This is a genomic window from Chelatococcus asaccharovorans, assembly GCF_003201475.1.
In the GTDB taxonomy this organism is placed as follows: domain Bacteria; phylum Pseudomonadota; class Alphaproteobacteria; order Rhizobiales; family Beijerinckiaceae; genus Chelatococcus; species Chelatococcus asaccharovorans.
Genome location: NZ_QJJK01000011.1, coordinates 114626 through 227271 on the forward strand (window position 1 = coordinate 114626; position 112646 = coordinate 227271).

The window sequence follows — 112646 nt, forward strand, 5'->3', positions numbered from 1 at the left end:
TCTCCCCGTACCATGGTGAAGAACTCAACCTTGGTCGATGCCGCCTTGCGACTGCGGGCGTCACGCCGGGCGGCCTGCGCCGCCGCAAGCGGCGCAATAACGGTCTGCTCGAGATCGGGATGCGTCCCCGGCGACTGCAGCAATGCATCAAGGATCGCGGCAATCTCCGCACGCCGGCGATCCCGCCCCTGCACGTAGCCGAGGCCAACCGTGCCGTCGGCGAATTGCAGGGCGCAGCGGGTCACGGTCATCTCACCGAGATTGAAGGCATTGCCCCCGCCGCCGGCGCGTCCCTGCACCATGACGAGGCCGATTTCCGGCGGGCGCAGGAACCGATGCTCAGGGCAGGCAGCGAGGCCCGCGAAAACGGCCTCCAACTCCTCCCGCGGCGCGCGGGCGAGCACGCTCATCCAGAAGCGCCGCGCCTCAACCCTGTCCTTTGTCCCATGTTGAGCCGTCTGCCCGACCCCGTTCCCGGCCGTTTGCCCGCTTGTCATCCGCGTCGATCGCCTCCGCAATCCCACACCCGGACCGCCGAGGCGAGGCCTCTGCCCGGTCCGTATGCCTGCCAAAGATAGACGGATCTAATTTGAAAGGTCCGTATCTTTTCTATATCATGCGGATCTCTATGCCACCATTATATCAATTGAATGACATTGCGGCGTGACACACGATCGGACTATGGGTGCGCCTATACGCGTGTCATATCGCAACAGTACGACACGCGCCGCGGGCTACCCTGCGCGGGACAACACGGACCGAAACGAGATGGAAGCATCGATGGAAGCATCGCCGGCAAGAGGCAGTTCCACGAAGGCACGAACGGCAGCGCCTTCCCTGTGGCAGAAGGTGGCAACCGCCCTGCGTACGGAGATTCGCGACCAGACGCTGAAGCCAGGCCAGCAGATCATGCCCGAAGCGGCCTTGTCCGAACATTTCTCCGTGAGCCGCTTCACGACGCGGCGCGCGCTGGCCGAGCTCGAAAAGGAAGGGCTCATCCGCATCGAGCACGGGCGCGGCCTCTTCGTCGCCGAGGATACCGTCCCCTATGCCGTGGGCGAGCGCACCCGCTTCACCGACAACATGCGCCGCTTCAACATCGCCGGCGACCGCGAGATCCTGTCGACGGCCATCGAAACGGCCGACCCGCTCGTCCGCGAAAGGCTGGAGCTGGCGCGCGGCGCCGACGTCCTCGTCATCGACACCTTGTCCTCGGTCGATGGGCGTCCCATGGGTCTCAGCCAGAATTTCTATCCGGCCGATCGCTTCCGCGGATTTGACAGCGTATTGCGCGAGACGGTTTCCCACACGAAAGCGCTGAAGGCCTTCGGCGTCAACGACTATACGCGCAAATGCACCTGGATCATCAGCCGCATGCCGACAGCCCGGGAAGCCCGCCTGCTCAAGATCGCGCGAAGCCGGCCGGTTCTCGAAACGCAGAAGATCGACATCGACGCTGAGGGTCGTCCCATCGCCTTCGGCATCAGCGCCAATTGCGGTGATCGGATCCAGATCATCATCGAATAGCAGGCCGCGCCGCCGCGCGCCGCCACACACGGCCAGCAGGCGGTTGAGTCATCGGCTGCCATCATAAGTATTTAGCCAAATATCTATTAGCCGACATATCTTTATCAACAGTATCAACATCCCCGAACCAGCACCATTGCGCTTGCACGGCGCCCTGTCACGGAAGTGTTGCAGGAGAGCCTTATAGCCTCACCATCGATGTAGTTTGCAAGGCTGCGGGATCGACTGCGGCTCAGATGTTGGCGTCCGCCCGAGGGGCGCGCGTGGCACCTGTGACCGCTCCAGTCTCGGCGATCCGTCTCCGGCATGGCGGAGACGGTGGGGCATGGCGATAAGGCATTTGGCTGCGGAGGGGTTCTTGCTCAGCATTCGCGATATCTCGCGCCAGTTCGCGACGAAGACGGCCGTCGATAACGTGTCGCTGGAGATCGAACCCGGCGGCTTCATCGGCGTGATCGGTCGTTCCGGCGCAGGAAAATCGACCCTGCTGCGCATGATCAATCGTCTTGTCGACCCGACCAGCGGTCGCATCGTCTTTAACGGCGTCGATATCACGGGGCTGCGCGGCCGCGATCTCCGGCGCTGGCGCCAATCCGCCGCCATGATCTTCCAGCAATTCAACCTCTCAGGCCGGCTCGATGTGCTCACCAATGTGCTCATGGGCCGGCTCAATCATGTTCCAGCTCCCCGCGCCGTGCTGAAGCTCTGGTCGGACGAGGACAAGGCGATCGCCCTGTCCGCGCTCGAGCAGTTCGACATCGCGGGCCTTGCCGCCCAGCGCGCCGAGAGCCTGTCCGGCGGCCAACAGCAGCGTGTCGCGATCGCCCGTGCGCTGGTGCAGGAGCCGCAGATCGTCCTCGCCGACGAACCCGTCGCGTCGCTCGACCCGCGGAACACGAAGGTTGTGATGGACGCGCTCCTGCGCATCAACAAGCACTATGGAATAACCGTGATATGCAACCTGCATTCACTCGATCTCGCACGGACCTATTGCGATCGCCTCATCGGCATCGCCTCCGGCCGGGTCGTCTTCGATGGCGCACCGGACGCGCTGACGGACGATGTGGCGCGTGATCTCTACGGCCTGGAGGCTGAGGACGTGCTTGGGAAGGCGGCCGCCATGCCGCATCCGCAGGCCGCGATGGCAAACGCGTTGTCCATGCCGGCGTGACGGCCTCGACGCCCCCAAATCCCTCGGCCCGCATGTGTACCGGGTTCGGTGCCTGCCAAAAGCGCCCCGTGCTCCCTGAGTTCAATCGAATGGTTAGCCGCGAATTCTGTCGGATACCGCCCACAGCGCACGATAATCTGGATCGGAGATCCCTATGTTCAACCGTCGTCTCGTCATCGCCGCCGCCGTCGGCCTCTTCACCACGGGTGCGGCCTTCGCGCAGGACTGGAAGGCCCAGTATCCCGAACTCACCTTCGCGATCATCCCCGCCGAGAATGCATCGGGCGTGACCGAGCGCTACAATCCGCTGATGGCCTACCTCTCAAAGGAACTCGGCGTTCCCGTCAAGCTGCGCATCGCCAATGACTACGCGGCCGTCATCGAGGGCCAGCGCTCCGGCAACATCCAAATTGCCTCCTACGGCCCCTCGTCTTTTGCACGCGCGCTGATGACCGGCGTGAACACGGAAGCCTTCGCGATCGAGACCAACCTCGACGGCACGAAGGGCTATTATTCCGTCTTCTACGTGAAGAAAGACAGCCCCTACCAGAAGATCGAGGACCTGAAGGGCAAGAACCTCGGCCTTGTCGATCCGAACTCCACGTCCGGCAACAACGTGCCGCGCTTCGCGCTGAACCAGATGAAGATCGACCCGGCCGCCTTCTTCGGCAAAGTCGTCTACACTGGCAGCCATGAGAACGCCGTCATCGCCCTCAACCAGGGCACGGTGGATGTCGCCGCCAACTGGTGGAACGACGAGCAGGAATCGAACCTTCTGCGGATGGCCCGCAAGAACATGGTCAATGCCGACGATTTCCGCATCATCTTCAAGTCCGACCAGATCGTGAACTCGCCATTCGCCATGCTCTCAACCCTGCCGCCGGATCTGAAGACCAAGATCCGCCAGGCGTTCATGGACATCCAGACGAAGGACAAGGCCGCCTTCGACAAGATCTATGAAGGCAAGCAGGGCCCGTGGCAGCCGGTCGACAACGCCGCCTACAAGCCGATCATCGAGCTGAACAGCTTCGTCGACAGCCTGCGCAAGAAGTCGAGCTGAGATCGCTCTCGCCTTCATCGGGGCGGTGACCCCCCCGATGAAGGCGACATGATCGCGCATCGCCCATGACCACATCCGTCCCCACGCTGCCGCCTGCCCACAGCCGGGCACTCGCGCTCCGTTACGAGCGCGAGATCGGCGCCCGACGCTCCCGCGTGCTCCTCGGCTTGGCCGTGTTCATCGCCGCCATGGCCACCGCGGGATGGATGACGGAGGTCAATCTCGGCAAGCTCTTCCAGAACATCGGCGCTTTCGGCTCCTATATCGTCCGGCTCGCCCATCTCGCGAATGGCGAGCCTGTCTGGACGGACCTCGGCGAGTGGTTCTGGGGCCTCCGCAAATGGACCGTGCTTCTTGGCGAGACGTTGCTCATCGCCTATCTCGGCACGGCGCTTGGCGCCGTCTGCGCCTTCATCCTGAGCTTTCCTGCCGCCTTCAATCTCACGCCATCTCCGAGTATACGCTTCGCGGCGCGGCGCTTTATGGAATTTTGCCGCAGCGTGCCCGAAATCGTCTTCGCGCTCGTCTTCGTCATTGCCTTTGGCCTCGGCCCCATACCCGGCGTGCTGGCGCTGGCCATTCACGGCACGGGAGCGCTCGGCAAGCTATTCTCCGAAATCGTCGAGAACATCGACATGGCGCCGGTCGAGGGCATCCGCGCCACCGGGGCCGGCCGTGTCGCCCTCATCCGCTTCGCGGTCCTGCCGCAGGTCCTGTCGGGCTTCGTCAGCTACACGCTGTTGCGCTTCGAGATCAACGTGCGCAGCGCCGCCGTGATGGGCTTCGTGGGCGCAGGCGGCATCGGCCAGGATCTCCTCGAAGCCATCCGCAAGTTCTACTACTCGGATGTCAGCGCGATTCTCATTCTGATCATCGTAACCGTCATGCTCATCGACATGGTCACCGAGCGCATTCGTCACGCGCTGACGGGGATGCCCGCATGAACGCGCCGTCATCGTCATCTCTTGCAGGCCACACCGCAAGCGGCGTCAATCGCCTGCGCGAGGATGCGCTGCGCGAACTGCCGCATCTGCGTACCCGCTATGCCGATGCCTTCCGGCCTGTGACCCGCAACGGCATTCTCGGTGTGATGCTGGCTGTCGGGTTGCTCGCCCTGTTCATCACCGGCTTCGCGGAACTCGGCTTTTCCTTTGCGAAGATGATCGCGGGCCTCGATCAGCTCGGCAAGTTCGTCATTCTCATGTGGCCGCCGACGCCCGGCACGATGAGCCGCTTTCTCCTGTTCGTGCACGCATTGGGCGAAACGGTCGCCATCGCAGCCCTCGGAACGGTGCTGGCCGCCATCCTTGCCCTGCCGTTCGGCTTCCTCGCCGCCAAGAATGTCGTGGCCAACCGCATCGTGCATTTCCTGTCACGCCGCCTGCTCGACACGGTGCGCGGCGTCGACACGCTGATCTGGGCACTGCTCTGGGTGAATGTCGTCGGGCTCGGCCCCTTCGCCGGCGTTCTCGCCATCATGTGCTCGGACACGGGCGCCTTGGGCAAGTTGTTCTCGGAAGCGATCGAAACCGCAAACCGCCGGCCGGTGGAGGGCGTTCTATCGGCCGGCGGGGGCCGCCTCGCGGCGGTTCGCTTCGGCATTTTGCCGCAGGTGCTGCCCGTCTTCGCGAGCCAGCTGCTCTATTACTTCGAGTCCAACACGCGCTCGGCCACCATCATAGGCATTGTCGGCGCGGGGGGAATCGGGCTTCATCTGTCCGAGCAGATTCGCACGCTCGAATGGCAGCACGTGGCCTTCCTGGTCATTCTCATCCTGGCCACGGTGGCAGTCATCGATGCCCTGTCCACACGGTTGCGAAGTGCGATCATCGGTTCGCGTCCCGCGGCCACGTGACCGCCTGAGAGTGCGGATCGGGATCGGCTCCGCGCGAATAATTGAGCGATGAATAGCCTTGACCCACCCCGTGCGGTGGGCGAAAGCCTTTTAGAGAGTTCCATGAACAAGCATGCTCCGCCCTCCCTCTCCACCGGCTCGCTGACCCTGGCCGCCCGCCGCATCGTCCTCGCGGACCGCGAGATCGCCGGGACGGTGCATATGGACGGCGGCTTCATTGTCGGTCTTGAGGAAGACGTGATCGCGCAGGGCGCGATCGACTGCGGGGACGATCTTCTGATCCCGGGTCTGGTGGAGCTCCATACCGACCATCTCGAGCCCCATTTCTCGCCGCGGCCGAAGGTCAACTGGGATGCCTTCTCCGCCGTCTTCTCCTATGACGCGCAGATCGCGGCCGCCGGTATCACCACCGTCCTCGACAGCCTGCGTGTCGGCCGCGACTTCGACAACGCCAAGGGGGCGGGTTCGGCCCTCTTCGAGCTCGGGCAGTCGATCGCGAGGGCCCGCAGCACCGGCCTGCTGCGCGCCGACCACTACACGCATCTGCGCTGCGAAATCCCATGTGAAGGCATGGTGGACGACGCGCGCCGCTATCTCGCGCATTTCGACGTCCGGCTGATGTCGCTGATGGATCATACGCCGGGCGAACGCCAGTTTCGCGACGAGGAAAAGCTGCGCAACTATTACCGTGGGAAGACCACGAAGACCGACGCCGAGCTCGATGACTACTTCGCCGAGCGCAAGCGCTACGCGCAGTTGTTCGCAGCCGGCAACAAGGAGGGGATCGTCGCCCTTGCCAAGGCGCATGGCATCGCCATGGCGAGCCATGATGACACCACCGAGGACCACGTCGCGGAATCGCTCAGCCTCGGTGTGGCGGTCGCCGAATTCCCCACGACCATCGAGGCGGCCGCTGCATCACATGGCGCCGGCCTGTCAGTGCTGATGGGTGCGCCGAACGTGCTGCTCGGCGGCTCCCACTCCGGCAATGTCTCGGCCCGTCATCTCGCCGAGGAGGGGCTGTTGGACATTCTGTCGTCGGATTACGTGCCCGCAAGCCTGCTCGTGGGCGCGATGGCGCTCGCCGATGTGCCGGCCGTCGGCGGCATACCCGGCGCCATTCGTCTTGTCACGAAAACGCCGGCAGCCGTTGCGGGCTTCACCGATCGCGGCGAAATCGCCGCCGGCAAGCGCGCGGATGTCCTGCGCGTGGCGCTGGTCGACGGATATCCGGTCGTCCGCGAAGTCTACCGACAGGGCAACCGGGTCGCGTAATCATGGATGGCGAAACGGACGTGGGTCCAGGATCCCGAGAGGACCGTGCACCGCAGGAGCGCATCGGCCCGGGCCGACTTGTGCTCGTTGTCGGGCCGAGCGGCGCGGGCAAGGACAGCGTGCTGCGCGGCGCCCGCGCGCGGCTGGCGCATGACGATCGTTATGTCTTCCCCCGCCGCAGCGTCACCCGCCCCCCGTCGGCCGACGAGGACAACATCAGCCTGAACGAGGATGCCTTCATCGCTCTCGTCAATGCGGATGCCTTTGCCCTGCACTGGCAAGCCCATGGTCATCGCTATGGCGTGCCGCGGGCCGTCGACACGGCGATCGCCAGTGGCGCCACCGTCATCTGCAACGTCTCGCGGACGGTGCTGCAGGCGGCGCGGCTGCGCTATCAGCATGTCACCGTCATCGGCATCACCGCCTCCCGCGATGTGCTGGCCGCACGGATCTTCGGCCGGGCGCGGGAGAGTGAGGACGAGGCGACCAAGCGGCTGGACCGCGCGACCGCCCTGCGCGCCGTTCCGCTTGACGTCGAGATCGACAACGGCGGCGCCCTCGAAGATGCCGTGACCGCCTTCGTGACCGTGGTGGCCCGGCCGAACTGAGGACGCCGACTGCGTGCGTGAGACCGTAAACGCCTCGACGCACGCAGGGTGCACCCCAGGCAAAAATTGACCGCGTCATCAAGACAGTCGCGGTGCACCAAGCGACATTGTCTCATCTGCCGCGCTGATCCCTCCCCTTCAGGGAAGGGTGGCGCCGCAGGCGCCGGGTGGGGCGACTTGGCGTTGGCCCTGCCGATGAACGGCGACAACTGCCAAGCAGAGCACCACTCCCGGCCTCACGACCCCACCCGACCTCGCTGGCGCGAGGCCACCCTCCCCTGAAGGGGAGGGATCAAGCGCCTGCCCATCCCTGTTGCATCCGCGGGCCCAAGCCTACCGCTTGTGTCCTGCGGACCGTCCCGGGATGACCGGTGCCGACTGCTAGATGCCGATCCGTCCGAGAGCACGCCTGTCTTTTTGCGGATTGGCTCCGCTCGACAATAGACGAGCAAATTCATCAGTTTAGCTGGCATCAGACGATTCCGTCGGAACGAAACGTGCCCTAAGCCAGCGGCATCGCCGCATGCGGGACGTAGGGCTCTTCGAGGCGCGTGATTTCGTCCGGCGAAAGGATGAGCGAAAGCGCTGCAACGGCGTCGTCGAGATGCTGCGGCTTGGTGGCGCCGATGATCGGCGCCGAGACGCCCGGCTTCTGAATGACCCAGGCAAGGGCGACCTGAGCCCGGGGCACCCCCCGTTCGGCGGCAATCTCCGCCACCCGCTCGATCACCCGGCGATCCGCTTCGGCGGTCGCATCGTAGAGCCTGTGCATGACACGGTCTGTGCGCGTGCGTTCCGTTTCCTCGTTCCAGTCGCGTGTCAGGCGCCCCCGCGCCATGGGGCTCCATGGGATGATGCCGACGCCCTGGTCCTGGCACAGCGGCAGCATCTCTCGCTCTTCCTCGCGATAGAGCAGATTGAGATGGTTCTGCATGGTGACGAAACGCGTCCAGCCATTGCGCTCGGCCACCTGCTGCGCCTTGGCGAAGCGCCACGCATACATGGACGAGGCGCCGATATAGCGGGCCTTGCCCGCCTTCACGACGTCATGCAGGGCCTCCATGATCTCTTCCGCCTCGACATGCGGATCCCAGCGGTGAATCTGGTAGAGATCGACATAGTCCATGCCGAGACGGCGCAGGCTGTGATCGATCTCGGTCATGATCGCCTTGCGCGACAGGCCCGCACCATTGGGACCGGGACGCATGCGGTTGAACACCTTTGTCGCAACGACGATATCGTCGCGGCGTGCGAGGTCCTTCAGCGCGCGGCCGATGATCTCCTCCGAGGTGCCGTCGGAATAGACATTTGCCGTATCGAAGAACGTGATGCCGGCTTCCACCGCCTTGCGCAGCAGCGGCCGGCTCTCGTCCTCGGGCAGGGTCCAGCTGTGGTCACCCCGGCCCGGCACCCCGAAGGTCATGCACCCGAGGCACAGACGCGAGATCTCCGTACCCGTGGTGCCAAGTCTGCCATATTGCATCATGCGATCCTCCCGTGCGGGTCCGTTGTCGGTCTGGCTGTCGATCACCGCGGGCGCGCAGGCCCCCGCAGGTATGCGGCCGACACGATAGTCCCCCCGGCCCGGAATATCGAGCGCAGCGACGCCCACGCCGACGTCACATCTTACGCGTGATCAAGCCATGATCTGTGTCATATCGTTGAGATATCACCTGTGGCTTATTGGGGCTAAAGCTGAGTGCGGCGACGATCTCGTGACGCAGGCCGCTTCAATTAACGGCAGACGCCTGCAACTTGGCCGGATATAATCAGGGCTTATGAGGGTGATCGATGTGTGGGAGTGTGGGGTTGGACGCGATGCCCAGCGATGCGGCCCACTCAGACGAAGGCGGCCCGGACGCTGCAGCGGCCGAGGCTCCCCGCGAGATCGAGCTGAAGCTCCTGGCCGCGCCCGGCATGCTCGAACAGATCCATGATGCCCCTTTTATCGTTCAGCATGCGCGGAACAAGGGGACGGTGCGGCATCTGGAAGCCGTCTATTTCGACACGCCGGACCATCGGCTCGCCGCACATGGTGTTTCGCTGCGGGTGCGGCGAAGCGGCAAGCGCTGCATCCAGACCATCAAGCTGCCCCCCGACGTCAGCCAGCTGAGCCGCCCGGAATGGGAAACGCCCGTTTCCGGCATGGAGCCGGACCTCAGCCTGTTCCCCCTCTCCGACATCGGCGACCCGATCGCCCATCTTGCCGCCGACGCGATCGCACCCGTGTTCACGACGCGTGTACGCCGCCGGACGCGGACCATCGCGCTTCGCAACGCGACGATCGAGCTCGCTTTCGACGAGGGCACGATCGAGGTGGCGGACAGGCAGGCTCCCATCAACGAGATCGAGCTGGAGCTCAAGGCAGGCGATATCGGTGCGCTTTACGACTTCGGGCTCGCGCTTCTCGATCTCGCGCCGCTCCAGGTCGGCAGGGAAAGCAAGGCGGAGCGTGGTTACGCCCTTGCCCTCGGCACGGAACCGGCTGCCAATCGCGCCGGTCCCTCCGATCTCACCGCCGAGGACAGCGTCGACACGGCCATCGCCAAGCTGCTGTCGGGTTGCCACGCCCATATGGTTCGCAACGCGGCGGCCGCAGCGCACGGCAAGGCGCCCGAGGGCGTGCACCAGATGCGGGTCGCCCTGCGGCGCCTGCGCACCGCGCTGGCACTGCTTCACCGCGAAGTCCCCGCCCCCTGCCTGAAAAGTCTGTCCGCAGAGGCCAAAGCCATCGCGCAAGCGCTCGGCGATGCACGCAACTGGGACGTGTTCCTGACCTCGACCGTGCAGGGCATCGCCGCGGCAGGGCTGCCAGGGTTCGATGCAGAGGCGCTGCGTGCCGCCGCCGAACCGGTCCGCCAGCAGAGCTACACAGCCGTGCGCGCCATGCTGGCGGCCGAGCGGACGAACCGCTTCTCATTGTCGCTCGGGCAGATCGTGGCACGCCGCGCCTGGCGCAACGCCATCGACAGCGAAACCCTGAACGTCTTGACCGAGCCGGTTGCAGCGCTGGCCGAGCGCGCGCTGTCCCGCTTGCATCGCAAGGCCCTCAAGCAGGGCGCGGGCTTTCGCAATCTGGAGCCGGAGGCCCGGCATGGCCTGCGCCTGACATTGAAGAAGCTGCGCTACGCCGCGGAGTTCTTCCTGCCGCTCTTCCCGGATGACAGCCATGCCAAGGCCTATCTGAAGCGGCTTGCCAAACTGCAGGATGCCCTGGGCGTCGACAATGATGTCACCACGACAGACCAGCTTCTCGAGGCTATCGCCGCGCGGTCCCAGGCGCCGGCCGTCCACCGGGCGATCGGCCTCATGACCGGCTGGTTGGAGCGGGACCGCATCGAGGCGATGAAGTCCCTGACCGGCCGGTGGAGGGCCTTCAAGGCGACCGAGCCGTTCTGGAAGGCCTGATAGCAACCTGCGATGAGGTCGATTCGGGCGTTGGTCAAGCCCGCGTGGCGCCTGAGCGTCGCCCAGGCGCGGATGCGTCAGCATCTTCGCGCTTTGGTATGATGTCCCTCGTCAGAGGCTGATGGAAATATGCGTCACCAGTGCATAGCTCATGAGGAGCAGCGCCCCCATCGATGCGAGCACCGCAATCGTCGCGCGTAAGCCGGTCTTGCGCAGGCTGCTGACATTCACACCAAGCCCGAGCGCCGCCATCGCCAGCACCGTGAAGACCGTGGCGATCTGGCGGATCATCGGGATAATCGCGTCCGGGATCAGCCCCAGGGAACGCGCGACGCTGAGCACCGCAAAGCCGATGACGAACCAGGGAACCAGCTTGAAGAAGGACAGGCGAACCGCCCCGTGGCTCGTATCCCGCGATGCCAGCGCAGCGGCGAAAACGACCGGTCCGAGCATCAACACCCGGACGAGCTTCACCAGCGTGCCGATCTGCGCGCTGACGAGACCGACCGGCATGGTCGCGGCAAGGACCTGCGGCACCGCATAGACCGTGAGGCCGGCCATGGCGCCATATTGCAGCTCGCTCATGGCCAGAAGCGGCACGCTCAGCGGCAGGAGCAGCACCATCACGACACCGAGCAGGGCCGTGAAGGCGACGGCCGCGGCGACGTCGTTGCCATCCGCCCGCATGACCGACGCGACGGCGGCGATCGCCGAATTGCCGCAGATGGAATTGCCGCAGGCAATCAGCACCGCCATGGTGTGCGGCAATCCCGACAGTCGGCTCAATCCGTAGCTGACGATCAGCGATGAGACCACCACGCCCGCGATACCGATGAGAAGCGGCCCTCCCGCGGCGATGATCGACGTGGCACTCAGCGACGCGCCCAGCATCATGACGGCCACTTCGAGCAGAGTCTTGGCGCTGAAGAGGATGCCCGGGGTGAAGACCTTGCTGGGCGTCCAGACGGCGCGGATGCCGGCGCCGAGCAGAATGGCCAGGACGAGCGCCTCGATATAGGGATGCCCGCTGATGCGGTATTCGACAGCCTCGACCAGCCAGGCCATGCAACCGATGGCCGCGCAGAGCGCGACGCCTGGCAGGAGAGTGAAGGCGGGGTGGTGGCGCCGATCCGAAGTGAGCGCAGACACGATGGAGACCATGGCCGCAATGTGAATTGATTTCAGCGGGATGCAAACGCATAGTTTTCATCTCGACATGACTTTTCTTCATACGGATGCGCCATGGCGCTCAACCTGCACCTTCTGCGCCTGTTCACGACGGTTGCCCAATGCGGGAGCTTCTCCCGCGCGGGCGATGCACTCGCCATCAGCCAGTCGGCCGTCTCCAAGGGCGTCCGCGAGTTCGAGCGCCAGGTGGGCATCGCCCTCCTCGATCGCACCCGCGGCGTCGTTCTGACGGACGCCGGCCAGGCGCTCCTCCACCACGCAACCCTTCTCTTCACCATCGAGCGCGGCGCGGAGGCGGAACTGCAAGCCTTCCGCGGCATCGAGCGCGGCGGCTTGCACATCGGCGCGAGCACGACCATCGCCACCTATATCCTTCCCCCCATCCTTGGCCTCTTCCACGAGGTCCACCCGACGATTCAGTTGCGATTGACGAGTGCCAACACGCGCGACATCGCCAATCTCCTGACCTCCCGCTCGATCGACCTCGCCTTCGTGGAAGGGCCCGTCGATCTTCCCGGCCTGACGCTGACGCACTGGCGCGTTGATGAACTCGTCATCGTCTCGGCCCCATCCCATCCCCTCGCCATGGCGCGGAAGGCAACGGCGCGGGACCTGGCCCAGCACCGCCATATCGTCCGCGAACACGGCTCCGGCACCCGCGATGTCGTTGACAGCGCGCTCCGCGATCTCGGCGTGGTGCCCGTCGAGACCATGGAGGTGGACAGTACGGCAGCGATCATGCAGGCCGTCGCCGCGGGCCTCGGCATCGCGGTGATCTCGCGGACGGCCGCCGCCGATATGCTCGCGCTCGGCAAGCTGCAGATCATCACCGTGCCCGGCGTGACCATTGGGCGTTCATTGAACCGGCTCGCCATCGCCGGGCGCCCGCTCTCATCGGCGGCGCTGATGTTCGATCGCTTCGCCGAAAGCGCTGACCTGGGCCCCAAAAAACAACAGATTGATTATGTTATTTAATTAAATATACAAATATGATTGACTGTATGGAGAATTCACCGAATGGCTCCGCATGATCCTGACCATCACGCACAACCTCGCAAGACTGTTGAGCCTGGCCTTTGAGCCTCCCGTCACTCCGTCGTCAGGGGTGAGCGACCGCTGGGCCGGACGACGGCTGACGATCATCGCCCTCGACGGGGCAAAGCTGACCGTCAGGGACGAACGAGACGCCGTCGTTACACTTCCTCTCAGTTACGGCCTCGAACAGGCCCTCGCCAATGCCATGCGTGACACCGGCCGCACGGATCCCGCAGGCTTCGTTCTCCTGCGCGAGCCGTTCGACGTGGACGGCCTGCCGTTCTGGCAATGGGCCGTGCTGCCGCATCCCTTCGAACTCTGAGATTGCGGCTTGCATCACCGCCGGCAAACACCCCTCTCTTGACACGCATCCCCGCAAGGCGGAGCACAGAACGCGGATAGTCGCCATGCTGTCGGCGACGGTCGCAAGAGACGGTCGCAAGAGAGGATGCCGCGCGATGCAACGGATCACCGTGACGATTGACGACGACCTGCTGGTCGCTATCGACGCGCTCTGCGCGCGCAAGGGGTATCAAAGCCGCTCGGAAGCCCTGCGTGACGTCATCCGTGCCGAGTTTTCACGCGAGGAGGCCATGGCGGAGACGCTGCCCGGCAAATCGCGCGGCCACGGCGTGCTGTCCTATGTCTACGATCACCACACCCGGGCGCTCGCCAGCCGCCTGACGTCGAACCACCACGAGCATTCCGACCTGTCGGTGGCAACCATGCATGTGCATGTCGATCACGATCACTGCCTGGAGGTGTCAATTCTGAAGGGCCCCGTCCAAGCCATGCAGCATTTCGCCGACAGCGTCTCAAGCCAGCGGGGCGTCCGCCACGGCCATCTGCATGTCATGCCGGTGGGTGTCGACGACACCCATGATCATACGCACGCCACGGGGCATTCCCACGGCCACCATCATCACGATGACTGACGAACGGTGAACGGAGCGCACGCTGCCGCGCATTTCATGGAAATGCGGCAAACCATAGTTTTACACGATGTTTCGCTGCCATCGCCGGAATCCCGATTGCGCCACGAGTATGAAGTTTCTATAAAATCATCATACTTGAGTGCAGCAATGACAGGTGGGGCTCGGCAATGCGCAAGCTGTTCGGGATACTCGGTGGGGTGGGTTTCTTATTCGCTGCGGCATGTCTGACACCCGCCCAGACAGCGCAGGCGCAAACGCTCAACTTCTCCTGGCCGCAAAATGTCGGCCCACTCAATCCCCATCTCTATTCCCCGAACCAGATGTTCGCGCAGGCGATGGTCTATGAGCCGCTCGTGCGCTACCGGGCCGACGGCAAAGTCGTCCCGTGGCTGGCACAGTCCTGGGACATCTCGGAGGACGGCAAAAGCTATACCTTCAAGCTGCGGCCCGGCGTCAAATTCTCGAACGGCGAGCCGTTCAACGCTGAGGCGGTCGTCGCGAATTTTGATGCGGTCCTCGCCAACCGCAAACGCCATGCCTGGCTTGAGCTCGCCAACCAGATCGTCAAGGCCGAGGCCCTCGACGATGCGACCGTACGCCTGACCCTGAAGGACGCCTATTATCCGGTCCTCCAGGAACTGGCGCTGCCGCGGCCGTTCCGCTTCGTCGCACCGTCCCAGTTCGGCGAGAAGGGCGGCACCATGGATGGCATCAAGGCGCCGATCGGCACCGGCCCCTGGACGCTCGATGCCACGAGCCTCGGCGAACACGACGTCTTCAAGCGCAACGCCAACTACTGGGGCGAGAAGCCGGCCTTCGAGCAGGTCGTCGTCAAGGTTATTCCCGATCCGAACACCCGCGCCATCGCCCTGGAGACCGGTGAGATCGATCTCATCTACGGCTCCGACGGCCCGATCTCGCCGGACACCTTCGCGCGCTTCCAGAAGGGCACAACCTACAACACGCGCATCTCCGGCCCCTTGGAGACGCGGCCGCTGGCCATCAACACCAACCGCGCGCCGACCAACGAGCTCGCAGTGCGCCAGGCCATCAACCACGCCGTCGACAAGGACACGATGATCAAGACGGTGCTGTATGGCACCCAGAAGCGCGCCGATACGCTGTTCGCGCCCAACGTGCCCTATGCGGATGTCGGCCTGAAGCCCTATGCCTTCGATCCCGCCCAGGCCGCCGCCCTCCTCGACAAGGCCGGCTGGGTGCTCGCGCCCGGCCAGGCCATCCGCGCCAAGGACGGCAAGCCGCTCGCGATCGAGCTGAACTATGTCGGACCCGACGCGGTCGCGAAGTCGATGGCCGAGGTCATCCAGGCGGATCTGCGCAAGGTCGGCATTGATGTCGTGCTCGTCGGCGAGGAAGAGAGCAGCGTCTACGCCCGCCAGCGTGACGGGCGCTTCGGCATGATCTTCAACCGCACCTGGGGGGCACCCTACGATCCGCATGCTTTCCTCAGTTCCATGCGTCTGCCCTCCCACGCGGACTATCAGGCGCAGCTCGGCCTGCCCGACAAGGCTGAGATCGATGCCGACATCGGCGCGGCCCTCACCTCGACGGACGAGGAGAAGCGCCGGGCGCTCTATGCCAAAATCCTGACCAGCCTCCATGAGCAGGCGGTCTACCTGCCGCTGACCTATGTGACGGCGATCGCCGTCGCCAAACCGGCACTCGGCGAGGTCCCCTTCGGCGCCATGTCGAGCGAGATCCCGTTCGAAGCCATCAAGCCCGCAAACCGCTGAGCCGCCGATGGCCGCGTTCATCATCAGGCGCATCCTGCTCCTCGTCCCGATGCTGCTGGGAGCCTCGCTGGTCATCTTCCTGATGCTGCGGCTCGGGCCGAGCGACCCGGCGCTCGACTATCTCCGCCTCTCGCGCATCCCGCCGACCGACCAGGCGCTTGCCGAAGCGCATGCCATGCTCGGCTTGGACAAGCCGCTGCTGACGCAATATTTCGTCTGGCTGTGGGATGCGCTGAGGCTCGATTTCGGCACCTCCTACGCCTTGCAGCGCCCCGTTTTGCCGGAGGTCTTGCATTTCCTGCCGGCGACGCTGCAGCTCGCCGGCATCGCGCTGGCCTTCACGATGCTCGTTTCCGTGCCGCTCGGCATGTGGGCGGCCCGGCATCGCGACCAATGGCCGGATCAGGTGGTGCGCGGCATTGCCTTCCTCGGCGTCTCCATGCCCAACTTCTGGCTCGGCTTCCTGCTGGTCCTGCTGTTCTCGCTGCAGCTCGGCTGGCTGCCGCCGATGGGGCGCGGCACCGCCGCCAATCTCGTCATGCCGGTCATCGCCGTATCCTTCATGTCGCTGTCGATCAACGCGCGGCTTCTGCGCGCCAGCATGCTGGAGGTGGCCGGGCAGCGGCATGTCTATTACGCGCGGCTCAGGGGCTTGAGCGCGGGCAAGGTCGAGCGGGGCCATGTGCTGCGCAATGCCATCCTGCCCATCATCACCGCGACGGGCATGCATGCCGGCGAGCTCATCGGCGGCACGCTGGTCATCGAGAGCGTATTCGGCTGGCCGGGGCTCGGCCGCTATGCCGTCTCGGCCATCTTCAACCGCGATTATCCGGTCATCCAGTGTTTCACATTGATGATGGTGCTGATCTTCGTGCTGTGTAACCTCCTCGTCGACATCTTCTACGCCTGGGCCGATCCACGCATCCGCCTCAACGCCGGGAGCGCCTGATGGCAGCGATCGCCGATCACGAAGGCTCCGCCGTCGCATCGCCGCGCGGGTTCTTCTCAAACATGCGCATGAGTGCCCGGATCGCCTGCGCCCTCGTCGCGATCCTTCTCATCACCGCCGTCGCCGCGCCTCTCGTCGCGCCCTATGATCCGAATGCCGTCGACCTGCCGGGCCGCCTCCAGGGGCCGAGCCTCGCCCATTGGCTGGGCACCGATCATCTCGGCCGCGACATGCTTTCCCGCCTGATCTACGGCTCACGCGTCTCGCTCGGCGCGGTGGCCATCGCACTCACCGGCATCATCGCGCTCGGCATCGCCATCGGCGGCACCTCGGCCGTCCTCGGCGGCCGCGCCGACCAGTTCATCATGCGCTGCTGCGATGTGTTCCTGACATTCCCGACCATCGTGCTGGCGCTGTTCATGGTCGGCATGCTGGGCACGGGCCTCGTCAATGTCATCATCGCGATCGTGCTGTCGCACTGGGCCTGGTATGCCCGCATCGTGCGCGGGCTGGTTCTGTCGTTCAAGCGACGCGACTTCGTGCTCGCCGCGCGGGTCGCCGGCGCGAGCCGGACGCGCATTTTCATCGAGCATCTGCTGCCGCCGACCTTCGCCCAGCTCGTCGTGCTGGCGACGCTCGACATCGGCCATATCATGCTGCACGTCTCCGGCCTGTCGTTCCTCGGCCTCGGCGTGATGGCGCCGACAGCGGAATGGGGCGTCATGATCAACGACGCGCGGCAGTTTGTCTGGACGGAGCCGATGCTGCTGTTCTGGCCGGGATTTGCGCTGTTCGTGGCGGTGGCGGCGTTCAATCTCGCCGGTGATGCCATTCGCGACAAGCTCGACCCGCATCTCGCAGCGGAGCACCAGCACTGATGCCGACGCTCACGATCGACGACCTCGGCATCACCACACAGCGGCACGGCCGGGACATCGCGCTGGTGGACGGGCTCACGCTCACCCTGGAGACGGGGCGCATCCTCGCACTCGTCGGACCGAGCGGTTCTGGCAAATCCCTGACGGCGAGCGGCGCGCAGGGTGTCCTGCCGGCCGGGGTGAGCCGCCGCACCGGTCGCGTTCTCCTGGACGGCGTGGAACAGCGCCCTTCCCTCATCCGCGGCCGCACCATCGCCACCATCATGCAGAACCCGCGCAGCGCCTTCAATCCGGTGAAGACCATGCGCGCCCATGCGCTGGAGACGCTGACCGCCGTCGGCCACCGGGACGCCGGCTCCGAAGACACGATCCGTGACACCATGGCGGAGGTCGGGCTTGACGATCCCGCGCGCGTTCTCGGTCTCCACCCGTTCGAGATGAGCGGCGGCATGCTCCAGCGCATGATGATTGCGCTCGCGCTTCTGACCCGCGCACCGTTTCTCTTTGCCGACGAGCCGACGACGGACATCGATCTCGTCGTGCAGGCGCGCCTGCTCGACCTCATCGAGCGTGTCGCGCGCGAGCGTCATCTCGGCGTCCTTCTCATCACCCACGACATGGGCGTGGTGGCCCGCCTTGCAGACGACGTTCACGTGATGAGCGCGGGCCGCATCGTCGAGCGCGGCTCGGTGCGCGCGATCTTCGACGCGCCCGCACATCCCGTCACGCAGAGCCTCATCGCGGCCCATCTCGCCCTTTATGTCGACGAGGAGGCCGCGTGACGCCGCTTATCGAAGCGCGCGGCCTCGGCCGCAGCTATCGCACCTTTTCGCTCATGGGCAGCGCCGCGCCGAAGGTGGTGCTCGACGGCATCGACCTGACCATTCGGCCGGGCGAAACGCTTGGCCTGCTCGGCCGCAGCGGCTGCGGCAAGAGCACGCTCGGGCGCCTGATCCTTGGCCTGGAGAAGCCGGACCGCGGCGACATCCGCTTCAGGGGCACCGCGCTCGGCGCGCTCGACAGCGCCGGCCTCGCCGCCTTTCGACGCGCCGTGCAGGTGGTGTTCCAGGATTCGCTCGAGGCCGTGAACCCGCGGCATAACGTGGAGCGCATCATTGCCGAGCCCCTGCGTCATCTCACCGATCTCAACCAGGAGCAGCGCGCCGCGCGCGTCCGCGAGCTCCTTCTGGAGGTGGGCCTCACGGCTGACGATGCGACGAAACTGCCCGTGCAGATGAGCGGCGGACAGTTGCAGCGTGTCTGCATTGCGCGGGCCCTGGCGCCGCAGCCCGAGCTTATCGTGCTGGACGAGGCGGTGTCGAACCTCGACCTCGTGCTGCAGATCCAGACCATCGATCTGTTCAAACAGATCCAGGAGGCGCGCGGCACGGCCTTTCTCTTCGTCACCCACGACCTCAGGCTCGTCCATCGCTTCTGCGAACGGGTCGTCGTGATGGACGGCGGGCGCATCGTCGAGGACGTCCCGGTGACCCGGCCGCTTCACTTCACCCACCCTGCCGCGCGCGCCCTGCAGGGCGCGGTCCTGCCGGCGCGGCCGACCCGACGTCACGAACAGCCGACAGTCTGATCGAGCGCGCCGCGCAACACCGTCGTCGCGCGCACGGATGAGGGGGCGAAAGACCGCTCAGCCGATGGCATCCAAACCCGCACGGGCAGCAGCGATATCGGTCTCCGCGTCGCCGCCGCTGACGCCGATGCCGCCGGCGACGGCGTCCTCGATCGCGATCGGCAATCCGCCCGGCAAGGGCGACAGCCGGCCGCCGAACTGGATATTGGCCCCGAACCCCGGCTGGCCGGGCTGTACGACGGCGGCGAGCTCATGGGTCGCACGCCGGTGCGCGGCCGCCGTCCAGGCCTTGTTGACGGCCATCTCGACGGTCGTCTGCCGGGCATTATCGTCGCGCAGCAGCACAAGCGGCGTACCGCTCGCGTCGGTCACGCAGACCGCTAGCGCATGGCCGCGCGCGGCGCCCACGTCCAGCGCCGCCGTTGCCGCCTTCAGGGCTTCCGCCGTCTCGATGCTCAGGATCTGTCGCATTGCGATCGCCTCAATGGCCGACCGCGAGGCCCGACGCCACGTCGAACCAGCGCGTGCGGCCGGGGTAGGACGCCTTGAGACCCACGGTCTCGCCGGGCTGGGTCGTGACTTCAGCCGGCAGAAAGGCGGTGACGAGCGTGTCGCCGATATCGGCGCGCATCAGGCAGCGCGAGCCGAGAAACTCGACGGTCCGCACCACCCCGGTCAACTCGGCCTCGGGGATTGGGCACAGCACGAGATCCTCCGGACGGATGCCGGCGCAGAGCCCGCCGGGCCCTGCCTTCACGGTCGGCGGAAGCGCAATCGCGACGCCCTGCCCGCGCAACCGGCCGTCACCGATATCGCCGTTCAGGATGTTCATGCCGGGCTCGCCAAGAAAGCGCGCGACGAACAGATTGGCCGGCCGGTCGTAAAGCTCGCGCGGCGCACCCACTTGCTCGATGCGCCCGGCCGACATCACGGCGATGATGTCCGAGAGCGTCATCGCCTCGCCCTGGTCATGGGTGACATAGAGCATGGTGGCGCCGAGCCGCTGGTGAAGATCCTTCAGCTCCGAGCGCATCTGCACCCGCAATTGCTGGTCGAGGTTGGAGAGCGGCTCGTCGAGGAGATAGATGGTCGGCGTGCGCACCATCGCTCGCCCGAGCGCGACGCGCTGGCGCTGGCCGCCGGAGATCTCGCGGGGGAAGCGCGCGAGCAGCTTGTCGAGGCCGAGCATCCGCGCGGCGTCCGTCACCTTGCGGGTAACCTCGGTCTCGGTGGTGCGCCTGCGCTTTGCCCGCAAGGGGAAGGCAATGTTCTCGAAGATCGTGAGATGCGGATAGAGCGCATAGGACTGGAACACCATGGCGATGTCCCGGTCCGCCGGAGGAACCGTCGTCACGTCCCTGTCACCGATATAGATGTGGCCCTGGCTCGGCAGTTCGAGCCCGGCGATCATGCTGAGCGTCGTCGACTTCCCGCAGCCGGAAGGGCCGAGCAACGTCACGAACTGTCCCGGCGCAATGGTGAGGTTGACATCGGCGACCGCCGCGACCGAGCCGAAGCGCTTGGCGACATCGACGAAGCGGACCGAACGCGCGGACTGGCCCACGGCGCGTGATGCGATATCCTGGCTGTGCACGTTCATTCCTTGGATCTCACCTTGCAGAATTGCGTCTTGCGGAATGTCATCCGGCTGGCGGCTGGCGCGGACGGCGGCGGGGGTCATCCCTTCACCGAGCCTTCCGAGAAGCCGCCGATCAGATAACGTCGATAGACGAGGAAGAGGACGATCGGCGGTAGCGTGGCGATGACCACCCCGGCCATCAGTGCGCCCCAGTCCCGGCCGTGGAAGCCCTGGAAGAAGATGAGGGCGACCGGCAGCGTCCTGAGATCAGGCGATTCCACCATCGTTGTCGCCGTGATGTAGTCGTTCCAGGCATAGAGGAAGCCGAAGGCCGCAGCCGCGATCAAGGCCGGGCGCGCCCCGGGGATGATCACCTTCCACACCGCCTCGAAGCGTGAATAGCCGTCGACGAGTGCGGCCTGTTCCAGCTCGCGCGGCACGGTGGCGAAATGCGCCCGGGTCATCCACACTGCAAAGGGAATGACATGGGCGGCATAGAGGATCGGCAGAGCGAGCCGCGTGTCGAAGATCCCCAGCCTGACGAAGATCACCTGCGTCGGCAGGAGCAACGCGTAGCTCGGGATCGACATGACGCCCATGAAGAGGACGAGCAGCGCGCGCTTGGCCGGAACAGGATAGCGCACCAGCGCGTAACCCGCCGTGCCCCCGACCGCGACCGCAAAGGCGACGGAGACCACCGTGTAGAAGGCGCTGTTGAGGAAGCTCCACTGCACCCCTTCCGCGACGAGGCGCTGGAAATGCATCAGCGTGGGCTCATCGGGGATGAGACGCGGCGGCACCGCGAAGATGTGGTTGTCCGACTTCAGCGACGTGGACAGGGCCCAGATGATCGGGCCGAGCACGACCACCGAGGCCAGGGCCGACGCCGCGAGAAGCGCCGCGCGACCCGTCAGACGCATGCCCTGGTTCATCCCTCACCGCCCTTCTTGTTGCCGAGGAGTTGGACATAGCCAACGATGAGCACGAGATTGATCAGGAACATCACCACCGCGATGGCATTGCCGCGTCCCTGGTCGAGTTCGACGAAACCGGTGAGATAGAGCTGGTAGGCGAGCGTCGTCGTGGAATGGATCGGCCCGCCCGAGGTCAGCCCGATGATGACCTGGACCTCGTTGAAATAGCTGATCGTCAGCATCGACAGGACGATGAGGATCGACGGCGCGAGCAGCGGCACGGTGATGCGCGAGAAGCGCTCCATCGCCGTCAGCCCGTCGACAGCGGCCGCCTTGTAGAGATCCTTCGGTATCTGGCCGAGGCCCGCCGTCAGGATGATGGCGGCGAAGGCGAAGGTCCGCCACACCGCGACCGCGATCACCGTCGGCATCGCCCAGGTCGGGTTGGACAGGAGATTGGCGGGCGGCATGCCGAATGTGGCGAGGATGGAGGCAAACAGACCTCCCGGTGACGGCAGCAGAATCCATTTCCACAACAGCGCGACGACGATCGGGCTCATCGCCCACGGCACCAGCAGGATTGTGAGCAGGATGCGGCCGCGCGCGCCGAGCTCGCGCACCGCCAGCGCCGCGAGCAGCGCCAGCGGAACGGCGAGCGCCAGCGCCCCGAAAGTAAAGATGAGCGACCGGCCAATCGCCTCCCAGGTGAGGGGGTCCGCAAAAAGAGACCTGAAATTGTCGAGCCCTGCAAAACCTTCGTCGCCGAAGAAGAAGATCTTGCGCAGGCTCGAATAGAAGCCGAAGAACGCCGGCAATATATTGACGGCGATGACGACGAGCACCGCCGGACCGACCAGCGTCGTCCCGACGCGGCGCCCGGCGCGCGCCGCATCTTCGATCGACCGGGTGAAAGGCGTCGTACCAGACGCTGGAACGCTGACCATCTGTCGTGGTTTCCTACCAGTTGAGCGTCGTCTTGGCGCGCGCGAGGATCACCTCGACCTTCTCGTCCGTGCCGATGATCTCCTGCAGAGACGTATTGAGCACCGAGAAAATCTTAGTGATATCCGGCACGCGCTGCGGGAAGACGAAAGCGCCCTTGCCCGACAGAAGCTCGTAGAAATTCCGCGTGACGGCGGCCTCGGGCTTCTCGAACCACGGATCCTTCATGACGGAGCGTCGATCGGGAATGAGGCCCGCGTCCTTGGCCCAGCGCATCGAGGCGGCGGGTGTGTACAGCGATTCGAGGAAGGCGGCCGCCGCCTCCTTGTTCTGCGAGGTGGCGGCGAGGCCAACCGTCCAGTAAGGCCCAAGGAGCACGGCCGGCGGGCGCCCACCGAAGGACGGCCAGGCGGAAACGGCGAGTTCCTTCGGGTCGTAGCCGGCCGCGATCTTCTGATATTGCTGAAAGCGCGGCGCAAAAGCCTGCGCCATGGCGAAGCGGCCGGCGGCGAACTGGTCCTGGATGTCGTCGCCCATCGCGTTCAGCAGGGTCTTCGACACCGCGCCCTTGGCCACAAGCGCGCGCACCACATTCGCCGTCTCGATCGCCTGCGGGCCGGTGAGATTGAGGCGCCCCGTCGTCTTGTCGAAGATCTCCGGGCCGAAGCCCGACATGATGTTGATGAAGGCCGAGACGCTGTTGTCGCTCGTCGGCAGGCCGAAGCCGATGCGATCCCCCTTCGTGAGCTTGGCAGCGGCATCCGTGAAGGTCTCCCAGGCGAGCGGCGGCGCGTCGAGGCCGATCTCGCGCAGAGTGTCCTTGCGATAGAAGATGATCTGCGCGGGCGATGGCCAGATCGGCAACGACACGCGCTTGCCGTCGAAGACCGACTTCTGCGTGAAGACCTCGAACATGTCCGGCAGCGCATCGCGCTTGAAGTCCGGCGTCAGCACCTCGTTCAGGTCCGCAAGCCCTTTGCGGTCGACGACGAGGCTGAGGAAGGTGTCGCGCAGCCACACAAGATCCGGCGCACGCTTCTGCGCGACCGCGGCCACGAATTTTGTTTCGAGTTCCTGGAAAGGCTGCGGCTCGACGACGACCTTGACCTTGTTCTTCGCCTCGAATTCATCGATCAGCGTCTTGAAGACCTTCTCGCGCGGCGACTGTCCTTCCGCGCTCATGAAGGTCCAGATGCGGACGGTGCCCGCGCCCTGCGCAAAGCCCGACCGCGCAATGAACGGCATCGCGACACCCGCCGCGAGACCGCCCTTGAGTGCCGATCGACGATCGATCAGCCTGGATCCTGTGCCTGCCATATCCCCATATCCTCCCTGACGGACAGATTCTCGTCCTGTCTGACTACTTTTCTGAGCGCCGATCCGGCTCGCCTACAGGCGCAGTGTTCCGAGAAAGCGCGCCCGGCCGTTCAACAGATGGCGGCGAATCGCAAAGCGTGCCTGGTCGGGCTTGCGTTCGGCGATCGCCTTGATGATCTCGCCATGCTCCGCCGCGATGATTTCGCGGCGCTCGCTGAGCGTGAGAATGCCGCGTTCACGCGTCTGCCCGCTCCAGCGAAAGATGTGATTGGCCAGTGCGCCCACGCCGTCCAGGAGCTTCAGGTTGTGCGCCGCGACGGCAATGGACCGATGAAATTCCGCGTCCTCCGCCTGGCCGTGCTCGCTTTCGAGCGTCGCCATCAAGGCCTCCTGCGCGGCATGAATGCGCGCGAGATCAGCGTCGTCGCGCCGCTCTGCCGCCAGCGCCGCGACCTCGCTCTCGAGCGCGACGCGGAACTCGTGCCAGTCGATGAGATCCTGGACCGAATCGATCGCCGAGAGGCGTACGAGCTCCGCCGGCAGCGCCTTTGCCGTGTAGGTGCCGGAGCCGCGGCGCGAGACCGCCCGCCCCTCCGCCCTCAGGCGCGCCAATGCTTCCCGGATGCTGGCACGCGAGAGGCCGAAACGTTCCACGAACTCACTCTCCGACGGCAGACGACTACCCTCGGGCACGTTCTCACGGTCGATGTAGGCGACGAGATGCCTGTAGGCCGCATCGACCCGGCTCTCCTGCTCGCTGATATCGGACATTGACGCGCTCCAAGTTATCGGACTACAACGATACTAGTCAGACAGATCGGCGTTGACAAGTGCCTTTGCACAGAACCGACAAACGCCGCGGACGGAGACCGCCCACCATGAGCACACCGACGGCAGCACGGCCAGGCAGCCGCATCACACGCGTCGAGATTCACGAATTTGAGTATATGGTCGAAGGCCTTGGCCGTGATGCCAGCGGCAACCGCTGCGTCATGAAGGGCGCCACCAGCGCGGTGCCGTCCTTCGCGCTGTCGATTGAAACCGCCGACGGCCAGCGGGGCGAATATTGCACCGCGCATAGCGGCAAGAACGGCGTTCTTGTCGGACAGGTTCGCGGCCTCGCCGCGCATATCCTGGGTGAGGATGCCGAGGCGCGCGAGGCCATCTACAACAAGCTCAAGCGCATGCACCGGCATTTCATGGCGGTCGGACATTCCGCGCTCGATATCGCGCTGTGGGATCTTGCCGGCAAATCGGTCGGCAAGCCGGTCTGGCGGCTGCTCGGCGGCTATCGCACCCGCCTGCCCACCTATGCGAGCACGCTCAACGGCGGGCGCGCCGGCATCCTGGACAGCAAGGAGGCCTATGCCGATTTTGCCGAGGAATGCCTGGAGCTCGGCTTCCGCGGCTACAAGATCCATGGCTGGGGCGAAGGCGACCGGCACGAGGAGGCGGCGAACCTGCTCCACTGCGCGGCGCGCGTCGGCGACAAGATGACGTTGATGTATGACGCCGCCAGCGAGCTCAAGACCTTCGCCGACGCCATCTATGTCGGCAAGGCCTGTGACGAGGGCAACTACTACTGGTACGAGGACCCGTTCATGGACGCCGGCTGGTCACCCCATGCCGCGCGCCAGCTCAAGGAGCACGTGAAGACGCCGCTGCTGCTGACCGAGCATGTGCGGGGGCTTGAGGCCAAGGTGCCGTGGCTGACCGATCGCGCCACGGATTTCATCCGCACCGATCCCGATTACGACATGGGCATCACCGGTGCCATGAAGATCGCCCATCTCGCCGAGGCCTTCGGGCTCGATTGCGAGATCCACGCCGCCGGCCCGTCGCAGCGCCATTGCATGGCGGCGATGCGCAACAGCAACTGGTACGAGCTGTCGCTGGTCGCGCCGGGCGTGCGCAACCCCATGCCGCCCGTTTTCGGTTCCGGCTACAGCGACGAGCTGGAGGCGATCGGCGCGGATGGCTGCATGCCCGTCCCCGAAGGCCCCGGCCTCGGCGTCGATTACGACTGGGACTACATCGCCCGGCACCGCAAGGCGCTCCACGTCTTCACGCCTGAGGGCTGAAGACGTCGCCGAGGCGTGACCGCCGCGTACGAAAGACCAGGTTCCTCAAGAGCACATCATGACGCAGCATTGGGACTTCATCATCGTCGGCGGCGGCTCCGCCGGCTGTGTCCTCGCCAATCGCCTGTCGGCCCGGAGCGCCAACCAGGTGCTCCTGCTCGAGGCGGGCGAGGACCATCTTCCCGGCCAGGAGCCGGACGAAATCAAGGACGTCTATCCCTATCGGGCCGCCTTCAACGCCAATTATCAATGGCAGGGCCTGAAAGCCTATTTCGAGCCCGTGCCGCACAACGACCCACGCCGGCCGCCGCTGAAGCCCTACGGCCAGGCGCGCGTCATGGGCGGCGGCTCGACCATCAACGGCGAGCTCGGCAATCGCGGCACGCCGGACGACTATGACGAATGGGCGGAGCTTGGCGCAGCCGGCTGGGACTGGGCCTCGGTCCTGCCCTATTTCCGCAAGCTCGAAACCGACCTCGACTATACCGGCCCGCTCCACGGCACGGATGGCCCCATCACCATCAGCCGCGTGCCCGAGGCGGTCTGGCCGGGCTTTACGAAGGCCGCGGCGGGCGCCTTCAAACGGCTGGGCTATCGCAATATCGAGGACCAGAACGGCTGCTTTGACGACGGCTGGTTCCCCATGGCCCTGACGACCGACCGCAAGCAGCGCCGGTCGGCGGCCATGGGCTATCTCGACGCGGCGACCCGCGCCCGCCGGAACCTGACGATCCGCGCGCGCGCCGTCGTCTCGCGCATCGTGATGGAAGACGGCCGCGCAGTCGGCGTCGAGGTCAATGGCGAGATCGTTCGTGGCCGGGAGATCATCCTCGCGGCCGGGGCGTTGCGCTCGCCGGCGATTCTGCTGAGGGCCGGCATCGGCCCCGCCGCCGATCTGCGCGCCACAGGCATCCCCGTCGTCCATGACCTGCCCGGCGTCGGCGCCAACCTGCAGGAACATCCGTCGATGTCGATGTCGGCCTGGATCAAACCCGGCGCGCGCATGGGCGAGACCCCGCGCCGCCATGTGCAGATGGCGTTGCGCTACACCTCGGACATGCCGGATGCGCCCGCCAACGACATGTTCACCGTCGTCGTCGCGAAATCCGCCTGGCACCCCATCGGCCGGCGGATCGGCTCGCTGTTCAGCTGGATCAACAAGCCCTATAGCCAGGGCTGGGTGAAGCTGACCTCGCCCGATCCCAATGTCTATCCGGAAGTCGCCTTCCAGCTCTTGACGGACCCACGCGACCTCACGCGCATGAAAGCCGTCTTCCGCCGGATGGCGGCGGTCTTCGCGACGCCGGAGATGCGGGTGGCCGCGCTCGACCCCTTCGCCTCAACCCATGGGGCCATGGCCGCGCTTGTCGGACAGATCAGCGCCCGCAACTGGCTGATGACCATCGGCCCCGCGCTCCTCACCGACGGGCCGGCGGCGCTACGCCGGCAGGTCATAGAGCGGCTCTTGGCGCCCGGCCCGGCGCTCGCGGCGGTTCTGGCGGACGACGACCTCCTGGAGGCCACCGTCCGCAAACACACCATCGGCGGCTGGCACGCCTCCGGCACCTGCCGCATGGGCGATCCCGGCGATCCGCTGGCGGTGGTCGACGCGAGCACGGGGCGCGTCATCGGTGTCGAGGGCTTAAGCGTTGTCGACGCCTCGGTGATGCCGACCGTGCCCCGCGCCAACACCAACCTGCCGACCATCATGATCGCCGAGAAGATGGCCAACCAGATCCTGGCGCGCCACCAGAGCGACAAGGCCCGGAGCTACCAGCTGTCGGCTTGAGGCGGGTGATCGTCCGCTCCGATTGAGGGGATGACACGAGGGAGCAGTCGCGCCGATCCCTCCCCCTCGGGGAGGGTGGCCTCGCGTCAGCGAGGTCGGGTGGGGTAACCCGGCCACAACGCTGAAGTTAGGCCAGCACGAGAACCTCCGTGTCATCCCCGGCGGTGGCCAAAGGCCGCCGGGAAGGGGATCCATGGGAGAAGATCCATGAGAAGAGGATCCATGAAGCTCGGCGCGCTCGATCTCTGGATCCCCTTCCCGGGCTGCTGCGCAGCCCGCCGGGGATGACACGAGCGCGAGAATGCGCCCTCAAGTTGAATGTCGATTGATCCTCGCCGCCTACTCCTCAGCGCCGTCGTAGCGGGCGCGGGGGCGGATGAGCCGTCCGTCCGCGAGCTGTTCCAGCGCATGGGCGATCCATCCGGCCGTACGGCCGACTGCGAACAGCGTGAAGGCCGCGCCGCGCGGCAGGCCCAAGGCACGCCTGAGGGAAACAAGCGCGAAATCGACATTCGGCCGCTTGCCGAGCGCGCCGACAGCGGCGATGAGCGCGTCACGCTCACCATCAGACGGCAGCCGGCCGAGCAGCGCGACCGCGCGCGGGTCGCCATCCGGGTAAAGCGGATGGTCGAAGCCCGGCAGGAGGTCGCCGCGCCACAGGCGCTCGTCGACCACGCGCGCGGCATCCCCCGTGCGCTCGATCTCGTCGAACAGGATTTCGACGAGGCTCGTGGTGCCGCCGTGGCGCGGTCCGCTCAGGGCCGCGAGCCCGCCGACGAGCGCGGCCGCGAGCGAGGCGCCGGTGGACGCGACGACGCGCACGGCAAAGGCGGATGCATTGAGCTCGTGGTCCGCCAGGAGAACGAGCGCCGCGCGCAGGTGATCGACCCGCCGATCGCCCGGATCAAGCCGCCAGGCCTCCGCCAATACCGCCTCGATCGGTGCGGTGCTTGGCGCACGGCCGACCGCGGCGCCGGCCATCGTCCGCAGCAGCGCAGCGCCAGCGGGCCAGATGAGACGCGGTTCGCGCCGCCAGAGCGTCGCGCTCGCGCCGGGCATCAGCGGCAGGAGTGCCGTGCATCGCTCCGGCAGGGGGCGCGCCGCCATCAACCGCGAGAGTTCATCCCACGCAGGCTCCACCGCCGGCAGGGGCGCCGCGAAGGGATCGCTGTCGCCGCAGCCCCAGAGCAAGGCGGCCACCGCCTCGAAGGAGGCAGTCGCCGCGAGCTCCAGCGCGTCATGGCCACGGTAGCTCAACCTGCCGCCTTCGATGCGCGTGATATGCGACGTAAGCACGGGCACACCCCAGTCGAGGGTGCTCGCCGCGATACGCTCAGGCTTCCGCCCCCGCCGCTTGCGCGTCACGAGGCCGTCGATATCGGTGGCGCTGTAGAGGCTGCGTCGCGGATCGCCCGCATCCGGCACGGCCCGCACCAGCCCTCGGCTCACATAGGCATAGAGCGTTGCGCGGCTGACACCGAGCCTCTCCACCGCCTCGCCCGCGTCGATGACGTCCACGGCACTGACCTTATATTGATAATATCAATCAATATTGACGATATGCATCGTTGGATCAAGTTATCTCCGACAAAGGAGACAAGCAATGTCTGTTGGACTTGATGACGTTGTCGCGGCCGAAACCGCCCTGAGCCATGTCGATGGCGAGGCCGGACGCCTGATCATCCGTGGCTTCGACCTCGAAGAGCTCGCCGGACGCCAGAGCTTCGAGGCGGTGTCGAGCCTGTTGTGGCGCGATCTGGCCGCGGCCGGCGACGCAATGGCCGTTCGCCACGCGCTCGGCGCGGCGCGCGTCGCAGCCTTCCCGATCGCCGAGCGCCTCCTGCCGATGAGCGCCGGCTTGAGCCCCGTGGAAGCGCTGCGACTGATGCTGTCCGGGCTGTCCGATGCCTCGCCCATTCCGGGCCATGTCCTTGTGACGGCGGCCATGCCGGTCTTCGTCGCCGCCATCACCCGCCATCGCGACGGATTGGCCCCGGTCGCGCCGGACGCGGCGCTGGGACAGGCGGCGGACTTCCTGCGCATGCTGCGCGGCCAGGCGGCATCGCCCGCAGAGATCCACGCGCTCGATACCTATCTCGTCACGGTCATCGACCATGGTCTCAACGCCTCGACCTTCACGGCGCGGGTCGTCGCGTCGACACGCGCGGGCATGGTCTCGTCGGTCATCGCAGGCCTTTGTGCGCTCAAGGGGCCGCTGCACGGCGGTGCCCCCGGCCCCGTGCTCGACATGCTCGATGAGATCGCCACGCCCGAGCGGATCAGGCCATGGCTCGAACAGGCGCTCGATAACGGCGAGCGGCTGATGGGCTTCGGCCACCGGGTCTACCGCGTGCGCGATCCCCGCGCCGATGTCCTGAAGCACGTGGCCGCGACACTGCGCGCCGGCGCCAACCGTATCCAGTTCGCCGATGAGGTGGAAAGGGCCGCGCTCGCCATCCTGGCGGAGCGCAAGCGCTCACGCCCGCTGCAGACCAACGTCGAGTTCTATACGGCACTCGTGCTGGAGGCCCTGGCCTTGCCGCGCGAGACCTTCACGCCCGTCTTCGCGGTGGGACGCGTCGCCGGCTGGGCGGCCCATGTCCTGGAGCAGGAAGCGGCGAACCGCCTGATCCGCCCGCAATCCCGCTATGTCGGCCCCTTGCCGAAAAGAGCGGCTTAAGTCGGGACGAAGGCGCTCGCGCGCTCGGCCCGTGTTATCCTCGGCGACGCGCTGCCTGACAAAACGCTGATTAAATCTGGCCCGCTGGGTTCCATCCTCAGTGTCATTCCCGGCGAAGGCCGAAGGCCTGAGGGAAGGGAATCCAGCTCACTTTTCAGGAGAGGTCGTGGTCATGGATTCCCTTCCCGGGCTGCTACGCAGCCCGCCGGGAATGACACGTAGGCTCTCAACCCGTCAGGCCCCAGCGCGCCATCTCGCTCTTCAGGATGTCCTTGTCGGCGGGATCGAGCACCGGCAGGCCGGGCAGGCGCACCGGGCCGACCGCCAGGCCGAGAAGGCCGAGCGCCTCCTTGACCACCGTGACATTGGCCCCGTTGCCGTATTTGGTGCGCAGGATCTCGAAGCGTGCGATCTCGGCCACGCGTTCGCGCGCCTGCGCATAGTCGCCGGCCTCCAGCGCGGTGTGGATCGCCAGGGAGCGCTTGGGGTCGACATTGACGAAGCCCGAGGTGAAGCCGCGCGCGCCGAGCGCATAGAACGGCGCCGCCCATCCCTCGGCCAGCCCGCAAACCCAGATCGCCGTCTCGGCGCTGCTGGCGCGCACGCATTCCGCCAGCAGCATCAGATTGGTCGTGGCGAATTTCACGCCGGCGACGTTGGGGTGATTGGCGATCGACAGGAGATCGTCCGGCTTCATCGCGTCCGAGCGCACATAGGCGACGAGCGGCAGCTCGACCGCATCGGCGATCGCGCGGAAATAGGCCGCCTGCGCCTGGGGTGCTGCAAAGGGATCGAGCGGCTGATGCGACATGACCGCATCCGCGCCGATCTCCTTGGCGCGGCGCCCGAGCGCAATGGCCTCCTTGAGCGAGCGCCCGACGGCTGCGGTCACGCGGCTGCGGCCGGCGGTCGTCGCAACAGCCGTGTCATGGACGAGGCGCACCTCATCCGGCGTCAGCGCGTAGAACTCGCCGGTATTGCCGGCGGCGACCACGTTATGGATGCCACCCGCGACGATTCGCTCGACGATATCGGCCAGAAGTGCGCGATCGACAGCCCCGTCACTGCCATAGGGCGTGACGTGCACGCCGGAAATTCCCGCGAGCGCCGTCCGCAATGCTGATCCCGATCCGTTGGCGTTTCCCATGTCCTCAACTCCTAGCGGCGTTCGAACGCCGTCTGTACGTGCTGCTTGCCTGACCGGACGATGTGATCGCGCATCGCCCGCTCCGCGCCGTCTTCATCGCGCGCTTCGAGAGCGGCCAAAATGGCCAGATGCTCCACGAGCGCACGACCACGCTCGTCCCTGTCGCCGAGCAGGAAGCGCCGGGCGGCCTTGTCGTAGATCAACTGCCCGACGAGGAGACGCTTGAGATAGTGGCAGCCGGACGCCGCGTGGATCGCGTCGTGGAACGCCTCGTTGAGCTCGATAAGCCGGCTGACCGCACCTGACTGCGTCGCCTTCTTCATCCCCTCGGTGATTCCACGCAGATTGTCGAGCGCCTCGTCGGTGATGCGGGCGGCCGCAAGGCGCGCCACCATGCTTTCGAGCGCCGCGCGCGCCAGCGCCATCTCCTCCGCCTGCCCGGCATCGAAGGTGACGCGGATGCCGCGCCGCGGCTCGGTCCTGACCAGCCCCTCGAGCTCAAGCCGGCGCAGCGCCTCCTTCAGCGGCGTGGTGGAGACGCCGAGCTCGGCCGCCACCTTGCGCTCGTTCAACAGCATGCCCGTCGGCAACTGCCCCGCGATGATAGCCTGGCGCAAGCGTTCATGGACGTGCTCGCGCAGGCCCTTCAGCAGGTTCGGATCAAGGGTCTCCAACGGGCGTTGCAAGAAGGCCTCTTCAAAAGCCGCCCGCGACGTCGCGGGCCAATGGATTGATGTCTGATATATTGCGACTTGATATATCAAGATTCATGAGCTAGGTCTAGTCACAGACGCGATCGATGCTCGGCGATCGGCGTGCGCCGGAATTCGCGGCAGCCCAGAGCTTCGGGCTGCCCCTGGCTTCAGGCGCGGATCTGTTCAAGGCAGAGCTCATGCGGGCCGACAGCACCGCGGGCGAGCTGCCGCGATAGGGCCCACATCAAGAAGCGACGGGCAATTGGAGGGCGCACATGAAGATCAATCGCCTGCGGACCTTTATGACGCGCGACAAGGACCGTCCGCGCCTTCTGGTCGCAATCGATACCGACGAGGGAATCACCGGCTGGGGTGAATGCTACAACCACGGGCCGGACCGTGCGCTCGCGCCGCTGCTCGACTATCTCTACACCTTCCTCGAGGGCCGCGATCCCCGGCGCATCGAGTTCATCATCCAGTATCTTCTCCAGCAGTCGCGCTTTCCACCGGGCGCCATGACCCTTGCGGCAATCTCGGCGATCGACCATTGCCTGTGGGACATTTCCGCCAAGGCGCTCGGCGTGCCGGTCTATATGCTGCTCGGCGGCAACGCGCGGGACCGGGTACGCGTCTATGCCGGCGTCTATACCGCCCCCGACGCGCCCGCCGCACGGGATGAATTCGACCGGCTCAATGAAGGTTGGGGCTTCACCGCCTTCAAGCTGAGCCCCTACCGCATCAATATCCATCAGAACAGATGGGGTGAAGTTGTGCGCACGAGCGCGGAATACTTCCGCAGCCTGCGGGAAACCGTGCGCAACGACTATGAAATCGCCTTCGACGCCCATGCCCGCATCTTCGAGCCGCATCAGGCCGTGCAGCTCGGCAATGCGCTTGCGCCTTACGATCCCATGTTCTTCGAGGAGCCGGTGCGGCCGGAAAACGTGGAAGTCTGGGGCGACATGAAGCGCCAGATGGCCTGCACGCTGGCGACCGGCGAGTCGCTCTACAACCGCTTCGAGTTCCTGCGGCTCCTGAACGTGCGCGGCGCCGACATCATCCAGCCGGATATCTGCGTCATCGGCGGCCTCCTGGAGATGCGCAAGATTGCGGCGATCGCCGAGGCGCATTATGTGACGGTTGCCCCGCACAATCCGATGGGACCGCTGGCCACCGCGGTCAACCTGCATTTCTCCGCCGCCCAGCCCAACTTCCGCATCCTGGAATACCGCCTGCCGCAGGGGCCCGGCTACTTCCTGCAGGGCGGCGGCGAGGAAAAGCCCGTGGAGCGCGAGGGCCTGGAGGGCACCTGGTACATCAAGGATCCCTATCTGCCGAAGGACGGCTATCTCGAACTCAGGCCGGACAGGCCGGGCTGGGGTGTCGAGATCGATGAGGACGTTCTCAAGACCGATGCCTATGTGCATTGGGAGCGGCGTGTCGCGACGCGCCCGGACGGCTCGACCGCCTTCCCGTGAAGCCCGCACCTCACATTCAGCCGCAACCGGCCATTGGCCACGCCGGGATTTGCGGTATTCTTTTCAATCAAGGGCGGGCCACGCAACGAGCCCGCCCCCGATAATCAAGATCAAGTGCCAATTCCAAGATCACGTGCATCGAAGGGCAAAAATGCCCGGCACCATCAGTCCATCGAGGGAGGACACCTTATGAGATACCGACTTCTGGCCGGGCTCGCGGCAGTGGCGCTGATCACCGGCGCCGGCGGCGCCTTTGCTGCGTCTCCACCCAACGCGCTCGTCATAGGGACCAATCTCGGCGCCATTCCGGCGCTCGATCCGGCCGCCATCAACGCGCGCACGGTGTCGGAAGTCGTCTCGAACCTCTATGACAACCTGGTCATGGTGAACCCGGACGACCTCACCACCATCCGGCCGATGCTGGCGGAGAAGTGGACGATCTCCGACGACAAGCGCACGATCACCATGACGCTGCGCAAGGACGCCACGTTTGCCTCCGGCAATCCCGTGACGGCCGAGGATGCGGCCTGGACCATCCAGCGCGTCATCAAGATGGGCGCCGTCGGCTCGACAGACATCGCGCTCTGGGGCTTCACCAAGGACAATGTGGACAGCCTGGTCACGGCGACCGACCCGCAGACGCTCGTCATCAAGCTGCCCGAACCGGTCTCGACCGATCTCGTGCTCTACTCACTGGCCGGCGCCTCGCTCGGCATCATCGACAAGAAGACGGCGCTCGCCAATGAGAAGAATGGCGATCTGGCGCAGAACTGGCTGAAGAGCAACAGCGCCGGCAGCGGTCCCTTCAAGCTCACGCAATGGCGGCCGAACGACATCCTGCTGACGGATGCGCGCGCCGACTATTGGGGCGGTGCCCCGGCGATGAAGCGCGTCGTCATGCGCCACGTGCCGGAATCCGGCAACATGCGTCTGCAGCTCGACGCCGGCGACATCGACGTCGGCCAGTATATGGCGAGCGGCGACATCGAGGCGCTCGAGGCAAAGGGCGCGACGATCGATCCCGGCCCAGGCCTCGGCTTCTACTACATCGCCATGAACACCCAGGATCCGGACCTCGCCAAGCCGAAGGTGCGGGAAGCGTTCCAGCACATCCTCGACTGGAAGCCGCTGGCTGCCACGACGATGAAATATAACGGCTTTCCGTGGCAGTCGATCATTCCGAAGGGCATGGCCGGCGCGCCGACGACTGAGCCCACCGGTCATGAATACGACCCGGAAAAGGCCAAGAAGCTCCTCGCCGAGGCCGGCTATCCCAACGGCCTCAAGAAGACGCTCTACCCCTCGTCGGATGCGCTGCTCAAGATGGCCGTCGCGCTCCAGGACAGCGCGCGCAAGGCCGGCGTCGAGTTCGAGATCGTCCCCGGCGAGCATACGCCCGATTTCCGCGCCCGGAAGTTCCAGGTGCTGGTCGGCAATTCCGGCACCCGCCTGCCCGACCCCTTCGGCACGCTCGTCCAATATGCCTATAACCCGGACAATCGCGACGAGGCGAAGCTCGGCGGCTATTACCTCTGGCGTACCGCGCTCGAGGCCCCGGAGCTGCTGAAGCTCGTCGATGAGTCGAAGGCCGAGACCGATCCTGAAAAGCGCAAGGCGATCTTCCAGCAGGTCGACAAAGGCTATCAGGCGCTCCCACCCTCGCTGATCATCACCCTGCAGCGCACGGACCCCTATGTCATCAAGAAGGGCGTGACAGGTTATGTCGGTCACCCCACCTGGTCGACACGCTGGTTTGACGTGAAAAAGAACTGACGTTTTGCTTCGAGGCGCCGGATGACGACTTACGAAGCCTTCAACAGACCGCAACGTTTCCTGCGCCTGCGCCAGTTCTCGGGCAAGGCCGTCTCCATCCTGGTCACGCTGGTCGGCCTTCTGCTGCTGACCTTCACGATGGGGCGGCTCCTGCCCGCGGACCCGGTCCTTGCCGTCACCGGCTCGGAGGTGGACAAGGCCACCTACGAGCGCGTCTACAACGAGCTCGGCCTCGGCGAGCCGATCTGGCGGCAGTTTGCATCCTACATCGGCCGGATGCTGACCGGTGACATGGGACAATCCCTGACCACCGGCCGGCCGGTCGCACAGGATCTTCTCACGGTATTCCCCGCGACCATCGAGCTCGCCCTCGTCGCGATGCTGTGCGGCACGCTAATCGGCGTTCCGCTCGGCATCGTGGCGGCCGTCAACCGTGGCAAGCTGATCGACCATATCGCACGGATTGTCGGCCTCGCCGGCCATTCCATCCCGATCTTCTGGCTCGGCCTGATGGCGCTCTTTGTCTTCTACGCGAAGCTGCGCTGGGTCGGCGCTTCCGGGCGCATCGACATCCTCAACGAGGGGCTGGTGCCGCCGATCACGGGGCTCATGCTGCTGGACACCGCCCTGCAGGGGGAATGGGACGTGTTTCGCGACGCGCTGTCCCATATCATCCTGCCCGGCGCCATCCTCGGCTACTATTCAGTGGCCTATATCAGCCGGATGACCCGCAGCTTCATGCTCGAGCAGCTCGGGCAGGAATACATCATCTCCGCGCGTGCCAAGGGGGTCTCGCGCCGGCAGATGATCTGGAGCCATGCCTTCAAGAACATCCGCGTCCAGCTCCTCACCGTGATCGCGCTGACCTTCGGCGGATTGCTCGACGGCGCGGTGCTGATCGAAACCGTGTTCGGCTGGCCGGGCCTTGGACAGTATCTCACCCGGGGACTGAAGATGAACGACATGAACGTGGTGATGGGCGCGGTGCTGCTCATCGGCATCGTCTTCCTGACGATCAACATCATCTCCGACAAGCTCTACCGCATCCTGGACCCGCGTACGCGATGACGGCGATCATGACATCCTCCGGTGCGCGGCCGAAAAGCTGGCTCAAGACCGATACCCCGAAGGACGCCTTCCAGGCCAGCGTGCAGCAGCTCTACCAGGGCTGGCGCCGCTTCACGATCCATCCGCTGGGGCTCCTGGGGCTCGGCATTATCCTCCTTCTCATCGCCACCGCCATCGCGGCCCCCTGGCTCACCCCTTACGATCCCGCCGCCCAGGACATGATGGGCCGGCTGCAGCCGCCCTCCGCGGCCCATTGGCTCGGCACGGATGAATTCGGGCGGGATGTTTTCACGCGGGTGGTCTACGGCGCACGCACGACGCTCTACATCATCATGCTGGTCACCATCATCGTGGCCCCGATCGGCCTGATCATCGGCGCCTGTGCCGGCTATCTCGGCGGCTGGGCGGACGAAGTGCTGATGCGCGTCACGGACATCTTCCTCTCCTTCCCAGGCCTCGTGCTGGCGCTCGGCTTTGCGGCGGCGCTCGGACCGGGCATCACCAACGCCATCATCGCCATCGCGCTCACCGCCTGGCCCCCGATGGCGCGTCTGGCCCGCGCCGAGGCGCTCTCGCTGCGCAACGCGGATTTCATCGCGGCCGTGCGCCTGCAGGGGGCCTCGAGAACGCGCATCATCACGCGCCACATCCTGCCGATGTGCCTGCCGTCGGTGATCGTGCGCATCACCCTCAACATGGCGGGCGTCATCCTGACGGCGGCGGGCCTCGGCTTCCTCGGCCTCGGCGCGCAGCCCCCGATGGCCGAATGGGGCGCCATGGTCTCCACCGGCCGCGAATACATGCTGGATTCCCCATGGGTCGTGGCCGCGCCCGGCATTGCCATCGCCGTGGTCAGCCTCGCCTTCAACCTCGCCGGCGACGCGCTGCGCGACGTGCTCGATCCGAAGGGTGGCGAATGATGGACACAGCGAAGACCGCGACCAACCCTCTGATCGAAGCCAAAAATCTGCGCATCGCCTTCGGGCGCGGCGAGGCGGCGGTGGAGGTCGTGCACGGCATCTCGTTCACCCTGGGGCGCGAGAAGCTCGGTATCGTCGGCGAATCCGGCGCCGGCAAGTCGACCATCGGCCGCGCGATCATGCGCCTGTCGCCACCGGGGGCGCGCGTCACCGCCGATCGGCTCACCTTCAAGGACGTGGACCTGCTCAAAGCGAGCGAGAAGGAGATGATGCGCCTCAGGGGCCGGCGCATCGGCCTCATCCTGCAGGACCCGAAATATTCGCTCAATCCGGTCGTGCCGGTGGGGGAGCAGATCGCCGAGACGTGGCGGCTGCATCATCCGGGACGCGCAGGCGCGCGCGAGGCGGCCGAGCGCACGCTGTCGATTCTGGAGGCTGTGAAGATCCGCGATCCCAGGCGCGTCGCGAAGCTCTATCCGCACGAGATTTCCGGCGGCATGGGCCAGCGCGTGATGATCGCCATGATGCTCATCGCCGGTCCCGATGTGCTCATTGCCGACGAGCCGACGTCGGCGCTCGACGTCACCGTGCGGCTCGAGGTGTTGACGCTGCTCGACGAGCTCATCGAAAGCCGCGGCCTCGGCCTCATCCTGATCAGCCATGATCTCAATCTGGTGCGCCGCTTCTGCGACCGCGTCGTCATCATGTATGCCGGGCGCATCATGGAAACGCTGAAGGCCTCCGAGCTCGACAAGGCCGAGCATCCCTATACGCGCGGGCTCCTCGGCTCCCTGCCCTCGATCCACAGCGAGCAGCGCCGCCTGCCGGTGCTCACGCGCGATCCGGCCTGGCTTCTGGGAGCGGGAGCGGCGCGATGATCGAGGTCAGGGATCTCAACATCCGCTTCGCCCATGACGCGCCACTCGTGGTCGCAGGCCTGTCGTTCAAGGTCGCGACCGGCTCGACCTTCGGCCTTGTCGGCGAGTCCGGCTGCGGCAAGTCCACCGTGCTGCGGGCGCTGGCCGGCCTCAACACCACCTATGACGGCGAGATCCTGCTGGATGGCACGCCGCTGCCGCCGCACCGTCCGAAGACCTTCTTCAAACGCGTGCAGATGGTCTTCCAGGACCCCTACGGCTCGCTCCATCCGCGCCAGACCATCCAGGCGCAGTTGCTGGAGCCTCTGCGCAACCAGGGGATCCACAAGCCCCTCAGCGTCGTCGGCGAGGCGCTCGAATCCGTCGGCCTTCCCCGCGCCGCCGCCTTCCGCTTTCCGCATCAGCTCTCGGGGGGCCAGCGCCAGCGCGTCGCCATCGCCCGCGCGCTGATGCTCGAACCTGAGGTGCTGCTGCTCGATGAACCGACATCGGCGCTGGACGTCTCGGTCCAGGCGGAGATCCTCAACCTGCTGATGGACCTGCGCGATGCGCGCAATCTCACCTTCGTGCTGGTGAGCCACGACCTCGCGGTCATCGCCCATATGTGCCACGACATCGCGGTGATGCAGGGTGGCCGCATCGTCGACAGCTTCGACGCCGCACAGTTGCGCGCCGGCACACTCAACCATCCCTATACGCGCGAGCTGCTGACGGCGAGCGAGGCCTATGGCGAGGGGCCCGCGCCGCAGGTTGAGCTGGCGTGAAGCGTGCAGGACTGGATCCCCTTGCCTTGGGCTGAAGCCCTCGCCGGGGATGTCACCCGAGAACCGCCGCCCCTGATCCCTCCCCCTTAGGGGGAGGGTGGCCTCGCGACAGCGAGGTCGGGTGGGGGTACCAGGCCGAAAGCTATGCTCCGGCCGCCATGCAACACTTACGCCCAGCCGGCGGGTCGACCCCACCCGGCGCCTATGGCGCCACCCTCCCCCAAGGGGGAGGGATCAGCGCCGCGTCCCGGGCAGCGAGGATCGGCGCGGCTCATCCCGCATGTCGTCCCCGGCGTCGCACAGCGACGGAAAGGGGATCCATCACCAGCGCAAATGCTTGTCGAGCGCGGTGCTATTCTAATGCCCGGCGGGAAAGCCGAGCTCCGTATAGATCCGCCGGCAGTATTCGCCGAAGTTCTCATGCGTCTTCAAGGCGACGGTGCGTTCGCCGGGGAAGGTAATCGGGAAATAATCGGCCATGCGGGCGGGGCCGGCCGTCAGCACGGCGCAGTGGGTGCCGAGGAACACGGCTTCCTGGATGCTGTGGGTGACGAAGATGATCGTCTTGCCGCTCTCGCCCCAGATCCTGAGCATCTCGATATGCATGAGCTCGCGCGTCATGGCGTCGAGCGCGCCGAAGGGCTCGTCCATGAGGATGAGTTTCGGATCATGGATCAAGGCGCGGGCAATGGCGGCGCGCTGCTGCATGCCGCCTGAGAGCTCCTGCGGGTACTTTTCCGCGAAGCCGCCGAGACCGACCATGGCGAGGAGGTGTTTCGCCCGCTCACGCGCCTCGCGCATCGGCAGGCCGACGATCTCCGCCGGCAACAGCACATTGTCCATGATGGTGCGCCACTTCAGAAGCAGCGCCTGCTGGAACACCATGCCGACGTCCCGCCCGGGGTTGAACGGCGTGTCCGCATTGCCGATCGCCACCGTGCCGCCATCGGCCGTGTGCAGGCCGGCAAGGATCTTGAGCACCGTGGTCTTGCCGCAGCCGGAGGGGCCGACGAGCGAGACCATCTCGCCCTCGGCGATATCCATGGTCACGTCCGAGACGGCGAGGAATTCGCGCGCCCCGGAGCCATAGACCTTGCGCACGTTGCGCAGGCTGATGAAGGGCTCCCCGCTCATGCCAGCCACCGCGCGAGATTGGCCCGGACGAAGTCGTCGTCGCCGAGATCGGCATGCTCCACGCGCACGCGGTCGATCTCGGCCTTCTGGCCCGGCCCGAGGCCCTCTTCGGGATCGAGACACCAGATGCCCTCGAGCAGACCTTGCAGGCGCAGGATCTCGTGGCAGCCGGCAATGCAGCCGTGGAAGTTATTGGCCACGTCGAAGAAGGCGGCGTTGCAGTCCGTCACGCGCGCGTCGAGCGCCAGCAGGTCCGCATCGACATGGCCCGCCTCGCGCGCCGCGCGGCAGCGCTGCATCAGCTCCACCGCCTTCGATGTCCAGACCGACCAGTGGCCGAGCAGGCCGCCGCGGAAGCGCACGCGCGCCGTCTCGCCGTTGCCGCGGCGCACATCGAAGGGCGTCACCAGATCGAGCACGATGTGGTCATCGTTGCCAGTATAGAGCGTGACGCGATCCTCGGCGCGGGCCAGTGCCACGCCGCGCGCGACATCGAGCGTGCGATAGCGGTGGAAGGGTGCCACCTTGATCGCCACCACATTGTCGATCGCCGCGAAGCGCTGCCAGAAATCGACGCCGAGCGTCATGCCGCCGACGGCGCTCTGCAGATAGAAGCCGATGAGCGGGATCTCCCGCGCCACCGCCTCGCAATGGGCGATCAGCGCATCGACGCTGCTGCCCTTCATCGCCGCGAGGCTGAGGAGGCCGGCGTGGTAGCCATTGGCGACGGCGATCTTCGCCTCGCTGATCGCCTGGTCGGTCGTGCCGCAGAGGCCCGCGACCATGACCAGCGGCCGGTCCGTCCAGGCCCGCGCCGTCTCGGCGGCGAGCTTCAGCACCGGCTCGTAGAGCCCGACATCGCGGATGGCGAATTGTGTGGTGTGCACACCGACGGCGAGCCCACCGACGCCCGCGTCGAGATAATAGCGCGTCAGGGCACGCTGGCGGCGCTCGTCGAGCTGGCGCCCCGCATCGAGGGCCAGCGGATGCGCCGGGATGACGGCGCCTTCACGCAGAAGGCCGAGAACGTCCGGGCTCAGGTCCGTGTGATGCAATCCCATGATCAAGCCTCTTGCTTCAGCCTCTGCAGCAGTCCATCGCGCCATCCTGGACTATTCCCGCGAACGCCGGTTCGCCGGACATGGTCCAAGTCCTTATCTCTACGCATTGGCTTCACGCGAACCGGTTTCCACTTCGCTTGACAATGCTCCTGAGCCGCCCTCAGCCGTATTCGGGCCCGGCGCCGGCCATGAATTCTTCACCGATACCAGCAACATGATGCGCACCGCGCAGCATGCGCAGGAACGGGCGCTCCTCGACGAAGCCACGCGCAATCAGATGCGCGCGCAAGACGCCGCGATCCGCCGCGAGATCGATCACCAATTCGCCGGCCTCGCCGGCCAGAATGTCATCCACCAGCGCCGTCGCACGCGCCTCGTCGGGCGCGAGGATCGGGCCGAGCTGGCGCGCCTTGCGGCCGTCGCGCACCAGCGCAATCGCCTCGCCTTTCCTATAAAGCTGCGAGCCCGCGCGGCCCGCCATCTCAGTCAAAACCGCCGCGCGGCTGAAACCGAAGGCGGCCGCGTCGGCCGCGACGAGCGCCGCGACATCCCCCGCCCCGCACCCACGCGGCGTATCCGGCTTCGACAGGCCAGCCGCCTTGCGGCGCAGACGCACGAGTTCGCCCGCCGGCCGGAAGCCCAGCTGCTCATAGACCGTGGCGCCTGCCGGGGTCGCATCGAGCCAGCAGGTCAGGGACCTCTGGTCGGCAACGTCGAGGCAATGCCGCATCAGCGCCGTCGCCAGCCCCCGGCGACGCCAGTCCGCATGGACCAGCACGAGGCTGATCCAGGCAGCGGACGCATAGGGCAAGAGCGCGGCAGTGGCCACCACCGGGCCATCAGGGGCGCGCGCGGCGAAGACATCGGCCATCGCCAGAAACAGCCGCCAGTCATCCGCCGTCTGGTTCCAGCCGGCGGCGTCGGACAGGGCAAGCCCCGCCGCCGCCTCGCCGGGCTGGAGACGGCCAAGGCTGACGCCGTCCAGGGTTATGGCCTCAGTAGCGCCCATCCCGCACCTCGAATTTGGTCGGCTTGCCGTGGCTTGGCATCTCGCGCGCCACCCAGTCGGCCGTCCATTCGATCATCTGCGCGGTCGAGACAATCGGCTCCCCGAACAGGCTCACCGCAAGCGAGGTATCGGTGAGCCAGGCGGTCGGCGCCTCCGTGCCGGTGATGACGGGGGTCGTGCCCAGCCGCTCGCCCATGCGCACGGCGAGATCGCGCACCGCCAGGATTTCGGAGCCGCTGACATTGATCGGGGTCGTCGGCGTGGTGCAATGCTTCAGGCAACGCAGAGCCTGGGCCGAGGCATCCCCCTGCCAGATCACATTGACATGGCCCATGGTGACGTCGATGGGCTTGCCCGCGAGGACCTTCGTGGCGATGTCGTGCAGCACGCCGTAACGCATGTCGATGGCATAGTTCAGCCGGAAGAGCCGGCCCGGCGTGCCGAACTTTCCCGAGAAATACTCGAAAAAGCGCTCACGCCCCACGCAGGACTGGGCATATTCGCCCGGCGGATCGGCGGCGACGCTCTCATCGGCGCCGCGCCCGTCCACGGGCACGAAGGGATAGACGCAGCCCGTGGAGAAGGCGACGATGCGCGAGCCGCGGAAAGCCTGCGCCACGATGCCGGGCACATGGACGTTCATCGCCCAGGTCAATCCAAGATCACCACCGGCACCGAACTTGCGCCCCGCCATGAAGATGATGTTGTCGACCTTGGGGAGCGCCGCGACGGCCGCCTCGTCGAGAAGGTCGCAGACGATGGTCTCGATGCCCCGCGCCTCGAGCGCGTCCTTCAAGCCGGGCTCGGAGAAGCGCGCCACGCCGATGACACGCCTGTGCGGCGCGGCCGCCTTGGCGAGACCGGCGACAGTCGGCCCCATCTTGCCGCCCACCCCGACGATCATGATGTCGCCGTCGACATCAGCGAGATCATCGATCAGGGCCTGCGAGGGCCGGCACAGCAGATCGTCGAGTTCGGCGATCGACGTGATGCGCGCCGGCAGGGATGTGGCCGTCAGCACGGAAGGCGTGGTTGTCACGATGGACCTCATTGAATGCGGACATCCCTCACGATCACCAGCCGCTCCAGCAGGAGCACCAGCGCGTACAGCAGGACACCGAGAAGCGTGAGGAGGATGACGGCCATCAGCATGGCCGGCGTGTCGAGCGATGCCTGCACCTGGATCATCAGGTAGCCGAGGCCGCGCTCCGAGGCGATGAACTCGCCGACGGTGGCGCCCGCAACCGCCAGGATGGCGCCGACCTTCATGCCCGAGAACACGTAAGGCAGGGCGCCGGGGAGCTGGATCTTGCGGAACAGCTGCCAGCGCGTGCCCTTGAGCGAGCGCACGAGATCGAGCAGGTCGGGATCGACCTCACCGAGGCCGCGCGCCGTCGTCAAAAGGATCGGGAAGAAGCAGATGCTGAAGGCAATCAGAATATTCGGGACGATGCCGTAGCTGAACCACACGATGAACAGCGGGCCGAGCGCCACCTTCGGAATCATGTTCAAGGTCACGAACAACGGCAGGAAGATCAGCGCCAGCCAGCGTGACCATGAGAACATCAACGCCAGGGTCACGCCGATGAAGACACCGAGCGCGTAGCCGCCGAATATTTCCGTAGCGGTGACAAGGGTATTCGAGACCCAGGCGTACTGGGCCGAGCCGAGCGTCGCCAGCGTCGCCGCAGGCGACGGCAGGATGAAGGCGGGTATGGCGAACCAGTCGACCGCCCATTGCCAGAAGGCGAGGACGGCGAGATGCACCGCGACGATGACGCCGATGCGGCCGGCTGAACGCCAGCGCGCCGCGATCACCTCGGCGGACTGGTCGCGGACGAGAGGGATAGTTTGCTCCGACACCGTTCCCGTTCCTTTCAGGATTGCAGGAAGGCTAGCGGAAGCGAACGCAGATATCAACTAGATAGTTGATTATTTGATGAGGATCGAGCTCATCACAAGGTCGACGATGTGGCGACGCCGCGCCTTCAAGGCGGCCTGTGCCATGAGGTCTTTCTTGAAGATCGCCGACAGCGTCGGCGCATTGGAAAAGTAGAAATAGCCGAGGCCGGCGATCGAAATATAGAGCTGCATCGGGTCGATCCCGGGCCGGAAAACGCCCGCCGCCGTGCCCTTTTCCAAGGTTTCGGCAATCAGCGCCACGAAGGGCGAATGCATCTCCGGCAACATCGACGACGACCGTACGTGGGTGGCGCCATGGCGGTTCTCGTCGTTCAGCAGCGCCACGAAATCGGGATGGTCCTTGAGATGGTCGAACGACGTCTCGATCAGGCGCTTGATGGCTTTGTCCGGCGCCAGGCCGCGCAGATTGAGCGTACGCTCCTGCGCGCGGATCTCGTCGTAGATCCATTCGAGGACGGCGAGATAGAGGCCGTCCTTGTCGCCGAAATAGTGATAGACGAGTTGCTTGTTGACCCCGGCGCGCGCCGCGATCTCATCGACCCGGGCCCCGGCCAGCCCCTTCTGCGCGAATTCGACGCGGGCGGCCGCCATCAGGGCCTGCCGGCTCGCCACGGGGTCGCGCCGGGCACGCGGCCCCCGGGTTCCCGTACTGATCACCTCAGCCATCACGACCTCCTTCAGCGCTGCTCGCCCGCCGGCGAGCTTATCACTTCGTCGCAAATTACCAACCAACTGGTTGAAAAGTATTTGACGCCCTCGCACGGGGTTGGTAGCGATTTATGGATCGCGCGACAAGCACGACGGCCATGGGACCACAATGGCCATGGGACCAAGATGGCCGTGAGACCACAATCGCGACACAGAGGCCCGACCGCCGTCATCCCGTGCGGGAGAAACCAGCCGCTCGTGATGTATCGGCGCGCTTTCGACGAACAGAGGGGAATTGTCATGAAGATTGTCCAGATGATCGGCACCGCCGTGCTGGCTTTGTCCGTCGCCAGCGGTTCAGCTCAAGCCGCCGAGAAGCTCAACCTCATCCTCAACTGGACACCGACGGCCGACCATGCACCTTATTACTACGCGAAGGCGCAGGGCTGGTACGAGAAGGCGGGCATCGACCTCAACATTGAGGTTGGCAAGGGATCGGGCGTCGCCGCGCAGAAGGTTGGCGCCGGCCAGTCCGAGCTCGGCATCGCCGATCTCGCCACGGCCATCGTGGCGCGTGGCAAGGGGGCCGACGTCGTCGCCGTGATGAGCGTCTACGCCAACACGCCGCAGGGCTTCTACTGGCTGAAGAGCTCGGGCATCAACGGCGCCAAGGATTTCCCCGGGCACAAGATCGGCAATCCTCCAGGCGATGCCTCGCGCGTGATGTGGCCGGCCTTCGCCAAGGCCGCCGGCATCGATCCGAAGGCGGTGAGTTTCGTCAATATCACCCCCCAGGCCAAGATGGCCTCGCTGAAGAGCAAGGCCGTCGACATCATCAGCGACTTCTATAACGAGCATGACCTGAAGGTGCGCGAGTTCGGCGCCGATCTCGGCTATCTCCCGTGGAAGGACGTGGGCCTCAACCCCTACGGCAATTCGATCATCGTCAACGGCGCCTATCTCGCCAAGAACGAGAAGGTCATCGATGCCTTCGTGAAGGTCAGCCAGAAGGCGTTCGCCGCCTGCGTCGCCGATGTCAATCCGTGCCTCGACGCGCTGATCGCTGCCACCTCCGGGCTCGACCGGCAGGTGCAGACCAACCAGTGGGAGCGCATCAAGGAGATGATGACGGACGAGTTCACCGTCGCCAAGTCGCTCGGCTGGATCGACGCCGACCGCGTCAAGAAGGACTACGAGCTCGTCTTGACGATGATCGGCCTCGACAAGCCCTTCGACGCCACGACCATCGTGACCACAAAGTTCCTCGATCCGTCGGTGAAGATGGACGCGAGCAAGGTGAAGAAGCAGTAGGTCATTCCGGGGCCTCGCGTCAGCGAGGAGCCCGGAATCCACGAACACCGGATCTAACAAGAAGACGCGTCGGGCCGGCAGTTTCCTGGTTTGCCTTCGTGTTCATGGATTCCGGGCTCGGGCCCATCGGCCCGCCCCGGAATGACGATGCGGTTCCTTCGGGACATCACGACGATGGCGTGGCCACAGTCCCGACACTGGATGGCCGGATCTCTCAATAGCCCGTCGTGCGGTCGACAAGGCCACGCGGCGGCTTGCCGTTTCGCAGCGCCTCGATCGCTTGCGCCACCTGCGCGGCGGCCGTGGCCGGAACCGTCCAGCTCGCGGCATGCGGCGTGACGGTTATCGCGGGATGGGTCCAGAACGGATGCTCGGGCGGCAGGGGCTCCTGCCAAAAGACATCGAGCGCCGCGCCGGCAAGATGGCCCGCGTCGAGGAGCGCGAGGAAATCCGCCTCGACGAGATGCTCGCCACGGCCGGCATTGATCAGATAGGCCCCTTGCGGCAATTGCCCGAGGGTCGAACGGTCGAGAAGGTTCTCTGTCGCGGCCGTCTGCGGCAGGAGCGAGACGAGAATATCGCTCTGCGCCAGGCAGGCGAAAAGCCCATCATCGCCCGCGAAGACCTCGACGCCCTCAACCGGGCGGCCACGCCGGCTCCAGCCGCTCACGGCATAGCCGAGCGACAGGAACTGCCGCGCACAGGCCTGGCCGAGTTCGCCCATGCCGAGGATGCCGATGCGCGCGGGGCCGACATCGGGGCGCTGCCAGCGGCGCGCCCGTTGATTGGTCAGCATCTCCTCCCAGCGGCGATGGTGGCGCAGCGCGGCGAGAACGACATATTGCACCATGTTGCGCGTCAGGGACGGGTCGATCATGCGGACGACCGGCAGGTTTGTCGGCACGGTCGGGTCCGAGAGAATATGGTCGACGCCGGCCCCCAGCGAGAAGATGCCCTTGAGATTGGGGAAACGCGCGATAACGCCTCTGTCCGCCGCCCATGTCAGCACGAACTCGACATCCTCGATGGGTCCGGTCTCCGGCCAGACATGCACATCGAGATCCGGGCAAGCGCAGGCAAGCGCGTCCAGCCAGGCGGCCACAGGCGCGGTCTTGCGGATGATGACGAGGCTCACGGTGTCCTCCCTGGCTCGGCGGATTGTTGTTGAAAGCGATCCGGACGGAAGGCTTCAACGGGTGTGGAACTGCGACCCTCACAGATCAGTTCGCAAAGCACCTCGCCAACGGCCGGCGCGATCTGAAAGCCACCGCCGCTGAAGCCGAAAGCATGGAAAAGGCCCGGCACGTTTGCACTTTCGCCGATGAAGGGGTTCTTGTCGGCCGTATAGCCTTCGATGCCGGCCCAGATGCGGATGACGCGGGCGTGACGCGTTGCCGGCAGGATGGCCGCGGCGCGGCCGCCGATGCGCGCCAGCGCGCCACTGTCGGGGCGGGACGCCCCGTCGCCGCTCGCCACGCCGAAGCCGCCGCCCATCACGAGATTGCCGCGCTCGACTTGCCGTCCGTAGAAGCCGCCCCCTTCGATGCCGATATTGACGCTGACGATCGGCGGCAACGGCTCGGTGACGAGAATGGTCGGGTAGTCGAAGCGCATCGGAATGTCGTCTCCGAGCGCCGCCGCGATCCCGGCGCCCCAGGCCCCCGCGGCATTGACCAGCCGGCGTGCGCGTACCGCGACAGCATCGCCGCAGCGCAAGAGAAAGCCATCACCTTCGCGCGTGATCCCGGTCACCGGGCAACGCTCGATCACCTCACAACCGGCCTGCCGCGCCGCCTGCGCATAGGCGGCCGCGACGAGGCGCGGGTTGGCCTGCCCGTCGCCGGGACAGAAGGAGCCGCCGATGATCTCCGGCCCGAAACAGGGATAGCGCTCGCGGAACGCCCTGCCCTCCAGGATCTCGAGCCCGAGGTCGAAATCGGCGACACGCGCGGCATAGGCCGCCAGCGCGGTGAGGTCGGCCTGGGAGCGCGCCAGCTTGATATGGCCCGACCGCACATATTCGCCGTCGATGCCGATCTTTGCCTTGAGATCCGCCCAGATGGGATGCGCCCGCGCAGCGAGATGGAGTTGCGCCGGCGAGCGGCCCTGCCGGCGGACGCCGCCGAAATTGACGCCACTGGCCCGCGAGCCGCCGAGATCACGCTCCAGCATCACCACCGCCACGCCGCGCTGGCGCAGCGCAAGCGCGGTCGCGCTGCCGATCAGCCCGGCACCGACGACCGCAACATCCGTATCGAAATTCTTCACGGCTTCGCCTCGTCGAAAACGAGAGGCATGGGCGCGAGAGGCATCGGCTTGATCGGCGCCTGGCCGCGCAGACGGCCGACGTCGCCCGGCGATCGTCCGCTATGGTGGGCCAGGAGCGCGCGGGCCGCCGGCCCGCACATCCGCCCCTGGCAGCGCCCCATGCCGATGCGGGTCAGGGCCTTCAGCCGGTTCAATTCATCGACGCCATCCTCACGGCAGGCGGCGCGCAGGGCGCCGACCGTGATCTCCTCGCAGCGACACAGAATGACGTCGTCGGCGAGCGCGAAATCGGCCGCGACAGGCTCCGGAAAGGCCCGCCTGATCCCTGCGCGAAAACCGCGCCAGCGCCCGACCCTGGCCTCGAGCGCGCCCGTGGCTGCCCCATCAACGCCGAGGCCGGCGTCTTCGCACAGGGCGAGAGCCGCCCGCGTGCCGGCCGCCTCGGCGGCATCCGCGCCGAGAATGCCCGCCCCGTCGCCCCCGATATAGACGCCTGCAACGGACGTGCGCCCGGTCGCATCGCTTGCGGGCAGGCTCTCGTGTTCCGCCGCGCTATAGCTGAAGCGGCATCCCAGGAGATCGGCGATCTGGGTTTCCGCGCGCAGGCCGTAGCCGAGCGCAATGGCATCGCAGGCCACCCGGCCCTCGCCCGCAGGCGTGCGCCAGACAAGGCGCTCAACGCGCTCCGTACCCTCGGCCGCCATGGGGATCGCGCCATTGACAATCATGATCCCCCGCGCCTTGAGCCATGCGACGTAATAGAGGCCCTTCGCCAGCGTGGCCGGCTGGCGCAGCATGGCCGGCGCCCCGGCGATCTGGTCGGTAAAGCGCGCGCTATCGAGGATGACGGCGATGCGGGCACCGGCCTTGGTATATTGATAGGCGACGAGATAGAGCAGCGGCCCGGTGCCGACGAGCGCGACCGTCTCGCCGATGGTGCATCCCTGCGCCTTCAACGCGATCTGCGCCCCGCCCATGCTGAAGACGCCCGGCAGCGTCCAGCCCTTGAAGGGATAGATGCGATCGGTCGCGCCGGTCGCCAGCACGAGATGGCTGAAGGGCACCGTCGCCGGCCCGGCGTCGCCCATGACATGCAGTTCGCCAGGCACGGCATTCCAGACGAGCGTCCGCGGGCGATAGTCGATGTGCGCGCGAAGCGCCGCGAATGTCGCGTGCAGTCGTTCTGCCTTCCCGGCCTCGAAGCCGTAAAGCGCCTTGCGGCTCCGGCTGAAGGCGGCCGGCGGCTGCCGATAGATCTGGCCGCCCGCGCGCTCGCCTTCATCGAGGACGACCGGGCGCAGACCGGCAGCAACGAGCGCCTCCGCGGCCCGGATGCCCGCAGGGCCGGCACCGACCACGACCGGCCTGATCTCCGGGGAAGGCCGGCCGCTCATGTCCCTGGAAGCCCTTCGATCACGAAGGCCATGCCGTCTTCCAGCAGCGTCGAACAGGCGCGCACCGCCGGACCAGCCTCGGTCACCACCCAACAATCCTGGCAGGCGCCCATCAGGCAGAAGCCCGCGCGAGGCTGGTGCTCGAATTCCGATGTTCGCAGATGACCGGCTTGTGTCAGAACGGCCGTCAGCACGGTATCACCCAGCTTGCCCGTAAAGCGCTGCCCATTGATGAAGAAGGAAATAGACGGCCGGTCCTGGTCAACCGCGCGACGCATGGCGGCCCTCACCGGTTGCGACCGACGAAGGATCTCCGCCGGCGCCCGGCACGCTGTAAAGCCTGTCGAGCATGGCGCGATAGCCGGAGACCTCGGCCTTGATCCGCACGTCATCCCAGCCAAGCATGGCGGCCATGGCCTCCGCCGCCGGCGCGGCTGCGGCCCGTCCCTGGTCGGCCGACCACGCGAGGCCGGTGCGACGCAGCAGTACGTCCTCCAGCGTCTGCGCCTGCTCGACGCCGACCGCATGACGGACGTCGGCAAGCGTGGTGGACGCATCGGGTTCGAGGCGCGCGGAATTGGTGTTGTCGGGGAATTGCAGCGCGGCCCGTGACAGGGTGCCCGGCTCGCCGGACGGTTTCACGAAGCGCGCGGCCGCGGCGACAAGATCCTGCCCCGTGGCACGGTGCGCGCCGAGCGAGCCGTTGGTGAGCGCGAACAGGCCCGACAATCCCTCTGCCGACAGATCATGGATCTTGCGGTTGCGGGCGCCCATGGGCAGGCCCGGCTCGTAGGTCAGCGGCCGCACGCCCGCCCAGGTGGACACCACATCGCTCCGCGTGATGCCGAGCCCCGGCACGAGATGGTTGGTCTCGGCGAGCAGGAACTCGAGATCGGCAGCATCGACGGCAATGGCGTCCCGGTCGCCCTCATACAGCGTCTCGGTCGGACCGAAGAAATGCAGGTCGCGCCAGGGCATACAGTAGAACGGCCGCCCGGCGCGGGTGACGCCGGCGACGCCATGGCCTTGGCATTCCGGCGGCAGCTTCACGACGATATGCGCGCCCTTCGTGCCCGTTATCTTCGGCGACACGGGCTGCCCGGTCAGCGCATTGACGTCGTCGACCCAGATGCCGGCGAGATTGAGAACCACGGGCGCTGAAACCGTGGCCTGCTCGCCCGTGCCGGCATCGGCCAGCGTCACGCGCCAGGCCTCGCCATCGCGCTGCACACCGACGGCTGGCGTATAATTGCGCGCGACAGCTCCGAGCCGCTCGGCGTCGCGCACCATGTCGATCGCCACACGCTCCGGCCAGTCGATCTGGTATTCGGTGTAGCAGGAGACCGCGCGGAGTTTGTCGAGATCCCGGAGCCATGGCACAAAGGGCTGCTCGGCCAACGCCTTCTGCGCCGGCACGCGTTCGTAATCCAGCGGCACACCGCCCTCGCCCAGGCTGCGCAGCAGGAGGAAGGCGCTGTCCACCTGCCACGGCGCATAGGGCCCGCCGTGATAGATGGGATAGTGCATGCGGATCTTGCGGACGCGCTCAGGCTGCGTCTTCACGAAATCGCTGCGCACCGCCATCGAGCGGCGCACCGTATTGACGGCCTTGATGAATCGGTCCGGGTGCCAGAGAAACGTCGTCAGCGGCCCGCCCGGCACGAGATAGCGCAGGCCGCAGTGGAGAAGGCGGCTCGAGCGCGCGGTGCTGCCGGAGCCGAAATCGCCCTTCTCGAAGAGCGCGACCGAATAGCCCTGCGCGGCAGCCTGCTGGGCAGCGGCCGCGCCATTTATGCCGCCGCCGACGACGACGATGTCGAAGCGGCGACGATTCAATGATGCCAGAGACGGTCTCATGGTTTTATTTAGCCAATACTCAGCGTTACCAACATGGCCTAACGCAAGTCTAGTGTCAGGCCTATTGCCAGGCCTATTACTTGGTGAGCGTCGTCTTCTCGGTGATCAGCGGCCCGTAGGACAGGGAGCCATCGAGCTTGTAGCCGTAGTCGAGACCGGCGCGGCGCGCCCAGACGAGTTTCTGCTCGAACAGCGGCACCGCGCAGACGTCGGCGATGATCTTCTCCTGGGCCACCTTCCACAGCTTGATCTGCTTGGCCTGCTCGATCTCCTCGGCGGCTTCGTCGATCTCCTTGTCGGCAACCTTGCAGTGCGAGAAGTTCGTCACCGCCGTCGGCGTGCCGACGGCGCTGCCGGAATGGTAGAATTCCTTGAGGTAATTGCCGGCGACCGGGAAGCGCGAGGCGCCGTAGACGACGATATCGCTGAGGTTCTGGCGGATCTGCTGATGGTAAGTCGCGTGTTCGACGACATCCATCTCGATGTCGATGCCGACTTTCTTGAGCTGCGACTGGACGATCTGTGCCGGGCCGAGGCTGGTGACGTTCTGGCTGGCGATGACCTTCAACTTGAGGCCGTCGCCGTAGCCCGCCTCCTTGAGGAGTTGCTTGGCCTTCGCGGGATCGTAGGCGGGCAGCTTGGCATCGGGATCGGCGCCCAGCGTCGCCGTCGGGAAGATGGTCGTCGGCAGCGTCGACACGAGACGGCCCTTGAAGTCGACCACCTGCTGGGTGTCGATGGCATGCGCGATGGCCTGCCGGACGCGGATATCATCCAGCGGCTTGTGCGACATGTTGAGATAGGCCGTGCCCTGATAGGCAGGCTCCATCACGTCCAGGACCGTATCCTTCAGGCCCTTCATGCGCTCGGCCCACTTCTGATCCTGGCGACCATAGATAAGGTCCAGTTCACCAGATGTATAGGCAAGGTCGCGGCTCGCGTCCGAGCGGATATAGCGATAGATGATCTTGTCGATCTTCGGCGTGCCGCGGAAATAATCCTTGTGCGCCTTCAGCGTCACCGACTGGCTGGCCTTGTAGTCATCAAAGGCGAAGGGGCCGGTGCCGACGGCCTTGGTGCGGAAGTCGTCGCCATACTGCTCGACGGCCTTCTTGCTGACGATGAACCCGCCCTGGAAGTTGACGAGAGAATAGAGGAGCGACGACGAAGGCTTCTTGAGCGTGATCTTCACGGTGAGCGGGTCGACAGCCTCGACTTTCTCGATATTCGCGAAGTCGGAGGAGAATGAGGAACGCTTCGGATCAGCCGCGCGCTGCAGCGAGAACACGACGTCGTCGGCCGTCAGCGTGCCGAAATCACCATGGAACTTGACGCCCTCGCGCAGCTTGAACGTCCAGACCTTCTTGTCATCCGAGATCGTCCAGCTCTCGGCGAGATCCGGCTCGATGTCATCGAGGCTGACCGAGCCGGGCTTGAAGCGTACCAGCCCGTCGAACATCCAGGCCAGCAGGATCTTCTCCTGGGTGGCGGCGCCACGGTGCGGATCGAGCGTCCCGAGATCAGACGCCGCCATGCCCACGGACAGCACCTTGTCCTGCGCCAGCGCGGGCGCGGCATGAAGAAGAGCGACCGCGCTGATGGACAAGCCAAGCGCGACGATGGCCGATTTCAATTGCATTTTTATTCACCCCTGTGAAGAACTAGTCGCTGCTCAATGGAACGGCGGCGACAACCCAAATAACTTCTGCCCGCGTCTGACCGGGATTACGCCATCTGTGAGGCGCTTTACTGTGATAGCGGAAACTATCACCCGGATTGAGCATGAAGGCCTTGTCCTCGATCCAGAGCTCGAGCTGTCCTTGCAGAACAAGACCGACCTGCTCGCCACGCTCGATAGTGAAGAGCTCCTCGCCCGTCGAGCCACCCGGCTCGATATAGGCGCGATAGACGTTGATACCGGCCGAGGGCTGCGGCGTGACGATCACCTTCTCGATGCCCTTCTCCGGCGCATTGAGCGAGGGATGGCTGCCGGCCCGCGCGACAATGCCCTTCTCGTCGACGCTGGGCGCCTCGCCGAATTTCAGCAGCGTCTCGGACGGAACCTGGAGCGCATCGGCAATGAGCCGCAACACCCTGACCGAGGGCGAACTCAGTCCCCGCTCGATCTGGCTGACGAGACCGACGGAAAGGCCGCAGGTCTGTGAGAGTGCCGAGATGGAAAGACCACGCTTTTTCCGCGTCTGCCGAATCTGCTGCCCAAGCCACAGGTCGGCGACGCTCCGCGCTTCATAAGTCGTCACTTTGCCTTCCATCTCCTGAACCCGCTGCCGTCACATTGATGAAACGCTCGCATTTGTGACTACATCATTCAAGTGAAAATTTCATATTGACGATGATATCACCCGCCCCCTAAGGTGACGGTCATTCGCAGCTATCGGTGGTACATGCGCTCACGCTCCTTCCGCTCGCCTCGCGGCCGCGGTTGCCGCAAGGCGGCGCCATGCCGTGGGGACAGACGAGGCCCGCATCCGTGTTGACCTTCATTCTCAAGCGGCTGCTTGTGGCCATTCCGACCCTGCTCGGCGTACTCACCGTCGTGTTCTTCGTCGTGCGCGTGGCTCCCGGCGACCCCGCCATCGTCATTCTCGGCGAATCCGCGAGTGCCCCGGCGCTTGAGACATTGCGAGAGCAGCTCGGGCTGAACCGGCCGCTGATCGAGCAGTATTTCTCGTTTCTCGGGTCCGTGCTGCAGGGTGATCTTGGCCGCTCCATGATCAGCAACCAGCCGGTGCTCACGGAAGTCTGGCGCGTCTTGCCCTATACTTTCGAATTGACCGGGGCGGCGCTGCTGATCGGTGTCATCTTCGGCGTGCCGCTCGGCGTGATTTCGGCGCGTTACCGCAACGGCTGGGCGGACTACGTCGTCCGTTTCTTCTCGTTGCTCGGCCTGTCATTCCCCGCGTTCATCTCCGCGATCCTGCTTCTCCTGGCCTTCGCCATCACCATTCCGCTCTTCCCGGTGATCGGCGAGGCGAGCTATGCCGATCCGGCACAACGCCTGCGGGCGCTCAATCTCGGCCTGATCATGGTGGCCTATATCACCCGCGTCAGCCGCTCGAGCATGCTCGCGGTGATCAACCAGGACTACATCCGCACCGCGCAGGCCAAGGGCGTGCCGCCCGGCGTCGTCGTCGGCCGCCACGCCCTGCGCAATGCGCTGATCCCTATCGTGACGGTCATCGGTCTTTATCTCGGTGTGCTCATCGGCAATTCGGTCTTGACGGAAATCGTCTTCAACAGGCCGGGCCTCGGCAAATTGATCGTCATCGCGCTCAACCAGCGCGACTATCCGACGCTGCAGGCGATGCTGGTGATCTATGCCGTCTTCATCGTCCTCGCCAATATTCTGACTGACCTCATCTATGGCGTCATCGATCCGAGGGTTCGCAACAAATGAGCGCAGTTCCCGAGATCCGCAGGTCGGCCGGCAGCAAGGTCTGGCGCTGGGTCCGCCGCAACAAGGCGGCCTCGCTCGGCGCCACCATCATGGTCATCGTGACGCTGGCGGCGATCCTCGCTCCGTGGATCGCCCCCTATGACCCGGACGAGCAGAACATCATCCTGAACCTGGGGCCGCCCACGGCGGAACACTGGCTCGGCAACGACACCTACGGGCGCGATACGCTGTCGCGCATCATCTGGGGCGCGCGCGTGTCGCTCTTCGTCAGCATCACGTCGATCTCGCTCGCCATGGTCATCGGCGGCGCGTTCGGCGTGGTCGCCGGCTATTTCGGCGGTCGCACCGATCGCATCATCATGGCCTCTATGGACGTCCTCCTGTCCTTCCCCAGCCTGGTGATGGGTTTGCTGGTCGTCGCCGTGCTCGGCCCCACCATGATGAACCTCATCGTCGCCATCGCCTTTACCGCCATCGCGCCTTTCGCGCGGATCGCCCGGGCGCCGACGCTGTCGATCAGGAACCGCGAATTCGTGGAAGCCGGACGCACCATCGGCTTTTCCGATCTCAAGATCATGGTGCGCTACATCATCCCGAACATCGCCGACGAGGTCGTCGTGCTCGGCACCCTGTGGCTCGCCACCGCCGTCCGCACGGAAGCCTCGCTCTCCTTCATCGGCCTCGGGGTGCGGCCGCCGACGCCGACCTGGGGCGGCATGATCCGCGACGGCTTCGAGAACATGCTCGATGCCCCCTGGCTCGTCATCTTCCCGAGCCTCGCCATCCTCACCGTCATGATTGCCCTCAACCTGCTTGGCGACGGACTGCGGGACGCGACCGATCCGCGCCTGCGCCACGAGTGAGTGCGTCCCGAAGCGACAGCAGGAATGAGGCTGCGATGACAGCGCCGGCCATTGCAGACGTCCTCGCACAGTTTGTATGCGGTCTGACGCCGGCGGACATTCCGGCCGTGGTGATGGAGCGGGCGCGCCATCTCATCCTCGACGGTATCGGCACGGGCATCGCGGCCCGCGCCCGCGGCATGGATGAGGCATTCGTCGCCGCGCTCACGTCACTGGCCGGTGCGGGCGCGTGCTCCGTCGTCGGCCATGCGGAACGGTTCCAGCCGCGTGACGCGGCGCTGCTCAACGGGCTGCTGATCCACAGCCTGGAGTTCGACGACACCCATATGGGCGCCGTCCTGCATCCGACCGCAACCGCCTTCGCCGCGGCCTTGGCCGCAGCCGAGATGACAGGCGCGGCGGACGACGCTCTCGTCACAGCCTATGTCGCGGGGCTCGAATGCAGCACCCGCGTCGGCGCGCTGGCGCCGGGCGCGTTCCAGGCGGCCGGCTTCCACCCGACCGGCGTGGTCGGCGTTTTTTCCGCGGCGCTCGCCGCCGGCAAATTGCTCGGGCTCACGGCCCAGCAGCTTGTGGATGCCCAAGGCCTCGCCCTGTCGATGGCCTCCGGCTCGATGCAGTTCCTGAGAGGTGGCGGCGTCGGCAAGCGCTTCCACGCCGGCTGGGCCGCGCAATGTGGCCTCCTCGCCGCGTCGCTGGCACGCGAGGGCATCGCCGGAGCACAGGGCGCTTTTGAAGGCCAGCACGGGCTGTTCGCCAGCTTTACGCATGCGCCCATGCCGGCAGATCAAGCGGATGCGATGCTGGCGACCCTCGGCGCCAGCTGGGAAACCCTCGCCGTCGCGGTGAAACCGTTTCCCGCCGCCTACTACACCCATGCCTGCATCGAGGCGGCGATCGATCTCGCGCTCACCCACGCCATCGACATCAAGGCGATCGCCCGCGTCGAGGCGCGTGTTCCGCCGCCCGTCCTGCCGAAGATCGCCGAGCCCAAAGCGGCGAAGGCGCAACCTGCAGGCGTCTCGGAAGCGCAATTCGCCCTCCCCTTCCTGGTGGCCACGGCGTTGGCGGCGCGGCGCTTCGGCCTCGGCGAGCTGACGCCGGAGCAACTGGCGGATCCGGCGATTCTCGACCTTGCCCGGCGTGTCACCTGCATGGGCGATGCCACCCTGGACTTCCCGCGCTACTACGGCGGCGCGGTCACGGTGGTGCTGGACAACGACAGCCGCCTCACCAAGCGCATCGCGATCAATCTTGGCGCAAAGGACCGGCCGGTCGATCTGGATTTCATCCTGACGAAATTCGCGGGCAACTGCGAGCTGGCAGGGCTGACGTCCTCCGAGGTGCTCGCCACACGCATCGGCCATGACATCAGGGGCCATGACATCAGGGGCCATGACATCAGGGGCCATGACATCAGGGGCCTCGTGGCGGCGACGGGTGATCACGGCCCCGCCTGAGATCGCGAGAAAGCCCCCGCGGTCAAGGCCGGACCCGCCAAATTGACGGCGGACGCGTCCTCGGCAATCTTCGCGTCGTTTCATTTCCCGTCGCGCGCCGCGCCAAGGCGGGCTATGTCTCGCACTTCGGATAATTTCAGGTTGAGCGCCCATGACCACAGATGCAACAGCCCCCTCCCCCATCGATCCCGTGAAGCTCGACAAGCTCGCGGAAGTGGCCGTGAAGGTCGGGCTCGGCCTGCAGCCCGGCCAGAATCTGTTTCTCACGGCGCCGATCGTCGCCCTGCCCCTGGTGCGGCGTATCACTGAGCATGCCTACAAGGCCGGCGCCGGCCTCGTCACACCGTTCTTCTCCGATGAGGCGATGACGCTCGCCCGCTTCCGCTACGCGCCCGACGAGAGTTTCGACCGCGCCACCGGCTGGCTCTACGATGGCATCGCCAAGGCCTTCGCCGAGAATACCGCGCGTCTCGCCATCGTCGGCGACAATCCCATGCTCCTCTCGGGTGAGGACCCGGGCAAGGTCGCCCGCGCCAACAAGGCGAATTCCGTCGCCTATCAGCCGGCGCTGGAGAAGATCGCCGGCTTCGACATCAACTGGAATATCGTCGCTTTTCCCGGCGCGTCCTGGGCGGCGCAGGTCTTCCCGGGCGAGGACGAGGCCACCGCGGTGGGCCGGCTCGCGGATGCCATCTTCGCGGCGTCGCGCGTCGATGCTGGCGATCCCGTCGCCGCCTGGGCGGCGCATAACGCGGCGCTCAACACCCGCACCCGCTGGTTGAACGAGCGCCGCTTCAGCGCCCTGCATTTCAAGGGCCCCGGTACGGACCTGACGATCGGCCTCGCCGACGATCACGAATGGCAGGGTGGCGCCTCCAAGGCCAAGAACGGCATCGTCTGCAACCCCAATATTCCGACCGAGGAAGTCTTCACCACGCCGCATGCGCATCGGGTAGATGGCTATGTGCGCAGCACCAAGCCGCTGTCGCACCAGGGCACGCTGATCGACAACATCGCAGTGACATTCGCGGGCGGGCGCATCGTCGATGCGACGGCAAGCCGCGGCGCGGAAGTGCTGAACAAGGTGCTCGATACCGACGAGGGCGCGCGGCGTCTCGGCGAGGTCGCCCTCGTGCCGCATTCCTCGCCGATCTCGAAGAGCGGCATCCTGTTCTACAACACTCTGTTCGACGAAAATGCGTCCTGCCACATCGCGCTCGGCCAGTGCTACTCGAAGTGCTTTCTGGACGGTGCGAAACTGACGCCGGACGAGATCGCCGCCAAGGGCGGCAACAAGAGCTTCATCCATATCGACTGGATGATCGGTTCGGACGAGATCGACATCGACGGTGTCGGCGCGGATGGCAGCCGCACGGCCGTCTTCCGCAAGGGCGAATGGGCCTGACGACACGACCATGCTGATCCGCCCCTCCACGCCTGATGACCAGCCGCGGCTGTTCGAGATCTGGGACACCGCCGTTCGCGCGACGCATGACTTTCTCGCGCCGCGTGATCTGGCCACGATCGCCGCGATGGTACGCGACGAATATCTGCCGACAGCCAAAAACCTGGCCGTCGTCGTGGACCACGGCGGTCAGGCCTTCGGCTTTCTCGGCCTGAACGGCAGCCACATCGACAGCCTGTTCGTGCATCCCGACCGTCACGGACAGGGGGGCGGCCGGGCGCTGGTGGAATGGGCGGCGCGCAGCCGGGCCGCCCTGTTCGTCGACGTCAACGAGCAGAACAAGGGCGGCCGACTGTTCTATGAACGGCTCGGCTTTGTCGAGGTCGGCCGCTCATCCCGGGACCATGATGGCCGTCCTTACCCGCTGCTGCATCTCAGGCGGGCGCTGCGGGCGGCGTGACCTAATCTCCCCCTCGGCAACGCCGGCGCTATGACCTCCGCCCCCGCATGGGCAAACGGGCCCCAAAAAACCCGAGTTGACAGCGTGCCCTTCGATGAATGAGCCTGCATGTTTCCTGTCGCCGTGACGGCAAGCTTCTTGCCTTTCGGCCAAGGTTAACGCGTGGGGAGTGTGGCATGTGCCGACTGAAGGAATTCCGGTTGTTCGTCGCGGCCTTCGAGGAAGCCTCGTTCTCAGCCGCCGCCCGGCGCGAGAACGCCACGCAGTCCGGGGTTTCCCAGCACATCCAGCGCATGGAAGAGAGCCTGAAAGTCCGGCTTTTCCACCGCCGCGGCAAGCGTGTGGTGCCAACCCCGGCGGGGGAAGCCTACTACAGGCATTGCGTAGAGCTTCTGCGCTCCCATGCCGATGCCCTGCGCGATCTGCAGCGCTTCCGTGGCGAGGAGGGTGAGCTCCGGGTCGGCGTCACGCCCTGGATCGCGCGGCACGTAATGCCAGCCGCGCTCGATCGCTTCGTCAACGTCTACCCGAACGTCTCGCTGATCATCATCGAGGACGAGAACCATTCCCTCGCCGAACGCGTGAAGCGCGGCGAGTTTTCCTTCGTGGTGATGCCGGAGACCGACCTCGCCGAGAACGCGACCGTTCTTTTGGAGAGCCCGGCCTATCTCGCCTATTGCCGGAGCCGCGAAGCGGCTATGCGGGATCTCAACCTGCCCGGCCAGCTGTCGCGCCTCAAGCTCGTGGTCTCGTCGAGCTGGAGCCGCTGGCGCAAGGTCGTCGACCGCTATCTCGCCGATCACAACTGCGAGCCGCGCCAGGCGATCGAGATCACCTCCCTATCGGCAGCAATCAAGGTTTTGATCAATTCCGACTGGTGTTCGATCTTGCCCGGCCTCACGGTCTGGGCGGATTCCGACCGCGACCGCGTTGCCATGAGGCTTCTGCCCAACGGGCCCGTATTCCGGATCATGTCCGTATGCGCCAACCGCCCCCTGTCGGAGGCGGGCAAGACCTTTCATGCCATGCTCGCCGAGGAGGTGACCTCCCTCGGACGGCGTGGACTTGGGCAGCAGGGACTCGGGCAGCCTGCCCTGCCGGAGCCCAAGCGGGCGCGCGCGAGCAAGGTCGCCCCACCCGCGCGCTCCGCCGCCAAGCGAATGGCCGGGGACGCCGCCGTTATTCGCCCCAAACGTCCCGCATGATGCGCAGCCAGTTCTTCGACATGATCTTGTCAACGTCGCTTTCGGGCACGCCGCGCGCCTTCAGGCGGTCGAACATGGCGCTGACCTTGCTCATCGTATTGATGCCGTCGGTGGCGCGGTTCTCGTAGGTATACCAGTCGCCCATCGGGCCGGTGACATTCGGATAGATGCCGTGCTGGCCCCACATCTTCGCCCAGCCTTCGGGATTGGGCGGGAAGCCCTCGGGAATGTCGCCGCCGAATCCGACATGCTCGACGCCGGCGACCTTGATGAGATGCATGAAGTGGTCGACGACATCCTCGACTGTCGGCATCCTGTCGAAGCGCAGCAGCGGCGGCCAGGCGACAGCGCCCGTCAGGCCGCCCTTGTCGGCCACGGCGCGGATCAGAGCATCGGTCTTGTTGCGCGGGCTCGGATGAAGGGCGTAGGCATTGGCGTGGCTGAAGACCAGCGGACGCTTCGCGGCGGCGATGAAATCCGCGCTGGTCTTCAGGCCCGAATGCGACAGGTCGACGATAATGCCGTTGGCCTCCATGGCCGCAAGCCAGGCCCGCCCTGACTCGGTCATGCCGCGGTCGCCGTCATTGACGAAGGACGCGCCATAGCCGAAAGCGTTCCGCTCGTTGTAGGTCGGCTGCATGATGCGCATGCCGAGACGCTTGAAGGTGCCGAGGAGCGCCACATCCCCCTCCACCATCAGCGAGTTCTGCGAGCCGATGATGATGCCGACGAGACCTGCCGCGTGCGCCGCCTCGATTTCGGCGACGCTCGTCACGATCGTCGCGAGATCCGGCATCGCCGCAACGGTCTTGCGCAGCTCCTCGAGCTGCAGCAGCGCGTCGTGCAGGCCGGCCTGAGGACGCGTAGCGGTCAGGTTGATCGCCGAGACGCCGCCATCGAGGGTGCGCTGCATCTGTTCGCGCGTTACAGCCGCACAATTGAGCCCGTCTATGATCAAAGGCTTTGCATTGGGGGCGTGCGTCATCATTTCCTCCATGAGGCTTTTCAAGAACGGATCGGAAGGGGACGGCCGGCCTGTCGCGATGACGCCGGCGCGGCCGTTGCAGTCAGCGGCAGGACATCATGTCTGCTCGTTCGCCAGCCGGGGATCGAGCGCATCGCGCAAGGCGTCGCCCAGCATGTTGATGGCAAGGATGGTGAAGGTGATCGCGGCACCGGGGAAAACCGAACTCGCCCAGGCCGTCTGAACGTATTTCTGGCCCTCGCTGATCATGCCGCCCCAGGTCGGGGTCGGCGGCTGCACGCCGAGCCCGAGAAAGCTCAGCGTCGCCTCGATGAGGATCATGCGCGAGAGCTCGTAGGTGGCGACGACGATCAGCGCGGACAGGACATTCGGCGCGATATGCTTCAGGATGATGCGCATCGGCGAGGCGCCTATGGCGCGGGCGGCCTCCACATATTCGAGCTCGCGTACGGATATGACGTCGGCGCGCACGATGCGGGCAATCTGCGGCCAGGCGGACACGCCCATCAGCACGATGAGAACCGGCACCGAGGCCCCGACGGCGGCGGTGACGGCGATGACGAGAAGAATGACGGGAAACGAGAGCTGCGCATCGATGGCCCGCAGAACCAGCGCATCGACCCAGCCACCGGCATAGCCGGCGATCAGACCCAACACGGTGCCGATCACGCAGGCGATGATCACCGCCGCGAGCGAGATCGCCAGCGTCACCCGCGTGCCATAGATGATGCGCGAGAGGATATCCCGCCCGAGCTGGTCCGTGCCCAGCCAGTTGTTGCCTTGGCCGGTCAGAAAGGACGGCGGGCGCAGGCGCCTGACGATGCTCTGATGATAGGGATCGAGCGGCGCGAACAGGCCCGGAAACAACGCACAGAGCAGCACGACGACAAGGAAGATGAGGCTGATCAGCACGACCGGCGACCGCAGTTGGCGTCCCAAGGCCAGGAGCTTGGGATTGCGGGAGCGCGCCACAGTCAAGGTCACAGCGCTCATCTCAGCCTCACGCGCGGATCGAGAACAGCATGGATGAGATCGGCTGCCAGGTTGGACAGCACGAAAATGACAGCGAAAAAGAAGACAACAGCCTGAACCACCGGATAGTCCCGCGCATAGATGGCCTGGATGGCGAGCCGTCCAACCCCGGGCCAGGCGAAGACCGTCTCCGTGACGATGACACCGCCCATCAAGACGCCGAACTGCAGCGCGACGATGGTGACAACCGGGATCAGCGCATTGCGGACGGCATGGTGCAGGAGCACGGCCATCTCCCCCAATCCCTTGGCGCGGGCCGTGCGGACATAGTCCTGGCGGATCGTTTCCAGAAGGGTCGAGCGCATCACGCGCGTCACCAGCGCAAGCATCGTCGAGGCGAGCGTCGTCGCCGGCAGGATGAGATGCCAGATCGTGCCGCTGCCGGTGCTCGGCAGCCAGCGCAACCAGACCGAGAAGATGATGATGGACAAGATGCCCCAGTAGAAGGTCGGGACCGCCTGTCCGAAGGCAGTGACCCCGCGCACCGTGAAATCGAGCGGCGAGTTGCGAAAGTAGGCGGAGGCGATACCTGCCGGGATCCCGATGATGACCGACAGCGCCAGGGTCGCCAGGGCGAGTTCGAGCGTCGCCGGAAGACGCTCGACAAGAAGATCGACCGCAGGCTCCTGAAAGCGCAATGAATTGCCGAAGTCACCGCGCATCACGCGTTCCGTGAAGACGAAGAACTGCTCCACAACCGGCCGATCAAGCCCGTTCTGCTCGCGAAACGCCTGCCGCGCCTCCTCGGAGGCGTCGATCGGGAGGAACAGGTCCACCGGATCGCCGCTCAGCCGCGTCAGCAGAAAGCACGCCACCAGGATGCAGAAAAGGGATGGCAGCGTGTAGAGGATCCGTCTGATCACGTAACCGAGCATGGCGCCCTCTGTTCACGAGGCTTGAAAGCAGCCGGTCCTGACAGGCCAGGCCCGGCCAAGATGTGACCCTGCCCCGGGACGCCGCCGCGACAGGGATGGCAGTAACGCTGAGGACACAAAATCAGGCCATGGACATGCCGTAGAGCGTCCAGCGCTGATCACCGCGCGGCAGGAAATCCTTCACGCGGTCGGTCACGCCATAGAGGTCAACCGCCTGATAAAGGAACAGTACAGATGCTTCGTCATGCATGATCTGCGCCGCCTTCTTATAGATCTCCGCGCGCTTTACCGGATCGACCTCCTGGGCCCCGGCATCGATCAACTTGTCGATTTCCGGGTTTGCGAGATAGGAGTAGCGCCAATCCGAGCGGTATTGCGCCCATTGCGGATCGGGATCATCGGCCGGCGCAAGGCCCACGAAGCCCATAGGCGCAAGTTCGCGCGCGCTCAGCTGCCGCAGGAATTCTCCCGCTTCCAGCGAGACCATCTCGGCCTTCACCCCGACCTCGGCGAGCATGCCGGCAACCGCTTCGGCCACTTCGCGATCCTGGGCATAGCGACCCGTCGGGAATTTGAAGGTGATCGTCAGGCCGTTCGGGAAGCCGGCCTCCGCCAAAAGCGCCTTGGCCTTCGCGGGATCGTAGGGATAATCCTTGACGGCTGGATCGAAGCCGATCTGCTCCTTGCGCAGGATCTGGCCGCTCAAGAGCCGCCCCTGGCCTTGCAGGAGGCTGTCGAGAATAGCCTGTTTGTCGATCGCGTAATTCAACGCCTGGCGCACGCGCTTGTCGTGCAGCGGGCCGGGGTGCTCCGGCAGGTTCGACAAGCCGATGGTAAAGATGCGGTAGCTCGGCACGGAGACCACACGCAGGCCTTTCTGGGCCTTGATCTGCGCGGCTGCCGAGATCGGGATGTTGGTGGCGATGTCGTATTCGCCCGCAAGCAGGCCGTTGGTGCGCGCCGTATCATCGGGAACGGGGCGCCAGACGAGCTTCTTGATGCCTTCCGGCACCTTGCCCCAATAGTTCGGGTTCGCGTCCATGACGATTCGATTGTCGCGGATCCACTCCGTCAGGACATAGGGACCGGTGCCGATCGGCTTCTTGCCGAAGCCTTCCGCCCCACCGGCCTCCGCCCAGTACTTCGGCGGCACGATGTAAATCTGACTGAGGATGAGATGAAGCGCCGGATAGGGATGCTTCAGATAAAGCTTGACCGTATAGTCGTCGACTTTTTCCGCGCGGTCGATCGGAGCCGAGTAGCGGCCATAGGCCGGCGTTGTCTTGACGTCTGTGAATATCTTGAAGGTATTGACGACGGCATCTGCGTTAAAGGCCTCGCCGTTGGTGTATTTCACGCCCTTGCGGAGCACGATCTTGACCGTCTTCGGGTCTTCGAGCGCGAAACTCTCGGCGAGGACCGGCTCGGTCTTGTTGGTCTTGGGATCGACCCAGAACAAGGACTCGACGATGGCGCTGCCGACGTTGATCTGCTCCTGCGTGGTCGAAAAGTTCGGCCACAGGGAAACGGGGTCGAAGCCTTGCGCAACGGTCAAGGTCCCCGCGGGGAGTGCCATGGCCTGCGAGCCGCGGCCGAGGATGCCTGCCATCAGCGCCTGCCCGGCAAGCGCCGCGTTGAAGGTACGTCTGCTGATCTTCATGCCTGTTCCCCTTTTTCCTTCTTGTGTTGTGACAATCGACCTCTCGCGTCAGCTCATCCGCTTCGGCGTGTTGAGATCGAGGAAGATCGCGCCGAGCGGGTCGATGCGCACCGAAGCGGATGGACCTGCAACGATGGTGCATTCCCGCTCCTCGATCACCGCAGGGCCGGCGAAGCTCATGCCAGGCGCGAGTTGGCCGCGGTCGTAGATGGCCGTTTCGACATAGCGGCCGAGCTCCGGGAAGAACACCGGGCGCCTGCCCTTCACCTCCGGTACCCCCGGCGCAACCGCCTGCGTCGCAGCGGCTCCGCTCTGCAGGACGGACGGTCCCGAGACGGTCATGCGACAGGTAATGAGCTCGACCGGCAAATGGTCATGAGCATGTCCGTAGCGCAGGCGGTGCGCCGCATAGAAGGCCTGGGACATGCCCTCAAGATCTCCCGTCGCGAAGGTGGCCTCGTCGATCTCCACCGCGACCTCCCGACCCTGGCCGAGATGGCGCAGATCCATGAAACGGCGGATGATCGGGGTCTCGCCCGCGCCGACACCGGCCTCGCGCAGGATCGCGAGCCCTTCTTCCCGCATGTCCTCATAGACGGCCGTCACCCGCGGCCAGTCCGCCTTGTCGAGGCTTGTGACATGCGAACGCGCGAGATCGAAGGCCACCGAACTCGCCACGAGGCCGTAGGCGGAGGCGGCGCCGGCGCCGGGCGGCACCACGACGCCCTTCATGCCAAGCGCCCGCGCCAGTTCATAGGCGTGCACCGGCCCCGCCCCGCCGAAGGAGAACAGGTAGAAGTTGCGCGGATCTTCCCCGCGCTCGGCGATATGCACCTTGCAGGCCGCCAGCATGTTCTCGTTGACGACGCGGAACACGCCTTCCGCGCAGCGTTCAACCCCGAGGCCGAGCGGTTGGCTGAGCCCGGTTTCCACCGCGCTCCAGGCCGCGCCCGCATCGAGCTTCATGTCGCCGCCGAGGAAGTTGTCGGGATTGAGGTATCCGAGCACCAGATTGGCGTCCGTCACGGTCGGTGCCGTGCCGCCCCGGCCATAGCAGGCCGGCCCCGGCGCCGAACCGGCACTGCGCGGACCGACCGCGAGCAGGCCGAGCCCGTCGGCCTGCGCGATGCTGCCGCCGCCGGCGCCGATCTCGATCAGTTCCACCACCGGAATACGGATGGGCAGGCCGCTGCCCTTCTGGAAGCGCGAGACCCGCCCCACCTCGAACACATTGGATTTCTTGGCCTCATGGTTGATGACGAGGCCAATCTTGGCCGTCGTTCCGCCCATGTCGAAGGTGACGAGATTGGGCATGCCCATGCGTCGGCCATATTCGATCGCGGCGAGAACGCCCGCCGTCGGCCCGGATTCGAGCATCCGGATCGGCAGTTGCTTCACGGTCTCGGCGCTGGACACGCCGCCGGACGAGACCATGATATGGAGCGGCCTGACGTAGCCGCGTTCCCGCAGGGTTTGCGTCGTCGCGTCGAGATAATGGCTGACGATCGGCTGCACATAGGCATTCGCCAGCGTCGTAGTGCTGCGCTCGTATTCGCGGATCTCCGGCGAGACCGTGCTCGAACAGCTGATCAGCAGGCCGGGTATCTCTTCCCTGAGGATGTCCGCGGTGCGGCGCTCATGCACGGGATTGCGGAAGGAATGGAGATAGACGATGGCAACGGCCTCGACCTTCTCGGCCACCAGCCTGCGCGCGAGAGCGCGCACCTCGTCCTCATCGAGTGGCACCAGCACATTGCCGTCGCGGTCCAGCCGTTCCGTCACGTCAAAGCGCAGATCCCGCTCCGCCAAGGGCGTCGGCATCTCCATCTGCACGTCATAGTTGTCGTAGCGCAGCTCGGTCGCCATCTCGACGGTGTCGCGGAAGCCCTTCGTCGCGATCAGCGCGGCGCGCGCGCCGCGGCGCTCGATGAGCGCGTTGGTGATGAGCGTGGTGGCGTGAACCGCGATCTCGAGGGCGTCGGCATCGACGTCCAAGCCGCAGAAGAGTTCGCCGCCGAAGAGTTCGGAGAGCCCCTGGCGCACGCCCTCGGCCGGATCATGCGGCGTCGTGAGGCATTTGGCGATGGTCTGCCGGCCCGATTCGGGGTCGAGCAGCACGAAATCCGTGAAGGTCCCGCCAATATCGAAGCCTAAGCGCAATGTCCTGGTCATGTCCGTCACTCGGCCTCCGGCACGACGCCATAGAGTTCCGCCGCCTTGGCCCGGCTGACGAAGCCCTTGCGGATATCGGCCGCCAGCGCCGCCGGATCGCGCCGCGCGGGATCGCCGTAACCACCACCACCGGGCAGTTTGAGCGTCAGTTCCTGGCCCTCCTGCAGCGTGAAGGGTTCAAACGGCGCCTGTTCGCCATCGATCATGAATTCGCCCTTGCCGCCTGGCAGGCCGCCATCGAGGCCAGGCGGCGGAAAGAAGACCTTGTCCGGGCGCAAGGTGAGATTGGCCGGCCCGCGCAGGGTCCGCACCCGGATGATCTGCCCGAGCCCGCCGCGGAATTCCCCCGCGCCGCCGGAATCGGGGGCCATGGAGCGTTCCGTGACGACCAGCGGCGCCCGATTCTCGATGATCTCGATGGGCGTGAGGCTGCCGTTGCCGGGGAAGGCCATAGTCGGGAAGCCATCCTTGCCCATGACCGCCCCCGTGCCGCCGTTGGGCAGCACGTGGACCGAGAAGGGCTCGTTGGCCGCATCACGCCCGGAGCAGGTCATCCACCAGAAGGAACCTGAACCGGCCTGGACGCGATCCGGCACGAAAGGCCTGAGCGCGCCGAAGATGGCGTTGTGCAGGTGGAAGCTCGTCATCGAGCGCGCCCGCACCGGCGCCGGGAAGCGCGCGTTCAGGATGGAGCCCTCGGGCGCCACCGTCGTGACGGGGCCGAACAGCCCCTCGTTGTTGGGAACCGTAGGAACCAGCGCGCATTTCACGGCGAACATGGAATGGGCGTGGGTGACGTTCAGCACGCAATTGATGGAGGCATCAGCCCGCTGATCGTCCGAGCCCGTATAGTCCAGGATCATCGCATCGCCGCGCACCTTAAGATTGAGCTTGATGCGTGTCGGCTTGCGGAAGCCGTCACATTCGATCTCGTAGGGGTAGTCACCATCCGGCAGGGCAGCGATGGCATCGTGCATGGCGCGTGCGGAACGCGTCAGGATCTGGTCGGCGACCTCATCGAGGGCCGCCGCGCCATAGTCGCCGATGAACTGCGCGATCCCCTCCTCGACCACCGTCGCCGCGCCCGTCATGGCGCCGAGGTCGCCGAGTACGAGGCGCGGATGGCGGGTGTTCGCCGCGATGATGTTCATGACCGGTCGATTGGCAACGCCGGCCTCATAGATCTTGCAGGGGGGAAGCCGGATGCCCTCCTCGTAGACGTCACGGGCCATCAACTCGTCCATGCGCCCGCCGACATCCGAGACATGCGCCGCGGCCGCGAAATAGGCGACGATCTCACCGCCGTGGAAGATCGGCTTGATCACGTAGAAGTCCGGCAGGTGGCCGTGGCAGATCCAGGGATCGTTGGTGAACAGGACGTCGCCGGGCTTCAGGCTATCGGGCGGAAAGTCCTGCAGCATGGTGCGCGCCGCGCTCGGCAGGGAGCAGGTGAAGGCAGGCACGCAGATCTGCGCCTGGGCAATCGAACGCGCGTGCCGGTCGAGGAGAATAACCGCATAGTCACGGGAATCGGCGACAATTGTGGAAAACGCCGAATGAAGCAGCGCGATATCTGCCTCATCCATAATAGAAATAAGCCTGTTCCACAAAATCTGCAGATGTATGGGATCAAGGGCGCGGTTTTTACCAACGTCAACTTCGGGATATTCAACCTGGATCGTCGTCATCATCAATCCGCAATCAAGCCCGGCGTGTCCACTCGAGCTCCAAGATTAGGATCGAATAAGAAAATCCGTCCAATTATAAATCAAGGCATAGGATATCAGGATTCCCGATGATTAAGGCCCATGCGTCCGATGCCGGGTTAATGGGCAAGGCCGAGGCATCACGGGTTGGGCGGCGCATCTGCAGACGACTAACATTCTGATTTTCAACGCGAAAATTATCGGCAGACGAAACGGTCCCGGACGCAACATTTGGGCACGGTCCATCATCGCCTGTGATATGCGGGGCGCAGCGCACAGCAGAACCTGCACGGGGGGATCGAAGGCCCCGGTGCCGCGCGCGCTCCCGATGATCCCGCGCAGTCCGGCGTGCCAGCACAACTTTTCCTGGGTCGTACCGAAGCTGGCGATTGACAGTGACCCCACCCCTTCCTTATATCGCATCCGCGTCGATGCCATCGCATCGGTTGGCGGAGTAGCTCAGCTGGTTAGAGCAGCGGAATCATAATCCGCGTGTCGGGGGTTCGAGTCCCTCCTCCGCTACCAACGTCATAGACGACGCATCCGAGCCGATCAGGCTCGCCAAGTGTCCGTTGATGCTTACCTCATATTCCTCCCCTGCACGGCGTGGATTGACAACCACGCTCTCGACAAGAGCGTGAAATGGTTCGGCCAGATCGAGGCTGATCTCGCCGTCTCTCGCCACGATTACCGCCAACGCCTCCATGTTCTCCCGGAAGCGCTCAACGGCTTGCGGCCGAAGTTCGATGACATTGGTGGTTTGACCGGCCAGAGCCAGCTCAGCCGTGAACTTCTCTTTGTCGGCGGGCAGCTCGACCATACGTTCGGCGACGTCCTCCTCCGAGATCACGCCCTTGGCAAGGGCATCGACCAGCCGCTTGATTGCAGCATTCGCGTCCGCCAGTCCTCGCTCGATCCGAGCCCGGTCACGTCGAGCCCCGGCCTCGGCCTGGCGCCGCTCCTCACGATAGGCCTCGACATACTCCTTAATAAGTGTCGGGCTCGCCAGCTGGATCCGGAGGGCGTCGACGACCAGCCGCTCAATCTTCTCGACGTAGTACCTCGCGCCGTTGTCGCAGGCCTTGCTTTCTCGCTGGGTGCTGCATTGAATGCGCGGCCCCGAACGATCCCGACCAATGATGGTCATCCCGCCGCCGCAGCCGCCACATCGCAGCAGCCCCGACAACAGACGCTTTGACCGCGGCGCGTGAGCGGCATGTGCGCCCCCTCGGCTTTCCTTCCGACCGCGAACAGCATCAAAAGTTTCCTGATCCACGATCCGGAGATGCGGGGCATCCGACGCGAGCCATTCGCACTCAGGATTGACACGCGACACCCGGCGGCCGGTGTTGGGATCCTTGACCATCCGGACGCGGTTCCAGATGTTGCGGCCGACGTATAGCGGGTTCTGCAGAATGCCGTGCCCACGCTGGCGGTTGCCATTTATGGTGCTACCGTTCCATCGCTGTCCCCGCGGCGGCGGCACGCCTTCGCTGTTAAGCTTGGCAGCAATCGTCCTCGGCGACACGCCTGATCGATATTCCCGAAAGATCCGTTGAATGATCGCGGCCTCTTCCGGCACGATCTCCAGCTCGCCCGGCTTGCCCGAAACAGGACGATAGCCGAAGGCCCGACCGCCAGCATGGCGACCGTCGCGCACGACGCCCTGCATGCCACGTCGCACCTTCCGTGCCCCCTCCTCCCGCTGCATCTGGCCCACGAGCCCGTGGATGCCGATGGCAGCTGTGTCCACGCGCCCGCCATTGACGGCGACGATCTCAATACCGAGGAACTCAAGCTGCTTGTGGATGCCCGCGAGGTCCGCCATACCGCGAGATAGGCGGTCCAGCGCCTCCACGACGACAACATCCACGCCACGGGCGCGCGCAAGAGGCCGTAGTTGATCGTCGTCACCATTACCTCTCGCCCGTTGGTCAGCTCGACAACGGACCCAGGCTCCGCGGTGCGAGCGCATCTTCTTCTTCTCGCAACTCCGCCGGCGGCGATGGCAGCAGTCATGGTCATCTCGGTGGTCTCCTCGGTTCTGGGGTGCCCCCGCTCGGCACGCGCACAGAGCACAAAGCGGCCGAGCGGGGGGTGTTGCAGAGTTGCCCAAGTCAGGCAAATCAGCTAACACCATAATTAAAGCCTGACCTTTGGCGAAAGTAAATGTATTTTACATTACATTGGGAAAAAAACATGATTGATCCTCCTCGCTGTCGAGCGGCTCGGGCAATCCTGGGCTGGTCGCAGGCCGACTTGTGCGCTGCGGCTAAGGTGGGGCGAGCCACACTGACCGATTTCGAAGCGGGAAAGCGGACACCTTACGAGCGCACGCTACGTGATATCCAAGCCGCCCTCGAAGCGGCCGGCATCATCTTCATCGACGAGGATGCGACCTCCGCAGCAGGCGGCCCCGGCGTCCGTCTCGCGAAGCGGCAGGACGAAGGCATCCGGCCCGACGAGTTGACGAGTGCAAACGATGGGTAGCATACGAGCCCTAGCGATCTCTATCGTCCCGGCTGTGCTTGCCATAGCAGTGACGACGACGATGGGAGCTGACAGCATGTGGCCCAACTATCCCAAGGGTTCGACCATTGAGATCATTCCCGTTCAAGAATGGCAGCGACCGATTGTGACCGGCGATGTAATCGCCTTCCTTCCGGAACAATACCGCGCTGTCTGGATCAAACGGGTGGCCGCTGTCGGGGGCGACAAAGTGCAGATGAAAAAGGGCGTTCTTTATGTGAACGACAAGCCCATCGATCGGAAGCGGCTCCCAAATCGCGACTACATAGCTGCTGGGAAACCTAAAAAAGGCGTCGCGTGCTTTTCTGAGCAGGCCCAGGCCGGCCCGTTCGAGGTGTGTGAGATCGCCGGAGAAACAGGCTACTGGGATACGACCTACGTCAACACTGTCCCGCCCGACTCATATTTCGTTCTCGGTGACAATCGCGACAATTCGACCGATAGTCGGGACGATCGCGTCGGCTTCGTCGACCGCAAGTCGGTTTTAGGTGTGGTGGCGAAATCAACTAAGGCGTGAGCCATGACCCACCTCGCGAGCCCCCACGTCCCCATCCGGCCAGAGGAAACCGTGATCACGGCGGAGCATCATTGGCAGGATGATCCTTCGATCATGGAGCGGATGAATTATCTGACTTACGACTACCTCACCAAGATCGCCATTGCTCTCGAGGGATGGGCCGTCCTTTTCCAAGATCCAGCCGATGGCCGCTATTGGGAACTCACGCACCCACTTGGCCACATGCACGGCGGAGGCCCGCCCCGTCTTTGCAACATCACTGCTGACGAGGCAGGCAGGCGCTACGGCGTGTGAGGCGCAATGAAATCGATGACCCCTCACCCGAGCCTCTACGTCCCCATAACCCCCGTCCGCGTGCCTAGATGACCTCCACCAGCTTCAAGGCCGCATATGCGCTGCCTACAGCCTCTTGGACTTCCTTCTCAGCCACGTCACAGCCCGCGCCGGCCCCGCCTCGCACAGCTACAAGATCTCCCGCCGGATAGCGGCGGCACGCCGCGCAGAGCCTCGCCTGGCGAATTGAGCAAAAGCGACAGTTTAGGTGGGTGCTAGACCGACTTCTTTCAGTAATGTCAACGCCGCTTCGAGACGACCGTTGCCTGTCTTACCAGCTTTCCGCACCTTAATTTCGGCACGCCAATCAGCGACCTTTTCCTCGAAGGCAAGCCAATGAATAGTGGCCGCGAGCTCAAGAACAGTGGACGTGCAGCCCGCGAACTTTGCGAGTAAGCGCCTGGCATCCCCGGAACTCAGCGACCCGAGAGTTTCAGGGGCTTTGCTTCGGGTTTTGAACGTGCTGTAAGGTGCCCCATCGTTCAATCGGAAGCTCACCTCTTCTTCAACTCGGCCCCAGAACTTCGCATCCGTCACAGCGTCCGAAAGCGCTTCAGAATACGGCCCATAGTGGTGATATTCGAACGGTACGTCGCTCTTCATGCCAAGCCTATCAAGTAGATAGACCACTTTTTGGAGGCGGATGCGGCCAACTAGTGCTCCGTCTGACAACGCAACTACCCCGACCACCAAGTCATCAAGTTGCGGCATGGCTCTCTCCCGTGACATTGAGGACACTTACCCGATCGCTCTCATTAGCAAAGTAATAACGTAGTATTTCTTGCTCTTGATAGAGGGCCGCCACCGGCTTTGATAAGGATGTGATGTCAACAACCTTCCCTCCATCGCGCCGAATATGAACGCGCTTATGGGGCTTTACAGTTTCTTTGCTCGGGTCTTTATAGATAGCTAAATTAGCCCGATCCTCGAAGACGGAAACCCCAATCTGATCCTTCATATTTTCGTCGATATATCTGCGTCGGGCTTTATCTGCCTCTTGTGGATTCACTATATCAATTGTGACACACTTCAGGATTTTCCGGGAGCAGATGCGATCCGCAAAATCTTGAATCTTTCCATTGCCCTTAGCAGCAGATACCTCCAGCGCATTCCAGACAACTGTGTCGTCGAGCGCGATATATGAATCTAGGTCAGGTGTTGGATTAGCGTAATAAACGCGCAATGGATGATCCACTGATACAGGGAGATCAGCCCGCGCACCCTTCGATGCCTCCGCACTGAACGCCAAAAGAAAGGCCGTCAACATCTGCTCGATGCCACGCGTCGTCCTGTGAAGATACACTTGCGAATAAAGATGAAATCTGGCAAGTATAAAACTTTCCGCTGCCTGAAGAGCTTTTTCCTCGAAAGAGAAGGCTTGGATAGTATCCCCGTCGGAATCTTCGATGTCCTCCCCACTATTGGCCGGAACATCGACGATACGCAAATTGTCCAGAAGCCATTCGAAATCAATTGCACCGGCACCAGAGCCGGTCATCATCCTATCCCGTCGAAGGTAATCAAGTCGATCAGCGTCAAACGAGCTGGATACCACTGACGAATAGAGATCCTGTTTCTTGCCGCGCAGCATGGCCGCGATCTCGTCGGCGACTTCGCCATTTCTACGGAATTTATCCTTTAAGATGCGCCGGATATTCCCGCCTGGCTGACAAATCAGATCTCCCGTCCAATCCTCATGATCCTTGTATTGATTCTTGGGAAGCCGCACCTTTTCGGCATTTTCGAATGCGTGGCTGAAGGGACCATGACCGAGATCGTGAAGAAGCGCGGCGAGCAGAGCCGCCCGCTCTCTAGGCTCGTCTCGTTGTGCTTTTGGCACATCACGTTGGGCAACACTCATAAGCTGCCTGGCGAGGTGAAAGACGCCAATTGAATGGGCAAAACGAGTGTGTGTGGCGCCGGGATATGTGAACTCTGAGACGCCAAGCTGCTTCACACGCCTGAGCCGTTGGAACTCAGGCGTGTTAATAAGCTCCCATGCTGTACCATCAACGGGATCATCGAGATCAAAGGTGATGAGGCCGTGAATGGGATCGCGGATGCGTTTTAGGATAGCCATAACATGGAACAAATAGAGAACAAGGGCGCGCTCGGCAAGTGGTTTGATTCTCACTTTCTCATACCATGATCAGCGTGTCCTAGTCGCCCTTCTTCCATCACCATCGGAAGTGGGAGTCATTCCAGCCCCCACACGCTAGCGATATCTCAGGATGTCGCACACCCGTCATTCTCAATGGCCGGGAGGACCCGCCCGTGAGACATGTTCACAGACGGGCCGTGGTAGCTGTCAGCCCACATCCTCCACCGCACCCGGCTTGCGCTTGGCCTCGATGGCCGTTGTGTACCCCGACTTGCTGAAGTCGTGGGTATGCAGATCGAGCCCGGCAGGGACGGCCTGGGGCCGAAGGGAAGAGGCTCCGCGCGAGACCCCAAACGTCCGTCCTTTGCGCCAGGAGCTGTTGGCGATATTGCCCTGAAGCTCGCCATTGCCCTCACGAATCCTCTGCATGGAGCCCAGCCATCCGGGCTCGCAGGCGCGGCACCGTCCAATCTAGGAAACACCGGACTTTCAGCGGCAGCATTTCGGCCCGCGCGTAGATGAGGTTGACGGGCAGCGGCTTCGGCGCGAAATCCGGCAGAAGGACCAGCAGTTGGCCTGCCCGTAACTCATCCGCCACCTGGTAGGACAACACGCGGATGATTCCGAGATCAGCCAGGGCCGCCTGGATGGCCGCCTCGGTCGTATTGACGGCCAACTTTGGGCGCGGCTCGATGGCGAAAGCAGCGCTATCGCGACGATAGCGCCATTCCGGGGCGACCGCGAAGCCCTGGAAACTGATGCCGTCGTGCTGTGCAAGATCCTCAGGCTGGCGCGGCACGCCGCGCCGGGCGAGATAGGCGGGGCTCGCGCAGATGACCCGGCGCACGGTACCCACGCGCGTAGCGATCAGTGCGCTGTCCACCAGGTGCCCGATGCGCAGAGCAACGTCGATATGCTGGTCCGTCAGGCTGATCTGCTGGTCCGCCAGCGTCAGGCGCAGGTTGATCTCCGGCTGTTCCTTCAGGAATTCCAGCGCAATCGGCAATAAATGGTGCTCGCCGAAAGCAATCGGCGCGGTCACATGCAGCCCTCCGCGTAACGCGCCGTAATCTCCTGCGGCCTGGTGCTCCGCTGCCTCCAGGTCTTCCAGGATACGACGTGATGCGGCGACGAAGGCGCGGCCCTCATCGGTAAGGGCAAGGCCGCGGCTGGAGCGCAGGACGAGCCGGACGCCCAGATGCGTTTCCAGCTCGCCGACATTGCGGCTCACCGTGGCGAGGGGCTTGCGCAGCCGCCGCGCGCCAGCCGACAGGCTGCCTGCTTCGACAACCGCCAGCAGTACCGACATCGCCTCGAAACGATCCATCATGCCCTTCCGAATTTCGGGAGGTTATCTCCCAAATCCGTACGATACTCCCCCAGATCTGGATGTCCTACCTTTCGCCTCATCTGGTAGGGCCGGTCGGCTCTCTGCCACGTCCAATGATGAAGAGGGAAGGCCCCATGTCTCCGTTGTCCCGCCGCGCCTTTGCCAGTGGTCTTCCGCTTGGTCTCTTGGGGGGAGGTGCCCTTGGGGGTGGCTTCATCGGCAGTGGGCTCGCGCCAATCCTCGGCGCGACGCCGGGTCTTGCAGCCACGCCCGCGGCGCCAGCCAGCGTCACGCCGCTGGCTCAGATCCGCATCGGCCGCTTCACCGTGACGGCGTTGACGGACGGCTTCGCCGACATGCCCTACACCTTCTTTCCAGGCCGCACGCCGGCCGAGGTCGAACAGGCTGCGGTTGTGCAGCACACCGCCCGGCCGAGCGGCGTGCGATTCCTGTTCAACCAGTACCTGGTCGAGGACGGCGCGCGTCGCATCCTCATCGATGCCGGCCCGGCCGGCTCGATCGGGCAGACCGGCGCGCTGCCGCAGGCGCTCGGCGCGCTTGGCCTGCAGCGCGACCAGATCGACGCTGTGATCGTGACGCACATGCATCAGGACCACATGGGCGGACTGATCGTCGGAGGACAGAAAACCTTCCCCAAGGCAGAGCTCTATGTCGACCGGCGCGACGTGAAACACTGGACGGACCCGGCCAAGGCGAACGGCGCTCCCGATTATCTGCAGACCAGCTTCCGCATGGCGGACCAGCTCGTGCGCCTTTACCCCAAGCTCCAGGCGATCGACGGCGAGCGCGAGATCGCGCGAGGCGTCTCCATCGTCGACCTGACCGGCCACACGCCCGGCCATATCGGCGTACGGATCGAGGATGGCGGGCAGAGCCTCATCATGGTGTCGGACATGCTCTTCCCCGTCGTGCATCCGGCTGCCACCGACGTGGTCTTCCTGTTCGAGCAGGACCGTCCGGCGGCCCAGGCGATGCGGGACCGCTTCTTTCCGCTGGCCGCTTCGGAAGGCGCGCTGATCGCCGCGACGCATATGCCCTTTCCGGGGCTCGGCCGAATCGTCTCCGACCGGGGGCAGTTGCGCTGGCAGGTGGCGGACTGGGCGCTTCAAGACTGATAGGCGGCTGTAACGGGCCGCCGCTCCGGGGGACCGTGAGGTACAACCGCCATGAGCAGCAAATATCTCCATATCGCGACGACGCCCTCGGTCGCGGCCGCGCAGGAACATTATGGCAGCGCGGCCGAGTGGGCGCGGACGGGCGAGCGCGGCCGCTCCGGCGAGAATTTCCAGCGCCAGCGTCTCGGGCCGCCCGAGCGCGAGTTCATCGCCGCGCGCGACGGTTTCTATCTGGCCAGCGTCTCCGAGACCGGCTGGCCCTATGTCCAGTACCGCGGCGGACCCGCCGGGTTTCTCAGGGTCGTTGACGACGCGACGTTGGGCTATGCGGATTTCCGCGGTAATCGGCAGTACATCACCACCGGCAATGTCCAGGCCAATGACCGCGTGTCGCTTTTCCTGATGGATTACGCCCATCGCCGCCGCCTGAAGATCCTTGGCCGCATGCGTATCATCGATGCGGTCGACGACCCGCCGCTGCGGGATCGGCTGGCGGTGCCAGGCTATACAGACCGCATCGAGCGCGTCGTCTTGATCACCGTCGAGGCGTTCGACTGGAACTGCCCGCAGCACATCACGCCGCGCTTTACCGAGGCCGAACTGAGGGTGGCGCTTGAACCCATGCGTGACGAAATGGCGGCGCTGCGGCTGGAGAATAAGCGCCTGCGGCGCGAGCTGCGGACGCGCGCGGCGGTGCCCGGTGGCGACCCAGCAACGTCTACTTAAATATGCTAGCTCACTTGTATATCGTCGTCAGCCGAAGGTAATATTGATGGTCGGGGCCCCCTGAGGCACCAGTAATTGCCGAAGTTGAATGGAACCGACGACGCCTCACGTGGCGGCGCGTTTGGCGCTTTATGTCATTCTCAGCCAGTCAATCTGACACATCAACAATGGCGCGGGAGAATAGAGATGGAAACGTCGTCAAAAAAATCAAGCGTGCTTCCGACCGGTGGGGGCGCAGCGCTTATGAACCCGTCCGATACACTGGTTCTTCTTCTCGATCATCAGTCCGGGCTGTTCCAGACGGTCAAGGATATTCCGGTGGCCGACCTGCGGCGCAATGTGGAGATGATCGCGAGGCTCTGTACGCTCCTGAACATCCCGGTGATCACGACTGCCTCGGAACCCGACGGCACCAACGGGCCACTTATGCCGGAGATCCATGAACTCGCCCCTCACGCCGTCTACGTCCCGCGCAAGGGGGAGGTGAACGCCTGGGATAACGACGATTTCGTAGCCCAGGTCCGAGCCACGGGCCGCAAGACGCTCGTCATGGCCGGTGTCTGGACCAGCGTTTGCGTGATGTTTCCCGCGCTCGACGCACACGCGGCCGGATACGACGTCTATGCGGTGCTGGATGCGTCGGGCGATCCCAGTGAAATGGTCTCGCGCACATCTCTCGCCCGTTTCGTGCAGGCCGGCGTGAGACCGACTTCGGCCAATGCGCTGCTGTCGGAACTCCACCGGACCTGGGCGCGTCCCGAAGCGGCCGATCTTGCCTATCTCTACGGCCTCGTCGCTCCAAACTATGCTGCCGTGATCGAGAGTTATCAGCGCGCGAGGGAAGCGGCCCTGCAGGCGGGCTGTCGCACTGATTGATTTGCCAGGATCGGCTTGGTTCGATACCGATCGGTGGGCGAGGGCGCGCGCTGTCTCGTCCCCTAAAGAGGGCGAAGGGCAGATCGCGCAGATTTGCGATCTTGGCCGCCAGGGCGCATCCGGGTGCGCACCGTGCGCACCCCGGAATCGTTGGTGCGCGCCGTGTTTGGCCCAAAGGTGCGTACCTCGGAATCTAGGCTGGAACTAGCGTTTTTTAGGGCTGCCGCCGCCGCGCAGGCCGGCCGGGTGGTCGGGAAGTACCTTGTGAAACAGGATGTTTCACGGGCGCCGTCGGGTCCTTCCCCGCGGGGGTGCGCACCGCGACGGCGAGGCACCCCGAGGAACGGCCGGCTGCAGAATTCTCCCAGAGGGTTCCGCTTCCGCCTAAACCCGCGGTAACGCGACGCGGCTGACGTCGTTGCTGTACCCCATAGAGGCCCACATTGGGGCGTGGCACCCGCCAGGGAGCATCTCGGGAGGTATCAACCTTCGAACGTCATCGTCCTGCATGACGCGCCGCTGCATCAGTTCGCGCGCAACTTCCTGGATCGCGCTGAAGATCCGGGGAGTCGTCACGAGATCGATCGCGCGCTTTTCAAAATGCCGATAGAGCGCGATGACCATCTCGTCGTCATCGTCAGGCCGATCCTGCACCAGCGCCGCGAAGGCGCGGCAATTGTCGCAAGTCCGCGCCTCCCCCGCTCGCGCCGCGGCCAGGTAGAAATGGAGATAAGGGGCCTCGGGCCGCCAGATGCGACGGCCGAGCCACCGCTCTGCGGTGTGTCCCGCGACAAGGACGGCGACATGCTCATATGCGAACGTCGCCCCCGGAGGACGGGCAAGGTTAGCGGAAAAGAGCTGTGCGATATCAACGCCCCGCGACCCGATCGCCCAGCCCAACAGGAGAGCCACGACCGCATGTCCGGATTCGTGGATGGCGATCGGCCACAGATCAGCTTGTGCGAACTGCGGGGCACGGTTCACCTTGCGGGTGAAGGCACCCTCGCCTTCTACCGCCAGCGGCTCAGGTGGTGGCGCGTCGCCGGCGAAGGGCTCCCTGCAACGCGCGCAGCATGATGGGCCGCACGTCATCGGCGATAATATTCGGGCACGTCGAGACTCGACAATTCAACGGCGGTCATGCTGCGACCGATCACGTTCCCGGCAAACCAGCCATCGCAAACTCCCTCGACCCGCCGCAGCGTCGATACCAGCACTGAGTGGCGGCTGCGTGGCGTCATCCCGTGAAAATCATGTGGCAACGGTAGAGCATCTCGGCGATGCTCGACCGCCTCGAGCTTCTCCGCCTCCCAACGACCGGCGTCCGCCAGCTTCTGGTTTACCGCAGCCACCGCTGCCTCCGCCTTTTGCAATCGCGCCAGCAGGGCGACAATTGTGTTGGCGGCCGGTGCATATTCTTCGCGCAACGCGCGGGCAACGGCCTTCGCCTCCGCCTCAACAGCTTCTTTTTCCGACGTCAAAGCTTGCTCGGATTCTCGCTCGATCGTCTCGCCGTGCCTGATCTCCAGTCGACTGACCAGAGCGGTGGTCCGATCGAGTTCGACTCGGGCATCGGCACGCGCATCGTGCGCGGCGCGGGCAGCCTTCGGGCTATCTAGTAGCGCGTCGGTGTAGCCGGCCTCGGCTGTCGCGAGCGCGGTAGCCGCGGCTCTATATTCAGCGCGAGCCTTCTCGAGGCTTTCGGCGATGATGGTGGAAGTCGCCTTATCATCGCGCGCGACCGTGATCAGCGCGGCGAGACTGTCGAGAATTTTCATAGGGATCCTCAATGAAGGGATGCGGCGCGGGAGAACGCGGCGAGGACGATCGGATCGAGATGCAGGACCAGCGTGCCGGGGGGATTGGTCCAATTACAGGCAGCCGCGACGATGCGGGAATGCGCTGTTCCGGGAGGCACGCCGACAACCACGGGAGGATCGGTTGGCGCGGCGACCAGGAAGCTCTCGCGGCTGGAAAATAGTTCCGATGCTGTGCGGCGAAGGAAGGCGCCGTCCTCATCGACGCCGTTCTCGCGATCGCTAAAGGCGAAGGCAAGACGTGCCGCTCGTCCAGGCATCGCACCCGCGCGGGTTAACGCGCCGGTGATGGCAACCTGCGTTAGCCGTCGTCTGCCGAAGACGGCAGCAATGCCCTGCCCGGCCGGGGGCTCGTCACCTTCGCCATAAGAAACAACGCCACGAGATACCCACTGCATCAGTAAGGCTGGTGGAACGCCGGTCGCGTGCGCGACGGCCGTCACGGTGAGTTTCATTAGGAGAGTCCTTTTTCGGATGAATGATGTGACGCGGAAAACAAAACGCCCGGCTTCGGCCGGGTGTGAGTTTGCCAATAGAACGCGGGGCGCGAACCGGCGGTGAGGCCGGACCGCCGGTTCGCTATCGGCCTGCTGTCTCCGGACGGCCGGCCGAATGAAAAAGGCCACCCGGAGGCGGCCTTGGAAACTCGGTGGGGAAATGGGGCGGGCTCCGTGGAGTCCCGCCCAGGTAGTGCACCGTTCCCTATTGAAAGACGGCGGCACTTTGCAAAAGGGGACGGCATTCCTCGATGTCTTCGAGAATTTTCTGCAATTCTTTTGTTGCCTGCAGCACGAGCCGCTTGCCGTGGCGCTCTGCATTCTTGTCGACTTTTCCGAATGCTTCGCCCACGCTGCGGAAACTCTCCGCGAATATCGCCACGTCCAACGCTGTCCGCTGCTCGGGTGGCAGTTTGGCTTTCACGATAGCCGCCACTTCCATATCGACGATGCGATTGAGTGTCGCTTCATCGTTGAGCGCTGGCATCGCGCCAGTGCGGGAACATTGGCATCCGAGGAAGCTGGCCCGCACGGACGGTCCGCCGCAAGGCAGTGCGGGCAATTGGTCGTTGGCTGGCGCGGGCGGAAGCCTGACGTTGGCGCGCGCTTTCGCGAAGGGTACGCTGCCATCAATGCCGAGGGATCGTAGGAGATCCCGCTGGCGATGCTGCCATGTGCCGTTTGATGCCGTCGCTAATGATTCCGATGGACCGGCGCACGATGGCGAAGCCCCATTCGATATCGTCGACCGACACCGCCGGGGCGGCTGGGTTTCGGCTGATGGCGCGAAGGGTGGCGAGGCGAAGTGTGTTCTCAGCGGCTCGGCCGTTGATATGACGCTCGGTCTCGTCCCAGCGCAAATCATGTTGCCAGGAGAAGACTTCGCCCCACCGCCCGTAAGCCTCTCCGCCTTCACCTCCCTCGAAGGGGATAACGAATTTGTTGAAGGCGCCGGCTAGGCCGTCCATTCGCGGAAGGCTGTCGATCGCATCCCTGAGAAGATCGACGAGTAGTTGAGGCGGTCGCGCCCGTCTTCCCAGGGACGGAGGCTTCACGATTGCCGGCGGGCTGGCACTGAAGAAAACGAACCTGTTGATGAACCCATCGGATATCGAGGCTTCGGAAAGACCCTCATACAAGGTGCCTGGCGTCGTCATGCCGAGCACGGTCAGGGCAGGTCCTTCGATAGGCGAGTCGTCGCCTTTCGTCTCGGCCGATGCATATGCACGACCGTCAAACCGACTATTTGCCTGGTCGTAGATCGCCAGCAAAAACTTCCGGATCGATGCGGCCGGCGCTGAACGGTGCCTAGCATTGATGTCCTGAAGCACAAGCCCAAACTCGTCGAGGACGATGACTGTCGAGGGCCTGCGGCGAAGGATGCGCTCCAGCGCTGCGTAGGACGTAGGGTCGCCATTCGACACAGCACCGAGCTTGCCGGCGGCGTCACCAAGCTCGCGAGCGGCGCGCGGAGGATGTCCCTTGCCGCCGGCTGTGGCCAGGAGGGTGGTCATGAACACGTTCACGCCCGCCTCGGTCGGGGCGAGCACCCTATCACCACACAGGCCCGCGAGCAGGGCCAGCGAGGCGGCCAAAGACAGCTCCGGCACCGGGATGATCGCGGTCGATGTTACCCACGTCGCGACCTCGCCCAGAAGGCCACCAGCGGACTCCGGTGTCCACGGCGCGGGGTGCATCCGCGGGAGCACAGGCAGGTCTCGCGGCGCGTCGGGGTCGTTGTCGTTTTCAGCGACGGGCAATCCGAGAGCGATGAGGGTCGCCGTACGGAGATCGCCGGAATGGTATCGGGCTGCACCCTCGGCATAAACATTGAGGTGGCCTTGCGGCGACCAGCGGACGTTGCCTCCCTGTCCCAGCACCTGGGCGCCGATGACAAATGAGCCATGAACCTGGCCACCGATCCGGCCGGCGATTTCGTCGAGAGAAAGTGGATGAGCGGTCTCCGTCACGCGGCCACCCGCTGCGCACCTGTGATGCGCTCTTGAACCAGTGTCGCAATCTCGCGGCGCGTTTCCTGGGTGAAAGTCGCGATTGGCTCGGGGTCCCGGTTGCGTCGCGCGGACCACACTAACAATTCACCGTTCCCGGCCCGCGCGAGGGTCAGATCGCGAAGGCGGATTCCATGGGCGTTGAGGGTGAAGCTCGCGAGCAGCTCAATGCCGCCCTTCGTCAATCGGCTTGGCGTGAAGACCGCCAAATTTTCGATACGCATGTAGATCTCTTCAAGGAAACGGGAGATACTGCCTCAATCGAGGTCAAGGTCAGCGATGGCGCGGATCATTGCCTCGCGCCAATTTCCCAAGTGAATGATATCAACTACTTGCGTTCGTCTATTGAGGCTAGCACGGTCCTCCGCTACCAGCCATTTCGCCAGCTAAATCAATGACTTGGCGGGTTTTTCATGACCCGAAAGGCTGCAAAGGCGTGTTGCAGGCGCCTGCAACGCGCTACTATATTTTTCAATATGTTACGGAGGGGTGCCCGCTCCTCCACGCAACACCGGCGCAACACGAAAGGCGACATTTGTTCGCTGTGCGTTCTTGGGAGAAAGGCGGGCGAAATAGGCAGCCTCATCGCTCGACCTTGCGGACGATGCACCGCTCGACGGATCTCCTCGGCAGCTGAAGCCCCGCCTCCTGGCCTTCGCTCGCGAAGAGCTCCAACCCGGATGCATCGGGATAGCCCGCCCGCCTTTTTACACAGGGCCGGACATAGGTGATGAAGCTTGGCTCCCCCCATTGCCGGAGCTCATAATAGCCGGGGCCCGAATAGCGAGACTCGCCGGTCATGGCCGGGCCTCTCGGATCTGGGAGAACAGCGCCAGGCCTTGCGGGCCATCCCATTGGCCCGGAGAGCGCTATCAATGATGGCCGCTTCGTTCCGAGCGTCTCCTTCGAAGCGTTCTCGCTCGATCGTCAGCATCTCAACGAGCCGTGTCAGGTGACATAGGTCGCAAAGCGTGACCTCCAGATCCAGCCGGCTAACGGCATCCCGCGTGCGGCCACCCTCAGGCATGCCTCGCGGCTTCTTTCGCCGCCCCGATGGATCCAAGTGGCATATCTTGCCCCGTCAGCCTCCATGGCCTCCGCTGGCTTTTCCTCGGGCATCAGGAATTTTGGCAAGCCTCGGGCGGCTGCCGGAACAGTGCAGTTCGGCATGGCAGGTATTTTATCTCTTCGTTTTCCGACAGGAGCTATGATTAGAGATAATAGTTAGTCAAGCTGGTTTTCGACGTTTCTTGCGTTTTCCGAAAACTCCGCTATCATTCCCACATGACCCCAGCTCAATCCCGAGCCGCTCGCGGCCTCCTCAACTGGACGCAATCAGACTTCTCTCAGGCGGCAGGCGTGAGCGAAGTCACCGTTCGAAACTTCGAAAATGAGAAGTCGTCACCTCAACGGGCGAGCCTCCAGGTGATGCGCGCCGCGCTCGAGACCGCGGGTGTCATCTTCATCGCGGAGAGTGGCGAAGGGCCCGGCGTTCGCCTAAGGAAAGACCGCCCGGCCGCGGAAGGCCTGAAGCTGGACGAACTGAGCGCGGAGAATGATGGGTGATGGCACTCGCGGTTCGCTGTAGTCTGGCGAAGTTAAGGATGGGAGGATTCGCGTATGAGCAAGTTAATGGGGTTCGCTGTCGCTTTGGGATTGCCTTTGGCTTTGCTAAGCATAGACGCCACGACACGGACGGCTGAAGCGGCTGTCGTTTATTGTCGGTATATCGGCTACCCGAAAGGCTGTGTGGCTCGTCCCGGCGTTCGACTTTACCCCCGGCCCGCCGCAAGAGCGGTGGCCGCTCCTAAGCCGACGAATTGGAACGGCGGCGTCAACCGGGTTGGACGACGGCGCTAGCGTCTGCGCGTGCAGCGGCTGAGCGGATCCGCGATTGCATGCAACTCGCCGCTGAAAGCATCATCGAGATCGGCCTCGCCCTGATCCGCCAGAAGCAACGCCTTCCCCACCGGATGTTCCTGCCATGGATCGAGGCGGGGCTCGGGATGGCGGAGCGATCGGCACGCCGGTTCATGGAGGTGACAACAGCGTTGGGGTCGAAATCGGCCAAGGTGGCCGATTTACCTCCCACCGCCCTCTAGTGGTTCGACTCCGACATTTGCATCCGCCTGATACGGGCCTCGGAGCCAATGTCGGAGTCAAGAGAACCACTAGCAAGTTATTGGTTCCAGTGGAGCTTTTGAATTTGACATTTGATCTGGAGCCTGATGTCAGGCGGGATTCACATGTCAAATTCGCTCCACGACGCTCTAGCCGCCCCATCAATGCTCGACTCCGTCCGATGGAGCCGAGAAGCATGGAAGTTGCGGTGACAAATATAACGCCAAGATCTTTCTATATCGATGCGTTTTATCCGAATATTAGCGAGGCTATTTTTGGAGCATGGATCGCTGCGGGCATTTGTAAATGCAGCACTCTCGATAGACGCATTTATGGGCATCGCTTTCTGGTAATTGCACGACCATCAAGATTCATTAGTATCTACAATGAACGAGAAAGACGAATGTTTCAGGGATCATTACGCTGACAAGTACCCCCTTTATCGAAATCTTCGAGATACCGCATTCGCTATTAAACACGGCCGCCTCACACGTGGAAAAACACCTAGAAAAGTAAAGGACACCAAACAGATTCTGCGAGCAAAAAAAGTGTTCCTAAACGACTTCTTCGTTGGACAGACGCTTGGTAGATCGACGTCGCTCATGATTGATGGGAAACAAATTGCAGTAAAGGGAATGCTTGAGGAGGCCCAAAATATGCTTGAGGCCATTCTGAACACACTCCCAGAGCGGAAGGGAGATGACCAATCTTCGGATTGACCGAGAATGATCTATCTCGCGAGGATCTGGCGCGCGCCACCGCCTGATCCCACAGCGTCAGCGTTGCCGCGTCGGTCACGAGGAAGCGGCGCAAAATTGCGCCGGTTGCCAAGTCCTTGAAATCATTCGATGCAAAATTGCATTCTGTTCCTCACGCGGCCCTGCGCTCGTCCATCATCGCGATCCTGTCCGCAAGCCAGCGCGCGAGCCGGGCCACGTCGAGAAGAACGCTGACCGTCGGCAGGTCATCGAAGGCCGCGAGCGACCGGCTGGCATCAATATGGATCACCTCCGCATCGCCATCGCGATCCCGACGCGCTGCCGCAATTCCGACTTTCTGCTTCCGCGCCTGTCTCTCGACGGCGCGATTCAGGCCCCGCGGGATCGGGGCGGCTTTGAAAACAGAAAAGCGAACCGTTGTCGCACATAGGCGCGGGAGGTCGGGTTCGACAGCCTCCACGTGTAAGCATCGATCAGAAAGTGGGCCATGGTCGCCCCGAGAACGGCGCCGACGGCGAGATCGATGGCGAAGGCCGCCGCATCGCTGCTTCCGTAGAAGACGCTGTTGGCGAGGTGGTTGGGCAGAACGAAGAAGGCGCCGACGCCGGCCACGATGAGCAGGAAATAGAGGATGTTGACGACGAGCGGCGCCCGGCCGTCCTTTTCCGTGCCACGCGCGATGATCGCCATGAAGACGAGGTACTGCAGCGCATGGGCGATCGCATAGCTGAGGAAGGCACCTTCGAGCGTGTCCGTGAAGTACATGGGACCGAAGAAGGCGACGAGCGTGAAGAACATCAGGCCGTTGACCGAGAACAGGGGCATCCTGTTGCGGATGAACAGGATGATGGAATAGCCGACGAGGCCGAGATAAAGCACCATGCCGATGCTGTGCATGGTCTCGAAGAACGGAAAATAGCCCGAGGGCATCACGCTGCGGCCGAGAACCTTCAAGGTCCCGAAGATGCTCACCCAGGCGAGCAGGATGAAAAGCTGCTTGCTCTTCGGGTCCGTAGGCTGACCCGTGGTCGCGACCGACGTGATCTCAGTCAGGCTCCTCAATCAACATCTGCACCGGACCGAGCTGTAGACAAAGCGGTTGAACGTGTTGATATAAAGGGTCCACATCCAGACTGGGGCCCAAAGGGGGTTCACGCAGATGTATCCGGGATACAAGGCTCCCCGGGAAAAATCGAGGTAACCATTCGTCCCGGGCCGCAAGATGGCTTTGTACTTGAAGGGACCCGAGGCCGCGATAGGGATAATCCCAAGCTGAAAGACGCCGTGGATCAGGTTAAGGAGCATCTCGACACTCCAGAGGGGATGAGAGATTTGGCCAATAAAGCGAAGAATGCCGTCGATTTACTTAGAGACGATCCGCAGAATGTCAAAGGCAAAATTGGGGAAATACAGGAATTCGCCGACCGAGCGAAGAGCAAGTCTGACGCAATAGACCAGTCAAGAGAAAATGAGGGATCTAGAGGCACAGACAAAGCGGACGAAAGATCGGATGATGATTAGTAAAGAAATCTCCCCCCCTGTGAGCCCAGGCATTATCGATTTAGCAGAGACCGTCAGAAGTGGCATTATCTGTGGATTCAGAGCCGGAGATGAAAGGGATAATATTGTCAGAATTTATGGCGGAGGTGACGACCGATGTCAGGACAAACTGATTCTTTCGTATGGCGATGTTGAGTTCTTCTTCGAGGAGGAACACGATAGACATAGCCTGATGTTTTCTTATATCTACCCTGGACAGTCTGATTCATCGCGCGTGACTGGTGGTCCGTGTTTTGATATCGATGCACATGGGCTTGCACCGGAAATGATTATCGACCATTTCTTGGGATGGCTCGTCAGCAATAAAATATCATTCACATATTCATCGGATCGAGATCTTGAGGATAATAAGTTTATTTCCATAAACGGAAACGCAGAGGCTTGCTTTGGTCTTGCGGAAAATGGAAATTACACGTTGCAAAAGATAATGCTGTTCAGCGGATTTCCGCGGAAAACCTAATTACAGCAAATGCGTTCTCGGTGCTCAACAGCGCCTTGGGAGATGCCACCATGCCCGCCCAACAATTCACCGCACAGATGTACAATGCCTTCCTCGGGCGGGCGCCGGAGCCGAACGGCTATGCCTGGTGGGTCTCCCTCTATCCCGGCATGACCGAGACCGCCTTCATCAATGCCTGGGCGGCGACGCCCAGGCGTTGATGAAGGCGGTCGCCAGCGTCTTCGCCGACGGCCCCATCGCCTGCGTCACCCTCGACAGACAGCCGGTCATCTGCATCAGCGTCAACGGCGATTTGACCTTCTTCGTCACCACCGATTTCGTCCTCACCGGCCTCGGCGCCGCCACCTTCACGGATTTCGTGTTGGCTTAAGGCCGCCCCGGCATGCCCACCTTCCGGCTTCGCAAAACACTTTGTCCTCTGTACCTACGAAACCGACAGCAGGCCAGATAGACTGCAGGGTCTTTGGAGAGCGCATCATTCTAATGCGTCGGTGACTTGCGCGGCGTCACGACCACGGTCGCCGACATGCCAGAGGCGAGTTGAAGGTCGGGAGGCAGTTGCCCAAGCTTGATGCGGACGGGAATGCGCTGGGCGAGCCGGATCCAGTCGAACTCGGGATCGACCCTGGCCAGAAGACCGCTCTGGTCGGTTGTGTTGGCGATGGCCCGGCTCACGCCGGCGATTGTTCCATCGATGACCACCCCTCCCGCCATGAGCTCGATCCTGGCAGGGTCGCCTACGCGGATCGCCGGCAGTTTGGTCTCGACGAAATAGGCATAGACATAGAACGAGTCGCGATCGACGAGCGCCATCGCGGCCTGCCCTGTCGTCACGTAATTGCCGGTGAACACGTTGAGATTGGTGATCCACCCATCAACTGGCGAGCGCACCTCCGCCCGAGCGAGATTGATTTCCGCCGTCGCGAGGGCCGCCTGCGCCACCTCGAGTTCAGCCTGCGCCTCCGCGGCCGAGATCGCCGTGCGTTCCATCATCTGCGGCGAGATGGCCCCGCTGTCGCTGCGCGCGAGGTTGGCATCGCGGTCGGCTGAATCCTGCGCATATTTCAGCGCTTGCACTTTCGCCGCGACCTCTGCCTTTGCCTGCTCCACAGCGACCCTGAAACGTTCCCGGTCGATGACGAACAGCAAGTCACCCTTTTTGATCAATTGGTTATCGACGACATTGACCGACGATACGAGGCCGGACACGTCCGGAGCGATCTCGACGACATTGGCCAGCACGCGAGCGTCGCGGGTCCATGGCGCCAGCGTGTAATACGCCCAAAGCCGCCAGCCGACGACGAGCGCGCCGACGACAACAAGGCACGTCATTCCGACCCTTACAACCGGCAGTCCCAGTCTCATCCCTGTCCTCCCCCAACGGCCGGCAAGCCTAGGATGATCATGCCGAGCATGATGACGTAGAGCGCTGTGTCAAAAAGCGGCCTGTGCCAAATCAGGCGGTAGAAGTCCGCCACGCCCAGCAGCCAACGCAGGGCGAGGAAAGGCAACAGCGTGACGACCGCCCACATCATGAATGGCGGAAGGTAGAAGCCGAAGGCCTCGGGTGTGTAGAAGGCAGCGGTCGACATGGAGGGCACGGCTCACGCCTCCACAGGAGGACGGGCGAAAAACGCCCGGTCGATGTCGAACCGATCCGCGATGAACCGCAGCGAGGCACCGGCGCGGATGACCAGAGCCGCCGACGGGCCAGGTTCCAGCGGAAGCGCACCGAGAGTGTCGCGTGCCGATCGCGTCATGCGTTCGGCGTCAGTAAGTCGTGCGGCCTGCTTTTCGCCGGCGCGCGACAAGGCCTCCAGCGCTGTGGCGAAACTGTCCAGGAAGTCGCCGAGAACGGCCGCGGCCTCCGGCGCCAGGTCTGGCGACTGCTTCACGCGATTGAGACGGCCGAGCTCCAGGCTCATGGAGGCCGCGCCGAGTGCGCCGCGAAGAAAGTCCTCATCGCCCGGCCGGTCGAGGGACAGGCGCGGCAGCAGTTCCGCCAGCATGTCGATCATCGCAGTGAGAGTTTTGCGCTCATGGCGCGTGCCGCGCGCCGCATCCGGAAGCATGCGGCCGACCGCCTGTCTCCAGAAGCGCACGCGGTTCGCCATCGAGGTCACGGGAAGCAGCGCTATCAGGCCGAGACATGCCGAAACACCCAGGACAAAGGCCATGTTGGAATTGAAGAAAGTCAGGTCGTTGGGCTGGAACCTGTTGCCGGTGCCAAGCTGCGCGCCGATGAAGCCCGCGAACATGACGCCTGACCACATGGTTTGTGGTGTGCCCGCCATGAGCCCGCCCGGTATCAGGAGGGCGATTAGAAGGAGAGCCAGCGCCTCGAACCCCTCGATCCGCGGTAGAACGAGGACCATGGCACAATAGGAGACGGCAATGGCGAGAACGGTCCATAGCATGACCCGCAGGCCAAGCTTGCCAGGCTGATCCTGGTTGACCGCGAAGAACAACGCGAGCCCCATGCCGGTCATCGCGGTGAAGCCGTATTCCCACCCGGTCGCGGCCCAGACGACGCAGCCGAGAATGATCGCCAGTGCGGCGCGGGCTCCGATCAGCGCCGCCTCGACATGTGAAGAGGAGGCCAAGGCTTCGAGAGGCCGCCTTGTGCTGGGCGCGTGCCGCCGGCGCAAGCTTGCCGCCTCGCTCGCCATGACCATCGAGAGGCCATGCAGCAGGTCTCCGGTGCGATGGAGGATCAGCACGCCGTCGGTCAGGGTCTCGAAGGGAACGCGACCCGCAAGCGTTTCCAGCCCCGTCGCGGCGGTGCCGAGGCTGGCCCGTGTCTTCAGCAATGCGGCGCGCACCCGGTGCGGATCGGCAAACGCCTTCGGGTCATCGGCGATAAACTGAAGGATCTTCGCCGTTTCATCCAGGGCAGGCTGCATATGCGCAATGACGGGCGCCGAAGCGTCGCCCTTGAAGTCATCGATACGCGTGTAGAGCCCTCTCGCCACGGCGAGAACACCGAGGAACTCGCGGACCGCCCGACGCATCAGCACGTCATCGGCGCGCATCTCCGGTGCTTCGAACATTGCATAGGAGCGAAGGGCATCAAAGCCGACGATCTTTTCCACCATGGCGCGTCGAAGCGCCGCAAAGGTTTCGGGTGGCGTTCCACGACGCAAGGCTACCGCGCCATAGTGGCTGAGATCACCGAAAAGGCGCGCCATCTGTTCGCGGAGCAGAACGCCCGCATAGCGCGGCATCACCAACACTGTTGCCGCTGTCGCACAGGCGATACCGATGATGATTTCGCCCGTACGATCGAACGCGATCGACCAAGCCTGCAGCGGATTCGCTGCGCCTTCCAACGCAACGAGAAGTGCCGTGTAGCCCGCAAGCATCCAGCCGTAGGACGCATAGTTGCGCAGCCGGGCGGCAACATAGAATGACGCGCCCAGCCAGAGCGCCACAGCGGCCACCAGTGGGATGGGCGCCTGCGCGTAGAGGGCGAGAATGACGAGCCCCACACAAGCACCGGCAATGGTGCCGATGATCCGATAGGTGCTCTTGGCGAGCGCCCCGCCGGCCGTGGGCTGCGCCAGCAGATAGACCGTCAGAATCGACCATTGCGGATCCTGCATCTCCAGCCAGTAGGCAATCGCGAGGGCCACCACGCCGGCAACTGCCGTGCGTAGTGCAAACACCCAGTTGCGCCAGCTGAGGTCCACGGCGAAGAACGGCCAGAGGCTGGAGCTGGAGGTCTCGGTCACACTCATAGTGCGTATCCAATGATCGGCTATGACAGCATCGAGCGTAGCATAGCCTCATGATTATCATTGCGACCCATTGGCTTGCCCCGTGACTGTCAGGGTGACTTCTATGACACCCCGCACTGGATCGCTTAGCAAATATACCGTGGCTTGACTACTTCGATGGTGGCTCGGCCCTGGAAGAACTGTTGGGCTTTTTTGAAACCGATGGAGCAAACTCCAGTGCTGACGGAGAATTCATCCTCCTCCGGAGGCAGATACATTGTAAAAAAGGGCCTTGCCATCGCCATTACCAGTATGGCTCACAAGATCGACAATGCATGAGGTTGAAACGGGCCACCCATTGGCGCAGCCTCCTCCCCCGCACGTTCGCACTGTCATCCAGTATCCTGTCTGCTCAACCTGGACGTCGCCACACCATTGCACCCGTGAAATCTCGATCCCATCCCCAGTTCTGAGGATAGACGCAGGCTGCATCCTTCAATAAGGTGGCATCACATCCGTTGCGGCAACAAGCCATAGGACTTCACGGTCCATCTCTGGACGGCGATGAATTCTGAAAGACCTGTGGGCCGAAGTCCACAGGAAGGTGATGCCCGGGTGATGCAAGAAAATGCCGCCCCTGGCGCGGACTGAGGAGGGACAAAGACATGAATCCAGAACCTTTCATGCGGCTGATGTGCCTTGGCTGCGGTTTTTCCTACGATGAAGCACTGGGACTGCCCGAGCACGGCCTCGCCCCCGGAACGCGCTGGGCCGACATTCCCGAGACCTGGGTTTGCCCCGACTGCGGGACCCCGAAGCACATGTTCGAGATGGTGTTCATCGGCTATGCCGAGGGTGGCTCCGATCTCGCCAGCGCCGCATAAGCCCCACCGATCAGGAGCCACTCACAATGAGCAAGTCATTCATCATCCGCGACCATGAACGCGGCCATGACACGATCCGGTCTGACGGCACCCGTTCGTCCTATATTGCAGGGCATCCGGATGGCTTCGTTACCCGTGCATCAAGCTTCAACTTTCACGACTACCAGAGCGGCCGTCCAGGGTTCGGTCCAGTCCGCGTATTTGGCGACGAGATCTTCCACGGCGCAGGTTGCGGTTACAATATGCATCCGCACCACAACTTCGTGATCTGCGCCTTCGTGTTCGAGGGGCAGCTTACGCATATCAATACGGCCGGCGAAGGCATGGTCGATCAGCTGAGAGCCGGCGACTACTACGTCTTCTCAGCGGGTTCAGGCGGCAAGCATTCAGAACTCAGCGTCACGTCGGAAGACATGCACGCAATCTATCTCTGGTTGATGCCCAGGCAGCTTTTTTTGCCGCCTACCTATCATCGCGCCCATTTCGACTATCGCAGACGCCGCAACACGATCGTGCAGCTTGTCGGCGACGCCGACACGGCCCTACCGATCCCACAGGACCTGCGCGTCTCTCGACTGATGGCGGATGCGGGCCGCAGCTTCACCTACACGCTCCGCTCCAGGGGACACGGCGCTTACATTTTCGTCCGAGAAGGCTCTGCTACAGTTGACGGCGTCGCACTTGGTCGGCGTGACAGCGCGGGCTTCTCGGATCGCGACGATCCAGCCATCACAATCGACATCGGTGAGGATGACAGCGACATCATCGTGGTCGAGACAATCATGATCGATGACGACAACATCAAGGCATGGGAGCACGATCATGCTGGCCACTGATCGCGACCGGGGCATTCCGTTGCAGCGCGGGAAGCTCCCAAGAACAGCGGTGCGTGGGCCGACGAAGCTGAACGCAGCTTCCTCGCCTTGTCCGTATCGCGCGCGTTGCACGTCTCCGATCCGCCACGGCGACCGGACCAATCCGGCTTGTCCCGGCAGCGTGCCCGCCAAGAGGAGAGGGAACTGACATGCCCATTATGAACGTGAGCTACCGTGCCGGCGACCTTGACAAGACGATGAAGGCAGATCTCGCGAAGCGGTTGACCGACGTTCTGGTCACGATGGAGGGCGGCGCCAATACGCATGGTGGACGCGCTTTCGCCTGGGTTCTCTTCAGCGAACGACCGAGCGAAGACTGGTGGGTTGGCGGCGAAACCGATAACAGCTTTATCTCCCCGCCTGGATGTTTTCTCGTTCATGTGACCATTCCGGAAGGCTATATGAACGCCAGCCACAAGCATGACGTCCACCTGTCGGTCAATGCGGCCATACGCGCCGCGACCGGCACGACCGATCCTGCCGCGACCGGTGCCAGCATCCTTGTCGTCATCGCTGAGGTGCCTGAAGGTAACTGGGGTTGTGCTGGCCAGACAATCAGCTTGGAAAATATTGCTGACTCGGTTGGCCTCTCAAAGACCGGCGATCGATACGCTTGGGTGCAGGCGTACTTCTCCGCCAAAGCGCGTATGCTGTCAGCCTATGACTACCCCAAAGATATCGGCGGGCTTCTCCCCAGTATGTCTCGGGACTAGGGTCACGCCGAATATATTTGTCAAATGAACCGGCACGGCGCTGAAGACGCAAAGCTGAGCCAGGTGCCGAGCCAGCTTTTCATATCGCAACCAATGCTTGTGCGAACATGACCAGCGATTGGTACATTACTTTTGTTCAGGTGGAAACGGCGGCGTGAACCACGAGGCATCGAGTGGATATTCCGGCGGCTCGGCTTCAAGACCCTGAGCGTTCCTGCGTTCCATAGCGCGCGAAGTACCTGGGCAATGATGATGACGAGGGTGGCCTACCCCAGCTTCCTTCGGGATACCCGCCCCGCCAGCGCCAAATAGCCAGTTTTCGTGTTTCAAGTGGAAACGAATCTATCCCCCTCGGCTTGTATCCAGCCGCCAAGCTTTGGATAGGAGAGAACATGCTGGCCGAGGACCATCGCGCCTCGAAGTTGAGGCCCTTCACAGGCGAGGAATACCTGGCAACCCTGCGCGATGAGCGCGAGGTCTACATCAACGGCGAACGGATCCGCGACGTCACGGCGCATCCGTCCATGCGCAACGCGGCGCGATCGATCGCGCGAATGTATGATGCTCTGCATGAGGCTCGGGCAAAAGACATTTTGACGGCGCCGACTGATACCGGATCGGGAGGGTACACGCATCGCTACTTCCGCGCGGCCCACTCGTCAGCAGACTTGGTTGCCCAGCAGGGGGCGATCGCCGAATGGGCACGCATGTCCTATGGTTGGATGGGCCGTACCGCCGACTATAAGGCTGCGCTCATGAATACGCTCGGTGCGAATGCCGACTGGTACGGTCCCTTCAAGGACAATGCCCGGACCTGGCACAGGCGCGCTCAAGAATCCGTGCTGTTCATGAATCATGCGATAGTTAATCCTCCAGTCGATCGCCACAAGCCGGCAGATGCCGTGAAGGACGTCTTCGTCCATATTACGCGGGAGACGGATGCTGGAATCTACTTGTCTGGCGCCAAGGTTGTGGCGACCTCCTCCGCGTTAACACACTACAACTTCCTGGCCCAGAGTTCGGCAGGGATGAGCGACGACCCCTCGATGGCGGTGATGTTCATCCTTCCACTGAACGCGCCGGGTGTGAAGATTTTTTGCCGAACATCCTACGAGCAGACGGCCAGCGTGACAGCCGATCCGTTCGATTATCCCCTCTCCTCACGCTTCGACGAGAATGACGCTATCCTCGTCCTCGACGACGTCTTCGTGCCATGGGACGACGTCCTGGTGCTTCGTGACCAACCCAGGATCGCATCTTTCCATCTGGGCTCGGGCTTCCTGCAAGGCTACTGTTTCCAGGGCTGCACACGCCTCGCCGTGAAGATGGATTTTCTCGCCGGATTGCTGGCCAAGGCGTTGCGCGCCACGGGCGGTGACGCATTCCGGAGCAATCAGGCCATTCTCGGCGAAGTGATCGCGATTCGACATCAGTTCTGGGCATTCTCGAATGCGATGGCTTACAACCCCGCTCACTGGGTGAACGGCGCCGTTCTACCGAACCTGGAGGCGGCACTTTGCTATCGCACCTTCATGTCGGAGGCCTATCCAAAGGTGATCGACATGATCCGCCGCTCTGTTGCTTCTGCCCTGATCTACCTGCCTTCTTCCGTGCGAGACTTTGCCAATCCGCACATCGATCGATATCTGGCGCAATACGTGCGCGGCTCGAACGGCATCGGCCATATTGAGCGCATCAAGATCATGAAGCTGCTGTGGGATGCGACCGGCACCGAGTTCGCCGGCCGGCACGCTCTCTACGAACTCAACTATGCCGGGGCGCCCGAGGAAGTCCGCGTGCAGGTCTTGAGGAACGCCGAGGGCAGCGGATGCCTAGCGGACATGGAAGCTCTCGTTGACCGGTGCATGGCTGACTATGACGAAAAGGGATGGACCGGGACTACCTGGCCTCAATGGCCGCAGCACTGAGTGTGAAGCGGCCATGGCGGGAACCTTCCGGACCGATAGTTCTTCGTTTGAGCGGGAAGCAGATGCTGGAGACAACTTCTGTGCTGAGCATGTTCACGTTCAGTTTCGCGTCGATGTTCGCAATGGTGAACCCCATCGGAATGACGCCGGTCTTTCTGGAACAAACACAGGGCCGTTCTCTGTCCGAACGTCACTCGCTTGCCTACCAGGTCGCGGCATATGGCGCAACATTGTTGGTGCTTACATTGTTCTTCGAATCTTATGTTCTGTACTTCTTCGGAGTTTCGTTAGCCGATATCCAAGTGGCTGGGGGCCTGTTTGTATTCTATACAGCTTGGACGATGCTCGTTGCGCCACCTGCCCGGACGTTAGACCAGAAAGACATATCCGCCATCGGTGGTGATATTGCGTTCTTTCCGTTGACCATACCGATCACCGCTGGCGCGGGTTCACTGGCCGTCACGTTGTCGCTCTCCAGAAATCGTGTATGAGCGGAGCGCCTGCCGTCCCTCCTTATAAGTCCAGCTTGCCGACATCCCGCGACTCATCGAATTTGACGCGGGGAGTGAAATCTCATGCCGCTTCATATTCGCGTAAAGCCTGTAAGCTTCGGTGTTGTCGCATTGTCCACGGCCGCGCTTGTCTGTCCCGGCATTGCCGCCGCGCAATCGGGCCCCTGGGATTCCACGATCTCGAACACGCACTGGTACGTGCCGGTGCCGCAGCTGCTGGCCTATACAGCGCCGGCGACGAGTTTCGCCAATCCGATCCCGACCGGCGACCAGACCATTTGGACGCTCGGCACGTCCGTCAACGGCGTGTTCACTGGAACGAGTTCCGCGACGCTCACCATAGGCCCGCTCGTCACGACCTCGGATTCCAACATCGAGGGGCGGGTTACGCCGTCGGGCGAGATCGCCATGGTGTTCACGCCAACGACAGGCGGCGCGACGACCATCGGGCTTGGCACCATGCAGACCCGCGATGGCGTGACGGCGATGGAAATGCAGATGATCACCGGCACAAGCCTGCTGGTGAGCCATTGGGCCTATATGCTGCCCTACGACCCGGCCAATTTCACGCCACCCCCGCCTTTGCCGGTCCCGGCCAATTCCTCCCCACAATGGGCCTGGACTGGAGGCACGCCCTGGCGGATCGTCAGTCCGGCCCTGTTCGGCACCGCTGCGCCCGGCACACTCGTCATCACAGACTACAAGAACGGCTATTTCTGGGGCGTGGGCAAAGGGCCTGCCGGCAGCCCAAAGACCTATACGCTTCTTGGATCGATCACGCCTGAAGGCAGGGTGCTGTTCAACACACTCACCGATGCGCAACTGATGAGCCTCTACGGGGGGATCGCCGGCGATGCCTCCACGGCCGTGATGGTCCTCGGCTCCTACGATGCGACGGCGATCTTCACGGGCGATCTGACGTCCGTCTCCGTCGTGCGCCCCTATGGCGAGACCGCAGCGGCGATGAACAACCGCTCGGCGATCGGCGCGGCCGAAGCCCTCTATGCCATAGCCAGCACGCCGGCCGGCCTGTTCGGGCCCATGGGCCCGACGCTCGATGCGCTCAATGCGATAAGCGGCGCGGCACTGTCGAGCGCCCTCAGCCAGACCTTGCCGGTGCTCAACGGTGCCGCGTCGCAGGCAACGGCCAATTCCCAGCGGGTGCTCCAGCAGATCGTCGTCGATCGACTTGAGGACATCGACGCGAAAGGACGGGCGCCCACCCACGCCGAGCCTGCCCACCGCCATATCTGGATGAGGCCGTTCGGCACCTTCATGCATCAAGGCAGCCGGAGCGGCGCTCCCGGGTACCAGTCGGATGGCGGCGGCGTCGTGGCCGGTGTCGACGGCACGGTAGCGCCTGGCCTGTCGCTGGGGGCCTTCTTCGCTTATCTCAACAATAGGATCGACGGAAGCTGGAGCGCGGTCCCCGGCAAGCTCGATGTCAACAGCTACCTCATCGGTACCTATGGCACATACGACCTGGGTCACGCTATGTCGCTCGACATGCGGCTCGACGTCGGCCTCAACCGGAACGACACGCGCCGCACCATCCAGTTCATGGGAACGACCGCATCCAGCGACTATGACAGCTATAGCGCCCATGCCGGCGTTGGCGTGCGGCGGACGCTTGCCTTTGGTGACAAGGCTCTGCTCACGCCTTCGCTGCGGCTCGATTATCTGCAGATCAATGCGGATGCTTATGCCGAGTCCGGCGCGGGGGCGCTCGATCTGCGCGTGAATTCGCAGCTCTATCAGGAACTGATGATGACGGCCGACCTGAAGGTCGATTACGCGCTGACCGACAGCGTAGCCCTGACAATGCAGGGGGGCGTCGGCTACAACCTTCTCGACAACGATACGCGCATCACCGCAACCTATGCCGGGGGTGGCAGCTTTGCGACCTATGGACCGGATGTCTCGCCATGGCTGTTCTCGGCAGGCGCCGGCCTCGTCGGCCATAGCGACAACGACATGAGCCTCGGTATCCACTACAACATCCAGGCAAGCCCCACGGGATACCTGAACCAGACGGGGTCGGTTGTCTTAAAGATGAGAATCTAGGGCCTGCTGCAGACGTCCAACCCACGAGCCTCCGGAAGTGACCGGCGCTTATCGCGCATATCCTCCCCTGAAAGCGGACGCTGTGCCGAAATCGACGAACGTGGCGGTCGCCTTGACCGCATTCTGCGCCGGCGCGAAGATCTGGCCCGTTGCGTCTGCAGAAGGTTGCGTTATGGCCGACCAGAACGATGTTCTCTCCCACGATATTCAGCCTGCACCGACGCACCCGGAAGAAATGACGGGGGTGTTCAACCTCCACGTGGGCAACTGGATGTCGCTGCAAGCCAGTGGACGCATGACGCCGGCGGGCATGGTCGCCATCGGCCTGACCCTCGCGGCATTCGCCGCCACAATCCTGGCGCTGGCACGACTGCGGAAATGAAAGCTGATCCGCGGATCCCTCATCCGACTTGAAACGCCGACGATGTCTTGGAAGGTTTACCCTCCCGACAATTGCGGCAGCAATGCCTTCGGGACCACGTTCGCGGCAACGGAGTTCGTCGCATGGGTATCGGGCGAGGCCCGGGCCGTTTGACGTCCATGCGCAACAAGGAACGGTCCAGACCAAATGCGCCATCGTCGCGACACATCCATTTACCCGGCCGGGATTCGGCTTATTTCGCCGCCGCCTTGTTCCGCTCCGGAGCCGGATCATTGCCACAGGACCACCACCGCCTGATGTCCTTCGCAGCATGATTACACGGTGACATCATGCCGGTGATACGTAAGTCTTAACAATGACTATTGTAAATCACCGGATTGGAGCGCGGATAGCATTCTGGAGCAAGTCCGTCTGTTGCGGATTGGCTCCGCTCAAAAATTGACGAGCAAATTCACCGAGGGAATGCTGATTTTATACGGAACCACCGTGTCATTCCAGGCTCCGCGCTCACGCGAGGCCCCGGAATGACGGCGGGATTTCCTCCAAACTCAGCATGCTCGAGGGCATGCGGTTACGTCGCAAGGCGATGATTTCGGCCGCAGATGCACATGGCGCCGCCTTCGCCCGAAAGGGCCGTCACGCCGTGCCGGGTCGCAGTGCCAGCGCCCCCCTGCTTTGACATAGCCGCTATGTACAGCATTCACTGGATAACCCTGCGCCTTCACGTTAAATGAGCTCTGCCGGTCTCGCGATAAGGGCGCTGGAACGATGGGCGAAGACGACACTCGCTACTGGCGGGCGAACGCGCATTTCAATGCCTTGCTTGCCAATGCACTGCACGCCATCGTGGTTATTCTTCTGCAGAGGTCCGCGCACGATCCCAGGCTTGCGGAAGAGTTTGATGAAATCACGCGAGAGGTCATCAAAGGTATCAAGAATTTTGATCCAGTTCTTCCGCTTCCAGTCGAGGATGAAGCAGGCGCTACCCGGGAAGCTATCGAATACCTGGAGCAACGCTTTGCGGAATTGCGGCGATCCCTCGGATAAGCGATACACGGCAGAGTGCATCCGCGGGAAATGCCCTGCAAACCCGCCTACTCGCACTGAACCCCATAGATCGTCTCGAGCTTATCGATCTGAAGCCTGAGATCAGCCAGCACCCGGCGCAGATCGCGATCGACATGGCGCCGCCGATCCATCTGCGACAGCTGGTGCGAGACATGCGCGGCGGCAGCGGCGAGGTTATGCCTCACCCGCCAAAGCTGTTCGATCTCGCCCGCAACGGCCTCATCCCCGATGTAGGCGACGAGTGTCACCCCCTGCTCAAGCTCGACTTCAATACTCGCCCCCACGGCGCGTATATCCGGATAGTCCGTCATGGTGCCCCCCCACCGTCCAGACAACTGGAATTAACCTTTAACACACCTTTAGCAAGCCGCGCGAGCGGAACGTGCCGCTGTTGCTCCCGCCGCTCCGCGGCAATCGACGTCCACCCCTTTCAAACATGCAAGGGGGTGGAACACAAGGCCCGCACTCTCGCTCAGGCGCGCCAGGTCCTCAGGCACAGGGCTTCAGTTCGACAGGATCCGCTGCGGCCGGAACGAAATCGGACAAAGGCCTGCACGTGCCGGCGATGCAAAGACGCCAATCATCTGTCGCGCCTGAACGGCGCAGGATCACAGTCGGCAGTGGGGCAAGATCGGGCTTCCAGACCCAGAAGTTGCCCTCGCGATGCGCCTCCGGCGGCGGCTCCATGCCAGCCCCTGTCCCCATGACACGGGCTTGCTCAAGAAGGAGGCCCTGGGGCACCGCGCGCCAGTCTTCCTCCCACGCGACCTTCTGGACCGAATGCGTCCAGCTCAAGGTCAGCTGGGAAACGCCGAGATGAACGAGGGCGCCGGCGGCGGCAAGGCAGAGCCCCATCGCGCGCCCTCAGATCCTTGCGGCGGTCGGCTGCCGGCAACGCCAGATATGAAATCCAATCGTGAAGATACCGAGTGCAAACCCGATCTCATCGGTTATCGGCAGCGCGAGAAAGAGGAAGGCCGCTGCGGCTGCCGCCAATACGCGCTCCCAGACGAGCATAGGTGCGTTGAGATAGCCGATCGACGCCATTCCCCACAGGCCGATGGCCAGCGATGTCTTGAACACCATATAGGCCGCTGCCAGCCAATAGCTCAGGCCGTCCAGCCCAGGCTCCGGCTGCAGCATCAAGGCCGGATCGTAAACCGCCATATAGGGAATGACGAAGCCAGGCAGGGCAATGCGGATCGCCTGAAAGCCGATCTTGAAGCCGTTCTCCCGGGCGATCGGCGCGGCCGCAAAGGCAGCAAGAGCCACCGGCGGGGTGAGATCGGCCATGATTCCGAAATAGAAGACGAACATATGCCCGACGATCAGCGGCACGCCGAGTTCGAGCAGGGCGGGTGCCGCAAGCGATGAGGTGATGATGTAGTTGGGGATCGTCGGTATGCCCATCCCCAGAAACAGGCTGACGAACATCGTGAGGATCAGCGACAGGATAAGCGAGCCCTTGCCGATCGAGACCACCCAATTGCCGAAGATCGTCCCGACGCCCGTCAAGGTCATCGTCCCGATGACGATCCCGACGACGGCGCAGGCGAGGCCGACCGGCAGTGCCTGCCGGGCACCATCGGCCAGGGCTGCGCGGCAGGCAATCAACGTGTCCGGCCCGCCCCGCACGAAGAGGCTGGCGATGACGAGCACCGTCACCAGCGCGAGGATAACGAAGATCCCCACGATCAAAAAGCTCGCGGCAAGAAGGCCGAGGCCAACCCAGAACACCAGGCGTATCACCTCATGGGTAAGCCCCGCAGCGATCGCCCCCCCGAGGATAAGGACGACCGTCAGGGCAAGCCCGACCGAGCCCGAATAGAGCGGCGTATATCCGGCGAAGAGCAGATAGACGAGGACCGCGAGCGGCAGAACGAGAAACCACTTCGCGCGGAAGGACGCGAGGGCGTTCGGCAGTTCGCTTTTCGGCATGCCGACGAGGCCGCGTTTGCCGGCTTCCAGATGGACCGCCCAAAAGGCGGAGGCAAAGTAGAGAATGGCCGGAATGACCGCGGCCTGCACGATATCGGCATAGGGCACGCCGATCGTCTCGGCCATGATGAAGGCCACAGCGCCCATGACGGGGGGCATGATCTGCCCCCCCATGGAGGCGGTGGCTTCCACACCACCGGCGAACGCCGCCTTGTAGCCGAAGCGCTTCATCAGGGGAATGGTGAACTGGCCCGTCGAAACCACATTGGCGACGCCGGAACCGGAGATCGTGCCCATCAGCGCCGATGCAAAGACGGCGACCTTAGCAGGACCGCCACGTGCGCCGCCGAACGCCCCCATCGCGATATCGGTGAAGAGCTGGATCATGCCGGCACGCTCGAGAAACGCGCCGAACAGGATAAACAGGAAGATGTAAGTGGCCGATACGGCTGTCGGAACGGCGTAGAGACCCTCTGTCCCGAAGGACATATGCTCGATCACCTGCTCGACATCATAGCCGCGATGGTCAAACGGCGCGGGAAGATACTGGCCGAACAGGCAATAGGCGAGAAACAGTCCGGAGACGATCGGCAGCGCCGGTCCCATAACGCGCCAGACCAGCACGAAAAGAATGACGAGCGCCGCGATGCCGACCACGAAATCCGCCGGGGTGAGTTCGCCCGCCCGGTTGACGAGGTCGAAGTAGAAGGCCCAGTGATAGAGGCCCACGAGGAAGCCAGCCAGCCCGAGCCCCCATCCGATCAGCCATCCGGCCCGCGAGGTGGCACGGTGGTTCGCAAGCATGGCGCCCGCGACGAGGCACAAAAAACCCACATGCATCGTGCGCACGATCTGGCTCGGGACGCCGCCGCTGAAATGCGAGACGACGATGTAAACGACAGCCAGGGGAACGAGCGCAAAGAGCGCCCCCATCGTGGGCCGGCCTTGCAACCTGTCCCAAACGATCTTCACCGCCCAGAGGGTCAGAATCGCTCCCACCACGCGGATCAGCGTGACGCCGGGGAGAAAGGCGCGATCGAGCGGGAGACCGAAGGCGGTGATGATCTGAAAAACCGAGAACGCGACCGCGATCCAGAACAACAGCTGGCCCGAGCGTCCGGGGCCGAAGCCCTCGGGCAAGCCATGTTCAGGGTCGACAACCGCCGCAGGGGGGGATGTCTCCTGACGCTCAATGTTCACCTGTGGCTCGATCGCCATCACATTTCCCGCAGCGCTTTGAACTGGACAGCCTTCAGGGCGAAGATCCGATGCCTGATCGGCCCGCCCGGGCATCGGATAGTCCGGACCCCGCTTCCGACGGCCGTCCCCGATGGTCCCGGATTACCCGCGCTCCGCATGGCGAAGCGCCTTGGGCATCGCATGGTCTGCCTCATTGCGGCGGGGTGAGCCCCTTCTCCTTGAAATATTTGGCGGCTCCCGGATGCAGCGGAACCGGCAGCCCCTGAAGGGCGTTCTCGAGCTTGATGGATTTCGCCGCGCTATGCGCCGCCCCCAAGGTATCGAGATTGTCGAAGACCGCCTTCGTCATGGCATAGGCGAGATCGTCCTTGACGCCGTCATGGGTCACGAAATAGTTGACGACAGCCGCCGTCGGTACCGCTTCCGTCTGGCCGGTGTAGGTATTGGCGGGGATGGTCGCCGCGACATAAGGCGTACCGACCTTCTTGACCGTCTCCTCGGGAATGCCGACGACGACGATCTCGACGGCGGATGCGAGATCGCGCAGCGAGGCGACGCCAAGCCCGGACGATTGCAGTGTGGCATCAAGCTGCCGGTTCTTCATGAGCTCGACGGATTCGGCAAAGGGAAGATATTCCACCTTCCCGAGATCCGCATAGGTGAGCCCCGCACCCTTGAGGATGGCGCGCGCATTGAGTTCCGTTCCGGACTTGGGCGCCCCGACGGACAGGCGCTTGCCCTTCAGGTCCGCCAGGGTCTTGATGCCGGATTCCTTCGAAGCGACGATCTGAATATAGTTCGGATAGATCGCGCTGATGGCGCGGAGCCGGTCGAGCTTTGTCTTGAAGCCCGCGTCCTCGACGCCGTTCCATGCGTCCGCCAGGCTATCCCCGAGCGTGAAGGCAATCTCGCCCTTGCGCTGCTGCAGGAGGTTGAGATTCTCCACGGACGCCTTCGTCGCCTGCACGGAAGGCCGGCTTCCGGGAATTTTTTCCGTATAGATCTTGGACAGGGCGACGCCGAGCGGATAGTACACGCCCGACGTTCCACCGGTCAGAATATTGATGAATTCCTGCGCTTTGGCCGGTGTGGCAAGCGCAAGGGCAGCGCTCGCGGCGATGACGATCTGGCGAATTGACAACAAGGCGCCTCTCCCTCAGCCTCACAATATTGTATCTTACGTATGTTATCGAAGGCTGGAGGCGACACAACTAGCAAAAAGACGTGGACCTGTCGCGGCGCCACCCATGACCCGGACCGGAAGGCCAGCAATGGTGAAGATGGCAAGTCATGAACCGGTCGCGTCGAATTCAATCCCGCAGCCGCATCAATCTGCCATAATGGGTACTGAGATTACGGACCATGTGGCAACACCGTCAGCGCGAATCGCGCGATAATCTATGCTTCTAAGGGGAGGATGGCATGATCACGCGGACTGTTCTTATCACGCGGACTGTTCTTGCCACAGTCGTGGCCTTGGGCATCTTATCCCTCGCTTTCTCCCCACCCGCAGCGGCTCAGTCTGCAGCCCAGAACGCCCAGCGCGAGCGCATGACGACATGCAACAGTGACGCCAAGGCGAAGTCGCTCTCCGGAAACCAGCGCAAGGCGTTCATGTCGGATTGCCTCGCCGGCAAGACGGGTGGCGGCGAACAGAAGGCGCTCACCGCGCCGCAGCAGCGCATGAAGGACTGCAATGCCGACGCCACCAAACAGGCGCTGACCGGCGAAAAGCGCAAGGCGTTCATGAGCACCTGCCTGAAAGGCTGAGGTCGCTTACAGCGCTCCACGGGCTGTTAGGAATCCGCAAGGGTCCCCACGCGGACACGTGGCTTGGCCATAACAACCGCTTGGCCATAACAACCGCTTGGCGCAAAAAAAAACGCTTGGCGCAAAAAAAACCGCTTGGCGCGAGAGCTTCGGCGGAACGCGAGGGGCGGCTTCAACCGCTCCCTGCCCAGCCTCAGCCGACACGGGCGTCACAGGCGGTGGGCATCGAGAGCAAGGGTGCCGAGGGCAAGGGCGCCGACGGCAAGGGCATCGAGAGGGACAGACGTTGGTCAGCACAGAATGGTCCGAGCCTGAGGATTTGATCATTGAGGAGATCCGAAAGCTCGTCGTTGCAGGCATCCAGGCCCGGAGTTTCGTGTCGGTCGTCGGCGGTGTGTCTTTGATCCGTACCGAATATCCCGATGCTCCCCTGACGAACGCCGAAATCGCCGACCTGATCGTGAAATGCTCGCTGGCGGCCGGGGTCCCGCTTGAGCTCGGCCACGTGCCGGATAATTTAAACATGCGTTGAATGTGGCAGGGAACTTTTTACGCTACCATGCGTATTACGCTGGGAGGTGCACCATGGTTCCCGACATTCACAGAGTCGAGGCTGACACCGACACGATCAGCGCCGTTCAGGCGCGGATACGTATCCACCGCGCAGCCATTGCGGATCTCCGCGCCAAGGGGCATTCCAGCGAACTGCTGGATGGCGTCCTCCGCTATCTCGTTGCCGCCAGGGACCAACACGCGCGCCAACGCTGGCGCGCACTGCGGCCCATAGGGATGAGCAGAACCAAGGCGGATCCACAGAGCCCTGGCGAATCATAATCGACGGGGTTGTAGGGATTCCCCACGCACCGATTTGGATCTGCAGGCTCGACAAGCTACTCCGGCCGCAGCGAGGCGCTACAGCAAAGCGCCCGCCCCATACAGTGAGGGAGCGAGCGCCGCAGCACGACTGCGTGGGTCTCAAACGCAATCGCGCTATTAACTCAACGGCTTGAAGCGCATCAGGTTCCCGTGAGGGCGCGCAGGATGCGTCCTCCCCATGGGGGCGGCACCCCGCAGAGCCGTCCGAACCGTGACCGTGACTACGCCTGGCCACTGACCCCTACGGCACATGCCGCCACCGATCATCGCGCCTCGATTGATCATCGACCTCCATTGATCATCGACCTCTGCCAATCCATCTGATGTGCATTGCGCGAAAAGACATGGCTCGCTGCGCATGAAGGGTTTATCACAACGCCGGACGGTATATTTCGCATAGCCTGTCGGGCTCAGGCCCGGTTGCGGGCCACGACACGGACCTGATCCCTGGAGTATCTAACGATGACCACACCCGCTTATCCCGAGGTTCAGCTCTTCATTGACGGCTCCTGGACACCGGGAACGGAAGGGCAAAGCCTGCAGGTGCTCAATCCCGCCACGGGTGAGGCCATCGGCAGCTTCGCCAAGGCCGACAAAGTGGACCTCGACCGGGCGCTGAAGGCGGCCCAGAAGGGTTTCGAGACCTGGCGCAAGGTCTCGGCTTTAGAGCGCTCGAAGCTGCTTCGCCGCGCCGCCGACATCCTGCGCGAACGCGCGGATGCCATCGCGCCGCTGCTGACGATGGAGCAAGGCAAGCCGCTCCCCGAGGCCAAGGGTGAACTGATGACCTCGGCGGATGTCATCGACTGGGCCGCTGAGGAAGGCCGCCGCACCTACGGCCGCATCATTCCGGGCCGCGCGCCGGGCGTGCAGCAACTCGCCATCAAGGAACCGGTCGGCCCCGTCGCCGCTTTCACGCCGTGGAATTTCCCGGTCAGCCAGGTAGCCCGCAAGATTGCCGCCGGCCTTGCTGCCGGCTGTTCCTTCATCGTGAAGGCCGCGGAAGACACCCCCGCCTCACCGGCCGAACTCATCCGCGTCTTCGCCGATGCCGGCCTGCCGGCGGGCGTCATCAACCTGGTCTATGGCGATCCGGCAGAAATCTCGTCCTATCTCATCGCCCATCCCGTCATCCGCAAGGTGTCCTTCACCGGCTCCGTCCCGGTCGGCAAGCATCTCGCCGCGCTCGCGGGCACGCATATGAAGCGGGCCACCATGGAACTCGGCGGCCATGCTCCGGTCGTGGTGTTCGACGACGCCAATGTCGCCGAGGCCGGCAAGATCATGGCCGGCTCCAAGTTCCGCAACGCCGGCCAGGTCTGCATCTCGCCCACGCGCTTCTACGTGCAGGACGGTGCCTATGACGAATTCCTGGACACCTTCGTCGCCAGCGCCAAGGCGGTGAAGGTGGGCGACGGGCTCGATCCGTCGACGACCATGGGCCCGCTCGTCAGCGAACGCCGCCGCCTCGCGGTGGAAGAGCTGATCAACGACGCCGTGCAGAACGGCGCGACGCTCGTCACCGGCGGCAAGCGTGTCGGCAACACCGGCAACTTCCTGGAGCCGACCGTGCTCACGGACGTGACACCGTCCATGCGCATCATGAATGAGGAGCCCTTCGGCCCGGTCGCCCTGTTCTCGCGCTTCTCGGATTTCGGCGCCCTCGTGCCCGAAGTGAACCGCCTGCCCTTCGGCCTCGCCGGCTATGCCTTCACGCGCTCCAGCGAGCGCATGGCAGCGGTGTCGGATGCCATGGAAACCGGCATGATCACCATCAACCATCTCGGCCTCGCCCTGCCGGAAGTGCCCTTCGGCGGCGTCAAGGATTCCGGCTATGGCTCTGAGGGCGGCATCGAGGCGGTGGAAGCTTACCTCAACACCAAGTTCGTGAGCCAGGTCGGCCGCTGAACCCTTGTACCGAACTGAACCGGACCCAAAGTCCGGCCAGAGGTCAGGGCCTGACGTCATCACGTTGGTTGCGATCTTCAGGCTCGGTTGCTCTCATCCGTCGCGCTGATCCCTCCCCTTCAGGGGAGGGTGGCGCCGCAGGCGCCGGGTGGGGTCCAGCCTGTGGCGAACCCGGCAAAAGCAGACGACAATTGCCACCTGGAGCAAATCCGACTTGGATTGAATCAGCCGATTCAATCCAAGTCGATGATTTTGCTCGTCAATTTATGAGCGGAGCAAGTCCGCAACAGACGGACCCTCTAGTCAGCAGCGTATGACTCTCGGCCTCGCAGCCCCACCCAACCTCGCTGACGCGAGGCCACCCTCCCCTTCAGGGAGGGATGCGCCAAACCTTCGCGATCGATTGGCCTCTAAACCAGCTCCTGCTTGTCGAGAAATGCATCGACCGCAGCGCGGGTCGGCAGGCTCGGCTGTGCTCCCTGCTTGAGGCAGGCGAGCGCACCGGCGGCGCATCCCTGGCGCACGGCGATCTCCAGCCTCAGGCCGGCATCGAGCGCCGCCACGAAGGCGCCCACGAAGGCGTCACCCGCCCCGGTCGTATCGACGGGATCGACAGGAAAACCCGGGCAACGCGCCGCCTGCCCTTCCACTTGGGCCATCGCCCCCTGGGCCCCCAGCGTCACGACGACGCCGAGGCCGAGATCAGCGGCCAATGTCTCGACCACATCACTCGCTCCGCCGTGCACCCCGGAGCGCTGGGCGACCTGGCGCAGTTCCTCCTCGTTCACGATCAGGATATCGACGAGGGACAACAGCCGCGCGGAAACCGGCCGCGCTGGCGCCAGGTTGAAGATGCGCGTGAGTCCGCGCCCCTTGGCCCATACCAGCGCCTTTTCGGTCTCGGTCATCGAGACCTCGCCCTGGACGATCAGGCTGTCGCCCGGCCCGGCGACGACGTCCTCCAGGGCGGAGGCCCTCACATGCGCATTGGCCCCGGGTGACAGCACGATCTGGTTCTCGCCCGCCGCATCGACAGTGATGAAAGCCGTGCCGCTCACACCATCCACGGTCACCACACGGTCGAGATGGACGCCATCCGCATGCAGATGCGCCAATGCGAGATCCGCGAAGCTATCCGTCCCGACCGCGCCGATGAAGGCGACCTCGGCTCCCATGCGCCGGGCCGCGAGCGCCTGGTTCGCGCCCTTGCCGCCCGCCGCCACCACATGGTCGGCCCCGGCAATGGTCTCGCCGGGATGGGGAAAGCGCTCGACCTTGCTGACGAGATCGATGTTCACCGAGCCAAAGACGACGATCATGGGCGCTCCCTGAAAGCTTGAACGCGGACCAACGGATATCCGCGCCGCCTGCCGCGATTCGCCGGGAGTGTGGCACGGATTGCTGGGATGGACGAGGAGGCCTGCCTGTCCGCGCTCTGCGCCAGCGCGACCTTGCTCGGAAACTTCCCTTTGGCTCAGGCTGCCCCTATCCCCTTGCCACCACCGGCACGTAGTCCTCGAGCGCAGGATCCGGCAATTCGACGGTGCGGCCGAGTTCGGAGGAGCGGTAGAGCGCCATCAGCATCTCGACCACCGCGACGCCGTCGCGGAAGGTCTCGAAAGGCATGACGCCGCGGCGGAAGCAGTCGACGAAATAGCGGTTCTCCAGCGTATAGCCGTAGATGCCGGCCTCGTCGTCGAGCACGGGCATCAGGCCCTGCTCGGCGTTCTGCTTCTCGACGAGATCCTCGCCGGCATCGCCCTCCACGGCGCGCGAGAGGAACACCTTGAGCCCGGTGTTCAGTGAGGAGAACTCCATCGCATATTCCGGACCGAGCAATTCGAGCGTGATGCGCAGCCCCGGCCCAACATAGGCCCAGGAGGTGGTCGCTTCCACCATGGCGGTTTCGCCATCGGGGCCAGCGAAGGTGAGGATCCCCCGCGCGAAGTCCTCCGCGGGGCGATTGACGTAGTCCACCCCGGGCATGGCCGCGGCAAGTTTCGCCGCATAGCCGGGCCGGGTCCATTTGAGATTGGCGACGGTCGCATTGACCGAGACGAGCTTGAGCGCATCGCGCGGCTCATCGGGCGCCGTCAGGAGGAAACGCCCCACCTCGACGCTGTGGCACATCATGTCAGAGAGCACGCCGCCGCCCTGCTTCTCGCCCTGCCAGAACCAGGGCTCGTGCGGACCGGCGTGTTCCTCCGCCGCGCGCGCGAGATAAGGTCGCCCGGTCGCCGGCACGGCACGCCGCCAGATGATGTCGCGGCCGCGCTGCACGGCGGTGGAGAACAACTGGTTCTCGAGATAGCCGTGGATGAGCCCCGCATCCTCGGCCAACGCCAGCATCTCCCGCGCCTCCCGCAGCGTCCGGGCGAGCGGCTTCTCGCAGGCAACCGCCCGCAGCGGCGCGCGCCCCTCCTTCACCGCGGCATGGATGGCACGCATGGTCGCAAGCCGCGTATGATTCGGCGTGGTGATCCATACCGCGTCGATCGCGCCCGAGGCGAGCATCGCCTCCAGGCTGTCGAAGGCCTCGCAAGGCCCGAGATCGAGGCTTTCCGCCAGCGCGGCGAAGCTCTCGCGGCGCGTGGCGCGCGGGCTGTAGACGCCAGCAACGACCACGTTGCGCACACCCGTCAGCGCCTGCAGATGAAAGCGCGCAATGAAGCCGGAGCCGATGAAACCGATTCGCAGCGTGGGAATGACGGAAAGGTTCATGCCGGTTTCCTCGGGAAGGCGCATTTCAGCGGCGTTTATTGCCAGCCCCCTATCCCGACGCTTCAGGACAGCGAAGCCGAGTTACGTCGGAGACGGATCGAGCTCCTGCTATCTTTGTAAAGCTCCCTGACGAATGCAACCGAAACTTGCGTGTTTCAGCCGCATCGCGGCCATATCCCCGCGACATGGCCGGCGAGTTGACGCGCGGTCGCCGGTAATTTAGTCAACCTCCCAGACATTATGGATCCGGCTCATTGCTCGCGAGGTCGTCTTGGCAACCGACGCACCGTCCACGCCTGTCGCCAGGCAGATCTCGCTGCGCACCGTCATTCAGGCCTTGCTCGATGAAGGGCCGATCTCGCGCGCGCAGATCGCCAAGATCACCGGCCTGTCGAAACAGACCATATCCGAAGTGGTGCGCGAACTGGAGGACGACGGCTGGCTGCGCGAGCGCGGACGCACGCAGGGTGTGCTCGGGCGCAGCGCCGTGACCTACGAGATCAACAACAGGGCGGCCTTCGTCCTCGGCATGGATCTCGGCGGCACCAAGCTCCGCATGGCAGTCGCCGATCTCGCCGGCGCCGTGCTGGCGGAAGAAGAAGTGCCGACCGATCTGCGCGGCGGGCTTCATGTGGTGGAGCAGATCGCCGCCCTCGCCCGCCGTCTTGCCGCGCGGGCGGGCGTGCCCGCCGCAGGCCTGCGCTTCGGCGTGATGGGCACGCCCGGTGTGGTCGATCCCGAGAGCGGCGCCATCCATGTGGCGCCGAATATCCCGGGGGTCGATCGCATCGACGTGGCGGGCGCCTTGCGTGAGCGCCTTGGCATCACCATCGCCATCGAGAATGACGTCAATCTCGCCGTGAAGGGCGAACAATGGCAGGGCCACGGCGCGGGTGCGGGCACCTTCGCCTTCATCGCGCTCGGCACCGGCATCGGCATGGGCATCGTCGCCGACGGCAAGCTGCTGCGTGGCGCCCGCGGAGCCGCCGGCGAAATCGCCTATCTGCCCATCGGCGGCGACCCCTATGATCCCAGGGGCTTCATGCTCGGAACGCTGGAAACCGCCGTCGGCAGCAAGGGTATTGCCGATCGCTACCGCGACTATGGCGGCACCGCCGGCACAACCGTGCGGGAGATCTTCACGGCCCTCGAGGCGGGGGACGCGATCGCCGCCGTAACGATCGACGAAACGGCCCGGCTGATCGCGCCGGCCTTGATCGCCGTACAGGCGCTGATAGACCCGGAAGTCATCGTTCTCGGCGGCAGTATCGGCGTCAGGACCGAGCTGTTCGAGCGCATCCGCCATCACCTCGCCCGTTGCGGGCACGTTCCGCCGCGGCTCGCCATCAGCCGGATCGGCAACCGCGCCGCGCTGATCGGCGCCATCGGTGCCGCCCTGACAGACCTGCACAACAGTTTGTTCGGGCTCGACGTGAAGCCGGGTGATCTGTCCCTGCCGACTGTCGGCGGCGCGGACGGCGATCCCTAGCGCCTATGTGTCCCGCTACGTCAGAAACGTCAGGCCTGCAGCGGCGGCGGGGGTCTGTTTTGCCTGCGCCATTCTGTCGGAGATACTCCGGACCATTGCTTGAAGGCCCGCGAGAACGCGCTGGCCTCGGAATAATCAAGAGCGGCGGTGACGCCGCTCATGGGCATGGAGGTATTGCGGAGCAGATGCCGCGCAACCTCAAAGCGCATCTCGTCCGACAGCTTCGTGAACGTCGTCCCTTCGGCTGCTAGGTGGCGCGACAGGGTCTTGCGCGTCATATGCAGACCAAGGCGTACGTCATCAAGGGAACCGCGCCGGGTGAGAAGCACCGTCCGCAGGAGGCGTCGGACCTGCTCAGAGAGAGTGCCGCCGTCCTCACGCTCCAGGAGGTCGATCTGCTCCTTGAGCATGGCCCGCAGCGCGGGATCAGCGTTGGGTAAGGGCGTGTCCAGCCAGAATCCGGAGAAGACAAGGGCGCTATATTCGGCCTCGAAGCGGACCGGCGCATCGAAGAATCGCTCGTACCGTGTTGTGGATGCAGACTTCGGTCGCGCCAGCCAAACCTCGGTCGGCGTCCAGCGCGGACCGCAAAGAGCCTTCATCATGTTGCGCCCGATCGCGATCGCGCCATCGTAAACTTGCGCCGCGCCGGGTGCATCGCCGTCGTAGATCACATAACCGAGGCTCACCACATCCTTGCTGCGGTTGAGAAAGGTGAACGCGCCGCGGTCGCTGTGACGGAGGTAGCGGACGAGATCGGCAAGCGCGC

Annotated in this window: 114 protein-coding genes and 1 tRNA gene (2 of these 115 running past the window's edge); 60 read left to right on the forward strand and 55 right to left on the reverse strand. The window is 64.1% G+C overall.

Annotated features, from left to right (window positions below; all coding sequences use genetic code 11):
• Positions 1-497: the 5' portion of a phosphonate C-P lyase system protein PhnG gene (gene phnG, locus C7450_RS24220; protein WP_110377042.1), read on the reverse strand. It extends 13 nt beyond the left edge of the window; 497 of the gene's 510 nt are visible here — the first part of the coding sequence; it begins with the start codon at positions 495-497; its stop codon lies beyond the left edge, outside the window.
• A gap of 283 nt (positions 498-780) precedes the next feature.
• Between phnG and phnF the strand changes: the two genes are divergently transcribed.
• From phnF to phnN, 7 genes are all read left to right on the forward strand, one after another.
• Positions 781-1527 carry a phosphonate metabolism transcriptional regulator PhnF gene (gene phnF / locus C7450_RS24225; protein ID WP_170147410.1) on the forward strand — a complete coding sequence of 249 codons (747 nt, stop codon included), beginning with the start codon at positions 781-783 and terminating at the stop codon, positions 1525-1527.
• A 358-nt stretch (positions 1528-1885) separates the two neighbouring features.
• On the forward strand, positions 1886-2698 hold the full coding sequence (phnC, locus tag C7450_RS24230) for a phosphonate ABC transporter ATP-binding protein (RefSeq protein ID WP_110377206.1): 813 nt from the start codon (positions 1886-1888) through the stop codon (positions 2696-2698).
• A gap of 154 nt (positions 2699-2852) precedes the next feature.
• Complete coding sequence (gene phnD, locus C7450_RS24235; protein WP_110377044.1) at positions 2853-3758, forward strand: phosphonate ABC transporter substrate-binding protein; 906 nt, start codon at positions 2853-2855, stop codon at positions 3756-3758.
• Positions 3759-3823: 65 nt separating this feature from the next.
• Positions 3824-4702: a phosphonate ABC transporter, permease protein PhnE gene (gene phnE / locus C7450_RS24240; RefSeq protein ID WP_110377045.1), complete on the forward strand. Its 879-nt coding sequence runs from the start codon at positions 3824-3826 to the stop codon at positions 4700-4702.
• Entirely contained in the window at positions 4699-5613 is a 915-nt protein-coding gene (gene phnE, locus C7450_RS24245; protein ID WP_110377046.1) for a phosphonate ABC transporter, permease protein PhnE, read from the forward strand. Before phnE (C7450_RS24240) ends, phnE (C7450_RS24245) begins: the two co-directional genes overlap by 4 nt.
• Before the next feature lie 102 nt (positions 5614-5715).
• The gene (locus C7450_RS24250; protein WP_110377047.1) at positions 5716-6888 is read left to right on the forward strand and encodes an alpha-D-ribose 1-methylphosphonate 5-triphosphate diphosphatase; all 1173 of its coding nucleotides are present in this window, start codon (positions 5716-5718) and stop codon (positions 6886-6888) included.
• A gap of 2 nt (positions 6889-6890) precedes the next feature.
• Complete coding sequence (phnN, locus tag C7450_RS24255) at positions 6891-7496, forward strand: phosphonate metabolism protein/1,5-bisphosphokinase (PRPP-forming) PhnN (RefSeq protein ID WP_110377048.1); 606 nt, start codon at positions 6891-6893, stop codon at positions 7494-7496.
• 502 nt (positions 7497-7998) lie between these two features.
• Here phnN and C7450_RS24260 read toward each other — a convergent pair.
• On the reverse strand, positions 7999-8979 hold the full coding sequence (locus tag C7450_RS24260) for an aldo/keto reductase (RefSeq protein ID WP_110377207.1): 981 nt from the start codon (positions 8977-8979) through the stop codon (positions 7999-8001).
• Between the two features lie 335 nt (positions 8980-9314).
• Here C7450_RS24260 and C7450_RS24265 point away from each other — a divergent pair, with 335 nt between their 5' ends.
• On the forward strand, positions 9315-10904 hold the full coding sequence (locus tag C7450_RS24265) for a CYTH and CHAD domain-containing protein (protein WP_110377049.1): 1590 nt from the start codon (positions 9315-9317) through the stop codon (positions 10902-10904).
• 111 nt (positions 10905-11015) lie between these two features.
• Here the strand turns inward: C7450_RS24265 and C7450_RS24270 are convergent, their stop codons facing one another.
• Positions 11016-12053: a YeiH family protein gene (locus tag C7450_RS24270; RefSeq protein ID WP_245450085.1), complete on the reverse strand. Its 1038-nt coding sequence runs from the start codon at positions 12051-12053 to the stop codon at positions 11016-11018.
• Positions 12054-12146: 93 nt separating this feature from the next.
• On the opposite strand from C7450_RS24270, the gene C7450_RS24275 reads away from it, so the two are divergent.
• The 8 genes from C7450_RS24275 (at position 12147) to nikE (ending at position 19231) form a co-directional block, all read left to right on the forward strand.
• Positions 12147-13067 carry a LysR family transcriptional regulator gene (locus tag C7450_RS24275; protein ID WP_110377051.1) on the forward strand — a complete coding sequence of 307 codons (921 nt, stop codon included), beginning with the start codon at positions 12147-12149 and terminating at the stop codon, positions 13065-13067.
• 52 nt (positions 13068-13119) lie between these two features.
• A complete protein-coding gene (locus C7450_RS24280; protein WP_110377052.1) occupies positions 13120-13449 on the forward strand; it encodes a hypothetical protein in 330 nt (109 codons plus the stop codon).
• 136 nt (positions 13450-13585) lie between these two features.
• Positions 13586-14062, forward strand: coding sequence for a nickel-responsive transcriptional regulator NikR (nikR, locus tag C7450_RS24285; RefSeq protein WP_110377053.1), 477 nt, complete (start codon positions 13586-13588; stop codon positions 14060-14062).
• A gap of 167 nt (positions 14063-14229) precedes the next feature.
• Positions 14230-15816: a nickel ABC transporter substrate-binding protein gene (gene nikA / locus C7450_RS24290; RefSeq protein WP_110377054.1), complete on the forward strand. Its 1587-nt coding sequence runs from the start codon at positions 14230-14232 to the stop codon at positions 15814-15816.
• Between the two features lie 7 nt (positions 15817-15823).
• Complete coding sequence (gene nikB, locus C7450_RS24295) at positions 15824-16765, forward strand: nickel ABC transporter permease subunit NikB (RefSeq protein ID WP_110377055.1); 942 nt, start codon at positions 15824-15826, stop codon at positions 16763-16765.
• Between the two features lie 8 nt (positions 16766-16773).
• Complete coding sequence (gene nikC / locus C7450_RS24300) at positions 16774-17643, forward strand: nickel ABC transporter permease subunit NikC (RefSeq protein ID WP_410369457.1); 870 nt, start codon at positions 16774-16776, stop codon at positions 17641-17643.
• A complete protein-coding gene (locus C7450_RS24305; RefSeq protein ID WP_110377057.1) occupies positions 17643-18425 on the forward strand; it encodes an ATP-binding cassette domain-containing protein in 783 nt (260 codons plus the stop codon). Before nikC (C7450_RS24300) ends, C7450_RS24305 begins: the two co-directional genes overlap by 1 nt.
• Positions 18422-19231, forward strand: coding sequence for a nickel import ATP-binding protein NikE (nikE, locus tag C7450_RS24310; RefSeq protein WP_110377058.1), 810 nt, complete (start codon positions 18422-18424; stop codon positions 19229-19231). The genes C7450_RS24305 and nikE overlap by 4 nt, the downstream gene beginning before the upstream one ends.
• Positions 19232-19288: 57 nt before the next feature.
• Here the strand turns inward: nikE and C7450_RS24315 are convergent, their stop codons facing one another.
• The 6 genes from C7450_RS24315 to C7450_RS24340 form a co-directional block, all read right to left on the reverse strand.
• The gene (locus C7450_RS24315) at positions 19289-19702 is read right to left on the reverse strand and encodes a GlcG/HbpS family heme-binding protein (RefSeq protein ID WP_110377059.1); all 414 of its coding nucleotides are present in this window, start codon (positions 19700-19702) and stop codon (positions 19289-19291) included.
• 10 nt (positions 19703-19712) lie between these two features.
• Positions 19713-20831 (reverse strand): ABC transporter ATP-binding protein, encoded by a 1119-nt coding sequence (locus tag C7450_RS34930; RefSeq protein ID WP_110377208.1) that lies wholly within the window; start codon positions 20829-20831, stop codon positions 19713-19715.
• 77 nt (positions 20832-20908) lie between these two features.
• The gene (locus C7450_RS24325) at positions 20909-21730 is read right to left on the reverse strand and encodes a carbohydrate ABC transporter permease (protein WP_170147411.1); all 822 of its coding nucleotides are present in this window, start codon (positions 21728-21730) and stop codon (positions 20909-20911) included.
• A gap of 8 nt (positions 21731-21738) precedes the next feature.
• Positions 21739-22668, reverse strand: coding sequence for a carbohydrate ABC transporter permease (locus tag C7450_RS24330; RefSeq protein WP_110377061.1), 930 nt, complete (start codon positions 22666-22668; stop codon positions 21739-21741).
• A 13-nt stretch (positions 22669-22681) separates the two neighbouring features.
• Positions 22682-23983, reverse strand: coding sequence for an ABC transporter substrate-binding protein (locus C7450_RS24335; RefSeq protein WP_110377062.1), 1302 nt, complete (start codon positions 23981-23983; stop codon positions 22682-22684).
• A 72-nt stretch (positions 23984-24055) separates the two neighbouring features.
• Positions 24056-24754, reverse strand: a complete 699-nt coding sequence (locus C7450_RS24340; protein ID WP_110377063.1) for a FadR/GntR family transcriptional regulator — start codon at positions 24752-24754, stop codon at positions 24056-24058.
• Positions 24755-24861: 107 nt separating this feature from the next.
• On the opposite strand from C7450_RS24340, the gene C7450_RS24345 reads away from it, so the two are divergent.
• Together C7450_RS24345 and C7450_RS24350 are read left to right on the forward strand one after the other, a co-directional pair.
• Complete coding sequence (locus tag C7450_RS24345) at positions 24862-26064, forward strand: enolase C-terminal domain-like protein (protein WP_110377064.1); 1203 nt, start codon at positions 24862-24864, stop codon at positions 26062-26064.
• Between the two features lie 58 nt (positions 26065-26122).
• The gene (locus tag C7450_RS24350) at positions 26123-27853 is read left to right on the forward strand and encodes a GMC family oxidoreductase (protein ID WP_110377065.1); all 1731 of its coding nucleotides are present in this window, start codon (positions 26123-26125) and stop codon (positions 27851-27853) included.
• A 339-nt stretch (positions 27854-28192) separates the two neighbouring features.
• On the opposite strand, the gene C7450_RS24355 is transcribed toward C7450_RS24350, so the two are convergent.
• Positions 28193-29371 (reverse strand): citrate/2-methylcitrate synthase, encoded by a 1179-nt coding sequence (locus C7450_RS24355; protein ID WP_245450086.1) that lies wholly within the window; start codon positions 29369-29371, stop codon positions 28193-28195.
• Between the two features lie 85 nt (positions 29372-29456).
• Here C7450_RS24355 and C7450_RS24360 point away from each other — a divergent pair, with 85 nt between their 5' ends.
• Positions 29457-30533 (forward strand): citrate synthase/methylcitrate synthase, encoded by a 1077-nt coding sequence (locus tag C7450_RS24360; RefSeq protein WP_110377066.1) that lies wholly within the window; start codon positions 29457-29459, stop codon positions 30531-30533.
• Between the two features lie 226 nt (positions 30534-30759).
• On the opposite strand, the gene C7450_RS24365 is transcribed toward C7450_RS24360, so the two are convergent.
• Both C7450_RS24365 and C7450_RS24370 read right to left on the reverse strand, forming a co-directional pair.
• Complete coding sequence (locus tag C7450_RS24365) at positions 30760-31680, reverse strand: dihydrodipicolinate synthase family protein (RefSeq protein WP_110377067.1); 921 nt, start codon at positions 31678-31680, stop codon at positions 30760-30762.
• Positions 31681-31691: 11 nt separating this feature from the next.
• A complete protein-coding gene (locus tag C7450_RS24370; protein WP_110377068.1) occupies positions 31692-32366 on the reverse strand; it encodes a GntR family transcriptional regulator in 675 nt (224 codons plus the stop codon).
• 113 nt (positions 32367-32479) lie between these two features.
• Here C7450_RS24370 and C7450_RS34935 point away from each other — a divergent pair, with 113 nt between their 5' ends.
• The 7 genes from C7450_RS34935 (at position 32480) to C7450_RS24400 (ending at position 39256) form a co-directional block, all read left to right on the forward strand.
• Positions 32480-32611, forward strand: a complete 132-nt coding sequence (locus C7450_RS34935; protein ID WP_267209854.1) for a hypothetical protein — start codon at positions 32480-32482, stop codon at positions 32609-32611.
• Positions 32612-32650: 39 nt separating this feature from the next.
• Positions 32651-33853 carry a mandelate racemase/muconate lactonizing enzyme family protein gene (locus C7450_RS24375; protein ID WP_110377069.1) on the forward strand — a complete coding sequence of 401 codons (1203 nt, stop codon included), beginning with the start codon at positions 32651-32653 and terminating at the stop codon, positions 33851-33853.
• Positions 33854-34042: 189 nt separating this feature from the next.
• Positions 34043-35626 carry an ABC transporter substrate-binding protein gene (locus C7450_RS24380; RefSeq protein ID WP_110377070.1) on the forward strand — a complete coding sequence of 528 codons (1584 nt, stop codon included), beginning with the start codon at positions 34043-34045 and terminating at the stop codon, positions 35624-35626.
• 21 nt (positions 35627-35647) lie between these two features.
• On the forward strand, positions 35648-36694 hold the full coding sequence (locus C7450_RS24385) for an ABC transporter permease (protein ID WP_110377071.1): 1047 nt from the start codon (positions 35648-35650) through the stop codon (positions 36692-36694).
• An 8-nt stretch (positions 36695-36702) separates the two neighbouring features.
• Positions 36703-37614, forward strand: a complete 912-nt coding sequence (gene nikC / locus C7450_RS24390) for a nickel transporter permease (protein WP_245450087.1) — start codon at positions 36703-36705, stop codon at positions 37612-37614.
• Positions 37611-38492, forward strand: a complete 882-nt coding sequence (locus C7450_RS24395; RefSeq protein ID WP_245450088.1) for an ABC transporter ATP-binding protein — start codon at positions 37611-37613, stop codon at positions 38490-38492. Before nikC (C7450_RS24390) ends, C7450_RS24395 begins: the two co-directional genes overlap by 4 nt.
• Positions 38489-39256, forward strand: a complete 768-nt coding sequence (locus tag C7450_RS24400; RefSeq protein ID WP_110377073.1) for an ABC transporter ATP-binding protein — start codon at positions 38489-38491, stop codon at positions 39254-39256. Before C7450_RS24395 ends, C7450_RS24400 begins: the two co-directional genes overlap by 4 nt.
• 357 nt (positions 39257-39613) lie before the next feature.
• Here the strand turns inward: C7450_RS24400 and C7450_RS24405 are convergent, their stop codons facing one another.
• From C7450_RS24405 to C7450_RS24430, 6 genes are all read right to left on the reverse strand, one after another.
• A complete protein-coding gene (locus C7450_RS24405) occupies positions 39614-40390 on the reverse strand; it encodes an ABC transporter ATP-binding protein (RefSeq protein ID WP_210206526.1) in 777 nt (258 codons plus the stop codon).
• Complete coding sequence (locus tag C7450_RS24410) at positions 40387-41451, reverse strand: dihydrodipicolinate synthase family protein (RefSeq protein WP_110377075.1); 1065 nt, start codon at positions 41449-41451, stop codon at positions 40387-40389. Before C7450_RS24410 ends, C7450_RS24405 begins: the two co-directional genes overlap by 4 nt.
• A gap of 160 nt (positions 41452-41611) precedes the next feature.
• Positions 41612-42460: a GNAT family N-acetyltransferase gene (locus C7450_RS24415; protein WP_110377076.1), complete on the reverse strand. Its 849-nt coding sequence runs from the start codon at positions 42458-42460 to the stop codon at positions 41612-41614.
• Positions 42447-43499 carry an NAD-dependent epimerase/dehydratase family protein gene (locus C7450_RS24420; RefSeq protein ID WP_245450089.1) on the reverse strand — a complete coding sequence of 351 codons (1053 nt, stop codon included), beginning with the start codon at positions 43497-43499 and terminating at the stop codon, positions 42447-42449. The genes C7450_RS24415 and C7450_RS24420 overlap by 14 nt, the downstream gene beginning before the upstream one ends.
• Positions 43500-43507: 8 nt before the next feature.
• Positions 43508-44278, reverse strand: coding sequence for an ABC transporter permease (locus C7450_RS24425; protein ID WP_110377211.1), 771 nt, complete (start codon positions 44276-44278; stop codon positions 43508-43510).
• Positions 44279-44392: 114 nt separating this feature from the next.
• Positions 44393-45049, reverse strand: a complete 657-nt coding sequence (locus C7450_RS24430) for a TetR family transcriptional regulator (protein ID WP_110377078.1) — start codon at positions 45047-45049, stop codon at positions 44393-44395.
• A 282-nt stretch (positions 45050-45331) separates the two neighbouring features.
• On the opposite strand from C7450_RS24430, the gene C7450_RS24435 reads away from it, so the two are divergent.
• Positions 45332-46342, forward strand: coding sequence for an ABC transporter substrate-binding protein (locus C7450_RS24435; protein WP_110377212.1), 1011 nt, complete (start codon positions 45332-45334; stop codon positions 46340-46342).
• Between the two features lie 214 nt (positions 46343-46556).
• On the opposite strand, the gene C7450_RS24440 is transcribed toward C7450_RS24435, so the two are convergent.
• The 7 genes from C7450_RS24440 to C7450_RS24470 form a co-directional block, all read right to left on the reverse strand.
• Complete coding sequence (locus C7450_RS24440) at positions 46557-47477, reverse strand: 2-hydroxyacid dehydrogenase (protein ID WP_110377079.1); 921 nt, start codon at positions 47475-47477, stop codon at positions 46557-46559.
• Positions 47474-48610: an NAD(P)/FAD-dependent oxidoreductase gene (locus tag C7450_RS24445; protein ID WP_110377080.1), complete on the reverse strand. Its 1137-nt coding sequence runs from the start codon at positions 48608-48610 to the stop codon at positions 47474-47476. The genes C7450_RS24440 and C7450_RS24445 overlap by 4 nt, the downstream gene beginning before the upstream one ends.
• Entirely contained in the window at positions 48607-50004 is a 1398-nt protein-coding gene (locus C7450_RS24450; RefSeq protein ID WP_110377081.1) for an FAD/NAD(P)-dependent oxidoreductase, read from the reverse strand. Before C7450_RS24450 ends, C7450_RS24445 begins: the two co-directional genes overlap by 4 nt.
• Positions 50001-50282 (reverse strand): (2Fe-2S)-binding protein, encoded by a 282-nt coding sequence (locus C7450_RS24455; protein ID WP_110377082.1) that lies wholly within the window; start codon positions 50280-50282, stop codon positions 50001-50003. The genes C7450_RS24450 and C7450_RS24455 overlap by 4 nt, the downstream gene beginning before the upstream one ends.
• On the reverse strand, positions 50266-51861 hold the full coding sequence (locus tag C7450_RS24460; RefSeq protein WP_110377083.1) for an FAD-dependent oxidoreductase: 1596 nt from the start codon (positions 51859-51861) through the stop codon (positions 50266-50268). The genes C7450_RS24455 and C7450_RS24460 overlap by 17 nt, the downstream gene beginning before the upstream one ends.
• A 76-nt stretch (positions 51862-51937) precedes the next feature.
• On the reverse strand, positions 51938-53500 hold the full coding sequence (locus C7450_RS24465; RefSeq protein WP_110377084.1) for an ABC transporter substrate-binding protein: 1563 nt from the start codon (positions 53498-53500) through the stop codon (positions 51938-51940).
• Positions 53501-53522: 22 nt separating this feature from the next.
• The gene (locus tag C7450_RS24470) at positions 53523-54122 is read right to left on the reverse strand and encodes a helix-turn-helix domain-containing protein (protein ID WP_210206527.1); all 600 of its coding nucleotides are present in this window, start codon (positions 54120-54122) and stop codon (positions 53523-53525) included.
• A gap of 230 nt (positions 54123-54352) precedes the next feature.
• On the opposite strand from C7450_RS24470, the gene C7450_RS24475 reads away from it, so the two are divergent.
• The 6 genes from C7450_RS24475 to C7450_RS24500 all read left to right on the forward strand — a co-directional run bounded on the left by C7450_RS24475 (position 54353) and on the right by C7450_RS24500 (position 60672).
• Positions 54353-55279, forward strand: a complete 927-nt coding sequence (locus C7450_RS24475) for an ABC transporter permease (protein ID WP_110377213.1) — start codon at positions 54353-54355, stop codon at positions 55277-55279.
• Entirely contained in the window at positions 55276-56142 is an 867-nt protein-coding gene (locus C7450_RS24480) for an ABC transporter permease (protein WP_110377086.1), read from the forward strand. The genes C7450_RS24475 and C7450_RS24480 overlap by 4 nt, the downstream gene beginning before the upstream one ends.
• Before the next feature lie 35 nt (positions 56143-56177).
• The gene (locus C7450_RS24485; protein ID WP_110377087.1) at positions 56178-57602 is read left to right on the forward strand and encodes an MmgE/PrpD family protein; all 1425 of its coding nucleotides are present in this window, start codon (positions 56178-56180) and stop codon (positions 57600-57602) included.
• Positions 57603-57753: 151 nt separating this feature from the next.
• Positions 57754-59007 carry an aminopeptidase gene (locus tag C7450_RS24490; protein ID WP_110377088.1) on the forward strand — a complete coding sequence of 418 codons (1254 nt, stop codon included), beginning with the start codon at positions 57754-57756 and terminating at the stop codon, positions 59005-59007.
• Positions 59008-59017: 10 nt separating this feature from the next.
• Positions 59018-59467 carry an acetyltransferase gene (locus C7450_RS24495; RefSeq protein WP_110377089.1) on the forward strand — a complete coding sequence of 150 codons (450 nt, stop codon included), beginning with the start codon at positions 59018-59020 and terminating at the stop codon, positions 59465-59467.
• 176 nt (positions 59468-59643) lie between these two features.
• A complete protein-coding gene (locus C7450_RS24500; RefSeq protein WP_170147412.1) occupies positions 59644-60672 on the forward strand; it encodes a LysR family transcriptional regulator in 1029 nt (342 codons plus the stop codon).
• Here the strand turns inward: C7450_RS24500 and C7450_RS24505 are convergent.
• The 6 genes from C7450_RS24505 to C7450_RS24530 all read right to left on the reverse strand — a co-directional run bounded on the left by C7450_RS24505 (position 60647) and on the right by C7450_RS24530 (position 69087).
• A complete protein-coding gene (locus C7450_RS24505) occupies positions 60647-61657 on the reverse strand; it encodes a dipeptidase (RefSeq protein ID WP_170147413.1) in 1011 nt (336 codons plus the stop codon). The two genes, C7450_RS24500 and C7450_RS24505, sit on opposite strands and share 26 nt — an antisense overlap.
• A 96-nt stretch (positions 61658-61753) precedes the next feature.
• Positions 61754-62650, reverse strand: coding sequence for an ABC transporter permease (locus C7450_RS24510; RefSeq protein WP_210206528.1), 897 nt, complete (start codon positions 62648-62650; stop codon positions 61754-61756).
• On the reverse strand, positions 62647-63564 hold the full coding sequence (locus C7450_RS24515) for an ABC transporter permease (RefSeq protein WP_110377092.1): 918 nt from the start codon (positions 63562-63564) through the stop codon (positions 62647-62649). Before C7450_RS24515 ends, C7450_RS24510 begins: the two co-directional genes overlap by 4 nt.
• Positions 63565-63685: 121 nt before the next feature.
• Entirely contained in the window at positions 63686-65224 is a 1539-nt protein-coding gene (locus C7450_RS24520) for an ABC transporter substrate-binding protein (protein WP_110377093.1), read from the reverse strand.
• Positions 65225-65272: 48 nt separating this feature from the next.
• Entirely contained in the window at positions 65273-67396 is a 2124-nt protein-coding gene (locus C7450_RS24525) for a hydantoinase/oxoprolinase family protein (protein WP_110377215.1), read from the reverse strand.
• 5 nt (positions 67397-67401) lie between these two features.
• Positions 67402-69087, reverse strand: a complete 1686-nt coding sequence (locus tag C7450_RS24530; RefSeq protein WP_110377094.1) for a hydantoinase B/oxoprolinase family protein — start codon at positions 69085-69087, stop codon at positions 67402-67404.
• A 463-nt stretch (positions 69088-69550) separates the two neighbouring features.
• On the opposite strand from C7450_RS24530, the gene C7450_RS24535 reads away from it, so the two are divergent.
• A tRNA-Met gene (locus C7450_RS24535) sits at positions 69551-69627 on the forward strand.
• Here C7450_RS24535 and C7450_RS24540 read toward each other — a convergent pair.
• On the reverse strand, positions 69584-71242 hold the full coding sequence (locus C7450_RS24540) for a recombinase family protein (protein ID WP_342588540.1): 1659 nt from the start codon (positions 71240-71242) through the stop codon (positions 69584-69586). The genes C7450_RS24535 and C7450_RS24540 overlap by 44 nt on opposite strands.
• 59 nt (positions 71243-71301) lie before the next feature.
• Between C7450_RS24540 and C7450_RS24545 the strand changes: the two genes are divergently transcribed.
• The 3 genes from C7450_RS24545 to C7450_RS24555 are packed head-to-tail and all read left to right on the forward strand — an operon-like array spanning position 71302 to position 72442.
• Positions 71302-71592 carry a helix-turn-helix domain-containing protein gene (locus C7450_RS24545; protein WP_110377095.1) on the forward strand — a complete coding sequence of 97 codons (291 nt, stop codon included), beginning with the start codon at positions 71302-71304 and terminating at the stop codon, positions 71590-71592.
• Complete coding sequence (lepB, locus tag C7450_RS24550) at positions 71585-72148, forward strand: signal peptidase I (protein ID WP_110377096.1); 564 nt, start codon at positions 71585-71587, stop codon at positions 72146-72148. The genes C7450_RS24545 and lepB overlap by 8 nt, the downstream gene beginning before the upstream one ends.
• Before the next feature lie 3 nt (positions 72149-72151).
• The gene (locus C7450_RS24555; RefSeq protein ID WP_110377097.1) at positions 72152-72442 is read left to right on the forward strand and encodes an Imm27 family immunity protein; all 291 of its coding nucleotides are present in this window, start codon (positions 72152-72154) and stop codon (positions 72440-72442) included.
• A 243-nt stretch (positions 72443-72685) separates the two neighbouring features.
• Here C7450_RS24555 and C7450_RS24560 read toward each other — a convergent pair whose 3' ends face one another.
• The 4 genes from C7450_RS24560 to C7450_RS24575 form a co-directional block, all read right to left on the reverse strand.
• Positions 72686-73192 carry a hypothetical protein gene (locus C7450_RS24560; RefSeq protein ID WP_110377098.1) on the reverse strand — a complete coding sequence of 169 codons (507 nt, stop codon included), beginning with the start codon at positions 73190-73192 and terminating at the stop codon, positions 72686-72688.
• Positions 73179-74615 carry an HD domain-containing protein gene (locus C7450_RS24565; protein ID WP_110377099.1) on the reverse strand — a complete coding sequence of 479 codons (1437 nt, stop codon included), beginning with the start codon at positions 74613-74615 and terminating at the stop codon, positions 73179-73181. The genes C7450_RS24560 and C7450_RS24565 overlap by 14 nt, the downstream gene beginning before the upstream one ends.
• 174 nt (positions 74616-74789) lie before the next feature.
• Positions 74790-75011 (reverse strand): hypothetical protein, encoded by a 222-nt coding sequence (locus tag C7450_RS24570; RefSeq protein WP_110377100.1) that lies wholly within the window; start codon positions 75009-75011, stop codon positions 74790-74792.
• The gene (locus tag C7450_RS24575) at positions 74995-75909 is read right to left on the reverse strand and encodes a LysR family transcriptional regulator (RefSeq protein ID WP_110377101.1); all 915 of its coding nucleotides are present in this window, start codon (positions 75907-75909) and stop codon (positions 74995-74997) included. Before C7450_RS24575 ends, C7450_RS24570 begins: the two co-directional genes overlap by 17 nt.
• A gap of 137 nt (positions 75910-76046) precedes the next feature.
• On the opposite strand from C7450_RS24575, the gene C7450_RS24580 reads away from it, so the two are divergent.
• The 3 genes from C7450_RS24580 (at position 76047) to C7450_RS24590 (ending at position 78650) form a co-directional block, all read left to right on the forward strand.
• Complete coding sequence (locus tag C7450_RS24580) at positions 76047-77048, forward strand: MBL fold metallo-hydrolase (protein WP_110377102.1); 1002 nt, start codon at positions 76047-76049, stop codon at positions 77046-77048.
• Positions 77049-77099: 51 nt separating this feature from the next.
• The gene (locus C7450_RS24585; protein WP_110377103.1) at positions 77100-77774 is read left to right on the forward strand and encodes a pyridoxamine 5'-phosphate oxidase family protein; all 675 of its coding nucleotides are present in this window, start codon (positions 77100-77102) and stop codon (positions 77772-77774) included.
• 186 nt (positions 77775-77960) lie between these two features.
• Positions 77961-78650: an isochorismatase family protein gene (locus tag C7450_RS24590; protein WP_110377104.1), complete on the forward strand. Its 690-nt coding sequence runs from the start codon at positions 77961-77963 to the stop codon at positions 78648-78650.
• 384 nt (positions 78651-79034) lie between these two features.
• Here C7450_RS24590 and C7450_RS24595 read toward each other — a convergent pair whose 3' ends face one another.
• Entirely contained in the window at positions 79035-79562 is a 528-nt protein-coding gene (locus tag C7450_RS24595) for a hypothetical protein (RefSeq protein ID WP_146227492.1), read from the reverse strand.
• 6 nt (positions 79563-79568) lie between these two features.
• On the opposite strand from C7450_RS24595, the gene C7450_RS34115 reads away from it, so the two are divergent.
• The gene (locus C7450_RS34115) at positions 79569-79727 is read left to right on the forward strand and encodes a hypothetical protein (RefSeq protein ID WP_170147414.1); all 159 of its coding nucleotides are present in this window, start codon (positions 79569-79571) and stop codon (positions 79725-79727) included.
• An 11-nt stretch (positions 79728-79738) separates the two neighbouring features.
• Here C7450_RS34115 and C7450_RS24600 read toward each other — a convergent pair whose 3' ends face one another.
• The 6 genes from C7450_RS24600 to C7450_RS24625 all read right to left on the reverse strand — a co-directional run bounded on the left by C7450_RS24600 (position 79739) and on the right by C7450_RS24625 (position 83774).
• Entirely contained in the window at positions 79739-80428 is a 690-nt protein-coding gene (locus tag C7450_RS24600; RefSeq protein WP_110377106.1) for a hypothetical protein, read from the reverse strand.
• A gap of 8 nt (positions 80429-80436) precedes the next feature.
• Entirely contained in the window at positions 80437-80910 is a 474-nt protein-coding gene (locus tag C7450_RS24605; RefSeq protein ID WP_170147415.1) for a hypothetical protein, read from the reverse strand.
• A 259-nt stretch (positions 80911-81169) separates the two neighbouring features.
• Positions 81170-81451 carry a hypothetical protein gene (locus C7450_RS24610; protein ID WP_110377108.1) on the reverse strand — a complete coding sequence of 94 codons (282 nt, stop codon included), beginning with the start codon at positions 81449-81451 and terminating at the stop codon, positions 81170-81172.
• A gap of 142 nt (positions 81452-81593) precedes the next feature.
• Positions 81594-82661, reverse strand: coding sequence for a DUF3987 domain-containing protein (locus C7450_RS24615; RefSeq protein WP_110377217.1), 1068 nt, complete (start codon positions 82659-82661; stop codon positions 81594-81596).
• A gap of 269 nt (positions 82662-82930) precedes the next feature.
• The gene (locus tag C7450_RS34335; RefSeq protein WP_110377109.1) at positions 82931-83197 is read right to left on the reverse strand and encodes a hypothetical protein; all 267 of its coding nucleotides are present in this window, start codon (positions 83195-83197) and stop codon (positions 82931-82933) included.
• 358 nt (positions 83198-83555) lie between these two features.
• Positions 83556-83774 (reverse strand): hypothetical protein, encoded by a 219-nt coding sequence (locus tag C7450_RS24625; RefSeq protein ID WP_110377110.1) that lies wholly within the window; start codon positions 83772-83774, stop codon positions 83556-83558.
• A 483-nt stretch (positions 83775-84257) separates the two neighbouring features.
• On the opposite strand from C7450_RS24625, the gene C7450_RS24630 reads away from it, so the two are divergent.
• The 3 genes from C7450_RS24630 (at position 84258) to C7450_RS33660 (ending at position 85813) form a co-directional block, all read left to right on the forward strand.
• Positions 84258-84539 (forward strand): helix-turn-helix domain-containing protein, encoded by a 282-nt coding sequence (locus C7450_RS24630; protein ID WP_110377111.1) that lies wholly within the window; start codon positions 84258-84260, stop codon positions 84537-84539.
• Between the two features lie 332 nt (positions 84540-84871).
• A complete protein-coding gene (locus C7450_RS24640; protein ID WP_110377113.1) occupies positions 84872-85075 on the forward strand; it encodes a DUF3102 domain-containing protein in 204 nt (67 codons plus the stop codon).
• A 405-nt stretch (positions 85076-85480) separates the two neighbouring features.
• The gene (locus C7450_RS33660; protein WP_146227496.1) at positions 85481-85813 is read left to right on the forward strand and encodes a hypothetical protein; all 333 of its coding nucleotides are present in this window, start codon (positions 85481-85483) and stop codon (positions 85811-85813) included.
• A gap of 151 nt (positions 85814-85964) precedes the next feature.
• On the opposite strand, the gene C7450_RS34120 is transcribed toward C7450_RS33660, so the two are convergent.
• Together C7450_RS34120 and C7450_RS24645 are read right to left on the reverse strand one after the other, a co-directional pair.
• Positions 85965-86102 carry a hypothetical protein gene (locus C7450_RS34120; protein ID WP_170147416.1) on the reverse strand — a complete coding sequence of 46 codons (138 nt, stop codon included), beginning with the start codon at positions 86100-86102 and terminating at the stop codon, positions 85965-85967.
• 80 nt (positions 86103-86182) lie between these two features.
• A complete protein-coding gene (locus C7450_RS24645; RefSeq protein WP_110377114.1) occupies positions 86183-86875 on the reverse strand; it encodes a hypothetical protein in 693 nt (230 codons plus the stop codon).
• Positions 86876-87097: 222 nt separating this feature from the next.
• Here C7450_RS24645 and C7450_RS33665 point away from each other — a divergent pair, with 222 nt between their 5' ends.
• Genes C7450_RS33665 through C7450_RS34130 form a run of 4 tightly spaced genes read left to right on the forward strand, consistent with a single transcriptional unit; the run spans position 87098 to position 88203 of the window.
• A complete protein-coding gene (locus C7450_RS33665) occupies positions 87098-87334 on the forward strand; it encodes a hypothetical protein (RefSeq protein ID WP_146227497.1) in 237 nt (78 codons plus the stop codon).
• The gene (locus C7450_RS33670) at positions 87324-87833 is read left to right on the forward strand and encodes a hypothetical protein (RefSeq protein WP_146227500.1); all 510 of its coding nucleotides are present in this window, start codon (positions 87324-87326) and stop codon (positions 87831-87833) included. The genes C7450_RS33665 and C7450_RS33670 overlap by 11 nt, the downstream gene beginning before the upstream one ends.
• A gap of 50 nt (positions 87834-87883) precedes the next feature.
• Positions 87884-88033: a hypothetical protein gene (locus tag C7450_RS34125; RefSeq protein ID WP_170147417.1), complete on the forward strand. Its 150-nt coding sequence runs from the start codon at positions 87884-87886 to the stop codon at positions 88031-88033.
• On the forward strand, positions 88033-88203 hold the full coding sequence (locus C7450_RS34130; protein WP_170147418.1) for a hypothetical protein: 171 nt from the start codon (positions 88033-88035) through the stop codon (positions 88201-88203). The genes C7450_RS34125 and C7450_RS34130 overlap by 1 nt, the downstream gene beginning before the upstream one ends.
• A 110-nt stretch (positions 88204-88313) precedes the next feature.
• Here the strand turns inward: C7450_RS34130 and C7450_RS24655 are convergent, their stop codons facing one another.
• From C7450_RS24655 to C7450_RS24665, 3 genes are read right to left on the reverse strand one after another with little or no spacing between them, the layout of a single operon-like run.
• On the reverse strand, positions 88314-89165 hold the full coding sequence (locus C7450_RS24655) for an efflux RND transporter periplasmic adaptor subunit (protein WP_245450093.1): 852 nt from the start codon (positions 89163-89165) through the stop codon (positions 88314-88316).
• Between the two features lie 29 nt (positions 89166-89194).
• On the reverse strand, positions 89195-89425 hold the full coding sequence (locus C7450_RS24660) for a DUF1656 domain-containing protein (RefSeq protein WP_110377117.1): 231 nt from the start codon (positions 89423-89425) through the stop codon (positions 89195-89197).
• Positions 89426-89437: 12 nt separating this feature from the next.
• Positions 89438-91570 (reverse strand): FUSC family protein, encoded by a 2133-nt coding sequence (locus tag C7450_RS24665; RefSeq protein ID WP_110377118.1) that lies wholly within the window; start codon positions 91568-91570, stop codon positions 89438-89440.
• 644 nt (positions 91571-92214) lie between these two features.
• On the opposite strand from C7450_RS24665, the gene C7450_RS24670 reads away from it, so the two are divergent.
• The 8 genes from C7450_RS24670 to C7450_RS24705 all read left to right on the forward strand — a co-directional run bounded on the left by C7450_RS24670 (position 92215) and on the right by C7450_RS24705 (position 99954).
• Entirely contained in the window at positions 92215-92433 is a 219-nt protein-coding gene (locus tag C7450_RS24670; protein ID WP_110377119.1) for a rubredoxin, read from the forward strand.
• Between the two features lie 26 nt (positions 92434-92459).
• On the forward strand, positions 92460-93269 hold the full coding sequence (locus tag C7450_RS24675; RefSeq protein ID WP_110377120.1) for a pirin family protein: 810 nt from the start codon (positions 92460-92462) through the stop codon (positions 93267-93269).
• A 188-nt stretch (positions 93270-93457) separates the two neighbouring features.
• Positions 93458-94021: a tautomerase family protein gene (locus C7450_RS24680; RefSeq protein ID WP_110377121.1), complete on the forward strand. Its 564-nt coding sequence runs from the start codon at positions 93458-93460 to the stop codon at positions 94019-94021.
• 392 nt (positions 94022-94413) lie between these two features.
• The gene (locus C7450_RS24685; RefSeq protein WP_110377122.1) at positions 94414-95949 is read left to right on the forward strand and encodes a 4-hydroxyphenylacetate 3-hydroxylase N-terminal domain-containing protein; all 1536 of its coding nucleotides are present in this window, start codon (positions 94414-94416) and stop codon (positions 95947-95949) included.
• Between the two features lie 62 nt (positions 95950-96011).
• Positions 96012-96440, forward strand: a complete 429-nt coding sequence (locus C7450_RS24690; protein ID WP_170147419.1) for a MarC family protein — start codon at positions 96012-96014, stop codon at positions 96438-96440.
• A gap of 84 nt (positions 96441-96524) precedes the next feature.
• Positions 96525-98525 carry an autotransporter family protein gene (locus tag C7450_RS24695; RefSeq protein WP_110377124.1) on the forward strand — a complete coding sequence of 667 codons (2001 nt, stop codon included), beginning with the start codon at positions 96525-96527 and terminating at the stop codon, positions 98523-98525.
• Between the two features lie 172 nt (positions 98526-98697).
• Positions 98698-98907, forward strand: a complete 210-nt coding sequence (locus tag C7450_RS33675) for a hypothetical protein (RefSeq protein WP_146227501.1) — start codon at positions 98698-98700, stop codon at positions 98905-98907.
• 768 nt (positions 98908-99675) lie between these two features.
• Entirely contained in the window at positions 99676-99954 is a 279-nt protein-coding gene (locus C7450_RS24705) for a hypothetical protein (RefSeq protein ID WP_110377126.1), read from the forward strand.
• A gap of 47 nt (positions 99955-100001) precedes the next feature.
• On the opposite strand, the gene C7450_RS24710 is transcribed toward C7450_RS24705, so the two are convergent.
• From C7450_RS24710 to C7450_RS24725, 4 genes are all read right to left on the reverse strand, one after another.
• The gene (locus tag C7450_RS24710; RefSeq protein ID WP_110377127.1) at positions 100002-100286 is read right to left on the reverse strand and encodes a hypothetical protein; all 285 of its coding nucleotides are present in this window, start codon (positions 100284-100286) and stop codon (positions 100002-100004) included.
• Between the two features lie 178 nt (positions 100287-100464).
• Complete coding sequence (locus C7450_RS24715) at positions 100465-100830, reverse strand: DUF1850 domain-containing protein (protein WP_110377128.1); 366 nt, start codon at positions 100828-100830, stop codon at positions 100465-100467.
• A gap of 9 nt (positions 100831-100839) precedes the next feature.
• On the reverse strand, positions 100840-103131 hold the full coding sequence (locus C7450_RS24720) for a TRAP transporter permease (RefSeq protein WP_245450094.1): 2292 nt from the start codon (positions 103129-103131) through the stop codon (positions 100840-100842).
• 172 nt (positions 103132-103303) lie between these two features.
• The gene (locus tag C7450_RS24725; RefSeq protein ID WP_110377219.1) at positions 103304-104248 is read right to left on the reverse strand and encodes a TAXI family TRAP transporter solute-binding subunit; all 945 of its coding nucleotides are present in this window, start codon (positions 104246-104248) and stop codon (positions 103304-103306) included.
• Between the two features lie 287 nt (positions 104249-104535).
• Here C7450_RS24725 and C7450_RS24730 point away from each other — a divergent pair, with 287 nt between their 5' ends.
• The 3 genes from C7450_RS24730 (at position 104536) to C7450_RS24745 (ending at position 107667) form a co-directional block, all read left to right on the forward strand.
• The gene (locus C7450_RS24730) at positions 104536-104883 is read left to right on the forward strand and encodes a PsiF family protein (RefSeq protein WP_110377129.1); all 348 of its coding nucleotides are present in this window, start codon (positions 104536-104538) and stop codon (positions 104881-104883) included.
• 319 nt (positions 104884-105202) lie between these two features.
• Positions 105203-105415, forward strand: coding sequence for a hypothetical protein (locus tag C7450_RS24735; protein ID WP_146227503.1), 213 nt, complete (start codon positions 105203-105205; stop codon positions 105413-105415).
• An 806-nt stretch (positions 105416-106221) separates the two neighbouring features.
• The gene (locus tag C7450_RS24745; protein WP_110377132.1) at positions 106222-107667 is read left to right on the forward strand and encodes an NAD-dependent succinate-semialdehyde dehydrogenase; all 1446 of its coding nucleotides are present in this window, start codon (positions 106222-106224) and stop codon (positions 107665-107667) included.
• 410 nt (positions 107668-108077) lie between these two features.
• Here the strand turns inward: C7450_RS24745 and C7450_RS24750 are convergent, their stop codons facing one another.
• Entirely contained in the window at positions 108078-108986 is a 909-nt protein-coding gene (locus C7450_RS24750) for a ribokinase (RefSeq protein WP_110377133.1), read from the reverse strand.
• A 166-nt stretch (positions 108987-109152) separates the two neighbouring features.
• Positions 109153-110388 carry a Gfo/Idh/MocA family protein gene (locus C7450_RS24755; RefSeq protein ID WP_110377220.1) on the reverse strand — a complete coding sequence of 412 codons (1236 nt, stop codon included), beginning with the start codon at positions 110386-110388 and terminating at the stop codon, positions 109153-109155.
• A 271-nt stretch (positions 110389-110659) separates the two neighbouring features.
• On the opposite strand from C7450_RS24755, the gene C7450_RS24760 reads away from it, so the two are divergent.
• On the forward strand, positions 110660-111877 hold the full coding sequence (locus tag C7450_RS24760) for an ROK family transcriptional regulator (RefSeq protein WP_110377134.1): 1218 nt from the start codon (positions 110660-110662) through the stop codon (positions 111875-111877).
• A 29-nt stretch (positions 111878-111906) separates the two neighbouring features.
• Here C7450_RS24760 and C7450_RS24765 read toward each other — a convergent pair whose 3' ends face one another.
• A protein-coding gene (locus tag C7450_RS24765) for an AraC family transcriptional regulator (protein WP_110377135.1) crosses the window boundary here: on the reverse strand, positions 111907-112646 show its 3' portion. Its footprint extends 325 nt past the window's final position; the window shows 740 of its 1065 coding nt (coding positions 326-1065); the start codon falls outside the window, past its right edge; the stop codon is at positions 111907-111909.

Excerpts from the sequence above, each read along its gene's own strand:
- phnF (WP_170147410.1), top strand. The coding sequence starts at position 781 with ATGGAAGCATCGCCGGCAAGAGGCAGTTCCACGAAGGCACGAACGGCA.
- phnD (WP_110377044.1), top strand. The coding sequence starts at position 2,853 with ATGTTCAACCGTCGTCTCGTCATCGCCGCCGCCGTCGGCCTCTTCACC.
- phnE (WP_110377045.1), top strand. The coding sequence starts at position 3,824 with ATGACCACATCCGTCCCCACGCTGCCGCCTGCCCACAGCCGGGCACTC.
- phnE (WP_110377046.1), top strand. The coding sequence starts at position 4,699 with ATGAACGCGCCGTCATCGTCATCTCTTGCAGGCCACACCGCAAGCGGC.
- C7450_RS24250 (WP_110377047.1), top strand. The coding sequence starts at position 5,716 with ATGAACAAGCATGCTCCGCCCTCCCTCTCCACCGGCTCGCTGACCCTG.
- phnN (WP_110377048.1), top strand. The coding sequence starts at position 6,891 with ATGGATGGCGAAACGGACGTGGGTCCAGGATCCCGAGAGGACCGTGCA.
- C7450_RS24260 (WP_110377207.1), bottom strand. The coding sequence starts at position 8,979 with ATGCAATATGGCAGACTTGGCACCACGGGTACGGAGATCTCGCGTCTG.
- C7450_RS24265 (WP_110377049.1), top strand. The coding sequence starts at position 9,315 with ATGCCCAGCGATGCGGCCCACTCAGACGAAGGCGGCCCGGACGCTGCA.
- C7450_RS24275 (WP_110377051.1), top strand. The coding sequence starts at position 12,147 with ATGGCGCTCAACCTGCACCTTCTGCGCCTGTTCACGACGGTTGCCCAA.
- C7450_RS24280 (WP_110377052.1), top strand. The coding sequence starts at position 13,120 with ATGATCCTGACCATCACGCACAACCTCGCAAGACTGTTGAGCCTGGCC.
- nikR (WP_110377053.1), top strand. The coding sequence starts at position 13,586 with ATGCAACGGATCACCGTGACGATTGACGACGACCTGCTGGTCGCTATC.
- nikA (WP_110377054.1), top strand. The coding sequence starts at position 14,230 with ATGCGCAAGCTGTTCGGGATACTCGGTGGGGTGGGTTTCTTATTCGCT.
- nikB (WP_110377055.1), top strand. The coding sequence starts at position 15,824 with ATGGCCGCGTTCATCATCAGGCGCATCCTGCTCCTCGTCCCGATGCTG.
- C7450_RS24305 (WP_110377057.1), top strand. The coding sequence starts at position 17,643 with ATGCCGACGCTCACGATCGACGACCTCGGCATCACCACACAGCGGCAC.
- C7450_RS24315 (WP_110377059.1), bottom strand. The coding sequence starts at position 19,702 with ATGCGACAGATCCTGAGCATCGAGACGGCGGAAGCCCTGAAGGCGGCA.
- C7450_RS34930 (WP_110377208.1), bottom strand. The coding sequence starts at position 20,831 with ATGAACGTGCACAGCCAGGATATCGCATCACGCGCCGTGGGCCAGTCC.
- C7450_RS24325 (WP_170147411.1), bottom strand. The coding sequence starts at position 21,730 with ATGCGTCTGACGGGTCGCGCGGCGCTTCTCGCGGCGTCGGCCCTGGCC.
- C7450_RS24330 (WP_110377061.1), bottom strand. The coding sequence starts at position 22,668 with ATGGTCAGCGTTCCAGCGTCTGGTACGACGCCTTTCACCCGGTCGATC.
- C7450_RS24335 (WP_110377062.1), bottom strand. The coding sequence starts at position 23,983 with ATGGCAGGCACAGGATCCAGGCTGATCGATCGTCGATCGGCACTCAAG.
- C7450_RS24340 (WP_110377063.1), bottom strand. The coding sequence starts at position 24,754 with ATGTCCGATATCAGCGAGCAGGAGAGCCGGGTCGATGCGGCCTACAGG.
- C7450_RS24345 (WP_110377064.1), top strand. The coding sequence starts at position 24,862 with ATGAGCACACCGACGGCAGCACGGCCAGGCAGCCGCATCACACGCGTC.
- C7450_RS24350 (WP_110377065.1), top strand. The coding sequence starts at position 26,123 with ATGACGCAGCATTGGGACTTCATCATCGTCGGCGGCGGCTCCGCCGGC.
- C7450_RS24360 (WP_110377066.1), top strand. The coding sequence starts at position 29,457 with ATGTCTGTTGGACTTGATGACGTTGTCGCGGCCGAAACCGCCCTGAGC.
- C7450_RS24365 (WP_110377067.1), bottom strand. The coding sequence starts at position 31,680 with ATGGGAAACGCCAACGGATCGGGATCAGCATTGCGGACGGCGCTCGCG.
- C7450_RS34935 (WP_267209854.1), top strand. The coding sequence starts at position 32,480 with ATGCTCGGCGATCGGCGTGCGCCGGAATTCGCGGCAGCCCAGAGCTTC.
- C7450_RS24375 (WP_110377069.1), top strand. The coding sequence starts at position 32,651 with ATGAAGATCAATCGCCTGCGGACCTTTATGACGCGCGACAAGGACCGT.
- C7450_RS24380 (WP_110377070.1), top strand. The coding sequence starts at position 34,043 with ATGAGATACCGACTTCTGGCCGGGCTCGCGGCAGTGGCGCTGATCACC.
- C7450_RS24385 (WP_110377071.1), top strand. The coding sequence starts at position 35,648 with ATGACGACTTACGAAGCCTTCAACAGACCGCAACGTTTCCTGCGCCTG.
- nikC (WP_245450087.1), top strand. The coding sequence starts at position 36,703 with ATGACATCCTCCGGTGCGCGGCCGAAAAGCTGGCTCAAGACCGATACC.
- C7450_RS24395 (WP_245450088.1), top strand. The coding sequence starts at position 37,611 with ATGATGGACACAGCGAAGACCGCGACCAACCCTCTGATCGAAGCCAAA.
- C7450_RS24400 (WP_110377073.1), top strand. The coding sequence starts at position 38,489 with ATGATCGAGGTCAGGGATCTCAACATCCGCTTCGCCCATGACGCGCCA.
- C7450_RS24405 (WP_210206526.1), bottom strand. The coding sequence starts at position 40,390 with ATGAGCGGGGAGCCCTTCATCAGCCTGCGCAACGTGCGCAAGGTCTAT.
- C7450_RS24410 (WP_110377075.1), bottom strand. The coding sequence starts at position 41,451 with ATGGGATTGCATCACACGGACCTGAGCCCGGACGTTCTCGGCCTTCTG.
- C7450_RS24415 (WP_110377076.1), bottom strand. The coding sequence starts at position 42,460 with ATGGGCGCTACTGAGGCCATAACCCTGGACGGCGTCAGCCTTGGCCGT.
- C7450_RS24430 (WP_110377078.1), bottom strand. The coding sequence starts at position 45,049 with ATGGCTGAGGTGATCAGTACGGGAACCCGGGGGCCGCGTGCCCGGCGC.
- C7450_RS24435 (WP_110377212.1), top strand. The coding sequence starts at position 45,332 with ATGAAGATTGTCCAGATGATCGGCACCGCCGTGCTGGCTTTGTCCGTC.
- C7450_RS24450 (WP_110377081.1), bottom strand. The coding sequence starts at position 50,004 with ATGAGCGGCCGGCCTTCCCCGGAGATCAGGCCGGTCGTGGTCGGTGCC.
- C7450_RS24455 (WP_110377082.1), bottom strand. The coding sequence starts at position 50,282 with ATGCGTCGCGCGGTTGACCAGGACCGGCCGTCTATTTCCTTCTTCATC.
- C7450_RS24460 (WP_110377083.1), bottom strand. The coding sequence starts at position 51,861 with ATGAGACCGTCTCTGGCATCATTGAATCGTCGCCGCTTCGACATCGTC.
- C7450_RS24465 (WP_110377084.1), bottom strand. The coding sequence starts at position 53,500 with ATGCAATTGAAATCGGCCATCGTCGCGCTTGGCTTGTCCATCAGCGCG.
- C7450_RS24480 (WP_110377086.1), top strand. The coding sequence starts at position 55,276 with ATGAGCGCAGTTCCCGAGATCCGCAGGTCGGCCGGCAGCAAGGTCTGG.
- C7450_RS24485 (WP_110377087.1), top strand. The coding sequence starts at position 56,178 with ATGACAGCGCCGGCCATTGCAGACGTCCTCGCACAGTTTGTATGCGGT.
- C7450_RS24490 (WP_110377088.1), top strand. The coding sequence starts at position 57,754 with ATGACCACAGATGCAACAGCCCCCTCCCCCATCGATCCCGTGAAGCTC.
- C7450_RS24495 (WP_110377089.1), top strand. The coding sequence starts at position 59,018 with ATGCTGATCCGCCCCTCCACGCCTGATGACCAGCCGCGGCTGTTCGAG.
- C7450_RS24500 (WP_170147412.1), top strand. The coding sequence starts at position 59,644 with ATGTGCCGACTGAAGGAATTCCGGTTGTTCGTCGCGGCCTTCGAGGAA.
- C7450_RS24505 (WP_170147413.1), bottom strand. The coding sequence starts at position 61,657 with ATGACGCACGCCCCCAATGCAAAGCCTTTGATCATAGACGGGCTCAAT.
- C7450_RS24510 (WP_210206528.1), bottom strand. The coding sequence starts at position 62,650 with ATGAGCGCTGTGACCTTGACTGTGGCGCGCTCCCGCAATCCCAAGCTC.
- C7450_RS24515 (WP_110377092.1), bottom strand. The coding sequence starts at position 63,564 with ATGCTCGGTTACGTGATCAGACGGATCCTCTACACGCTGCCATCCCTT.
- C7450_RS24520 (WP_110377093.1), bottom strand. The coding sequence starts at position 65,224 with ATGAAGATCAGCAGACGTACCTTCAACGCGGCGCTTGCCGGGCAGGCG.
- C7450_RS24525 (WP_110377215.1), bottom strand. The coding sequence starts at position 67,396 with ATGACCAGGACATTGCGCTTAGGCTTCGATATTGGCGGGACCTTCACG.
- C7450_RS24530 (WP_110377094.1), bottom strand. The coding sequence starts at position 69,087 with ATGATGACGACGATCCAGGTTGAATATCCCGAAGTTGACGTTGGTAAA.
- C7450_RS24540 (WP_342588540.1), bottom strand. The coding sequence starts at position 71,242 with ATGGTGTTAGCTGATTTGCCTGACTTGGGCAACTCTGCAACACCCCCC.
- C7450_RS24545 (WP_110377095.1), top strand. The coding sequence starts at position 71,302 with ATGATTGATCCTCCTCGCTGTCGAGCGGCTCGGGCAATCCTGGGCTGG.
- lepB (WP_110377096.1), top strand. The coding sequence starts at position 71,585 with ATGGGTAGCATACGAGCCCTAGCGATCTCTATCGTCCCGGCTGTGCTT.
- C7450_RS24555 (WP_110377097.1), top strand. The coding sequence starts at position 72,152 with ATGACCCACCTCGCGAGCCCCCACGTCCCCATCCGGCCAGAGGAAACC.
- C7450_RS24560 (WP_110377098.1), bottom strand. The coding sequence starts at position 73,192 with ATGCCGCAACTTGATGACTTGGTGGTCGGGGTAGTTGCGTTGTCAGAC.
- C7450_RS24570 (WP_110377100.1), bottom strand. The coding sequence starts at position 75,011 with ATGCAGAGGATTCGTGAGGGCAATGGCGAGCTTCAGGGCAATATCGCC.
- C7450_RS24575 (WP_110377101.1), bottom strand. The coding sequence starts at position 75,909 with ATGGATCGTTTCGAGGCGATGTCGGTACTGCTGGCGGTTGTCGAAGCA.
- C7450_RS24580 (WP_110377102.1), top strand. The coding sequence starts at position 76,047 with ATGTCTCCGTTGTCCCGCCGCGCCTTTGCCAGTGGTCTTCCGCTTGGT.
- C7450_RS24585 (WP_110377103.1), top strand. The coding sequence starts at position 77,100 with ATGAGCAGCAAATATCTCCATATCGCGACGACGCCCTCGGTCGCGGCC.
- C7450_RS24590 (WP_110377104.1), top strand. The coding sequence starts at position 77,961 with ATGGAAACGTCGTCAAAAAAATCAAGCGTGCTTCCGACCGGTGGGGGC.
- C7450_RS34115 (WP_170147414.1), top strand. The coding sequence starts at position 79,569 with ATGTCCGGATTCGTGGATGGCGATCGGCCACAGATCAGCTTGTGCGAA.
- C7450_RS24600 (WP_110377106.1), bottom strand. The coding sequence starts at position 80,428 with ATGAAAATTCTCGACAGTCTCGCCGCGCTGATCACGGTCGCGCGCGAT.
- C7450_RS24610 (WP_110377108.1), bottom strand. The coding sequence starts at position 81,451 with ATGCCAGCGCTCAACGATGAAGCGACACTCAATCGCATCGTCGATATG.
- C7450_RS24615 (WP_110377217.1), bottom strand. The coding sequence starts at position 82,661 with ATGCACCCCGCGCCGTGGACACCGGAGTCCGCTGGTGGCCTTCTGGGC.
- C7450_RS34335 (WP_110377109.1), bottom strand. The coding sequence starts at position 83,197 with ATGCGTATCGAAAATTTGGCGGTCTTCACGCCAAGCCGATTGACGAAG.
- C7450_RS24625 (WP_110377110.1), bottom strand. The coding sequence starts at position 83,774 with ATGACCGGCGAGTCTCGCTATTCGGGCCCCGGCTATTATGAGCTCCGG.
- C7450_RS24630 (WP_110377111.1), top strand. The coding sequence starts at position 84,258 with ATGACCCCAGCTCAATCCCGAGCCGCTCGCGGCCTCCTCAACTGGACG.
- C7450_RS24640 (WP_110377113.1), top strand. The coding sequence starts at position 84,872 with ATGCAACTCGCCGCTGAAAGCATCATCGAGATCGGCCTCGCCCTGATC.
- C7450_RS33660 (WP_146227496.1), top strand. The coding sequence starts at position 85,481 with ATGAACGAGAAAGACGAATGTTTCAGGGATCATTACGCTGACAAGTAC.
- C7450_RS33670 (WP_146227500.1), top strand. The coding sequence starts at position 87,324 with ATGATGATTAGTAAAGAAATCTCCCCCCCTGTGAGCCCAGGCATTATC.
- C7450_RS34125 (WP_170147417.1), top strand. The coding sequence starts at position 87,884 with ATGCCCGCCCAACAATTCACCGCACAGATGTACAATGCCTTCCTCGGG.
- C7450_RS34130 (WP_170147418.1), top strand. The coding sequence starts at position 88,033 with ATGAAGGCGGTCGCCAGCGTCTTCGCCGACGGCCCCATCGCCTGCGTC.
- C7450_RS24655 (WP_245450093.1), bottom strand. The coding sequence starts at position 89,165 with ATGACGTGCCTTGTTGTCGTCGGCGCGCTCGTCGTCGGCTGGCGGCTT.
- C7450_RS24660 (WP_110377117.1), bottom strand. The coding sequence starts at position 89,425 with ATGTCGACCGCTGCCTTCTACACACCCGAGGCCTTCGGCTTCTACCTT.
- C7450_RS24665 (WP_110377118.1), bottom strand. The coding sequence starts at position 91,570 with ATGAGTGTGACCGAGACCTCCAGCTCCAGCCTCTGGCCGTTCTTCGCC.
- C7450_RS24670 (WP_110377119.1), top strand. The coding sequence starts at position 92,215 with ATGAATCCAGAACCTTTCATGCGGCTGATGTGCCTTGGCTGCGGTTTT.
- C7450_RS24675 (WP_110377120.1), top strand. The coding sequence starts at position 92,460 with ATGAGCAAGTCATTCATCATCCGCGACCATGAACGCGGCCATGACACG.
- C7450_RS24680 (WP_110377121.1), top strand. The coding sequence starts at position 93,458 with ATGCCCATTATGAACGTGAGCTACCGTGCCGGCGACCTTGACAAGACG.
- C7450_RS24685 (WP_110377122.1), top strand. The coding sequence starts at position 94,414 with ATGCTGGCCGAGGACCATCGCGCCTCGAAGTTGAGGCCCTTCACAGGC.
- C7450_RS24690 (WP_170147419.1), top strand. The coding sequence starts at position 96,012 with ATGCTGGAGACAACTTCTGTGCTGAGCATGTTCACGTTCAGTTTCGCG.
- C7450_RS24695 (WP_110377124.1), top strand. The coding sequence starts at position 96,525 with ATGCCGCTTCATATTCGCGTAAAGCCTGTAAGCTTCGGTGTTGTCGCA.
- C7450_RS33675 (WP_146227501.1), top strand. The coding sequence starts at position 98,698 with ATGGCCGACCAGAACGATGTTCTCTCCCACGATATTCAGCCTGCACCG.
- C7450_RS24705 (WP_110377126.1), top strand. The coding sequence starts at position 99,676 with ATGGGCGAAGACGACACTCGCTACTGGCGGGCGAACGCGCATTTCAAT.
- C7450_RS24710 (WP_110377127.1), bottom strand. The coding sequence starts at position 100,286 with ATGACGGACTATCCGGATATACGCGCCGTGGGGGCGAGTATTGAAGTC.
- C7450_RS24715 (WP_110377128.1), bottom strand. The coding sequence starts at position 100,830 with ATGGGGCTCTGCCTTGCCGCCGCCGGCGCCCTCGTTCATCTCGGCGTT.
- C7450_RS24720 (WP_245450094.1), bottom strand. The coding sequence starts at position 103,131 with ATGGCGATCGAGCCACAGGTGAACATTGAGCGTCAGGAGACATCCCCC.
- C7450_RS24730 (WP_110377129.1), top strand. The coding sequence starts at position 104,536 with ATGATCACGCGGACTGTTCTTATCACGCGGACTGTTCTTGCCACAGTC.
- C7450_RS24745 (WP_110377132.1), top strand. The coding sequence starts at position 106,222 with ATGACCACACCCGCTTATCCCGAGGTTCAGCTCTTCATTGACGGCTCC.
- C7450_RS24750 (WP_110377133.1), bottom strand. The coding sequence starts at position 108,986 with ATGATCGTCGTCTTTGGCTCGGTGAACATCGATCTCGTCAGCAAGGTC.
- C7450_RS24755 (WP_110377220.1), bottom strand. The coding sequence starts at position 110,388 with ATGAACCTTTCCGTCATTCCCACGCTGCGAATCGGTTTCATCGGCTCC.